Here is a 113,625-nt window from a genome sequence, read left to right as displayed (position 1 = left end):
AATAATCGTTGCCAACCTGCACAAACAGGTGTGTGCCGCAGTGTTTGCAAAAACAGCGTTGCGCCCATTCGGACGACTGATAATGCGCGATGTGCTCGCTGCCTGTGATTTCGGGCGACCGGGCGGCCAAAGTAAAAGACGCGCCGCTGCCCCATGTGCGGCATTTCCCGCAATGGCAGGCGTGGAGTTCGCGGTTTTCGGCGGTTTCCAGTGATACTGCGCCGCACAGGCATTGAGCTTTCATCGGTTTCTCTCGGTTTGAAACGGTTAAAAATTTGGGGTTCAGGCTACCTGAAAACTTTCAGACGGCCTCCCTGCCCTATTTCCACAAATTCAGCGGTGAAATCATCCACACGCCCAAAATCACGATATAGGCGAAGCCGATCGGAATCAGCACTTTCCAGCCCAAACGCATGATTTGGTCGTAACGGTAGCGCGGGAAGGTTGCGCGTATCCACAGATACCAGTACAGCACAGCCGCCATTTTCACGAACATCCAGAATGCGGAAGGCGTGCCGATAAAGCCCCAGCTTTGTGGGAACGGAGACAACCAGCCGCCGAGGAACATCAGCGATGTCAGCGCGGCAATCAGAATCATGAAAATGTATTCGGCGAGGAAGAACAGCGCGAACGCGAAGCCGGAATATTCGACGTGGTGACCGGCAACGATTTCAGATTCACCCTCTGCCACGTCAAACGGTGCGCGGTTGGTTTCGGCAACGGCGGAAATCAGATAAACGATGAAGATGGGGAAGAGCGGTAGCCAGTTCCAAGAGAATACCGAACCGCCGGCAATACCTTTGGCTTGCGCGGCAACGATATCGGAGAAGTTCATGCTGCCCGATACCATCACGACGCACACCAGCGCGGCACTCATGGCAATCTCGTAGGAAATGCTTTGCGCGGAAGCACGCATTGCGCCCAAGAACGAATATTTGGAGTTGGAAGCCCAGCCCGCGATGATCACGCCGTAAACCGACAGCGAGGTAATCATCAGGATGTACAAAAGACCGATATTGATGTTGGTCAGCACCCATTCTTCGTTGAACGGAATCACTGCCCACGCCGCAAAAGACGGTGCAAGCGACATAATCGGGCCGATGTAGAACAGGGCTTTGTTTGACAGCTTCGGACGGGTTACCTCTTTAAACAAGAGTTTGAGCACGTCGGCAAACGGCTGAATCAGACCCCACGGGCCGGTCACGTTCGGGCCGACACGAAGTTGCATAAAGCCGATGACTTTACGTTCGAAATACGTCAGGTAGGCAACGGTCAGAATCAGCGGAATCAAGATAATCACGATTTTGACGATGACGGATACCACCAAACCTACGGTGATACCCAAATCGCCCAGACCGAGCGTTGCGGCAAAGAGGTTTTGGAACCATTCTTGCATGATCAAGCTCCCGCCAGTTTAATAGTGTCCATCAACGCACCCAGCGCGGCATTTTCGGTATGCAGCGGCAGATGCACCACGTTTTCAGGCAAACCGGCATCGGCTTTGACGGCAACCGATACGCTTGCGCCGTTTTGTTTGGCGACAGCGGTTTGTCCGTCTTGCAGGCCCAAGCGCGCCAATGTGTTTGGATTTACACGCACGGCAGGCACGGCGGCATGGCTGGTTTCTTGCAACGGTGCGGAACGGCGCACGATAGAATCAGTATGATAAATACCAACGCCGCCGACACGGACGAGGCGGTCTGAGGCCGTCTGAACGCCCTCCCCTGTCCATGTGCTGCGGTTGTCCAGTTTGGACGGCAGACTTTCTGCATCCAGCGCATCTTTCAGAATCGCAGCGGTATCATGGTATTCAAAACCTTTCAGGTCAAACAGGTTGCCCAATACGCGCAATACTTTCCACATCGGACGCGAATCGCCGAAGCCTTGTACCACGCCATGGAAGGATTGCAGACGGCCTTCCATATTGATGAAGCTGCCTGATGTTTCGGTAAACGGCGCAATCGGCAACAATACGTCGCACACATCCAGCAGCGTTTCGCTGACAAACGGTGTAAACGCCATCACGCTTTTCGCCTGTTTCAAGGCAGCTACGGCTTTTGCACCGTCAACCGTATCGATTTCAGGCTCGACGTTGAGCAGCAAGACTGCCTGTTTCTGCGCATTTGCCATTTCGGCAACGCTCTCGCCGGAGTTTACATTCAAGACATCCGCACCAACGCTGTTGGCAGCTTGCGGCAAAATGCCCAGCACTGCGCCGGTCGCATCTGCCAGCTCTTGCGCGGCGGCATAAATGGCGGCGTAATCGGGATGGTTTTGCACTTCCGCGCCCAAAATCACCGCTGCTTTTTCAGCGTTTTTCAGGCTGGCAGTAACGGCGTGTTCCACATTGGCAGACAGGTTTTTCAGACGGCCTGCCCATTCGTCGGGATGTACGGCTTCCTGAGAGAGAAGCGGCATAAACAATTCTTCTTTACTGCTGGCCAATACGCTCAAGGCCATACGGTCTTTGGCGGCGCGGCGCAAGCGGGCGGTAAGGAGCGGCTGTTCTTTGCGCAAGTTCGCACCGACTACCAATACGGCATCGTTGTCAGCCAAAGATTCAATGCTTTGTCCCAACCATTGCGCACCTTTAAGGCCGTCTGAAAGACGTTTGTCTTGTTGGCGCAAACGGGTGGCAAAGTTTTTAACGCCCAAACCGTCGGCAAGTTTTTTGGCCAGATACAGCTCTTCAACCGTATTCATCGGATTGGCCCAAACGCCGACTTGGTTTTGGTTGCCGTCTTTGGCGATACATTCAATCGCGCTGCGGACATATTCCAACGCGGTTTTCCAATCCACGTCCATCCACTCGCCGCCCTGTTTGATTTTCGGGTTTTTCAGACGGCTTTCGTGATACAGGCCTTCGTAGGAGAAACGGTCGCGGTCGGACAGCCAGCATTCGTTGATGGCTTCGTTTTCCAGCGGCAACACACGGCGGACGGTATGGTCTTTGGTTTGTACAATCAGGTTGCTGCCCAAAGCATCATGGGCGGAAACGGATTTGCGGCGGTTCAATTCCCAAGTACGCGCGTTGAAGCGGAACGGTTTGCTGGTCAATGCGCCGACAGGACACAAATCGATGACGTTGCCCGACAATTCGGTTTCCACTGCTTTACCGATAAAGGGCATGATTTCGGAATGTTCGCCGCGGTTGGCCATAGCGATTTCTTGCACGCCGGCGATTTCTTCAGTGAAACGAACGCAACGGGTACAGTGGATACAACGGCTCATTTCCTCGGCGGAAATCAAAGGACCCATGTCTTTGCCGACGACGGAACGTTTTTCTTCGGTATAACGGCTGGTATTTTTGCCGTAGCCCATCGCCAAATCCTGCAACTGGCATTCGCCGCCTTGGTCGCAGGTCGGACAGTCAAGCGGATGGTTGATGAGCAGAAACTCCATCACGCCTTCTTGCGCCTCTCGGGCTTTTGCCGAATGCGTACGCACAATCATGCCGTCTGTAACCGGCGTGGCACAGGCGGGCAGGGGTTTGGGGGCCTTTTCCACGTCCACCAAACACATACGGCAGTTGGCGGCGATGGAAAGTTTTTTGTGGTAACAGAAATGCGGGATATAAGTACCGAGCTTGTGCGCGGCTTCAATCACCGTCGCGCCCTGCTCCACAGATACCTGTTTGCCGTCGATTTCGATTTGTAACATGGTTCGTTCCTAGTTACGGGTATTTAATAAATAATTCTTTTAGAGGCCGTCTGAAAACTTAGCACCACTTATTCGGTTTCATCGGTCCGCCGTGTTCGATGTAATGCACAAACTCATCACGGAAATGCTTAGTAAAGCTGCGGACTGGGAAGACGGCGGCATCGGCAAGGGCGCAGATAGTGCGGCCTGCCATTTGATTACCGACAGAATCCAGCAGATCCAAGTCTTCCATGCGGCCTTTACCTTCTACGATGCGGTGGACGATGCGGTAGAGCCAGCCTGTACCTTCTCGGCAAGGCGTACATTGGCCGCAAGACTCGTCGTAGTAGAAGTAGCTCAGGCGCTCAAGGGCTTTCACCATGCACACGTCTTCGTCCATGACGATAATCGCGCCGGAACCCAACATCGAGCCTGCTTTGGAAATCGAGTCATAGTCCATATTGGTCTGCATCATGATATCGGCAGGCAACACGGGCGCGGACGAACCGCCGGGAATAACGGCTTTAAGTTTTTTACCGCCGCGCATACCGCCCGCCATTTTTAAGACTTCGGCAAACGGCGTACCCAATGGCACTTCATAGTTACCCGGACGCTCGACATGACCGGAAATACAGAATAATTTGGTACCGCCTGCATTCGGAATACCTTTATCGGCAAATGTCTGTCCGCCGTCGCGGATAATGAAGGGGACAGAGGAGAACGTTTCAGTATTGTTGATGGTAGTCGGTTTGCCGTACAGGCCGAACGAAGCAGGGAATGGCGGCTTAAAGCGAGGCTGGCCTTTTTTGCCTTCCAGCGATTCGAGCAATGCGGTTTCTTCGCCGCAAATATATGCGCCGTAGCCGTGGTGGGCGAAGAGTTCAAATTCAAAATCCGAGCCTAAAATATTTTTACCCAAAAAGCCTGCGGCACGCGCCTGCTCCAAAGCGGCCTCAAAACGTTGGTAGCCTTCAAAAATTTCGCCGTGGATATAGTTGTAGCCGGCTTTCGCACCCATCGCGTAACCGGCAATAATCATGCCTTCAATCAAGGCATGAGGATTGAACATGATGATGTCGCGGTCTTTAAATGTACCCGGCTCGCCTTCGTCGGTGTTACAAACCACATATTTTTCGCCCGGGAAGGAACGGGGCATAAAGCTCCATTTCAAACCGGTCGGGAAGCCCGCACCGCCACGACCGCGCAAACCGGAGGTTTTGACTTCGTCAATCACATCGGTTTGCGAGATGTTTTCGGACAGGATTTTACGCAGGGCGGTATAGCCGCCACGTTTGACGTATTCGTCCAATGTCCAGCAATCGGGATTGGCGGTATCCACTTGGTCAAAAATCACGCCTGATTGGTAAATAGCCATTTTTGGTGTGCCTGTTTGTTTTCGTATAGGTTGCAGCCGTTGTTTTCAGACGGCCTTTTATTTCAGTTCGGCAAGTTTCTTGTCAATCGCTTCTTCGGTCATAAAGCTGCACATGCTGTGGTTGTTGACCAGCATAACCGGAGCGTCGCCGCATGCGCCCATACATTCGCCTTCGACAAGGGTAAATTTGCCGTCAGGCGTGGTTTCACCGTAGCCGATACCGAGTTTTTGTTTGAGGTATTCGCCGGTAGCCATACCGCCGCGCAGGGCGCAGGGCAGGTTGGTACAAACGGTCAGTTTGTATTTGCCGACAGGCTCAAGGTCGTACATATTGTAGAAAGTAGCGACTTCGTAGGCTTGTGCAGGCGAGATGCCGATATAGTTTGCGACAAAGGCGATGGTCTCAGGAGCAAGCCAGCCTTTTTCGGTCTGGGCAATACGCAGCGCACCCATAATGGCGGAGCGGTGGCAATCAGCTGGGTATTTGGCCAGTTCTGTGTCGATTTGTTGCAACGATTGTGCGGATAACATGGTTTTATTCTCGATAAAATGATGGGCAGGTTTCAGACTGCCTGAAGACTAATTTAAACGGTTAAATCCACTCTTCGTTTTGCAAATGATTTCACTACGGCTTCATACCATTGTTTAATGGTTTGAGTGGTTTCCACATCATCATTGGCGCAGCGGTTTAGTGTACCGCGCGGCTGTTTTAATATTTTTGGGTCAATCGCCCAATCCAATACGCGGATAGGACGGCGGTTCACAATCCATGCAGTTTCCGGATTTGCATCATCGGTAACCTTATATGCTCCGCCGGTAACTTGAACAAGCGCAATCAATTCTTGACCGCGTTTTAGCGCAACAATGTCATTAACCTGAATTTCATTGATAAATGCGGCAATTTGACCTTCTCCGCCTTTCCACTGTCCCAAACCGATGATTTTTTTGTGTTCTAAAATCCAATCAATGTTTTCAGAAAATTCCATTTCGCCAGTTGGATGCATCTGCATATGCCAAAAATTCATTTCTAATATTCCTCGTATTTGTTTGCCCAGCTTTCAGGCAGCCTGAAAAGTGCAGGCTGTTTTTTTTACGGCTTACCTGTCCACTTCCCCGAATACGATGTCTTGCGTGCCGATGATGGCAACGACGTCGGCCAGCATGTGGCCTTTTGCCATTTCGTCCATGCCTTGCAGATGGGCGAAGCCGGGTGCGCGGATTTTCAGGCGGTAGGGTTTGTTTGCGCCGTCTGAAATGATGTAAACGCCGAACTCGCCTTTCGGATGTTCGACAGCGGTGTAGGTCTCGCCCTCGAGAACGTGCATACCTTCGGTAAAGAGTTTGAAATGGTGAATCAGGTCTTCCATACCTGTTTTCATTTCGGTACGTTTGGGCGGAGCGAATTTGTGGTTTGTGGTAATGACCGGACCCGGATTAACACGCAACCACTCGGAACATTGTTTGATGATGCGTACGGATTGACGCATTTCTTCCATACGGCAGAGGTAGCGGTCGTAGCAGTCGCCGTTGATGCCGACGGGGATGTCGAAATCCATTTTGTCGTACACTTCGTAAGGCTGTGTCTTACGCACGTCCCATTCCACGCCGGAACCGCGCAACATAACGCCGGTAAAGCCTTTTTGCATGGCGCGCTCAGGAGTGACAACGCCGATGCCGACGGTACGCTGTTTCCAAATACGGTTGTCGGTCAGGAGGGTTTCGAGTGTGTCGATGTTTTTCGGGAAACGCTCGCAGAAGGCATCGATAAAGTCGAGCATGGTGCCTTCACGGGATTCGTTGAGCTGCTTCAATACTTTGGCGTTGCGAAATTTGCTGCTCTCGTATTTAGGCATGAAGTCGGGCAGGTCGCGGTAAACGCCGCCGGGACGGAAGTAGGCTGCGTGCATACGCGCGCCGGAAACGGCTTCGTACAAGTCCATCAGCTCTTCGCGGTCGCGGAAGGCGTAAAGGATGGCGGTCATCGCGCCGATGTCGAATGCGTGCGAACCGATGCCCATCAAGTGATTGAGGATGCGCGTTACTTCGGCAAACATCACGCGGATGTATTGGGCGCGGATAGGCACATCGATACCGGCAAGTTTTTCTACTGCCAAACAATACGCCTGCTCGTTGACCATCATGGAAACATAGTCCAAGCGGTCCATATAGGGCAGGGCTTGCAGGTAGGTTTTGGTTTCAGCCAGTTTTTCAGTACCGCGGTGCAGGAGGCCGATATGCGGGTCGGCGCGGACGATGGTTTCGCCTTCCAACTCCAAAATCATACGCAATACGCCGTGCGCCGCAGGGTGTTGCGGGCCGAAGTTGATGGTGTAGTTTCTTAATTTATTGGCCACCGTAGTTCTCCTCACGGACGATACGCGGCGTGATCTCGCGCGGCTCAATGGTAACAGGTTGGTAAATCACGCGTTTTTGCTCTTCGTCGTAACGCATTTCCACATAGCCGGAAATCGGGAAGTCTTTACGGAACGGATGTCCGACAAAGCCGTAATCGGTCAGGATGCGACGCAAGTCCGGGTGGTTGTTGAACATGATGCCGTACATATCGAAGGCTTCGCGTTCGTACCAATCCGCGCTGTTGTAAATATCGACGACGGATTCGACTATGGGGAAGTCGTCGTCTGAAACCCAGACGCGTACGCGGATGCGTTGATTGTTTTTAACGGAAAGCAGCTGACTGACGACGGCAAAGCGTTTGCCCTGCCATACTTCGTTTTTGTAAGTGCTGTAATCGACACCGCACAAGTCGACCAGAAGCTCGAAATGCAACTCTTCATGGTCGCGCAATGCGTTCATGACTGAAATATAGTGTTCGGGCAGACACTCGACGGTAATCTCGCCCAAAGCTGAAATGACTTTGCTTGCCTGATCGCCAAGCACGCCGATGACGGTCTCGTATAAGTTTTGAATGCTTGCCATATCGTCCTCTCCTTACTCGTCACGCGCGATGGTGGAAGTGCGCTTGATTTTTTGTTGGAGCTGAATCAGGCCGTAAATCAAGGCTTCCGCAGTCGGCGGACAACCCGGCACATAAACGTCTACCGGCACGACGCGGTCGGCGCCGCGCACAACGGAATAAGAATAGTGATAATAGCCGCCGCCGTTGGCACACGAACCCATAGACAATACCCAGCGCGGCTCGGCGAGCTGGTCGTATACGCGGCGCAGGGCTGGCGCCATTTTGTTGGTCAGCGTACCTGCCACAATCATCAGGTCGGCCTGACGTGGGGACGGACGGAAAATGATGCCGAAGCGGTCAAGGTCATAACGCGCCATACCCGCATGCATCATTTCCACGGCGCAGCAGGCCAAGCCGAAAGTAACCGGCCACAATGAACCGGTACGCATATAGTTCAACACCGTATCCGCGCTGGTGGTGATGAAACCTTTTTTCAAAACGCCTTCTATTCCCATTCCAGCGCACCTTTTTTCCATTCGTAAACAAAGCCTACCGTCAAAACGACGATAAACACCAGCATAGACCAGAAGCCGTACGCGCCCAAATCTTTGAACACGACTGCCCACGGCAACATGAACGCGACCTCCAAATCAAACAGGATGAAGAGGATGGCGACGAGGTAATAGCGCACGTCGAATTTCATCCTTGCGTTTTCAAAGGCTTCAAAACCGCATTCGTAAGCCACGTCTTTTTCGGCATAGTGGCGTTTCGGGCCTAAAATCGTGCCGAGCAGGATAAACAGCACGCCGGCTGCAAGACCGACGAGGATGAATACGAGGACGGGAAAATAACTGGCCAACATGGTCGTACCTAACTGGTTGACAGACAAATCTTAAAAATAGGTTACCATTTTATCGAATTTCAAAAGCCATTTAAAGGTAAATATCAGCAAATCAGTAAAAAAACCCTAATAAATTCAATAAAGTTATGAGAACAATTCTTATTCTTATTTAATATTTCACAATTTTAATTTCAGTTTAATCATGTATCATTTAATTCGGATTTTCCTCATGTCCGATTTACTTCAAAAATATGGAAAACCGCCCTTTTCCAAACCTCAATAAAAACATCAGGCCGTCTGAAAACTGATTCTTTTCAGACGGCCTGCGTACATCACATCCATTTAAATGGAAAAATCAATCGACACCTTTGAGCATGCGGTTCAATACCGGGGCGAGTACCAACAGGATACCGCAGGTTACCGCGCCGATGGTGGCCAGCATCCAGTAGAAATCCAATGGCGACTGAGCATTGTAGTAGTCTTTAAACAACACTCCGCCCAAGGTAAAGCCGATGGACAATGCCAAGAAATTCAAAGCAACCATTTGTGTTTTGAACATGCTCGGTGCGATTTTGGTGGAAAACGACAGCGAAATCGGCGACAGCATCAGCTCGCCTATCGTAATCGCCAGCAACACCAGCATAAACACGATAATCGGCATCGGGGTTCCGGATGAAATATACGGAATAAAACTCAAATAAGAGACGCCGGTTACCAACATGGCCAGTGCAAACTTCAACGGCGTTTTAGGTTGGCGTTTGCCCATTTTCGTCCACACCGCCGCCATCACGCCGGAAAAGAGGACCACCCACATGGCCTGTATCGAATCTTTCCATGAAACAGGCACGGTAAAGCCGAAGAAAGTACGGTCCACCGTTTCGTCAAAATAAACCGTTGCAACGGTGTACACCTGAAACCAAACCGCCCAGAACATACAAATGGTCAAAAACAGCGGAATATAGGCCACAATATAGCGTTTATTGGCCGCTTCAACGTGACTGCTGCCCAGCAGGCGCGCGAAATAAGCGACGACGGTAACGATAACCACGCCCAAGAGCCAGCGGGAAAAGTTTTCAAGGGTGAGTGCGCCGGAAGCAATCACGCTGCCCAACACCAAAACCAGCAACACGCCGACAGCCATGGCGGTCTGCACCTTTTCAGGACGCAACGGATTGGGAACCGGCGTATGCGGCAGGTTTTTACGGCCGCGCGAATACCACAGCAGGCCGAATGCCATGCCGACGGCCGCCGCGCCGAAACCGTAATGGAAACCCATCCTGTCTTGCAAAATACCGGTCAACAACGGGCCTAAGAAGCCGCCGATATTGATGGAAATATAGAAAATAGAGAAACCGGCATCGCGCAATTCGCGCAGGTCTTCCCGTTCATACAAAGAACCGACCATCGAACCGGCAGACGATTTCACGCCGCCGCTGCCCAGCGCGATAAACACCAAGCCCAGCAGTAATCCCATCAAACCCGGCACAATCGCCAATAAAATATGGCCGGTCATCACGACGATGCCGGCGATAAACAGGGTACGCTCCGCACCCCAAATGCGGTCGGCCAACCATGCGCCGAGAATGGTGGACAGGTAAACGCTGCCGCCGTACGCGCCAACGATACCGCCGGCCAAGGCTTTATCCATACCCAAACCGCCTTGACTCGCGGTGTAATACAGATAAATCAGCAGGATGCCCTGCATACCGTAGAAGGAAAAACGCTCCCACAGCTCAATATGGAATAGGGTGGATAATTGCAAAGGATGGCCGAAGAAAGTTTTCTCGGCAGAAGACAGCTTTTGACCGGACATTTAATAAGTTCTCCTAATATATCGGACAGGATCAGGCTTCAGACGGCCTATTGCACCTACCAATCATTTTTATAGAAACTATATATTACCGCCAATCTTTGCATTTGCAAAACATGTTTTAATATTTGCAAAATAATGTTTCTTTCAAACTGAAAAATGCCGTCTGAAATCTTTCAGACGGCATTTTATGTTTTACGGTTTACACGCCTTGTTTCAGGCTGGCTTCGATGAAGCCGTCCAAGTCGCCGTCCAATACGGCTTTGGTGTTGCCGACTTCGTAGCCTGTACGCAAGTCTTTGATGCGTGAGGAGTCCAAGACGTACGAACGGATTTGGCTGCCCCAACCCACATCGGACTTGCCTTCTTCCAACGCCTGTTTCTCTTCGTTGCGTTTGCGCATTTCCAATTCGTACAGTTTGGATTTCAACATTTCCATCGCGGCGGCTTTGTTGGCGTGTTGCGAACGGTCGTTTTGACATTGCACCACAATCCCTGTCGGCTCGTGGGTAATACGCACGGCGGAGTCGGTTTTGTTAATGTGCTGACCGCCGGCACCGGATGCGCGGTAAGTGTCGATACGCAAATCGGCGGGGTTGATTTCGATTTCGATGGAGTCGTCGATTTCGGGGTAAACAAACACGGACGAGAACGACGTGTGGCGTTTGTTATTGGAGTCAAACGGCGAGTAGCGCACCAGGCGGTGAACGCCGGTTTCGGTACGCAGCAGGCCGTAGGCGTATTCGCCTTCCACGCGGATGGTGGCGCGGTTGATACCGGCAATTTCGCCGTCGTCTTCTTCAAGGATTTCGATTTTGAAGCCTTTGCGCTCGGCGTAGCGGCTGTACATACGGAACAGCATACCCGCCCAGTCTTCCGCTTCGGTACCGCCCGCGCCTGCGGTGATGTCGATAAAGCAGTTGTTCGGGTCGGCAGGCTGGTTGAACATCCGTTTGAATTCGAGGTCGGCCATTTGTTTTTCCAAACCGGCCACGTCTTCCTGCACGGCGGCGAAACCTTCTTCGTCGTTTTCTTCAACAGCCATTTCGATCAACATACGGTTGTCTTCGATGCCTGTGGCGATGTTGTCGAGGGTTACCACGATGCCTTCGAGGATTTTGCGCTCTTTGCCGATTTCTTGGGCGCGTTTGGGGTCGTTCCACAGTTCCGGGTCTTCGGAGAGGCCGACGACTTCTTCAAGGCGGTCTTTTTTGCCTTGATAGTCCATATAGACGCGGATGTCTTCGCTGCGCTTCTCCAAGTCGTTTAGGGTGTTGTTAAGCTGGTTGATTACTTCGGCTTCCATGATTCTTGTGTTCTTTCAAAATTTTAGGGGCGTATTGTAAGGGATTTGCCTGTTTTTTTCCATGACCGGGCCGTCTGAAAATGTGCGGTTTGAATTTTCAGACGGCCTCGGTTTTGAATTTTTCCATCCAGAGCCGCCAGTCGTTGTCTATCGGCGCTTGTACGGTCATCCGGCTGCCGTCTTCTATGCTTTGAAAACTGAGGCTCTGCGCGTGCAACATTAAGCGTTGCGTGCCGATATGTTTGGCAACGGCATGGTTTTGGCGCAAATCGCCGTAGTTGGTGTCGCCGACGATGGGGTGAAAAATGTGTTTCATATGGCGGCGGAGTTGGTGTTTGCGGCCGGTGTGCGGCGTGAGTTCGGCCCACGAATAACGCGAGGTCGGATAACGCAGGGCGGATTGGAACGGCAACTCGGTTTGTGCCAGACAACGGTAGGCGGTTTGCGCTTCCTGCAATGTGGCTTCGGTCTGCGCTTCGGCGATTTTGTCGGGCATATATTTGAGGGCGTAATCAATCAGGCCGTCTGAAGGCAGATGACCGCGAACAATCGCCCAATAAGTTTTTTCGATGGTTTTGTTTTCAAACTGCTGCGTCAATAACCGTGCGGCTTCCGTATCGAGGGCAAACAGCAAGACGCCGGAAGTCGGGCGGTCGAGGCGGTGGACGGGATAGACGTGCTGCCCGATTTGGTCGCGCAGGGTCTGCACGGCAAAACGGGTTTCGTGTTTGTCTAACCAGCTACGGTGCACCAGCATTCCAGCAGGTTTGTTGACGGCAATGGTGCGGCTGTCACGGTGGATAATATCGAGCATGGCGGAGCAGTTGAATAAAAGCAGATATTGTAACGGGCTTTTGAAAATGTGGCAGGCACACTTGCCGCCGAAACCCAACTTTCAGACGGCCCGCCTCTTTCGGGTTACAATACTGCACATAAAAACACGAAGGAAAAGCCGTGAGCCTGCTCAAAAAACTGCCTAAACCCATGCTGCCCGACGAAACACGCCGCGATATTCAGGCGCGCGAGTCGTATCATGTATTGAAGATTATTTCCGAATTTGTCGAAGCCGGTGAAGAATTGCGCGCCATTCAGCCGGCCGTCAGCATTTACGGCAGCGCGCGCACGCCTGAAAACCATCCCGACTACGCGTTCACATTGCGCTTGGCGCGCAAACTGTCGGATGCCGGATTTTCGGTAATTTCCGGCGGCGGACCGGGCATTATGGAAGCGGCCAACAAAGGCGCGTTTGCAGGCGCAAGCCCGGCGGTGGGGCTGAATATCGTGTTGCCGCACGAGCAAAAAGCCAATCCGTATCAGGATTTGTCGATTAAATTCCAACACTTCTTCCCGCGCAAAGTCATGTTCGTCAAACACGCTGTGGCATATGTCGTCATGCCCGGCGGTTTCGGCACGTTGGACGAATTGTTTGAAAGCCTGACTTTGGTGCAAACCGGCAAAACGCCCGACCGCCCGATTATCTTAGTGGGAAAAGCATTTTGGGCGGGTCTGTTGGACTGGATACGCGAGCAGTTGCTGGGCAGAAACCTGATTTTGGAAGAGGATTTGAACTTAATCCGCACCATCGACGACGAAGACGAAATCATCGAAGAAATCTTCGCCCATTACGAAAACCGCTTGGAAGATTTGTCCGAACACCAAAATGCTTGGTCGCTAGGTCTGTAAAAAACTAAGGTTTCAACTGAAAAAGGGTGGTTATCCCACCTGCCCTTTGCTTCATTAATAAAGGCCGTCTGAAAATGTTTTCAGACGGCCTTGAGATTTATCTTTTTCGATCTTTCTTCTTATCCATTTTATCCAACGCTTTTCCCATATCTTCTAAAGCATTCGGATTACCACCAAAATTATGGCCGCCGACACTACACACAGTAGCAGATAGTATACTCATCATCGAAATCTCTTTCATTTCAAACCGTTCAGATTCCCTTGGGATCTCATGCAATAATTTCCCCTTTCCAAAATGACGACTGTATATCTTTACCGGCTCCGGATTCATAATATCAATCCTGTTCAGACAATCCAGATAGTGCTTCTCTATCATGGAAGTACCTGCCAAATCTTTATCCGTATCATCAAAATTAGTTATCACATCATATACTAACAAATTTGGATTGTGAGGATGATTCTTGATACTTTCCATATCTGCATAAACACGACTCTGAGCATCCTACAGCATCGGCAAAAATCTTGGCTTATCGGCAAATACTGAGATTGGTAAACAAATTGTCATCAAAAAAACAGCTAACTTTTTCATTTTACTTTCCCCCGATTAGATCAAGTCGTTCACGACGAATCAATTTGTCGTTCGGATAACCCTGAATAGTGCAGTAGAGAGAAGTTTTACCATTACTCTCTTCCAAGATCAGCAATTTTTCTACTGTATTTTTCGCCGGTATCGAACCAGTCGTTGCTTGCATATTAGGTTGCCAGCGTACAGACTGGTGACTGTTAATAATAATTTGTGAAGGCGTTGCGAAGTTTTTACCCATCGGTTTCAACCCCCATTGCGGGAACTTGACCACCAAATCAGCAGCCCGTGCTTCTTCGACCTCAAACCCCCAGAAATAAAAAACAGGATTTTTACCGGTCTCATTAAATGGAAATTCCGAATATATTGTATCGAAACTAACAAAACGTATGCCGTTTAATATTATCGGTTTATTGAAGATGACCTGTCTTTTCCCATCTTCATCGGCACTACCTAACTGAAAACGTGCAGTCTTGCCTACTTTTTCAATCGGAGCATATTTGCTCAATGGCTCCTGTTTGTTTTTCAAGATATCAAACATAGATGCATCACATTTTACAAATGCGTTCAGCAACTCTTCTTCTGCACTTCCTGCCCATGCATTGGTTGTAAGTGCAAGTACAGCCATACTCAAATATTTGATAGATCGTTTCATATTGTCTTCTAAAGTTAGCGTAGATTATCGTTGAATTACCCAACCATTTTAATTCATGACATCAAATTAAGCACGATATAAATTATTGTTTTTTCAGACGGCCTTTTATCTTCTTTCAAAGCGTTTAATTGTTTTCCCACTCGACATGCTCACTCAAGAAGCCGCCGCTTTGGTGTGCCCAAAGTTTGGCGTACAAACCTTGTTTCTCGAGCAACTCGGTGTGGCTGCCTTCTTCGATGATGCGGCCTTTGTCCAAGACGATGAGGCGGTCCATCGCGGCGATGGTGGAGAGGCGGTGAGCGATGGCAATCACGGTTTTGCCTTCCATCATTTTGTCGAGGCTTTCTTGGATGGCTGCTTCGACTTCGGAGTCAAGCGCGCTGGTGGCTTCGTCAAGCAACAGAATCGGCGCGTCTTTGAGCATAACGCGGGCGATGGCGATGCGTTGGCGCTGGCCGCCGGAAAGTTTCACGCCGCGTTCGCCAACGTGTGCATCATAGCCGCGTCGGCCTTTGGCATCGCTTAAGTTAGGAATAAAACCGGTGGCCTCGGCGCGTTCGGCGGCAGAAATCATTTCGGCTTCGGTCGCATCGGGACGGCCGTAGATAATGTTGTCGCGGACGGAGCGGTGCAGCAGGGAGGTATCTTGCGTTACCAAACCGATTTGGGCGCGCAGACTTTCTTGGGTAACGCTGTCCACGTTTTGGCCGTCGATCGAAATCGTGCCGCTTTGCGGTTCGTAAAAACGCAGGAGCAGGTTGACGATGGTGGATTTACCCGCGCCGCTGCGGCCGATCAAGCCGACTTTTTCGCCGGGTTTGATGTTCAGATTAAAGCCGTTGAGGAGCGGTTTGCCTGCTTCGTAGGAGAAATCGACGTGATCAAACTTGATTTCGCCTCGGGTGACTTTCAGCGGCAGGGCTTGCGGCTTGTCGAGGATGGTGTGTGGTTTGGACAGGGTGGCCATGCCGTCGTTGACGGTACCGATGTTTTCAAACAATCGGGCAGACTCCCACATGATGTATTGCGACAAACCGTTCACACGCAATGCCATGGCCGTGGCCGTAGCTACCGCGCCTACGCCGACTTGGCCGTGATACCAAAGCCAAATGCCCAAGGCGGTCGTGCCGACGGTCAGCGAGCTGTTGACGATAAAGCTGCAGGTGTGCAGCAGCGTGGCCAAACGCATTTGGGCATGGACGGTCACCATAAACTCTTCCATCGACTGCTTGGCATAAGCGGCCTCGCGTGCGCCGTGGGAGAAGAGTTTGACGGTGGCGATATTGGAATAGGCGTCGGTAATGCGGCCGGTCATCAGCGAGCGCGCATCGGCCTGACGCGCAGCGGTTCTGCCGAGCTTGGGAATCAGGAAACGCATAATCATGGCAAATCCAATCATCCAGCAGATAAACGGCACGATAAGCCAGGCATCGAATGAGGACAGAATCACACCGGAAGTGATGAAGTACACCAGCACATACACAACCATATCGGCGACGGTCATCACGACATCGCGCAGCGCCAGCGCGGTCTGCATGACTTTGGCGGATACGCGGCCGGCAAATTCGTCCTGATAAAAGCCTAGGCTTTGTCCCAACATCAGGCGGTGGAAATTCCAGCGCAGGCGCATGGGGAACACGCCTTGCAGGGTTTGCAGGCGCACATTGGAAGCGAAAAAGGTCCAAACGGCAAAAAATGCCACCATGGCCATCATGCCGATTAATGCATGGCCTTTTTCAACAAAAAGCGTTTGCGGCGTATAAGCGCCGAGCCAGTCGACCACCTTGCCCATAAACTGGAACATCAAGGCTTCCATGATGCCGATGCCGACCGTAAACACGGCCAACACGGCAATCCATTTGCGCACGCCTTCAATATTGCTCCAAATAAACCGCCACAACCCTTTTTCTGGCGTTTTCGGGGCGGCTTCTGGATAAGGGTCGATGCGGGACTCGAACCATGAGAATATTTTTTTAATCATTGTTTTTGCAAATGTGATAAGACGGTCAGGCCGTCTGAAAAGAGGTGTTCAAATACATTCAAGACTGTATTTTACGGGAAAAATCCAACTGATGACAGCGGATACCGTCAGTCCGACCAAACCAATCTATCGGCTTGACCATCTAAAAATCCCTTTGCTTTGCATAAAACAAAGGCCGTCTGAAACTTTTCAGACGGCCTTTGCCGGATTGGGCTTAACCCTAAAAACTACTCTTTACGTTGACGGCCCAAATCGGCAGCGGCAGTAAACAAAACGTCGGTGGAAGAGTTCAACGCAGTTTCTGCAGAGTCTTGAATCACGCCGATAATGAAGCCGACGGCAACCACCTGCATGGCCACATCGTTATCGATACCGAACAGGCTGCACGCCAAAGGAATCAGCAGCAATGAGCCGCCGGCCACACCGGATGCACCGCACGCGCTGACGGTAGCCACCAGGCTCAGCAGCAATGCAGTGGCGAAGTCAACCGTAATGCCTTGCGTGTGCGCCGCAGCCATCGCCAAAACGGTAATGGTGATGGCCGCACCGGCCATATTGATGGTTGCACCCAATGGAATGGAGATAGAGTAAGTGTCTTCGTGCAGGCCCAGTTTTTTCGCCAATGCCATGTTCACAGGGATATTGGCGGCGGAAGAACGGGTAAAGAAAGCATACACGCCGCTTTCGCGCAGGCAGGTAAACACCAGCGGGAAAGGGTTGCGGCGGATTTGCGTCCACACAATAATCGGGTTGACCACCAACGCAATAAACAGCATACAGCCGAGCAATACGGCCAACAGCTGCATATAACCGGCAAGCGCTTCAAAACCGGTTTCCGCAATAGTAGAAGACACCAAGCCGAAAATACCCAGCGGCGCAAAACGGATAATCCATTTCACGACGGTCGAAACGGTATCGGCCAAGTCGGCTGCCACTTGGCGGGTCGTATCCGAACCGTGATGGCGCAAAGCCGCGCCCAATACCAAAGCCCAAGCCAAAATGCCGATATAGTTGGCATTGGCCAGCGCGTTAATCGGGTTGGCCACCAAATTCATCAGCAGCGTTTTCAACACTTCGATAATGCCGGAAGGCGGCGCAACGGATACATCGCCTGCCGTACGCAGAATCAGCGTGGTCGGGAATGCCATACTGGCGACAACCGCCACCACGGCCGCTGCAAACGTACCGAAAATATACAAAATCAAAATCGGTTTGATGTGGGCCTGATTGCCTTTTTGGTGTTGCGCAATGGCGGCAGTCACCAAAACAAATACCAAAATCGGCGCGATAGCCTTAAGCGCACCGACAAACAGGCTACCCAGCAGTCCTGCGCTGATACCGACTTGCGGCGAAACTGCACCCACAATAATACCTAAAACCAAGCCGATGGCGATTTGCGCCACCAGGCTGACGCGATTGAGCGCGTTCAAAATCGGATTGCCACTTGCCATATCCGTTCCTTCACAATTTAAAGATATGTTAAAAAAGTCTTACATTCTAAAATAAAAAATCATTTGTCGGCGAGGTTTTCATGCACACCTCACAAAAACAGCATTAAAATTTAACATTTATGATACGGTTGGCACTTTATGCCAAAAATACGGTCAAAACTGCTCAAACCCTACTTTAAAGTATGCCCATACCGTTGCTTTACTTCTCTATATCTTGCTTTCAGACGGCCTGAAATCTGCGCCATAAGGCCGAATACAAAGGCAACTTCATCAGTCAAAACATAAAACATAACTATTACAATCAGATAGAAACAAACCAAAATCCGCCCTTTAAGCCACATTTTTTAACGTCATCGCGCTAAATTTCCGTTTATAACCATAGCCTGAAAGCTTGCAGAAATAATGTTAAAATCCACAAACTGAAGAATTGTCGCTGTCGAACACACATCATGACCAAACTGACCTACCCTGTTTTATTTGCATCATTGGCGCTCGCCTACGGACACGCGTTGGCAGTAGATACTTCCGTTCCCAAAGCAGAAGACTACGAAGCTGTTCCCGAATCCGAAATGCCCAAGCAGCCCAAAGACGACCAAACAGGTAAACTCAAGCCCAAATTCCCCGTCAAAATCGACACCCAAGACAGCGAAATCAAAGAAATGCTTGAAGAATACCTGCCGCTGATTACCCAGCAGCAGGAAGAAGAGCTGGATAAAGAGCAGGTCGGCTTCCTCGCCGAAGAGGCGCCCGACAACGTCAAAACCATGCTCCGGACCAAAGGCTACTTCAACAGCAACGTCAATATTCAAGATCATGGCGAGAGCTATACCGTCAACGTTACTCCCGGCCCGCGCACCAAAGTCGACAACGTCAGCGTGGCCATCCTCGGCGACGTATTGAATGACGACAACTTGGCCGAATACTACCAAAATGCGATGGAAAACTGGCAACAGCCCGTCGGCGAAAACTTCGACCAAGACGGCTGGAGTGCAAGTAAAACCTCCGTCCTCAGCGCGGTAACACGCAAAAAATACCCTTTGGCGAAACTCACTACCACCCAAGCCACCATCAATCCCAATACGCAAAAAGCCGACTTGAACGTCATCGTGGAAAGCAACCGCCCCATTTACTTCGGCGATTTCCAAATCACCGGCACACGCCGCTACCCTGAGAGCGTGGTTTCCGGCATGGCGCGCTTCCAACCCGGTTCGCCTTACGACTTGGACAAAATCCTCGACCTACAACAGGCGCTCGAACAAAACGGCCACTATTCCGGCGCATCCGTACAAGCCGACTTCGATCAACTGCAAGGCGACCGTGTTCCTGTCAAAATCAACGTGACCGAAGTCAAACGCCACAAACTGGAAACCGGTATCCGCTACGACTCCGAATACGGAATCGGCGGCCGCATCGCCTACGACTATTACAACCTCTTTAACAAGGGCTACATCGGTTCCATCGTTTGGGACATGGACAAATACGAAACCACGCTGGCCGCCGGTATCAGCCAACCGCGCAACAACCGCGGCAACTACTGGACCAGCAACGTTTCCTACAACCGCTCGACCACGCAAAACCTTGAAAAACGCGCCCTGACCAGCGGCATTTGGTATGTCCGCGACCGCAACAATATCGATGCCCGCTTCGGCCTCGAATTCATTACCGAAGACCGCAAAGTCCCCGACACCAGCTACGATTTGGGCCGAAGCCATGCCACCATGCTGACCGCCTCATGGAAACGGCAAAGCATCGAAACCGAGCTGCACCCTCAAAACGGCTATTACCTCGACGGCAAAATCGGTACAACTTTGGGCAAACTCCTCTCCTCCACTCAAATGGCACGCGCCACGGCACGGGCAGGCTATTTCTTCACTCCTGAAAACAAAAAACTCGGTACATTCATCGTACGCGGACAGGCAGGCTACGTTTATGCCCGCGAAGGCGAAGAAGTGCCGTCCAGCCTGATGTTCCGCACCGGCGGCGCGACTTCCGTACGCGGTTACGAACTCGACAGCATCGGCTTGGCCGGCCCCAACGGCTCCGTCCTGCCGCAACGCGCCTTGGTGGTCGGCAGCCTCGAATATCAATTCCCGGTCACCAAAAGCTTCTCCGGTGCCATCTTCCACGATGTCGGCGATGCGGCAAGCAACTTCAAACACATGACCTTAAAACACGGCACCGGCTTGGGCGTGCGCTGGTTCAGCCCGGTTGCACCGTTCTCCTTCGACATTGCCTACGGCCATCACGACAAGAAAATCCGCTGGCACATCAGCTTGGGCACAAGGTTTTAACAAACATACTCACCATCCATTCTTTCAGACGGCCTCAGCCATTTCAGGCCGTCTAAAAAACAGACAAACAGAAAAATATCATGACCGATACTGCAAACACTTCCACGCCGTCTGAACAACAGCCCGCCCCGCCAAAGCGCAAAAAACGCCTGTTACGCGGCTTTGTCCTGTCCGCCTTGGGCGTATTGACCGTTTCCGCCGGCGCGATCGGCTGGCTGGTCGGTACGGAATCGGGTTTGCGTTTCGGTTTGTACAAAATCCCGTCATGGTTCGGCGTCAAAATCTCTTCGGACACACTAAAGGGTACGCTGATTGAAGGTTTTGAAGGCGACAAATGGTTGATTGAAACAGAAGGTGCGGATGTCAAAATCAGCAGCTTCCGCTTTGATTGGAAACCGTCCGAGCTGACCCGTCCGTCCTTGCACATCACCGAAGTCGTGGCCGGCGACATTGCCATCGTGACCAAACGCACACCGCCTAAAGAAGAAGAGCCATCAAAAGGCCTGCCTGACAGCATAGACCTGCCCGTTACCGCCTATCTCGACCGTTTGGAAACCGGCAAAATCAGCGTGGGCAAGCGTTTTGACAAGCAGACCGTCTATCTCGACCATCTGCACGCGGCCTATCATTACGACAAAAAAGAACACCGCCTCCACATCAAAACCGCCGATACGCCATGGAGCAGCTCGACAGGCGCGGTAGTGCTTGGTTTGAACAAACCCTACGTCCTCAATACCGCCATTTACACCAAAGGCCAGCTTGAGGGCGAAACCCTACATGGCACAGTACGCCTGTGGGGCAGCCTGCAAGACGTATCCACCGACTTGCTGCTCGATAGCGACAACGTTCATTTGTCGGCCAAATCCACCATTCACCCATTCGCCGACAGCCTCAATGAAACCGTTGGCGAAATCCTGATTAAAGGTTCCAACATCAATCCGCAGGCCTTCCTGCCCAGCCTGCCCAAAGCACGTCTGAATTTCGACGCCACCACCATTCCGTCCTTTACAGACGGCGTTGCGCTGGAAGGCTCGATAGACTTGGAAAACGACCAAGCCGGTTTTGCCGATGAAAACTATATCCCCATCAAACGCATCCTCGGCGAATTCATTGTCGATGACAAAGGCACGGTCAAAATCGAAGACATCGGCGTCGGCCTGCTCAAAGACGGCAGCATCGACGTATCCGGTTCAATCGATACCGCCCAAGACCAGCTCAAACTCGCACTGGGCATCAACAATACCGGCGCAGACGACTTTGTCCGTCAAAACATCGCAGGCCGTCTGAACGGCAGTATCGACGTCAAAGGCGAAACCTCCTCCCCTGTCGTCAACTGGAATCTCGACAGCGGATTTGCGCGTACAGACGGCATGCTGTTTTTCCAAACCGACAAACAGCTCGGCCAGCGCACGCTCAAGCTCGACAAAGTCCGCCTGGTTCCGCAAAACGGCGGCGAACTCAACGCCAAAGGCTCGCTCGAACTCTTCAAAGACCGCAAACTGCAACTGGACATCGTCAGCAAAGCCTTCAACCCTGCACGCATCGACCCGCAGCTTCCACAAGGCAGCGTCAACGGCAACATCAACTTGACCGGCATACTGGCGCAAGAAAAATTCGCCGGCAAAATGCAGTTTGCACCGAGTACGCTCAACGGCGTTCCGCTCAGCGGCAAAGCTGACGTCGCCTATGAAAACAAACACCTTGCGCGCGCCCTGACCGACCTGACCCTCGGCAGCAACATCGTCAAAACCAACGGCAGCTTCGGCCAAAAAGGCGACCGCCTCAATCTCAACATTACTGCCCCCGATTTGTCGCGTTTCGGCTTCGGCTTGGGCGGCCTGCTCAACGCGCGCGGCTACATCTCCGGCAGTTTTTCAGACGGCCTCAAAACCCTTGAAGCCGATTTGAACGGCGAAGCGCGCAACTTCAAAGTCGCCGATGCCGTCAACATCCGCACCCTCGACTTCAAGCTTAAAGGTTCGCCAGATACCAACCGTCCGTTGAGTGCCGATATTAAAGGCGAACACATCGCCGTCTCCGGCGGCGCGGCCCTGATCGACAACGTCAACCTGCTCATCAGCGGCACAGGTTCGCACCACCACATCCGTGGCAACAGCAGCATGGCGGTGGACAACAAACGCTACAAGCTCGACCTCGACGCCACCGGCGGCCTCAACAAAGACCAAACCCAATGGAAAGGCACGGTTGACACGCTCGACATTAGCGGCGCGTTCAACCTTAAACTGCAAAACCGCCTCAACCTCGAGGCCGGCAGCGAACGCGTTTCCCTCAGCAGCGCGCGATGGGCGGCCATGAGCGGCAGCCTCAACCTGCAAAATTTCGTTTGGGACAAAAAAGCCGGCATTACCAGTAAAGGCAGCGCGCAAAATCTGCACATTACCGAGTTGCACAACTTCTACACCCCGCCTATCGAACACAACCTCGTTTTGGGCGGCGACTGGGATTTGGCGTACAGTCAAAACGCGCGCGGCTTCCTCAACATCAGCCGACAAAGCGGCGACATCATCCTGCCGAGCAAAGACCCGAAAAACAAACAGCCTTTGGGACTTTCCGCGCTCGCCCTGCGCACCCGTTTCCAAAACGGCCGCATCGACAGCACGCTGGAAGGCAACACCCGCTTCGGCAAAGTTGACGGCACCCTCGGCATCGCCCAACAGTTCGGCAACAACATCAACAACGCCCCCGTCAGCGGTAAAGTCAATATCAGCGTTCCCGATTTAGGCTCGCTCAAATCCTTTATGCCGGCGACAGCCCAAGGCATTGCAGGCCGTCTGAACGCAACCGCCACCATCGGCGGCCGACTCGGTTCACCTACCGTCAACAGCAACCTCGACCTCCAAACCAATTACGGCCGTGCCGACGGTACCGTCAACATCGGTCAGGGCACCAGCTTCGATACCGCCCCTCTGAGCGGCAAGCTCAACCTGAACGTTGCCAACCTCGAAGTCTTCCGCAATTTCCTGCCCGTCGGCCAGACCCTCAAAGGCCGTCTGAACGCCGCCGTCAACTTGGCAGGCCGTCTGAACGATCCGCAACTGAGCGGCCTGATTAACGGCGACAACCTCTATTACCGCCATCAAACCCAAGGCCTGATTCTCGACAACGGCGTATTGCGTTCGCGCCTGCAGGGTCAAAAATGGGTGATCGACAGCCTCAAATTCCACCGTGGCGGCACGATTGAGCTCAAAGGCGCGGTCAACCTTGCCAACGCCAACCCCGATGTCGACGTGGACATCGTCTTCGACAAATACCGCACCCTCTCGCGTCCAAACCGCCGACTGCAACTCTCCGGCACGGCCAAAGTCCTCTACAATCCGGAAAAAGGCGTATCGCTCAACGGCACGCTCAACACCGACTACGGCATGTTCGGTTCGCAAAAATCCTCCATGCCGACCCTCGACGATGACGTGGTCGTCCTAGGCGAAACCAAAAAAGAAGCAACGGCCACCACGCCCATCAACATGAACCTTACCCTGAACATCAACGACAATGTCCGTTTTGTCGGCCACGGCGCAGACGTTACCATCGGCGGCAAACTGGCCATCACGTCCCGTCCGGGCGAAGCCGTCCAAGGCGTCGGTACCGTGCGCGTTGTCAAAGGCCGCTACAAAGCCTACGGCCAAGACCTCGACATCACCAAAGGCTCGGTTTCCTTCGTCGGCCCGCTATCGAATCCAAACCTCAACATCCGTGCCGAACGCCGCCTCTCCCCAGTCGGCGCAGGTGTCGAAGTCCTCGGCAGCCTCAGCAATCCGCGCGTGACCTTGGTTGCCAAGGAAGCCATGAGTGAAAAAGACAAACTCTCCTGGCTCATCCTCAACCGTGCCAGCAGCGGCAGCGATGGCGATAACGCCACGCTCTCTGCGGCCGCCAGCGCGCTGCTTGCCGGCCAAGTCAACGACCGCATCGGCCTTGTGGATGATTTGGGCTTTACCAGCAAACGCAGCCGCAATGCCCAAACCGGTGAGCTCAACCCTGCCGAACAAGTCCTGACCGTCGGCAAACAGCTTACCAACAACCTCTACGCAGGTTACGAATACGGCATTTCCAGCGCCGAACAATCCGTCAAACTCGTGTACCAACTGACCCGCGCCATCCAAGCCGTTGCCCGCATCGGCACGCGCTCCTCCGGCGGCGAGTTGAAATACACCATCCGCTTTGACAACTGGTTCGGCAAAGACGAACCCGAGCCGGAAGAACAACACTAAAAGCCGTGAAAAAGGCCGTCTGAAATCATCTTTCAGACGGCCTTTATCTTGTTCTACCGTATTAGAATCTTCAGCCATGCCTCAAAAAACAAAGGTCAACGGCGCAAGTTTAAAAATAAATGCAGCTAAAAAAGTGAACGGCAAACCATGGCTTATTCCAAGTTAGCAATAAATAAAGCAGATACAAAAAGGCCGTCTGAAACTGACAAGGGCAGGTTTCAGACGGCCTTTTTTGAATCATCGAAATATCTTGTGCATGGCGTTGCTGATTAATTCGAGCTGTTTCTTATATTCGCGGCAACGTGGGCAGAGCGACAGGTGCACGGCAAGGGCGATGCGGTTAAAAAGACTGAGACGCACTTGGTCTTGCTGTTTGGAAATCAGATCGGTTATTTTGCGGCATTTTTTCATGGCGTTTTCCTGTCAGACATGGGAGAACCATTTGATTTTCAGACACTGGCGCAAGGTTTCGCGTGCGCGGTGCATGATGGTGTGGTAGTTGGCATGGCTGATGCCGCATTGCTCGCGGATTTCATCGCTTGAAAAACCGAGAATTTCTTTCATGGTAAACACGCGGGCGGTGTTTTCCGGCAGATGGTAGAGGCAGGTCTGCAGAACTTGGTAGAACTCTTTATTGTTCAAACTGGCTTCGGGCGAATCCCAACCCTGAGGCTGTCCTTCGTCCGTCCAATGCCCGTCGGCGGCAAAATGTCCTTCAAAGGCTTCATCCAAGGCTTCCTCGTCGCGCGTGACGAAAACTTGGCGTTGCCGCCCGATTTGGCGCAGGCAGTCGGTAATTTTGTTTTTTAAGATTGCAAACAGCCAGCTGCTCACTTGGGCGCCGCCTTTAAAACCCTCGGACGCGCGGTAGGCGGAAAGCATAGTTTCCTGTACGAGGTCCTCCGCCAAATCGGGGCGGTCGGGCAGCTGGATATGGGCAAAGCGCAGCAGCAGTTTGCGGGATTCGGCAAGCTCGGCATCGGTCAGTTCGGGTAGGGCCATAATGTATCAGTATGAAATGAATGATCAATATGTTTCTGATTTTACGCTGATACGGCAAGAGCATGCGATTGAATCTATAAACGATTTCAGTAGTATTTTTGTTTCGCCGAAACCGACTGCGCCCGTTTCAGACGGCCTTGATTTATGCCGCAACCAAAATGCCCTGTTCCAACCATTCCGTCCATTTTTTCCTTAATGCGTCCTGCCAAGCGTTTTCAGACGGCATGAACTCTGCCAGCATGGTTTGCAGGCCGTTTAGGGAAGTGGGCGTCTCTGCCAGTGTTTCCAGCAATAATGCGCCGAATCCATCAAGCGTTTGATACATCACGTCGTCTTCCTTATCGCGCCACACCAAAACGGCAGTTTCCGCCTCCTGCAATTCGTCCATCACATCATACTGATAACGGCGCACAAAGGCGGCGGGAGAAAGAATGTAGGCCAAATCGTCTGAATCGTCATGGGTTGTTTGGCTGTCGGTTTGAGCGGTTTCGGCGAGCAGCTGGGTGTGTTCAAAGTCCATCAATGCCAAGAGGTCGTCTGAAAGCGGCAGGCTTTGGCAATATTGGAGGAACTCGCCGGGGATTTCTTGAAAATAGGGCGTTTGGGCGCGCGCGTCGCGGATGAAACCTTCTTTCAAACGGCCCCATTCTTCGCTGTCAAAGTATTGCAGCGTTTCGGTATAGCAGCGGTCGATAAAGCTGTGAATATTGTTTCGTATCAGGCGGATATAGACATTCAGGCGCTCTTGCGGCAAGCCGTCGGCGGCTTCGCCTTCGCGTATGGCTTGAGCAAAGCGGTGTTGGTATTGGGCGGAAGTTTCAGGCTGCACGGCGGTATTCCTTTCCGGCACGCGTTTGATAGTCGGCGATTTTGGCGACTTCGGCTTCGAGTTCGGCAAAAGGCGGGAAATTGAAATCGCGTTCCAACAGGGTGGGCGGAATCGTCGGCAGTTTGGCATAGGCCAGTTCAAGCAAATCCCAAACAGTCGGCAATACCGCCGCGCCATGCGTATCAATCAACAATTCCGGCGTTTCCACATCATGTCCGGCAATATGGATATAGCACACGCGCTCTGCGTCCACATTTTCTAAAAAGGCTTCAGGCGACAACAGGCCGTGATTGACGGCGTTGACGTAAATATTGTTCACGTCCAAATGAATGCCGCAGTCGGCTTCACGGGCAACGGCGTTGAGGAACTCGACCTCGTTCATCTCGGCAAGCGGAGAATGCAGGTAGTAGGACGTGTTTTCTACGGCGATACGGCAGCCCAATCGGTCTTGCACTTCGCGGATACGCCGCGCGGTATGCCGCACCATTTCTTCGGTGAAGGGCAGCGGCAACAGGTCGTAAAGATGACCGCCGTCATGGCAATAGCTCAAATGGTCAGAGAAAAACGTGCAGTCATAACGGCGCATCATTTCTTTGATGCCGTCTATCAAGTCGGTATCCAGCGGGGCTTGTCCGCCCAACGACATGGATAATCCGTGCAACGCCAGCGGCAGCCGTTCCGCCACGCGGTCAAACTGTTTGCGCGCCCTGCCGCCCATTTTCAGCCAGTTTTCGGGGGCGGCTTCGATAAAGCGTATCGGGCTGTCGTCTGAAAGCGAGAGGAAGTCTTCCGCCAAGTCGCGGCGGTAGCCCAAGCCTGCATGTTGAATCATGGTGATATCCTGTTATGATGCCGTATGAACGACAAAGTCGCATTTTCGTTTGTAAAATGCGACTTTGTTAAAGGTATGTTGCAGGATTATTTAGAACCGCATTTACCTTCGCCGCATTTACCTTCTACTACTTTGGCAGCTTTGGCTTTAGATGCTTTGCCTTTTTTAGCGTGAGTTTTTTCCACGGTTGAACCGCATTTGCCTTCGCCACATTTGCCTTCGCTTGCTTTAGAAACAGCGCTTGCACCGCATGAACCTTCACCGGCTTTAACCGCACCGCAAGAGCCTTGAGCAGATTTTTGAACACCTGCTTTGCTGCTTAACGGTTTATCAGCGGCAACAACGCCGGCAGCCAGAGACAGGGACAGCGCACCGGCCAAAGCAGCAGCTACATTTTTTTTCATTTTAACTTCCTTTTTAAAATACGAGTTTAAATAAATCAAGGGATAATATCGGGCATTTAAAGTCGGCCCGCGACCGTTAATCCTTAAAGAAAATGCTTGATACGACAACAGCGTTTCTTCAGCAGGGCATCCAAAGACAGACGGCCTGCGCCCTGCAACAGGACAGGAAATAAAACCACCAAATAAATCAGTGCCATTTTATAACCGTTGTCGCACACATTGTACCCCAAGCCGGCATGTACCGCAGACCATGCGACAGCCGTCACTACCATCAATCCCAGCGCGGACAGCCGCGTTGCCAAGCCAACGATGAGCAGCGCAGGCAAAACCAGTTCCGCCCACATGGCCAAATTCCAGTTGACCGTATCCGGCAACAAATTGAACGGAAAGGGAAATTGACTGTTGATATCTGCAAACCAGTTTTCCCCGTTCCATTTTTCCAGGCCGGCCTCAAGAAATTCATACGCAGCAAAAAGCCTGAGTGCCAACAAACCGAAAGCGGCCTGCCAAGAGGGGTTGGATGAGGTGTTCATTTATTTTCCTTATCGATGTGTGTTGAATGGGATGGGACGAAAAATCAATCGACACCATCCCATATTTCATGGCTGTTTAGACGTGACGGCCTCAAAAAACTGACACATTCAATACAAATATTTTCTTATTCATTGTTTTATAAAGATTAAAAATTCAAAAAGGCCGTCTGAAACACCATGCTTGATTGGGTTTCAGACGGCTTTTAACGATAAAACGCGGTCAATTAATCCGCTTGTTTGCACAATTCGACAATTTCTGCGCCGTATTTGTCGGTTTTCTCCTCATTCATGCCGTGGATTTCCGCCAACTCCGCCAAATCTTGCGGCCGTCGGGCGGCAATGGCGCGCAAGGTGACTTTGCTGCATATCTGATAGGCTTCGAGGCCTTCATGGCGGGCAGTATCGATATTCCACTGAAGCAGACGACGCATCAATCGGCGTTTGCGTTTGTCCTCTTCACTCAGGCCGTCTGAAAACGGGCGGCAGATGTTTAAAATACCCTCGCCGTATTGCTCGATGCGTTTTTCTCCGAGTTTATATACACCTAAAAGGTCGATGGGTTCGGAAGGCGTATTGGTCAGCAAATCGTCCATGCTTTCGTTGGAGAATACCGTACCCAGCGTTACTTGATCGGCACTTGCCTGCTGCTCGCGCCAAGTTTCCAAAGCCTGTTTTAAGGCCTGTTCGCGCTCGCCCAAGCTGTGGATAACTTGTGCGCTGTCTGTGGAAACCGTACCGGCTTCAGCCGTTTCGCAAACGTCGAGTATCTCCAAACCGAATTTATTGATTTTCGCCTCGCCCAAGCCGTAGATTTGATGTAAATCTTCCAAACTTCGGGGCATTTTTTCGACAATATCGCGCAGGGTTTTGTCGCCACAAACCACATAGGCAGGCACTTCCTCGGCCCGGGCACGTTGTTGCCGCCATTGGCGCAATGCCTGCCACAAACGCTCTTCGCGCTCGGTACGCAACCAATCGTCTTTCGGTTTTTGGATGGCCGTTTTTTCGCGGCGCAGGGGACGCAGCATGACTTCGGTTTCGCCCTTAAGGACTTTTTTTGCCGCTTCTGTCAGCTGCAGGGCTTGATGCTGCTCGACATTGACGGTGAGATAGCCCAAGCTGATGCACTGGCGGATGACGCTGCGCCATTCCTTGTCGGTCTGTTCGCTGCCGATGCCGAATGTGGATAACTTGTCATGGCCGTTGCGCTGTATCCAATCGTCGCTTTTGCCGCGCAAAAGGTTGGTGATGTAACCGGCGGCAAAACGTTGTCCGGCGCGGTACACGCAGCTGAGTAATTTTTGCACCAACACCGTGCCGTCAAACCGCACGGGTGGATGCAGGCAGTTGTCGCAATGGCCGCAGGGTTCGGATTCTTCGCCGAAATGTTTAAGCAGCAGTACGCGGCGGCAGGCAGCGGTTTCGCAGACGGAAAGCATGGCATCCAGTTTTTGCATTTCGATTTGCTTTTGCACTTCATCGCTGTTGCCTTCGGCAATACGTTCGCGCAGCAACACCCAATCGTTCAAACCGTAACACAGCCAGCTCACGGCAGGCAGCCCGTCCCGACCGGCGCGCCCCGATTCCTGATAGAAATGTTCGACACTCTGGGGCATATCGAGATGGGCGACAAAGCGCACGTCGGGTTTGTCTATGCCCATACCGAACGCCACGGTCGCCACCACAATAATATTGTCTTCATGCGTAAAGCGGCGCTGGTTTTCCTCGCGCACGTCCATGCTCAAACCGGCATGATATGGAATCGCCTCCAAGCCGTTTTCACACAAAAACTGCGCCACATCCTCGACTTTTTTGCGGCTTAGGCAATACACAATACCGCTTTGCCCATGCATCTGCTTGCGGATGAAATCCAGCAATTGTTTTTTGCCATTGTTTTTCTCGATAACCTGATAATAAATATTCGGGCGGTCAAAGCTGGAAATAAATTCGGGCGCATTGTCCAAATGCAGATAATGCTTGATGTCGGCGCGCGTGGCCGCATCGGCGGTAGCGGTCAGGGCGATGCGTGGGATGTTCGGATAGCGTTCGGCAAGCATGCCGAGCTGTTGATATTCGGGGCGGAAATCGTGTCCCCATTGGCTGACGCAATGCGCCTCATCAATAGCAAACAGGCTGACGGTTTGTTGGTCGAGAAAACGTAAAAAGCGGTCGGTAACCAAGCGTTCCGGAGCGGCATAAAGCAGTTTCAGACGGCCTTGGGCAAGCTTGTCGGCAATATCGCGTGCCTCATCTGCCGATGTGCCGCTGTTGACTGCCGCCGCTTCAATCCCGGCCACATGCAGACTGGCCACTTGGTCGTTCATCAGCGCAATCAGCGGCGATACGACAACTGCCACGCCTTCGCGCATCAGCGCCGGAATCTGGTAACACAAAGACTTACCCCCACCTGTCGGCATCAGCACCATCAAACTCTCGCCGCCAGCCAAAGCATTAACGATAGCCTCCTGCTTGCCACGAAATTCGGGATAACCGAATACTTCGTGCAAAATCTGTTTGGCGGTCGGCTGAGGCATAATGGTTCCGTAGAATAGGGGAAAGCGTTATTTTAACGGTTTTACACCCGCGTATGTGTGGAACATTTTGCCGCCGCTTTTTCAGACGGCCTGAAATTCAAATCTATTCAATCTATTTAATTTTAAATAAAGATTTATTTTATTTTGAATGAAATGTATAAAGGCCGTCTGGATCCTAATCTTCGGATTTCAGACGGCCTTTCAAAAATAAAATCTTTAGGCTTTTTTGACGAACTCAGATTTCAAGTTCATCGCGCTGCCATCGATTTTGCAACCGATATTGTGGTCGCCCTCTTGCAGGCGGATGCCTTTGACTTTGGTGCCTTGCTTGATGACCATAGAGCTGCCTTTGACTTTCAGATCTTTAATCAAGACAACCGTATCGCCATCTTGCAAGACTGCGCCGTTAGCATCTTTGACTTCCAAGGCATCATCGCCGGCAGCCGCAGCATCGGCCTCGTTCCACTCATGGGCGCACTCAGGGCAAACGTATTGAGCGCCGTCTTCGTAAGTGTATTCGGAGTGGCATTTCGGGCAGGGAGGTAGGGACATGAGGTTTCCTTATAAATATGATAAAAGAAGCGTAAAACGCAAATAATACAATGTCTAAATTATTGATTCGCCTTGCTGCCGCCTGCGCCGTAAACGGCATTCCACGCCGCGTCCAACATCTGGCCGGCTTGTTGCAGCTTGGCATTTTGCTGCTCTTTCTGAGCCAAGGCCGTCTGAATTTCGCCTTTCAAACGGTCAATATCGGATTGCGCAGCCTGCAAACGGCGCTGCGCGCTTTCCAAATCGCTTTGCAGGGAAATGATTTTGTTATCGTTGCTGTTTTGCTCATGTAAAGCGGCACGGTAAACCGATTGGACGGACAGCAAACGGTCTTCCGCCTCACCGGCATACGCCGCGGCGGCGGATAACATCATCAGGGCAAGTAAGGTTTTTTTCATGGGTTTTCCTTTAAAGCTGTTTGATTGGTAAAGTAAAGCGCAGAGCCGATTTTTCAGCCGCCAAGTTTACATAATATGCTTGTTGGCCTTTGTTCTTGATGGCTTATTTTATCCAATCCGGACATTCAGGCTGCCGATAAAAGTTAATTCAATCGGCAGTTGTAACAGGCAGGCGGCTATTATTTTCTCATATTCTCCGCCTTATTCCATTATTTTCTAGTTTTATTAGAAAAGGCCGTCTGAAAACTTGGCATTCCCAGTTTTCAGACGGCCTTTTATCATTCATGCCTTACGAACGGATCCGTTTCAACACTTCTTCTTTGCCGATTAATGCCAATACGGCATCGACGCTTGGGGTTTTTGCCGTACCGCAGACAGCGAGGCGCAGGGGCATACCGAGTTTGCCCATTTTAATGCCTTCTTCGTCGCAGAAAGGTTTGAACAGGTCGTGGATGGCTTCGGCGGTCCAGTCTTCCAGCCCTTCGAGGCGTTCGGCAAAGCGCAGCATACGGGCGGCGGCTTCGTCGTCCCAGTGTTTCTGCACGTCTGCTTCGGCAGGGGTTTGTTTGACGTAGAAGTAGAGGCACTCGTCGGCAAGTGTGTTCAGGTCTTGGGCGCGGTCTTTGACCAATGCCAACACGTCTTCCAAAGCAGGCTTGCTTGTTTCGTGGATATCGCGCAGGGCGAGGCGCGGTTTCACCATTTCGGCCAGTTTTTCGTTGGCGGTGATTTTGATGTGTTCGCCGTTAATCCAGTAGAGTTTCTTCAAGTCCATGCGACTTGGGGAGGGGGAAACGTCTTTCAAATCAAACCATTCGATGAATTGTTCCATCGTGAAGAATTCGTCGTCGCCGTGCGCCCAGCCCAAGCGTGCCAGATAGTTGAGCATGGCTTCGGGCAGGATGCCCATTGCGCCAAAATCAGTGATGGCAACGGTATCGCCGCTGCGTTTGGAGATTTTTTTGCCTTGTTCGTTGAGAATCATGGGCAGGTGGCCGTATTCGGGGAGGGTGGCGCCAATGGCTTTTAAGATGTTGATTTGTTTCGGCGTGTTGTTCACATGGTCGTCGCCACGGATAACGTGGGTAATGCCCATGTCGTAGTCGTCCACCACGACGCAGAAGTTGTAGGTCGGCGTGCCGTCGGCGCGGGCGATAATCAGGTCGTCGAGCGCTTCGTTGGGGATGGAGATTTCGCCTTTGACCAAGTCCGTCCATTTGGTCACGCCGTCCAAAGGCGTTTTGAAACGGACAACAGGTTGCACGTCGGCAGGGATTTCGGGCAGAGTTTTGCCTTCTTCCGGACGCCAGCGGCGGTCGTAAGTTGCCGTGCCTTCTTTTTCGGCTTTCTCGCGCATGGCTTCCAGCTCTTCTTTGCTGCAATAGCAGTAGTAGGCAGCGCCTTTTTCCAAGAGTTCGGCGATGACTTCTTTATAGCGGTCGAAACGGCGGGTTTGGTACACGACGTTGTCGGCGTTGTCGTAGTTCAGGCCGACCCATTTCATGCCGTCGAGGATGATGTTGACGGATTCGGCAGTAGAGCGCGCCAAGTCGGTGTCTTCGATACGCAATAGGAACTCGCCTTTATGATGGCGGGCAAACGCCCATGAAAACAAGGCGGTGCGTACGCCGCCGATGTGCAGGTAGCCGGTGGGGCTGGGGGCGAAACGGGTTTTGACGGTCATGATGGCTCCAAAGTCTTTGAAAACAGGTATTTTACTTTTTCGGCAAGGTTTAAACAATGTACGGCCGTCTGAAAATAATGTCAGCGCAGAAGGACCGTCTGGGAACTTTTCTCCTGAAAACAAGACAAATGATAATCATTTCTTTGAAAGTATCCGCTCATGAACAAACGCGCTTTATTTGCCGCCCTCGCCCTCCTGCCCCTTTTTGCCCAAGCCGAAATCAAAACTATCAAAGACGTATTGGGACGCGAAGTCAAAGTCGATGTCCCTGTCAAACGCGCGGTTTTGGCGTTTTACTATCCCGACTATATCGCGGTAACGGGCGCGGACAAATTTAAAAACGTCATCGGCATTTCGCGTGAGTTTTGGGAGAAATTCAATCCCGGCAGCTGGGCGATGTTCAAACAGAAGCTGCCTACGCTGCAAAACATTGCGGACATTGGCAACATCAGCACCGGCACGTTTTCACTGGAGAAAACGCTCGCGCTCAAGCCGGACGTATTGATTCTGGCCGACTGGCAGTATAAGGCCGTCGCCACCCACCTGCCGCGCATTGAAGCGGCAGGCATACCCGTCGTCGTGGTCGATTTCAACGCCGAAACCGTCGCGCGGCACACGCGCAGTGCGGAAATTTTCGGCGAACTCAACGGTACGCAGGCGCGCGCCCAAAAAATTGCCGCCGAATACGCCCGAGGCATTGCCGACATCCAAAAACGCGTCGCGCGCGCCAAGCAGTCCAAACCGAAAATCTATATCGAGTTCGGCGACAAAGGCCCGTCCGAATACAGCTACACCTTCGGCAAAGATATGTGGGGCGCGATTGCCGACACAGCAGGCGGCAACAATATCGCCGCGCCTTACGTTAAAAACTGGGGACCGATAAACCCTGAAAAATTCCTGACGGCCAAACCTGACGTCATCGTCATTTCGGGGACGGAAAACGGCCATAAAGACAAGCCTGGCATTATGGCGATGGGCATAGGCATCAGCCAGGCCGATGCGCAACGCCGCCTGGCCGGATTTGTCAAACGCAAAGGCTGGGCAGACATTCCTGCCGTCAAAAACAAACGCGTTTACGGCATCTACCACACCGCCTCCCGCTCGCTCACCGATTTGGCCAGCGCGCAATTTATCGCCAAAACCCTGTATCCGCAGCAGTTTGCCGACATAGACCCAAACAAGACCTATCTGGACTTCTACCGCAAATACCTGCCCGTCGTGCCGGACGGTACGTTTTACATCCAATTGAAATAGCGGCTGCAAGAATCATAGGCTGAGACCTTTGCAAAATTCTCCAAAATCCCCTAAATTCCCACCAAGACATTTAGGGGATTTCTCATGAGCACCTTCTTCCAGCAAACCGCACAAGCCATGATTGCCAAACACATCGACCGCTTCCCACTATTGAAGTTGGATCAGGTAATTGATTAGCAACCGATCGAACAGTACCTGAATCGTCAAAGAACCCGTTACCTTAGAGATCACCGCGGCCGTCCCGCCTATCCCCTGTTGTCCATGTTCAAAGCCGTCCTGCTCGGACAATGGCACAGCTTCTCCGATCCCGAACTCGAACACAGCCTCATCACCCGCATCGACTTCAACCTGTTTTGCCGTTTTGACGAACTGATCATTCCCGATTACAGCACCTTATGCGCTACCGCAACTGGCTGGCGCAAGACGACACCCTGTCCGAATTGCTGGAACTGATTAACCGCCAACTGACCGAAAAAAACCTAAAAGTAGAGAAAGCATCCGCCGCCGTCATTGACGCCACCATTATTCAAACCGCCGGCAGCAAACAGCGCCAGGCCATAGAAGTCGATGAGGAAGGACGAATCAGTGGCCAAACCACACCGAGTAAGGACAACGATGCCCGTTGGACAAAGAAAAACAGCCTCTACAGACTCGGTTACAAACAACATACCCGTACCGATGAGGAAGGCTATATCGAGAAACTGCACATTACCCCCGCCAATGCCCATGAGTGCAAACACCTGTCACCTTTGTTGGAAGGGCTGCCCAAAGGTACGACCGTCTATGCCGACAAAGGCTATAACATTTAATTAGGATATATACCTTCTATATAATCCTTATTTAAATAAAAACTCTTATAAAAATCTGTGTTATCTGTCGGGATTGAAAAAAAGATTTTATCTTTATCATCAGGTTCAAATTTGTTATCAATATTAAAAAGAGAATAAGGATCACAATGAGTTCGACATACTAATGGTAAAAATTTATATCTTGGATCATGAGATATTCGATATTTATCAGGATCGAAAGATGCTAAAAATTCATCAATATTGGTATCAGATATTTTGTCATCACTAATAAACATCGCTAGAGATGGGCGACCTTGATTTTCCATTTGTTGATTAGTAAAGGATATAAATGCTAACTTGCCATTGTCGTCATACCACATAGATTTATAGTTATTGCCTTTGGGAGAATAAATTCTAGCAACACATAACATAGCTCTATCTTTACAGTCGTTATATTGAGTTTCATCAAACTCAACTGCATGGCACAATAAAGGCAATAGAAAAAACAGGGTTATTAATTTATTACTATACATAAGACGGCTTTCTATTTATTCGATAATAAATCTAGTTTTCAATATTTGATTTTGTTCTGGGTTGGTATACATAATAAATTTTACTGCTCCAAAATCTGATATTAAACCTACAACTTTTCCATTTTCCGTATAATTGTCAGGTTTATTTGCACTAATAATTTTATCTTTTAGATGTGGGAATTTTTCTTTTAGAATATCACTCTGTACATTCATCCCTTTTTTATAAATATTATCTGAGAACATCTTTAGTCTAGCATAATATTGGGATGCTAAATTTGCATCTTGCAGCAAATTATGCTCTTCAGATGTCAAATTTCGACCTTCTTGTTGTTTAAACTTTATAGGTGTTACATCTGTTAAAAAAGCTTTTAAACGATTATATCGATATTTATGTAAGATTGAATTTAGTCCTGTTTCCGCTTTATCAAATTCTTCACTATTTTGGGTATAATTTTGAGAAATTAAACGTTCAACTATAGGTTGTGTAATAAGTAAACGATTTGCTAAATGCTGATATTCTTTATTTGTTTGAGCATTATCATTCATGTTTGGTGTATTAAAATCACTTGGATCCCAAATCATTTTGGCATATGAATCAACATATAGTGTCGGATTATCTGTAATAGGAAATTTATTTTCATCAAGGAAAACCGGCAACATCTGAAAGAGCATCGGCTGCAGGACGGCATTATGCGCAAAGCCCACCGCAACCATCCGCTGTCGGAAGCGCAAACCAAACGCAACCGGTATTTGTCGAAGACTCGTTATGTGGTCGAACAAAGCTTCGGTACGCTGCACCGTAAATTCCGCTACGCCCGGGCAGCCTATTTTGGACTGATTAAAGTGAGTGCACAAAGCCATCTGAAGGCGATGTGTTTGAACCTATTGAAAGCCGCTAACAGGCTAAGTGCGCCTGCTGCCGCCTAAAAGGCGGCCGGATGCCTGATTATCGGGTGTCCGGGGAGGATTAAGGGGGTATTTGGGTAAAATCAGGAGTAATTAGGAGCGGAAATAGACGAAAACCTGTGTTTGGATTTCGGCTGTCGTGGGAAGGGCTTTTTTGCAAAGGTCTCAGGCTCAGGCCGTCTGAAGATTCAGACGGCCTGAGCATGCTATGCCCATAAAGATTTAATGAGTATAATTACTGTTCTTTCAACAAAATTACTGAGTACATATGAACGGACAAAACCAAATCGGCCATCAACAGGCTCCGATTGTAAGCGTCAAAGAATGGTTGATAACAAACTTGATTATGATGATTCCGCTGGTCAATATAGTTATGATGCTTGTATGGGCATTCGGCTCAAACACTAATCCAAATAAAGCTAATTATTTCAAGGCTACCTTGATTCTGTTTGCCATCGTAATGGTAATTTATCTGGTACTGGCTGTAGTCTTTTTTGGCAGTGTAGCTGCAAATCAATATCAATAAGTAAGAATACATTTAGGCCGTCTGAAACCTAAAAGGCTTCAGACGGCCTTTTACATAGATTACCGAAAGCTCAACCACCTATCCAATTCCAAACTGCATCGCTCCATTTGCCGATACGGTAGAGAAACAAAGAATAGCTCTCCTGCATCAGGAACTTGGCTTTCTTGCTGCGCTCATCAAAGCGCGTGGTCGGGGTGGCGGAGAACTGCGCATCTGACAAGCCCAAATCGGCGGCCATTTCTTCAGCGCGCGCCAAATGATACGGGTCGCTGACAACGATAATGCTGCCGACTCCGTTGGCGTGCATGATAGGGACGATATTGCGCAGGTTTTCGTAAGTGTTGCGCGACGTGTTTTCAAATAGGATATTGTGCGCCGGTATGCCCTGCTTGAGCGCGTATCGGCGCCCCACTTCGGCTTCGGTCATGAATCCTTTTTTGGGCGTACCGCCGGTGAAAATGATTTTGCCGACCCGATGGCTTTGGTAGAGCGTGATGGCATGGTTGATGCGCTCACGGAACACTGGCGACGGGCGTTTGTCCCACGCCGCCGCACCCAACACCACCGCCGCATCGGCATGAGCGTCCTTCGGCAAGGTTTGCAAACCTGTCCGGTAAATCTGCCATGTGCCGCTCAAAAAAATACCGCACACCAGCAAAACGCTCAAAGCAAGGCCGCGAAACAGGTAATATCGCAGGCCATTGCGGCTTTTAAGCAGGGAAATCATCTTCAGACGGCCTTATCCAACCCCATCAGCCGAGTAGGGCGGCAATGTTTTCCAACGGACGGCCGATGGCTGCGCGCGTAGGCGTTACCAAAACGGGACGCTCGAGCAGGGCAGGGTGTTCGGCAATTGCCTGAAGCAGGGCGGCATTGTCCAAATCGGGATTGTCCAAACCCAATTCTTTGTACAAATCGTCTTTGGTGCGCATCATGCCGCGCACCGATTCGATGCCGAGTTTGGCAAACATATCCTGCAAAGTCGCCAAATCGGGCGCGGTATCCAGATATTTGACCACGTCGGCGGCAACGCCTTTTTCTTCGAGCAAAGCCAGCGCGTCACGTGATTTGCTGCAACGCGGGTTGTGATAAAGTGTGAATTCAGACGGCATGAAAGTCTCCGTATTATTGCAAAATCATTCAATGATGGCGGTTATTATCGTCTGCAACTGATTTTTACTCAAACTTTTTACCTGATATCTTGATACGAATCGGTAGGCATACCCACCAAACCGTTTTACAATAAACACAATTTCGATTGGCAACCTCAAGGATACAACCATGAAAGCCTTAACCGCCCTTCTACTGTCCGCCACCGTTTTTACCGCTGCTCCGGCCTTTGCCGCCGATGAAACGGCAGGTTGGCAGGACAACAAACCGCAAAGCCTGGAATCGCTCAAAGCCCCCGTGCGCGTGGTCAACCTTTGGGCAACCTGGTGCGGCCCCTGCCGTAAAGAAATGCCCGCCATGTCCGCATGGTACAAAGCTCAGAAAAAAGGCAGCGTCGATATGGTCGGCATCGCGCTGGATACCACCGACAACATCGGCAAGTTCCTGAAACAAACGCCGGTTAGCTACCCGATTTGGCGTTACACCGGCGCCAACAGCCGCAACTTCATGAAAGCCCACGGCAACAACGTCGGCGTATTGCCCTTCACAGTTGTCGAAGCGCCGAAATGCGGCTACAAACAAACCATCACCGGCGAAGTCAACGAAAAAAGCCTGACCGCCGCCGTGAATTTGGCCAAAACCAAATGTAAATAAAACAGCAGATAGGGTGCTTAACCTACGCTGATATCGAGGCCGTCTGAAACCCAATCGTTCAGACGGCCTTTATTTCAAACCATATTGCTTTGTGTTGCAAACCGGCAGTGTCTCCACAGACAGAACCGGGGTTTCACTATCAAAAAGCAGCCGAAATATTTATAATCTGTGAATAACCCCATTTTTTCAGACGGCATGTTACCTATCGATGACGCCGGCCGTCTGAATCCCTATTTTCAGGAAAACCCATGATCCGTTTCGAACAAGTTTCCAAAACCTATCCCGGCGGTTTCGAAGCCCTGAAAAATGTCAGTTTCCAGATTAACAAAGGTGAGATGATTTTTATCGCCGGCCATTCGGGTTCGGGCAAATCCACCATTTTGAAGCTGATTTCAGGCATTACCAAGCCTACCAAAGGCAAGGTTTGGTTCAACAATCAAGACCTCGGCACCTTGAGCGACAATCAGATCGGCTTTATGCGCCAACACATCGGCATTGTCTTCCAAGACCACAAAATCCTCTACGACCGCAATGTCTTGCAAAACGTTATCCTGCCTTTGCGGATTAGCGGCTACCAGCCGCGCAAAGCGGAAGAGCGCGCGCGTATTGCGATTGAGAAAGTCGGCTTGAAAGGCCGCGAAAACGATATGCCCATCACTTTGTCCGGTGGCGAACAACAGCGCTTGTGCATCGCGCGCGCAGTGGTTCACCAACCCAGCCTGCTGATTGCCGACGAGCCGTCCGCCAGCCTCGACCGCGCCTATGCGCTGGATATTATGGAATTGTTCAAAACCTTCCATGAAGCAGGCACGACCGTGATTGTTGCGGCGCACGATGAAACGCTGATGGCAGATTACGGCCACCGCGTCTTGCGCCTGCAGAAAGGACGCCTCGCATGAGCATGATTCATTACATCTCGCTACACGTCGAATCAGCGCGCGCCGCGCTCAAAGAGCTTCTACGCCAACCCATCGGCACGCTGCTGACCCTGCTCATGCTTGCCGTTGCCATGACCTTGCCGCTGTTTATGTATTTGGGCATCCAAAGCGGACAAAGCGTATTGGGCAAACTCAACGAATCGCCGCAAATTACGGTTTATATGGACACCGATGCGGCAGGTTCTGATGCCGATACGGTGAAAAACCTGCTCCAACGCGACAGCCGTATCGATAAAGTCCGCTTTATCAGCAAGCAGGAAGGTTTGGAAGAATTGCAGACCAATCTCGACCAAAACCTCGTTTCCATGCTCGATGGCAACCCGTTGCCCGACGTCTTTATCGTTACGCCCGACCCTGCCACTTCTCCGGATCAGATGCAGGCCATCTATAAAGACATTACCAAATTGCCGCGCGTCGAATCGGCAACCATGGATACCGAATGGGTACAGACCCTTTATCGTATTAACGAATTTATCCGCAAGATTTTGTGGTTCCTCTCGCTGACTTTGGGTATGGCCTTTGTCTTGGTGGCACACAACACCATCCGCCTGCAAATCCTCAGCCGTAAGGAAGAGTTGGAAATCACCAAGCTGTTGGGTGCGCCCGCTTCCTTCATCCGCCGTCCTTTCCTTTATCAGGCAATGTGGCAGAGTATTTTCTCCGCCGCCGTCAGCTTGGGCTTGTCGGCCTGGCTGCTGGCCGAAGTACGGCCGCTGGTGGACGCGATTTTCAAACCCTACGGCCTGAACATCGGCTGGCGTTTCTTCACATTTAGCGAAGTGTCGCTGGTATTCGGCTTCGTCATCGCGCTGGGCGTATTCGGCGCATGGTTGGCCACTACGCAACACCTTTTGGGCTTCAAAGCCAAAAAATAAGCCTTGGCAAACAGGCCGTCTGAACCATTCAGACGGCCTGAAATCTTATCCTTTCGCAACTTAAACAAACCTTGTGAAAATTTAATACTGCCAAATCTAACAGCAAGGTCATAATCCCTTATAATTGATGGTTTATTATCATCTCATTTCATTTGTGCGGCATAAGCCGTGTAGACAAATAACGAAAGACATCCTGTGGACAAACTCAAAATCTCTGCCAACGGCCCCCTCAACGGCGAAATCATCGTATCCGGCGCAAAAAATGCCGCCCTGCCGCTGATGTGTGCCGGCCTGCTGACTTCCGGCACTTTACGCTTGAAAAACGTACCCATGCTCGCCGACGTCAAAACCACCCAAAAACTGCTGCAAGGCATGGGCGCACGCGTTTTGACCGACAACATCTCCGAATTTGAAATCAACGGCGGCACTGTCAACAACACCTGCGCACCTTACGAGCTGGTAAAAACCATGCGCGCATCCATCTTGGTTTTGGGCCCGACCCTTGCCCGCTTCGGCGAAGCCCAAGTCAGCCTGCCCGGCGGCTGCGCCATCGGTTCGCGTCCGGTTGACCAACACCTCAAAGGCCTCGAAACCATGGGTGCGGAAATCACCATCGAACACGGTTACGTCAAAGCCAAAGGCCGTCTGAAAGGCACGCGTGTCACCATGGACGTCGTGACCGTAGGCGGTACCGAAAACCTGCTGATGGCGGCCACACTCGCCGAAGGCACCACCATCCTCGAAAACTGCGCCATCGAACCCGAAGTCGTCGATTTGGCTGAATGCCTCGTCAAAATGGGCGCAAAAATCAGCGGCATCGGTACAGCAACCATGACCATCGAAGGCGTAAAAGAGCTGCACGGCTGCGAACACAGCGTCGTTCCCGACCGTATCGAAGCCGGTACCTTCCTCTGCGCCGTCGCCATGACCGGCGGCAAAGTCGTCCTGCGCAATGCCGCACCGAAAACCATGGAAGTTGTGTTAAACAAACTGACCGAAGCCGGCGCCATCATCGAAGCAGGCGACAACTGGATTTCCATCGACATGCAACAACGCCCCAAAGCCGTGGACATCCGCACCGTCGTCCACCCGGGCTTCCCAACCGACATGCAGGCGCAGTTTATGGCCATGAACGCCATTGCCGAGGGCAGCAGCCGCGTGGTGGAAACCATTTTTGAAAACCGCTTCATGCACGTTCCCGAACTCAACCGCATGGGCGCAGACATCACCACCGAAGGCAACACCGCCTACATCAAAGGCGTAGAGAAACTCTCCGGCGCCGTCGTGATGGCAACCGACCTGCGCGCCTCCGCCAGCCTCGTCATGGCCGGTTTGGTCGCTGATGGCGAAACCATCGTCGAACGCATCTACCACCTCGACCGCGGCTATGAATACATCGAGAAAAAACTCGGCGGCGTAGGCGCAAAAATCGAACGCGTACGCGGTTAATCCCATACGCTGCCGATAAATAAAAGGCCGTCTGAAACACCGGCAATCGGGTTTCAGACGGCCTTTGCGTATTGTTTTGCGGTATAATTCCCGACATCTTTATCCATTGTTTTTAAAAGCACAAACCATGACACGCAAAATCCTTGTCACTTCCGCGCTGCCGTATGCTAACGGCAGCATCCACCTCGGCCACATGGTCGAACACATCCAAACCGACGTTTGGGTACGCTTCCAAAAACTGCGCGGCCACGAATGCTACTACTGCTGCGCCGACGACACCCACGGCACACCCGTGATGCTTGCCGCGCAAAAACAAGGCATCGCGCCTGAAGACATGATTGCCAAAGTACGCGAAGAGCACCTCGCCGACTTTACCGGTTTCAACATCGGCTACGACAATTATTACAGCACCCATTCCCCTGAAAACAAACAGTTTTCCCAAGATATTTACCGCGCACTGAAAGCCAACGGCAAGATTGAGAGCCGCGTCATCGAGCAGCTTTTCGACCCTGAAAAACAAATGTTCCTGCCCGATCGCTTCGTCAAAGGCGAATGCCCCAAATGCCACGCCCAAGACCAATACGGCGACAACTGCGAAGTCTGCGGCACGACCTATTCCCCGACCGAACTGATTAACCCGTATTCCGCCGTATCCGGTGCCAAACCCGAATTGCGCGAATCCGAACACTTCTTCTTCAAACTGGGCGAATGCGCCGACTTCCTCAAAGCATGGACTTCCGGCAACAACCCGCACGACGGCAAGCCCCATCTGCAACCCGAAGCCCTCAACAAAATGAAAGAATGGCTGGGCGAAGGCGAAGAAACCACCCTGTCCGACTGGGACATTTCCCGCGACGCCCCGTATTTCGGTTTCGAAATCCCCGACGCGCCGGGCAAATACTTCTACGTCTGGCTGGACGCGCCCGTCGGTTACATGGCGTCGTTTAAAAACCTGTGCGACCGCATCGGCGTCGATTTCGACGAATACTTCAAAGCCGACAGCCAAACCGAAATGTACCACTTCATCGGCAAAGACATCCTCTATTTCCACGCCCTGTTCTGGCCTGCCATGCTGCATTTCTCCGGCCACCGCGCCCCGACCGGCGTGTACGCACACGGCTTTTTGACCGTCGACGGACAAAAAATGTCCAAATCGCGCGGCACCTTCATCACCGCCAAATCCTATCTGGAACAAGGCCTGAACCCCGAGTGGATGCGCTACTACATCGCCGCCAAACTCAACAGCAAAATCGAAGACATCGATTTGAACCTGCAAGACTTTATCTCGCGCGTCAACAGCGACCTCGTCGGCAAATACGTCAACATCGCCGCCCGCGCATCAGGTTTCATCGCCAAACGCTTTGAAGGTCGTCTGAAAGACGTTTCAGACAGCGCATTGCTGGCAAAACTCGCTGCCGAAAGCGAGACCATCGCCGAGCAATACGAAAACCGCGAATACGCCAAAGCTCTGCGCGACATCATGGCCTTGGCAGACATTGTCAACGAATACGTTGATGCCAACAAACCGTGGGAACTGGCGAAACAAGAAGGCCAAGACGAACGCCTGCACGAAGTATGCAGCGAACTCATCAACGCCTTTACCATGTTGACCGCCTACCTCGCCCCCGTATTGCCGAAAGTGGCCGAAAACGCCGCCAAATTCCTAAATTTGGAAGCCATCACTTGGGCAAATACACGCGAAACCTTGGGTGAACACGCCATCAACAAGTACGAACATTTAATGCAACGAGTGGAGCAAAAACAAGTGGACGATTTAATCGAAGCCAACAAACAAAGCATCGTCGCAGCAGCTGCGCCTGCCGCCGAAGAGAGCAAATATGAAAAAGTCGCCGAACAGGCCAGCTTCGAAGACTTTATGAAAATCGACATGCGCGTCGCCAAAGTATTGAACTGCGAAGCCGTCGAAGGCAGCACCAAACTTTTGAAATTCGACCTCGATTTCGGTTTTGAAAAACGCATCATCTTCTCCGGCATCGCCGCGTCTTACCCAAATCCAGCCGAATTGAACGGCCGCATGGTCATTGCCGTCGCCAACTTCGCCCCGCGCAAAATGGCAAAATTCGGCGTATCCGAAGGCATGATCCTCTCCGCCGCCACGGCAGAGGGCAAACTGAAGCTCCTCGATGTCGACGTAGGCGCACAGCCCGGGGATAAAGTGGGCTAAGGCTTATACCAAATCTTAAGGAGAAACCATGTTAAACCTTTCCGCACCGGTACTTAAAGAAATTGAGTTGCTTCATGATACAGGCTTATCGGTTGGCGCTATTGTTACAGTGTTGCGTCTGAAGTTTCCGGTAGAGCTCCATGATCGGGAGGACAAACAAATTGAAGAAGCCGTGCTTCTCATGATCAATCCGCCACGAAAAGCACCTTCTCTTTCCCGCTAAGGTAGCGATACCGGTTGAAAGGTAAATTTGGTTATGCTTCAAAAAAAGGCCGTCTGAAAGTTTCAGACGGCCTTTTTATTTATCCAAACGCTTAGTTTCCGTTCAATCTTTATCTTAACAATTCATCGGTAACGCGTTGCAGAAATTCGATGCGCTCGGGTTTGGCTTCGCCTGATTCGGCAGCGGCTTTGACGGCGCAGCCGGGTTCGGCGCGGTGGGTGCAGTTGTGAAAACGGCATTGGCCGATAAGGTGGCGCAGGTCGGGGAAGTATTGTAATAAATCGGCGGCTTGGAGATGGTGCAGGCCAAATTCTTGCAGGCCGGGAGAGTCGATGAGTTGGGTTTCTGCGTTTAAATCGTATAGTTGGGCGTGGGTGGTGGTGTGTTTGCCGGAGTCGAGCGCGGTGGAAATGTCGCCGGTTCGGGCGGCTTGGTCGCCGAGTAGGGCGTTGGTCAGGGTGGACTTGCCCATGCCGCTTTGTCCGAGCAGGATGTTGGTTTGCCCTTCTAAAATGGGACGCAGGATGTCGGCGTTTTCCAATGCGTTGGTTTCGACCACGGGGTAGCCGAGGGTTTCGTAGAATTTGAGTTTCTCGCGCCATTGGGCGGTTTCGGGAAGGTCGGCTTTATTAAGGACGATAACGGCGTCGATGCCAGCCGCTTCGGCTGCGAGGAGGGCGCGTTGCAACAGGGCTTCGCTGGGTGAGGGGCTTGCGGCGGTTACGATGAGGAGTTGGGTAACGTTGGCGGCAATCAGTTTGGTTTTCCATGCGTCTTGGCGGTAGAGCAGGCTTTCGCGCGGGAGGTAGTCTTCAATCACGACTTGTTCGCCGTTGATGGGGATGATGCGGACTTGGTCGCCGCAGGCGAAATCGACGCGTTTTTTGCGGGTGGTGGCGTCATATATTTGACCGTCGGGAGTGCGGACAATATAGCGGCGGCCATAGCTGGTAATGATTTGGGCGGTATCGGTCATGATGGGGTTTATTGTTTGGAATGGTGTGATTGTACCGAAAGTCGGCTATGGCCGTCTGAAAACTTGTTTGCACCTTTTAACTTTCTTTGGCTTGGTTTTTTGGTATTTCTGCCCTATATTTGCAATGTATTTGTTTTCAGGAGATTTTTTATGGATTTCAGTCAGTTGCTCAATCAGGTTTTGGGTGCGGCTCAAAAAGGCGGCAAAGCGGTGGCGGACAGTCCGCTCAATTCTTTCGGCGGCGGCGCGTTGACGGGTGCTTTGGCATCGATGCTGTTGAAAAAGAAAAATGCGAAGAAGCTGGTTAAAGCCGGCTCGGTCGCTGCTTTGGGTTTTCTGGCTTATAAAGGCTATCAAAACTGGAAACAAAACCGCCAGCAGGACGAATTGCCGCAAAGTGCATTCCAACCTGCCGGTCTGATTGGTGAAAACCACAGCCGTGTGATTTTGCAAACGATGATTGCGGCGGCGGCTTCAGACGGCCTGATTGACGATGCGGAACGCGCGGCCATTGAGCGTGAAAGCGGCAGCGATGCGGAAACGGCCGCATGGCTGCAGGCTGAATATGCGCAACCGGCCTCTATCGAACAAATTGCCGCTTCTGTCGGCAGCGACGAGGCTTTGGCAGCCGAAACTTATCTGGCGGCCAGATTGGTCTGCGCGGACTTGTCGCGCAAGGAAATCGTGTTCCTGAGCCGTTTGTCCCAAGCTTTGAATTTGGACGACCAACTGGTCGAAAGCTTGGAAAAACAGCTCGAATTGGCTTAAGCTTGATTTAAAAGGCCGTCTGAAACCTGATTTCAGACGGCCTTTCGACTTAATTTCAGAGTAAAATAATCCTTTCGACATATTAAAGGCTGTCTGAACATGAATAAACTTTTTTCCACATTCAAAACGTTTTTAGCCGCTTCGTCCGTCTTGGTATTGGCTGCCTGTCCGAGCGGCAACGCGCCGCAATCCAAACCTTCTACGCAGGGTCAAAATACGGTTTCGCGTCCTGCACCCAAACCGAAAGCCACGGTTGCGCTGGCTTTGGGCGGCGGCGCATCCAAAGGCTTTGCCCATATCGGGATTATTAAGGTTTTGAAAGAAAACAATATTCCGGTAAAAATCGTTACCGGGACATCCGCAGGCTCGATTGTCGGCAGTATGTACGCTTCGGGAATGTCGCCCGACCGCCTCGAATTGGAAGCGGAAATTTTGGGTAAAACCGATTTGGTGGATTTGACCTTGTCCACCAGCGGCTTCATCAAAGGCGAAAAACTGCAAAACTACATCAACCGCAAAGTCGGCAACCGTCCGATGCAGCAGTTTCCCATCAAATTTGCCGCCGTTGCGACCGATTTTGAAAGCGGCAAACCGGTGGTGTTCAACGTCGGCAATGCCGGACAGGCCGTCCGCGCTTCTGCGTCGATTCCAAACGTATTCCAACCTGTCGTTATCGGCAGCCGCAAATATGTAGACGGCGGCCTGTCGCAGCCCGTACCGGTCAGCGCGGCGAAAAAACTGGGCGCAAACTTCATCATTGCCGTCGATATTTCCGCCCGTCCGGCCAAAAACGTCAGCCAAGGCATGTTCTCCTATCTTGACCAAACCTTCAACGTAATGAGCCAAACTGCGTTGCGCCAAGAATTGGGCCAAGCCAATGTGGTCATCAAACCGCAGGTTTTAGAGCTGGGTTCGGTTGGCGGTTTCGACCAAAAACAACGCGCCATCCAATTGGGCGAACAGGCCGCACGCGCCGCGCTGCCTGAAATCAAACGCAAACTGGCGGCATATCAGTATTAATCATCCGCCGTTTGAACAGGCCGTCTGAAAGTATGTTTTTCAGACGGCCTTTCTTGTGCAAATCTGCTAAAATCACGCGTTTCCTACAAATCATAAAATCCTAAAAAAATGAATATCTTTTACGAAGAGTCCGGCCAATTCAAAGTTGCCTCCATCGTCCAAAAAAACGACGCCACCTACCAAGTCGATACCCAGCACGGCAAACGCACCAAAGTGAAGGCAAACAATGTCTTTGCCGAGTTTGACGGCGATATGGCGGCATTTTTGGAGAACGCGCAGGCACAGGCGGCGGACATCGACACCGATTTATTGTGGGAAGTATGCGGCGAAGAAGAATTTACCGCCGAAGCCATCGCCGAAGAATATTACGGCCATGCACCGACCAAAACCGAGCTGGCGGCGACTTTGATTGCGCTTTACGCCGCGCCGATGTATTTCTACAAAAAAGCCAAAGGCGTGTTCAAAGCCGCGCCCGAAGAAACTTTAAAACAAGCGCTTGCCGCCATCGAACGCAAAAAACAGCAAGACGCGCAAATCGACGCTTGGGCGGAAGCCTTGAAACGCGGCGAGATGCCGTCTGAAATCGCGGCGGATTTGAAAACCATCTTACACGCGCCCGATAAGCAGTCGCTAACCTACAAAGCCTTTACCAAAGCCGCCGATGCATTGAAAACCTCGGCCTACGAACTGGCGAAAAAAACGGGCGGCATTACGTCCATCCCTCAATACCTGCAAGACGGGTTTGAAATCAAATATTTCCCAAAAGGAACAGGCTTCCCCGACCTTCCACTTCCTGAAATGCCCGACTTACCCAAGGCTGATGTTACTGCCTTTTCCATTGACGACGAATCGACCACCGAAGTGGACGATGCCTTGAGCCTGACCGACTTGGGCAATGGCATGAAACGCGTCGGTATCCACATCGCCGCACCGTCGCTTGCCATTAAACCAGGCGACAAAATGGAAAAAAACATCATGGAACGCTTAAGCACGGTTTATTTCCCCGGCGGCAAAATCACCATGTTGCCCGAAAACTGGATTGCCGCGTTCAGCCTTGATGCAGGCGCATACCGCCCTTCCATTAGCATTTATTTCGATGTGGACAACGAGTTCAACGTCGGCGCGCCAACCTGCAAAATCGAAGCAGTCAACATCGCTGAAAACCTGCGCATTCAGACCATCGAGCCGCATTTCAACGCCGAAACCGGCTTGGACGAAGCCGGCGAAATGATGTTCGCCCACCATCAAGACCTGATTTGGTTCTATCAATTTGCCATCGCCCTGCAAAAAGCGCGCGGCAAATACGAGCCCGACCGTGCGCCGCAATACGATTACAGCATCGAATTGGATGAGGAAGGCAACGTATCCGTCGTCCGCCGCGAACGCGGTTCGCCCATCGATACGCTGGTCAGCGAGATGATGATTCTTGCCAACAGCACTTGGGCGCAAATGCTGGACGAAAACGAGCTGCCCGGCCTTTTCCGCGTCCAACCGGCAGGCAAAGTGCGTATGAGCACCAAATCCGAGCCGCACATCGGCATGGGTGTGCAGCATTACGGCTGGTTTACCTCGCCGCTGCGCCGTGCCGCCGACTACATCAACCAAAAGCAGCTGATCAGCCTGATCGACGACACGGCCGAGCCACTGTATCAAAACAGCGATGCCGAGCTTTTCGCCGCGTTGCGCGACTTTGATGCCGCCTATACAGCCTACGCCGACTTCCAACGCCAAATGGAAGCCTACTGGAGCCTCGTCTATCTGCAACAACAAGGCACGAGCGAGCTGACGGCCACCATCCTCAAAGAAGACCTCGTCCGCATTGAAGGCCTGCCGCTGGTAACGCGCGCGACCGGTATTCCGGTTGACACGCTGCCTAAATCGCAGGCATTGTTCAAAATCACTGAATTGGATGCCGAGAAGCAGTTTATCGCGCTCAACTATCAAAAAGCCGTTTTACCGGGCTGATAACGTTATTCCGTTTGAAAAAAGGCCGTCTGAACAAAGAAACAGAAATCTTTGATTTCGTTTTCATCCCAGTTCAGACGGCCTTCATCATCTAAAAATGCTACAATTCCCCTTTTCTGCCCATCATTTCAAACCATGAAAAAAAACGCCCCCCAATCCTTTGAAGAAGCCTTATCGCGCCTCGAAACCCTAACCCAGGCCATGCAAAGCAGCGAAATGCCGCTGGAAGACGCTCTGGCCGCCTATCAGGAAGGCAACGAATTGGTCAGATACTGCCAAACCAAATTGGCGGAAGTCGAGCAGAAACTGCAAGTCTTGGATGCCGGCGAACTGAAGGAGTTGAACCTTGAACCCGGCGAATGAACTCAAAACATGGCAACAAAAAGCCCAAGCGCAAACCGAATTGCTGCTGGTGCATTTCTTGCCGTCTGAAAGCCAAGTGCCGCATACGCTGCACGAAGCCATGCGTTACGTTACCCTCGGCGGCGGCAAACGGCTGCGCCCGCTCTTGGTGCTTGCCGCGTCCGAATTGGGCGAAGCAAACCAAAATGCCGTCGAGCAGGCGATGGCGGCCATCGAAATGGTGCACGTCTATTCGCTGGTTCACGACGATATGCCGGCAATGGACAACGACAGTCTGCGCCGCGGCAAACCGACCTGCCATGTGCAATACGATGAAGCAACCGCCCTTTTGGTCGGCGATGCGCTGCAAACCCAAGCCTTTGATGTATTGAGCCGTCCGACAGGCCTGCCTGCCGAACGTCAGCTTGCCATGTTGTCCACACTGGCCCAGGCATCCGGCAGCCTCGGCATGGCGGGCGGACAAGCCATCGACCTTGCCAATGTCGGCAAAGCCATGAATCAGGCCGAACTGGAACAGATGCACAGCCTCAAAACCGGCGCGCTCATCCGCGCGGCAGTCGCCTTAGGCGCACTTTCCTGCCCAGACTTAACACCGGCGCAAATCCAAACCTTAGACCACTACGCCGCCAAATTGGGCCTGGCTTTCCAAGTGATCGACGATGTATTGGACTGCGAAGCCGATACCGCCACCTTGGGCAAAACCGCCGGCAAAGACTCGGACAACGACAAACCGACCTACGTCAAACTGATGGGCCTACACGCCGCGCGCACTTACGCAGAAACGCTGATTGCAGAAGCCGTTGCCCTGATCGAGCCATTCGGCGACAAAGCCCTGCGCCTGCGCCAACTGGCCGAGTTTGTTACCGCACGTAAAAACTAAACCTGCAAATAAATAAAGGCCGTCTGAAACCTGATTTTGGGTTTCAGACGGCCTTTTTAACAGCCTGTTTGGCTTGTATCAACCGAATGCAGAGTCATTCAAAATACAACTCAAAAATCCCCAGCAAACTGCGTTGACAAGCCTCAGCCTGTCTGTTTAATCCAATAGGGCATCCACAAACGCTTTGGCATTAAACGGACGCAAATCGTCGATGCCTTCGCCTACGCCGATGTAGCGGACAGGAACAGGGCGGTCGGAGGCAAGCGCGGCAAGGATACCGCCTTTGGCCGTACCGTCAAGCTTGGTAACGATCAGGCCGGTCAGCCCCAGCGCTTCGTCAAAGGCTTTCACTTGGTTGACGGCATTTTGACCAATATTGGCATCAAGCACGACGATGATTTCATGTGGCGCATCCGGCATGGCTTTTTGCAACACGCGTTTCACTTTTTTGATTTCTTCCATCAAATGAAGCTGCGTAGGCAAACGGCCGGCAGTATCAGCCAGCACGATATCGATCCCGCGCGCTTTCGCAGCTTGGACGGCATCGAAGCAAACGGCTGCGGAATCGCCTGTGGTTTGCGAAATCACGGTCACATTGTTGCGCTCGCCCCAAGCTTGAAGCTGCTCACGCGCGGCGGCACGGAAAGTATCGCCTGCCGCCAGCAATACAGATTTGCCCTGAGCTTGGAAATATTTGGCGAGTTTGCCGATAGACGTGGTTTTGCCTGCGCCGTTGATACCGGCAAGCATAATCACGAAAGGCTCCTTGGTTTCCGGCAAGATCAAAGGTTTCTCTAGAGGCTTAATCAAATCGTACAGCGCATCTTTCAGCGCACCGCGCAATTCGTTGCCGTCTTTGAGGCCTTTAAGGCTGACACGGTCACGCACGTCTTTCATCAAGTATTCGGTGGCTTCCATGCCCATATCGCTGGTAATCAGCACGGTTTCCAGCTCTTCGTACAAATCCTCGTCGATTTGTCCGCCGCCGAACACGCCGGCCAACGATTTTGCCATTTTGTCGCGTGATTTGGTCAAGCCTTGTTTCAAACGCGCAGCCCAACTGAGCTTGTGTTCTTCTACCGGAGCAGGGGCTTCAGCCGGTGTTTCCGCAACGGCTTCTTGAACTTGCTCGACAGCTTCTTCTTTGACTGCTTCAGCCTGTTCCGCTGCTTCTTCAGAAGCCTCGGCCACTTCAGACGGCATCTCGGCAACGGTTTCCTTTACCTGCTCGACAACCTCGCTGACGGTTTCAACAGCCGCTTCTTTTGCCGCTTCAGCCTGTTCCGCTACTTCTTCAGCAACCTCGGCCGCTTCAGACGGCATCTCGGCAACGGTTTCTTGAACCTGTGCAACAGCCTCGCTGACGGTTTCAACAGCCGCTTCTTTTGCCGCTTCAACGTGTTCTTCTACTTTTTCGACTGTTTCAGACGGCGTTTCGGTTAAAGCTTCCCGCACCTGCTCGACGGTTTCGCTGACGGTTTCAACAGCCGATTCAACAACTGATTCAATATGCCCTTTGACGCTTTCTGCTAAAGATTCGGCATCTTCTTTAATATTTTCAACTACTTGAGCAACTTCAGATTCTACTTTTGCTGCGGTTTCCTGAACTTGAGCCTCCTCAGGAGCCGGAGTTTCCTGTTTTTTCTTGCGACGGAAGAAGCTGAACATTAAATTTTCCTTTTAATTTTAGAAACTTGAAATAGGGAGTATTGTAGCGTATTTTACGTGGCAAGGTCGTCTGAAAATCAAGGTTGTCAGGTTTTAGCATTTCCAACGTCTAATTAAGACAAACCATCCATACAGGAAACATAGAGATGAATCTCCGCACATTATTTTCACTTTGCACCAAGTTCGGCTGCCTGCTTGCGCTTGGCGCCTGCTCATCCAAAATGATGGATACCGAAGCCGCAACCGTACCGCAGGCATTGTCCTCATTGAAAACCCCTGACAACCGCCCTGCCAGTGTTTTTCTGAAAAAAGACAAACCCACCCTGATTAAATTTTGGGCAAGTTGGTGTCCTTTGTGTTTGTCCGAATTGGGACAAACCGAAAAATGGGCGCAAGATGCAAAATTCGGTTCTGCCAACCTGATTACCGTTGCCTCGCCCGGTTTTCTGCACGAGAAAAAAGACGGCGACTTCCAAAAATGGTATGCCGGTTTGAACTATCCCAAGCTACCCGTCGTTACCGACAACGGTGGCACCATCGCCCAAAGCCTGAATATCAGTGTTTACCCTTCATGGGCGTTAATCGGTAAAGACGGCGACGTGCAGCGCATCGTCAAAGGCAGCATCAACGAAGCGCAGGCATTGGCGTTAATCCGCGATCCGAATGCCGATATAGGCCGTCTGAAAAACACATTCTACAAATCTGACACACAGAAAAAGGATTCAGCAATCATGAATACGCGCACCATCTACCTCGCCGGCGGCTGCTTCTGGGGCTTGGAAGCCTATTTCCAACGCATAGACGGCGTGGTTGACGCAGTATCCGGCTACGCCAACGGCAAAACGGAAAACCCAAGCTACGAAGACGTGTCCTACCGCGATACGGGCCATGCCGAAACCGTCAAAGTTACCTACGATGCCGACAAACTCAGCCTAGACGACATCCTGCAATACTATTTCCGCGTTGTTGACCCGACCAGCCTCAACAAACAAGGCAACGACATCGGCACGCAATACCGCAGCGGCGTGTACTACACCGACCCTGCCGAAAAAGCCGTCATCGCCGCCGCGCTCAAACGCGAGCAGCAAAAATACCAACAGCCCCTCGTCGTCGAAAACGAGCAGTTGCAAAATTTCTACGACGCCGAGGAATACCATCAGGACTACCTGATTAAAAACCCCAACGGCTACTGCCACATCGACATCCGCAAAGCCGACGAACCGCTGCCGGGCAAAACCAAAGCCGCCCCGCAAGGCAAAGGCTTCGATGCGGCAACGTATAAAAAACCCGGCGATGCCGAACTCAAACGCATCCTGACCGAAGAGCAATACCAAGTTACTCAAAACAGCGCGACAGAATATGCCTTCAGCCACGAATACGACCATCTGTTCAAACCCGGCATTTATGTGGACGTTGTCAGCGGCGAACCCCTGTTCAGCTCTGCCGACAAATTTGATTCCGGCTGCGGCTGGCCGAGCTTTACCCATCCAATTAATGCCTCCGCCGTTACCGAACACGACGATTTCAGCTACAACATGCGCCGCACCGAAGTGCGCAGCCATGCCGCCGATTCACACTTGGGACACGTTTTCCCCGACGGGCCGAAAGACAAAGGCGGACTGCGCTATTGCATCAACGGCGCAAGTTTGAAATTCATTCCTTTGGAAGAAATGGACGCTGCCGGCTACGGCGCATTGAAAGACAAAGTGAAATAACGGTTTGAATCGAAAAAGGCCGTCTGAAAGAGATTTCAGACGGCCTTTTTAATTTGTTGAATGTAGAAAGCTGGTTCTTATCTATCAAAAAATCTCAATAACTAAGAACGTGCGCCCTACAAAAACCTTTTAAATTCGTTTTGCCAACTCTTCGGCTTTACCCACATACAACGCAGGGGTCAGCTCAAGCAATTTGGCTTTGGCTTCTGCCGGAATTTCCAACGATTCAATAAAGAGTTTCAACACTTCAGGCGTAATGCCGTCTTTACCGCGTGTCAGGTCTTTCAGCTTCTCGTAAGGATTTGCCACGCCGTAACGACGCATTACGGTTTGAATCGGCTCGGCCAGCAGCTCCCAAGTAGCGTCCAAATCTGCAGCAAGGGCGGCAGGATTCGGTTCAAGCTTGTTCAGACCGCGCAGATGGGCGGCAAAGCCCAATACGGTATAGCCCACGCCTACGCCCATATTACGCAATACGGTGCTGTCGGTCAGGTCACGCTGCCAACGGGAAATCGGCAGTTTTTCAGACAAAAAGCCCAATACGGTATTGGCCATACCGAGGTTGCCTTCGGAGTTTTCAAAGTCGATTGGGTTGACTTTGTGCGGCATGGTGGAAGAACCGACTTCGCCTGCTTTGACTTTTTGTTTGAAGTAACCCAAAGAAATGTAGCCCCAAACGTCGCGGTTGAAGTCGATCAGAATCGTGTTGACACGACTGATGGCTTGGAAGAATTCCGCCATATAGTCATGTGGCTCGATTTGAATGGTGTAGGGGTTGAAGGTCAGGCCGAGGCTGATTTCAACGAAGTTGCGGCAATGAGTTTCCCAATCCACATCGGGATAAGCAACCATATGGGCATTGTAGTTGCCGACTGCGCCATTGATTTTGCCGAGGAACTCTTGCGCTTGCAGGTTTTTAAACTGACGTTGCAGGCGGTACACGACATTGGCGATTTCTTTACCCAGTGTGCTTGGTGTAGCAGGCTGGCCATGCGTACGGCTCATCATAGGGACGGCAGCCAACTCATGCGCCATGCCGGTCAACTTCTCGATGATTTCGGCCAGTTTCGGCAGAAAAACAGCCTCACGCGCTTCTTGCAGCATTAAAGCGTGGGACAGATTGTTGATGTCTTCGCTGGTGCAGGCAAAGTGGATGAACTCGCTGGCGGCAGCCACTTCAGGCACGCCGGAGAAGCGTTCTTTAAGCCAATATTCGATGGCTTTGACGTCGTGATTGGTGGTCGCCTCAATGGCTTTGACGGCGGCGGCATCTTCAAGCGAGAAGTTTTCGATCACTTTGTCGATTTCGGCAAGCGTAAAATCGCTGAAAGCAGGAACTTCTACAATCTTAGGCTCGGCGGCAAGGGCTTTGAGCCAGTTTAATTCCACTTTGACACGCGCACGCATCAGGCCGTATTCGGAGAAAATCGGACGCAATGCTTCAACGGATTTGGCGTAGCGGCCATCTAATGGGGAAAGTGCAGCGATAGGGTTAATCATGTCGGATCTTCCTATGGGATGAAAACCAAATTGTTTGCAATTATACATGATTTTACACTTCAAGGCCGTCTGAAAGACAAGTTTCAGACGGCCTTTCAGCGTATTTTTCATAAAATTCTTTTCAGAGGTTCAACTTTGCAAAATTGATTTACGATATATGCCATCTTCACGGATAATATCGGCTGACTTTCTGTAAATAATGAGGTTTTATGAATATCAAACGTTTTTCTCTAGCTGCCACCGTATTTGCGGCTTTGATATTGAGTGCCTGTGAAACAACCACCACATCGAGCGGCGGCGGCAGCTGGACCAACATCGGCACCATCTCTGAAGGCAATATCAAAGTAGCCATTGATAGAAGCAGCATTAAAAGAAATGGCGCACTGGTTACTTTCCGCGATAAAAAAACCGTTTCCAAACTGAAAGAGGAACGTTTCGTTAACACCCCGGCCTATAAAACGGCTATCGGCAGCTGGGAAATTCATTGCTCAAACAAAACCTATCGTCTGGCAGCGCTGCAACTGATGGATGAACACGGCCGGGTGATTTCCAACCAAAGCTATACGCCGACCAGCATCCGTCCAATGAGCGTCATGAGCGGCACGATTACTGAAAAACAATACGAAACTGTGTGCGGACATAAGCTTTAATCCACACTTATTCACAAAGTTATCCACAGTTTAAATATTTAAAAGGCCGTCTGAATGCTTTGAATATCAAGTTTCAGACGGCCTTTTTATATTTTTATGGAAATTTATCTTCAAATTTATCCACAAAATTTGTTTATTCAAAAATAATTTATTACAGCGATTCATTTACGCTCAAAATTTACTTCATTCTTTGCAAGAGCATTTCACAAAATACTGCTTTATACTCTATTTACTGACTTACTATCTGCTTAATCGATCTGTATTTACAGACTACTATGTATCAAACTGGATCTGCACTAAATGCTTTTCACACAGGTATTCCAATCTTTTGGAAAAAATTTGCTTCTTCAAATAAATACCTTTCCTTTGATGATACAACCCTTCTTTAACGTAGCCTTGCCCCTGTTTCTCCGTCAATAATCTGGCTAGGCGTTTTCTGCTTACCTATCAATCCGCCTACAACCCAGACTTTCCTACCAAACTGTCTTCTGACTTCCCTTTCCGTTTTGCATGCCCGTTTTCCTGCACGATTGCATGAAGTAGAGACTAAAGGCATTTCCAAAACCTGACACAAACGCCTTGCACCTACATGCGCAGGAACTCTGACAGCCAATTTACTGCGTCCTTTTCCACGCAATGAGGGCAATACTTTTTTGCCGACCGGCAATAAAAAAGTTTTCGGAGCAGGCCATGCTTCATGCAGCATAGTTTGGATATTTTCAGACGGCCTTTGCAGCAAAGGTTGCAACTGTTCCAAGCTATGGCCAATGACAATCATGCCTTTGTGTTGCGGTCGTTTTTTCAGATGAATCAGTTGATTGAGTGCTTTAGGCAAAGTAGGGACACAGCCCAAGCCATAGCAAGACTCGGTAGGATAGGCGACCAAACCGCCTTTTTTAAGATGCGCCTGCAGCCTGCGTTGGGCTGCAGCCGATAAAATTCTGGGAAACATCATCATCATACCAAGGCCGTCTGAAACTGAGATTGTCGGACAATCTGTGTTCAGACGGCCTATTTCTATTCATTATTAACGGTTGATGGCTTTATCGGCAATGTCTTTACGGTATTGCATACCGTCAAAACGGATTGTTTCCAATGCCTCATAAGCCTTGCTTTTAGCTTGGGCAACATCATCGCCCAAACCGACTACACACAACACACGGCCGCCATTGGTTACCACTTCGCCTTTTTCATTCGTTGCAGTACCGGCATGGAAAACTTTACCGATTTGATTGGCCTTATCCAAGCCGAAGATCACATCGCCTTTTTTCGGAGAGTTAGGATAATTTTGTGCGGCCAACACCACACCTACTGCAGTCTGCGGATTCCATTCGGCAGCAACACTATCCAGTTTGCCGTCGATTGCCGCTTCAACCAAGTCCACCAAATCGCTATCCAAACGGCTCATAATCGGCTGGGTTTCAGGGTCGCCGAAACGGCAGTTAAATTCAATGGTATAAGGCGCACCGTTTTTATCAATCATCAAGCCCGCGTATAAAAAGCCGGTAAACTCATGACCTTCTGCTTTCATACCGGCCACAGTCGGCAAAATAATTTCATTCATCGCGCGCTCGTACACATCAGGCGTTACCACCGGAGCAGGGCTGTATGCGCCCATACCGCCGGTATTAGGGCCTTTGTCGTCATCCAGCAGGCGTTTATGGTCTTGGCTGGTTGCCATCGGTAAAACATGATTGCCGTCCGCCATAACGATAAAGCTCGCTTCCTCGCCTTGCAGGAAATCTTCAATCACGACGCGCGCGCCTGCATTGCCCATTTTATTGCCCAACAACATATCGTCGATAGCGGCATGGGCTTCATCCAAAGTCATAGCGACAATCACGCCTTTACCGGCAGCCAAACCATCCGCTTTAATAACAATCGGCGCACCTTTTTGGTTGCAGTAATCATGTGCCGCATCGGCATTTTCAAAAGTTTGGTATTGCGCGGTTGGAATCTTATATTTTGCCATAAATGCTTTAGCAAAATCCTTTGAGCTCTCCAGCTGGGCCGCGTATTGAGTCGGGCCAAAAATCTTCAATCCGGCAGCACGGAAGTCATTCACCACACCCGCAGCCAAAGGAGCTTCAGGGCCGACTACGGTAAAGGCAATATTTTCATTACGGCAAAAATCAATCAAATCTTGATGCGCCGTCAACGCTATATTCTGCAGTTTAGGCTCAATTGCCGTTCCGGCATTACCAGGTGCAACAAAGACAGTTTCTACTTTAGACGACTGCGCCAATTTCCAAGCCAGTGCGTGTTCACGTCCACCATTACCAATAACGAGCAATTTCATACCATCTCCTTGAAGAATAGATGTTGTAAATAAAATTCAATCGATGGAATATTGTTCCATCTTGCATAGCTGTTTCAAATTAAGAATAATATTGCACCAAGACAACCATACTCTAATTTCAAACAACGAAAGGACAAATCATGCAAAAACGTATTGACGAAATTCAAAGCAAATACCGCGAATGGTGCGAATTACTGCCGCAACTAGAAGCAGATATCGCCCGCTGGAAACATGCTGCAAGCCTTATGCAGGACATGGATGAATTCTATACCAACGAATACCAAGCATGCCATCAAGCCATTGAAGAAGGGGCAGATGTTGATTTGCGTACACAGGGCGAATACAGCATTATGAGCGAAGATGCCCTATGGAACGCACTGGGGGAATTTCATCAACTGGCTTGGGAACACCTGCGCTCAAGCGTAAATGCTTTAGACAGATACCAAGGCTAAAACATCAAAGGCCGTCTGAAACTTTTGATTTCTCAAATATGTTCAGACGACCTTTTATTCAAACGGCTGTTCAGTATCTACTTCAATTTGGCGCGTATTTTTCCAAGCAGCAATACAGGTTTCATAATCGGTCAACGCTATTTTCACTGTTAACTTACAATCCAGCTGCAAATCCTGTTCCACAATATCGGCCTGATATTGTTTGGCAATCCGTATAGCCTCATTCAAAACAGGATATTCACACTTCAACCAAACTGTCTTTTCGACATTCTTTTCAACAATTTCAGCTATCGCCAATGCCTGAGCTGTTGATTCCTTATAAGCATGAATCAGACCGGGAACACCCAATAGCGTACCTCCAAAATAGCGCACAACTACAACCAACACATCCGTTACGCCGACAGAATCAATCTGCCCCAGAATAGGGCGACCTGCGCTTCCGGACGGTTCTCCATCATCGTTTGCACGAAACTGCATTCCATCCACACCCAATCGATAGGCGTAGCACCAATGTCGCGCCTTGTGATGCTCTTCCTTTAATGGGTCGAGATACTTCTTCACATCGGCCAAAGTGCGAATCGGATAGGCGTACGCGATGAAGCGGCTGCCTTTATCTTTAAATTCAGCCTGTGTCAGTGTGGTAATGGTTTTATAGGTCGTAATCATGCCAAAATATTTTCAGACGGCCTTTGTTATAAAAGGCCGTCTGAACGTTTCACGTGAAACATTAGTTTTTCAGTGCTTCAGTCAGTTGAGGCACAACTTCAAACAAATCACCAACCAAGCCGTAATCTGCCACATTGAAAATCAGAGCGTCAGCATCTTTGTTGATGGCAACAATCACTTTACTGTCCTGCATACCGGCAACGTGTTGGATAGCACCAGAAATACCGATAGCGAAGTATAGTTGCGGCGCAACCACTTTACCGGTTTGTCCGACTTGGGCATCGTTTGGCGCATACTCGGCATCCACTGCCGCACGGGATGCACCAATCGCTGCACCCAAAGCATCCGCCAATGGAGTTAACACTTCATTGAATTTTTCAGCACTGCCCAATGCACGGCCACCGGAAACAATCACTTTTGCCTGAGTCAATTCAGGGCGGTCAGACTGGGAAAGTTGACGGTTTACGAAACGGCTCAGGTTTTGAGCAGGCGCTGCCTCAACATTGACCACTTCTGCATTACCGCCTTGTCCGGCAGCATCAAATGCGGTTGCACGGAAAGTCAGCACCAGTTTTTCAGAATTGGATTGAACGGTTTCAAATGCATTACCGGCATAAATCGGACGGACAAATGTCGAGTTATCCACAACTTCAGTTAAATCCGAAACTTGTGGCACATCCAATAGGGCAGCAACCCGGGGCAGAAGATTTTTACCAAACGCAGTTGCAGTCGCAGCCACATAGCGGTAATCCACAGCCAGTTTAACAACCAAAGGCGCTAATTCTTCTACCAAACCTTCAGCGTAATAGGGCGCATCGGCTACCAAAACTTTCGCCACGCCTGCAACCTGTTTCGCTTCTTCAACCACCGCAGCAGCATTACTGCCGGCAACCAATAAATCTACATTACCCAATTTGGTGGCAGCCGTTACCGCATGCAAAGTGGCAGGATTCAAATGTTGGTTATTATGTTCCGCAATAATCAATACGCTCATTTCATACTCCTTAGATCACTTTGGCTTCGTTTTTCAGCTTTTCAACCAACTCGGCAACATCAGCCACTTTCACACCGGCTTGACGTGCTTTAGGTTCAGCAAATTTCACGGTATTCAAACGCGGAGAAATATCCACAGCCAAATCGGCAGGACTTAATTTTTCCAAAGGTTTTTTCTTTGCCGCCATGATATTAGGAAGTTTGACAAAGCGTGGTTCGTTCAAACGCAAATCTGCACTGATGACCGCAGGCAGCTTCAATGCAACAGTCTCTTCGCCGCCGTCAATTTCACGGGTTACCAATGCTTCTTCGCCTTCAATTTGCACTTTTGATGCAAAAGTACCTTGAGCCGCATTCAACAACGCAGCCAGCATTTGGGCAACTTGGTTGGCGTCATCGTCAATTGCCTGTTTGCCCAGCAATAAAATTTGCGGATTTTCTTTATCCGCAACAGCTTTCAGCAATTTTGCAACGGCCAAAGGCTCCAACTTCGCATCAGTCTCAACATGAACCGCACGGTCGGCACCCATCGCCAAAGCAGTACGCAACGTCTCTTCGCATTTTTTCTCGCCAAGAGAAACAGCAACAATCTCGCTTACTTTTCCGGCTTCTTTCAAACGGACAGCTTCTTCTACCGCGATTTCATCAAACGGGTTCATCGACATTTTGACATTACCGATATCCACATCGGAACCATCGGCTTTCACACGAACTTTGACGTTATAGTCCACTACGCGCTTTACTGCGACCAGTGCTTTCATTCAATTCTCCTAAAAAGAATGTCCATCAAATCTAGCATACTGCTTTTGATACATTCTTTATATAAAATCCAATTCGGTTTTCACCAACATGATAAAACCAAATTTGTATAAATCTTGGCAAATAGAGCGGAATTATATCATTTCTAAAGCATTTACTCAGAAAATAAATCCACCCCCCAGCAATTATTTACCGTATGCTGCAACACAATCCATCAAGGTTTTATAAACCTCGTCAACATTGGGAATTTGAGCAATACCGCCTAAATTTTTTGCATAAGCCGAAACTTGAACGCCGGTCTTGACCGGATCTGTATCTGTATAAATTCCTACAACAGGCTTTTCCAACGCATTAGCAAGATGCAGTAGTCCGGTATCTACGCCAATAATGCCCTCTGCGTTTTTCAATAAAAATGCAGCCTGTAATAAATTCATTTTGTCGCAAACCGAAGCAAACGGTAAATCGCTTGCAATCTGTTCGGCACGCATTTTTTCGGTTTTATTTCCCCACGGCAAATATACATTGCATTGTTGTTCTTCATTCAACTTTTTCAATAATGCACGCCAGTGTTCTACCGGCCATAATTTACTGTCTCGACTGGTTGCATGCAAAGCAACGTAATAGGGGGATTGCAAATTTTTCAGACGGCCTAATTCAGGAACCGACAAACCAAATACCTGCGTCTCAGGCATTGTATAACCAAATACTTGGGCGAATAATTCACGGTTTCGCCAGACCGCATTTTTGCCTTTCGGCACGGCAAATGTTTTACTGTATGCAAAGGCAGCCAAACTTTCACGCGTGCTGTGTTTATCTAAACCGTAAATAGGGGATTTTGCCATTTTGGCAAAGCATGCGCTTTTAATCAGTCCTTGACTATCTAAAACAAAATCAAAAGATTCAGCCTGTAAATCCGTTTTCAGACGGCCTATTTCACGCCACGTTTCAGCCTGAAAAAGGTGTTTGCGCCACTGCCGCCATTTCATTACATGAACCTTTTTGACAAAAGGATGTAAGCGGGCAATATCTGCAAACCCTGCCTCACACAGCCAATGGAGCTCTACCTCAGGACATTGTCGCGCCAAATCTTCAACTGCGGGCAACGTATGAATTAAATCGCCCATACTGGACAAGCGGACAAGTAAAATCTTCATATTTTGGAAAATGTTTCACGTGAAACAACAGAATTTAAAAATATAATTTATTGATTATTAATGTATTTTCTTATTTCTTCGGCGTTTTCTAAAATAATAGCCCCGGCAGAATGCATTTCCTGCCATGCAGATTCAACCGTTTCCGGAGCAATACCGCGGCAAGCCGCCTGATTGACAATGACTTTCCAAGCTCCGCCTTTAAGCAACTGTAAAACCGTTGTTTTCACACAATAATCCGTTGCCAAACCGCCGACAATAACTGTATCTGCATTTTGACAGCGCAACCATTCGATCAAACCTGTACTGAGCTTTTCTTCAATATCGTGAAAACATGCGCCGTAAGGATGTAACTCAGGATCAATGCCTTTCCAAACACAATAATCGTATTCCTTGGCTGAAGGCAGGCCATCCAACAATTCATAGCCATATGTTCCAACCATCGCATGTGACACCCAAGTCAAATCCGCATCGGGTAAACCCGTCGGTTTTAACATATCAACAGGATTATCCACAAGCCATTTTGCCGCAACATGATGCGCATCTTTCGTCATCACGCGTAAATCCGCCAATGCAGCTTGGGCATTGAGTTCATCCGCAATCAGATGACCTTCGGCAACAGGCAATTCTTTCGGACACAAAGGCGTAAACGTTTTTTGTGCATCGACATCGATAGAAACAATCATGGATTAATTTAACCTATTGATTTCATTTTACATTATTCAAATTGAGCATTTATTACCCATGTACGTACATTTGAAATAAATGCTTTGTATTATAACAAATTACTACCGCAAAATGTGGGAAAACATCTATGATATGATGACAGTTTGCACAGAATATTTATCCACAGATTATGTCCTATTCGATTACGCCTATTGCAACCGTTCATTCTCCCTACAAACAAAAATTCGGCATTGCCCGCCAACCCGGTTTGGTTCCTGCGGCAGAAATTTGCATTGAACTTACTCCTGAATTTACCGCAGACAGCGTTCGGGGCTTGGAAGATTTCGACTATGTGTGGATAAGTTTTATTTTCCACGGCGTATTGGATGAAGGTTGGGCGCAAATGGTGCGTCCGCCACGACTCGGAGGCAAACAAAAAATAGGCGTATTTGCCACACGCAGCCCGCACCGCCCCAATCATCTCGGTTTATCCCTGCTGAAACTCGAACGCATCGAAACAGGCAAACCTGTCCGCATCTATTGCAGCGGTGCAGACCTATTGGACGGTACTCCGGTAGTGGATATCAAACCCTACATCCCGTTTGTCGAATCCAAACCTGACGCATCATCAGGCTTTGTCAGCGGCAAACCTGAAGAATTGAACGTAGTCTGGGCAGAAAGTACGCTTACGGAACATTTATCCACAGAAGAAAAACATCTCATTGAGCAAAGCATTGCTCAAGATCCCCGCCCTGCCTATCAAGATATTCCCGAACGGGTTTATGTAATGAATATTGCGGATTATGAAGTACAGTTTAGGATAGAAAACAAATGTGCCACAGTGATTAAACTATCCACAATCTGATTGCAAATTGAATCTATCTACAAACAAAAGGCCGTCTGAAATGTTCAGACGGCCTTTTAATTATCCACAGACTGATTGATTCAGCCTGTTATCTTTTAGATTTTGCTGGCAAAGAATTCCAAGGTACGAACCAATTGGCAAGTGTAAGACATTTCATTGTCGTACCAAGCAACGGTTTTTACCAATTGTTTATCGCCAACTGTCATCACGCGGGTTTGAGTCGCATCGAAGAGTGAGCCGTACTCGATACCAATAACGTCGGAAGAAACAATTTGATCTTCAGTGTAGCCTAAAGCATCGTTGGCGGCAGCTTTCATGGCTGCATTGATTTCTTCTTTGGTAACAGGGCGTTCGAGAACAGAAACCAGTTCGGTCAAAGAGCCTGTGGCTACGGGAACGCGTTGGGCAGAGCCATCAAGTTTGCCGTTCAACTCAGGGATAACCAAGCCGATGGCTTTAGCGGCACCGGTGCTGTTCGGTACGATATTCAAAGCAGCGGCACGGGCGCGACGGAAGTCGCCTTTGCGGTGCGGCGCGTCAAGGGTATTTTGGTCGCCGGTATAAGCGTGGATGGTGGTCATTAGGCCTTCAACAATACCGAACTCTTTTTGCAATACCGCAGCCATAGGAGCCAGGCAGTTAGTCGTACAAGAAGCGGCAGAGATGACGGTTTCGCTGCCGTCCAAAATATCTTGGTTTACGCCGTATACAACGGTTTTCACATCATTGCCGCCAGGTGCAGAAATCACAACTTTGCGCGCACCGGCACGGATATGGGCTTCTGCTTTGGTTTTGCTGGTAAAGAAACCGGTACATTCGAGGACAACGTCCACACCCAACTCGCCCCAAGGCAATTCTTCAGGATTAGGATTGGCAAATACTTTGATTTCTTTGCCGTTAACAACAATCGCATCATCTTTCAATTCGGCAGAGCCTTCAAAGCGGCCTTGAGTACTGTCGTATTTGAAGAGGTGCAACAGCATGTCGGCAGGAGTCAAGTCGTTAACAGCAACGACTTCGATACCTTGGGCTTTTTCAATTTGACGCAATGCCAGACGACCGATACGGCCAAAACCATTAATCGCTACTTTAATACTCATTTTGCTACTCCTATTAGATGGAATGGGAAAAATTTTTCAGTAAGGCCATTGTATCCTGAAATAAAATTACTTTCTAGGATTACAGATAATTACTTTTAAGTTATTTGATTTAAATAAAGAAAATATGAAATTCTTGTTTGTAGGAAAATATCGGATAAATCGAATCAGTCCTGACTTTTGATATTTTATTTCATAAAAACCATTTTCCAATCTTAAAAGTTTCATAAGTTTATGAAAATCATAAACTTAGTTCTATTTCCTCCGTATTTGGTCATTTTTTGTTGATAACTCAGTGATTTTCTTCAAATCATAATATTTCAATTTTTAAAATGATGATTTTGATGAAGAACCAAACTATCTGTGGATAACGGAATAACTTTCTTTAAAACCAATTTGATAGTTACTTTTTATCTTTGAGGCAAACCCCAACTGAATACCGGAATAAAAAAGGATAGAATCTTAGTTTCCCTATTTATCTGTGGATAAAACCCAAATTACCCACTTCAATTTCACATGCTATTGTGGATAATTTAAATCTAGAAGTTTCTCTCGCAAAACATCCATATTGGCAAATACTATTAAAAATGATGGCTTGTTTTTTCCTTTTTAACGTATCATTTGCCCATTAGACTTTTTAAAAGGAAGCAATTATGCTGCAACGGACTTTAGCCAAATCAGTAAGCGTTACCGGCGTCGGCCTGCATTCGGGCGAAAGGGTCGCTCTGACTTTGCATCCTGCCGAAGAAAACAGCGGTATTTCGTTCCGCCGTACTGATTTAAGTGGGGAAATGGGCGAAGTAATCAAATTGAATCCTTATTTGATTAACGATACCCGCCTCTCTTCAACCATCGTTACCGATAAAGGCGTGCGCATCGGCACGATTGAACACATTATGTCGGCACTGTCTGCCTACGGCATCGACAATGCTTTGATTGAATTGAACGCGCCTGAAATTCCGATTATGGACGGCTCCAGCCTGCCGTTTATTTACCTTTTACAAGATGCAGGCGTGGTGAATCAAAAAGCCCAAAAACGTTTTTTGAGAATCCTCAAACCCATTGAAATCAAAGAAACCGGAAAATGGGTGCGCTTTACGCCTTATGACGGCTTTAAAGTTACTTTAACCATCGAATTTGACCATCCCGTATTCAACCGCAGCGCACCTACTTTCGAGATTGATTTTGCAGGAAAATCCTACATCGATGAGATTGCCCGCGCCCGTACCTTCGGCTTTATGCACGAAGTGGAAATGATGCGCGCCCACAATCTCGGACTGGGCGGCAATTTGAACAACGCCATCGTGATTGACGACATGGATGTTTTGAACCCGGAAGGTTTGCGCTATCCCGATGAATTTGTCCGCCACAAAATCCTTGATGCGATTGGCGATTTATACATTGTCGGCCATCCGATTATCGGTGCATTTGAAGGTTACAAATCAGGCCATGCCATCAATAATGCGCTGTTGCGTGCCGTTTTGGCAGATGAAACCGCTTACGAATGGGTTGAGTTTGCCGATGACGAAGACTTACCCACCGCTTTCCACGAGCTGCCGGCAGCCTGATAGTAAATAGATAACGCAGTCCAATGAAAAAGGCCGTCTGAAAGGTTCAGACGGCCTAAATCATGTCGTTTTCCACAAGTAATTATCCACATATTCACCCCTTTTATCTTATTGAAAAATAAAAATATTAAAATTTAATGTTATTCTTATACACATCTTATCCATATATTTTCCCAAATTAAAAGGCCGTCTGAACAACTAGATTTCAGACGGCCTTTTTCATGTCAAACCGACAATATCAATCGCCCATGACTTTGCCTTCGCGTCGCGGGTCGGCGCCACCGAGCAAACCGTCTTTGCCGATCACAATCCCTTGTACGCCGGAATTCAAATCGCGGATTTGGACTTTGTAGCCCAATTTTTCCAACGCAGCCGCTTTATCCACCGCAGCGGTTTTTTCCTCGATTTCATACTGGCTGCCACGATTGAGCATATTCGGCAGTGAAATTGCCGTCTGAATGTCCATGCCCCAGTCGATATGCGCCACCAACGTTTTAGCAACGAAACCGATAATGCGGCTGCCGCCTGGAGAACCGACCGCCATATAAGGCTTACCGTCTTTCATCACAATGGTCGGCGCCATCGAAGAACGCGGACGTTTGCCACCGGCCACGCTGTTTGCCACCGTTTTACCGTCTTCTCCGACAGGATTGAAGGCAAAATCAGTTAATTCGTTGTTAAGCAGATAGCCGTTTGCCATCAGACCCGAACCGAACGCATTTTCAATCGAAGTCGTCATCGATACAACGTTGCCGTCTTTATCCACAACCACCAAATGGCTGGTGGACGGTAGCTCGACCGCCATGCCTTGCGCGTATTCCTTACCGAACTTACCTGCCTGAATAGTTTCCAACGCCTTGTCAGCTTTGCGGATTTCTTCGGCACGCGGTTTCAGGTAAGCCTGCGAAATCAAGGCGCGGGTCGGAACGTTCACAAACGCAGGATCGCCGACATAATAATCACGGTCGGCAAACGCAATCCGCGACGCATCGCCTATCCAGCGCCAACTGTGGATATTTTCTGCACCCAACGCCTTCATATCCTGATTCTGCAAGACGCCCAAAATCTGCCCCAAAGCGATTGCGCCGGAACTTGGCGCGCCCATGCCGCAAACTTCATATTCACGATACGGCGCACAAACCGGCTTACGCTCGATAACTTGATAGTTTTTCAAATCCGCCATGCTGATTTTGCCGGGATTATCCACAGCACCGGTAACGGCACGGACAATATTCTGCGCCAGTATTCCCTGATAAAACGGCGTGCTGCCTTTTTCCGCCAACAGGCGTACGGAACGTGCAAATTCAGGATTTTTCAAAACCGTTCCCGCAGCCAAAGGTTTGCCGTCGGGTAAGAAATAGGCAGCAGTTTGCGGATAACGTTGCAAGGGTTCCAAATTTTGTTCGATGGATTTCGCCATACGCGGAGAAACAGCAAAACCTTGTTTCGCCAAAGTAATTGGTTTCTCAAACAAACTTGCCCACGGCAATTTGCCGTAACGCTTATGGACATCTTCCAGCAGCTTCGGAATCCCCGGCACACCGACCGAACGGCCGCCAACCACCGCTTTCATAAAGCCCATCGGTTTGCCGTTTTCGTCCAAGAAAAGTTCCGGCGTTGCCGCTTTCGGCGCTGTTTCACGGGCATCAAACGTCGTCAGCTTTTTCGCCTTATTGTCCCAATACACCAAAAACGCACCGCCACCCAATCCGGAAGACTGAGGCTCAACCAGTCCCAAAGTTGTCTGCATGGCAATCATCGCATCTATCGCACTGCCGCCGCGCTTCAAAATTTCATAACCGGCTTCAGTCGCCAGCGGATTGGCAGACGCCGCCATATAATACTTGGCGCGGATTAATTTCTGCTCCGTCAGCCCTGTTCCTTGCTCCGGCGCATGGTTATCCACAGATACGGAGGGCAGGGAAACTTGAGGCTTTTGAACCGGCTGTTGCGCACAAGCGGCCAAAATCAAAACGGATAACAAATTAATACTAAAGGAAAACTTCATATGCACACCCTTATTGAAATATTTTCAGACGGCCTTTTCCCAGCTTAAATAAAAGGAAATATGAAAATAGCTTGAAATAAAAAACTATTTGACTATTTCTCTAGTCAATCAGTTCCGATTGGAGAAGTATAAAACAAGCTAAGATTGTGCACAGGCAAAAAGTTACCCACAGAATAAAGCAGCAGGAAAAATTTATCCATATCTGCAAACAAGGCCGACCATACTTTATCCTCATTAAAAAATATCAGCTAAGTATTTGAAAATTTTTTGTAATAAAAGTTATCAACACGCTGGGGCAGCACTCAATATCATCTTCTATTTATTATTTAAAATCTAATTTATAGTTTGTTTTCCCAAAGGCAAAGGCCGTCTGAAACGTAAAGGCATCTTTTCAAAAAATTAAAAAGTTAAGGATTGTTAAAAAGTTGTAAATCAGCTAGAGTTACGCTTGATAAATTTAATCAATAATGGAGTTTCACTAAATGAAAGGCGACATTGGCGTTATCGGCCTTGCCGTTATGGGGCAAAACCTGATTCTCAACATGAACGACAACGGTTTTAAAGTTGTCGCATTCAACCGTACGACCAGCAAAGTAGATGATTTTTTAAACGGCGCAGCCAAAAATACCAATATTATCGGCGCATATTCACTGCAAGATTTGGTTGATAAATTAGAAAAACCACGCAAAATCATGATGATGGTGCGCGCTGGTTCTGTTGTTGACGATTTTATCGAGCAACTCGTTCCGCTTTTGGACAAAGGCGACATCATTATTGACGGCGGCAATGCCAACTATCCTGATTCCACCCGCCGTACACACGAGCTGGCGGCAAAAGGCATCCGCTTTATCGGTGCCGGTGTATCCGGCGGTGAAGAAGGCGCGCGTCACGGCCCTTCTATCATGCCTGGTGGCGACGAAGCCGCATGGCCTGCCGTTAAGCCGATTTTCCAAGCCATCTCCGCCAAAACGCCTCAAGGCGAGCCTTGCTGCGACTGGGTCGGCCGCGACGGTGCGGGCCACTTCGTCAAAATGGTGCACAACGGCATCGAATACGGCGATATGCAGTTGATTTGCGAAGCGTACCAATTCATGAAAGACGGTTTGGGCCTGTCTTATGACGAAATGCACCAAATCTTCAACGAGTGGAACAAAACCGAACTGGATTCTTATTTGGTCGAAATTACCGCTGCGATTTTGGGTTACAGAGATGAAAACGGCGAACCTTTGGTCGAAAAAATCCTTGATACCGCAGGTCAAAAAGGCACAGGTAAATGGACCGGCATCAATGCCCTCGATTTGGGTATCCCGTTGACCCTGATTTCCGAAGCCGTGTTTGCACGTTGCGTTTCTGCGTTTAAAGACCAACGCGCCCAAGCAAACAGCCTGTTTGGCAAAACCATTACCCCGATTGAAGGCGACAAAGCCGCATGGGTGGATGCTTTGCGCCAAGCCCTGTTGGCATCCAAAATCATTTCTTATGCACAAGGCTTCATGCTCATCCGCGAAGCCAGTGAAAACAACGATTGGGCATTGAATTACGGCAACACTGCCCTCTTGTGGCGCGAAGGCTGCATCATCCGCAGCGCGTTCTTGGGCAATATCCGCGACGCATACGAAGCCAATCCTGATTTGGTCTTCTTGGGTTCTGATCCTTATTTCAAAGGCGTGTTGGAAACCTGTCTGCCTGCATGGCGTAAAGTGGTGGCCAAAGCCATCGAATGCGGCATTCCGATGCCTTGCATGGCTTCCGCCATTACCTTCCTTGACGGCTACACTTCTGAGCGTCTGCCTGCCAACCTGCTGCAAGCGCAACGCGACTACTTTGGCGCGCACACCTACGAGCGTACCGACAAACCGCGCGGCGAGTTCTTCCATACCAACTGGACAGGCAAGGGTGGCGATACCGCTTCAACCACATACGATATCTAATTTGCCTGGGCAAACAAAAGGCCGTCTGAGTATTTCAGACGGCCTTTTTATAGGGTTATCCACAATGAAGAATGAAACAATTTATAGTATTTGATAGATAACTTTATGAAATAAATAAAGATTAATAAAGGCCGTCTGAATATTTCAGACGGCCTTTAAAATTGTTCACAACCTTATCAACAGGTTTTCCATAGCTTAAACCAGATTTTGCGGATTGCCGACCACGAAGCGGTTGATGTTGTCCAAAAGGATGTCAAACAGGCGGTTGGCGGCCTCTTGGCTTGCCCATGCAATGTGTGGCGTGACGATGAGGTTGGGAAGTCGGGCTTTCAGCAGAGGATTGCCGTCGCGCGGCGGTTCTTGTGTCAACACGTCAAAACCTGCACCGCCGATTTGTCCGTATTTCAACGCCGCAACCAAAGCGGCTTCATCGACTAAGCCGCCGCGCCCGCAGTTGATGAGGATGGCGCCGGGTTTCATTTGTTGCAATTCGGTTTCGCCTATCATATTGGCCGTTTGCGGTGTGAGCGGACAATTAAGCGACACGACATCGGCGGAGCGGATGGCTTCGTCAAAGGAAACATAGCCGTCGCGGACGCTTTGGGCATTTTTATGTTCGGCGAACACGACATTCATTTTGAAAGCCTGTGCATAAGTTGCCAGTGTTTTACCGATATTGCCGCGACCGAAAATCGCCAGCGTTTTGCCGTTTAAATCGCGCATCGGTGCGCCGAGGTGGCAGAAAAACGGCGAGTTTTCCCACAAGCCTGCCGCAACGTCGCGCTGATAGGCAGGCAGGTTGCGCATCAGGGTAATCATCATCATAAACGCGTGTTCCGCCACGGATTCATTGCCGTAAGCGCGGATATTGCACACTGCCGTACCGTTTTGTTTGGCGGCCTCAACGTCCACATTGTTGACGCCCGTCGCGGCTAGCGCAATCAGTTTGAGCTGCGGGTTGGCGGCGATGTGTTCGGCGGAAATCACGACTTTGTTGGTAATGATGATGTCCGCACCCCGTATGCGCGCCAGCGTTTCGTGCGCTTCGGTTGTGCCGTAGCTGCTTAATGTGTGCGGAAAATCAAATTCAAACGGGCGGTTGACAAGGGTATCGCGGTCAAGGACGACAATTTGGAGCGAGTTCATAAAATTCCTATCAAAAATAAAATATCGATTTATAAAATCTAAATCAGGATAAAGGATTTAAAATATACGCGTTAGTTGATAATAATTATTATATAGCGATTAAAACATCAATGTATCAGGAAAACAAAATGATTAAAACCATTACATTTGCTATTTTGCATTTCAGCGTCGCATTTAGTGTCGCCTATATTCTGACCGGCAGTATTGGCGTTTCTAGCGCAGTGGCTTTAGTTGAACCCATCGTCAATACCGTCGTCTTTTATTTTCACGAAAAAGCGTGGAACCGCTACGAGAAAAACAAATCCGACAAGCAAAAATTGTGGGTGCCTCTGCATCAGTGCGGCTAAAGTTTCAGACGGCCTTTTGCTTGATTAAAACCGATTATGCCTTTGTGGTTCTCCCATAGCTATAAAAATGCCAAACCCTAAAATAGAGTAAGACTTTACGAAGGCTTCATGAAGGTAAAAATGCTAAAATACGCTATTCTTGCAAACCCATTCAGACGGCCTCAATGCTCACCGATTTAGAAAAAAACGCTATCCGCGACCATTACCAAAACATCGGCAAAAACCTGCCCGGTTTCCGTCCGCGTGCTTCGCAGCGGGAAATGATTGCGGCAATTGCCAACGCTTTTTCGCGGACGTTGACGCGTGAAGAAGGCGAAGAAGCGCCCAAACGCGAGGGTGAGAGCATTGCCGTGATCGAAGGGCCGACCGGCGTGGGTAAATCGTTGGCCTACCTTTTGGCCGGCGGCATCATGGCGCAAACACGCGGCAAACGGTTGATTGTCAGCAGCGCGACGGTGGCCTTGCAGGAACAGTTGGTTGACCGTGATTTGCCGTTTCTGGTGGAAAAAAGCGGTTTGGAGCTGACCTTTGCGCTTGCCAAGGGACGCGGTCGTTATCTTTGCCCGTACAAACTCTATCAACTGACGCAAAACAATGCCCAGCAAAACCTGCTTGGTTTTGAAGCGCCGGAAGTGCTGTGGGACAGCAAACCCAAGCCGGAAGAATTGAACCTGCTGCGCGACATTGCCGATGAATTTTCCGCCCGCCGCTTTAATGGCGACCGCGACACTTGGCCGGAAAAAATCGATGACGCGATTTGGCTCAAAGTGACCAACGACCGCCACGGCTGCCTGAAATCCGCCTGTCCCAACCGTCCGGAATGCCCGTTTTACCTGGCACGCGATGTCTTGGAAACCGTTGATGTCGTCGTTGCCAACCACGATCTTCTGCTTGCCGACATCAGCATGGGCGGCGGCGTGATTCTGCCTGCGCCTGAAAACAGTTTCTATTGCATAGACGAAGCGCACCACCTGCCCAAAAAAGCCCTCAGCCGTTTTGCCGCCGAACATTCATGGAATATTGCCGTTTGGACGCTGGAAAAACTGCCGCAGCTGACCGGCAAAATTGCCGCGCTGACCGATAAAGCCGAACTTGCCAACCTCGCCGACGAAGCTGCCACATCCTTGCTCGACAGCCTGCATGAATGGCAGTTCCATTTGGCGGAAGAGCCGTCTTTAAGTCTGGGGTCGTCTGAAAACGACAGGCGGAAACACAACGAACCGACTTGGCTGTGGGAAGACGGCAAAATCCCTGAAGGCCTTGAAACCACAGTTTCCAATACGGCCATTGCCGCACGCAGCCTGCTCAAACATGTTGTCGGCTTGAACGATGCGCTTTCCGCCGCGCGCCGCGACAAAGAGCAGGACGGCGCGCTCCTTGACCGCCTGACCAGTGAGTTCAGCCTTTTTATCGCCCGTATCGAACAAATCAGCGCGGTTTGGGATTTGCTCTCCACCGTTCCCATTGAAGGCGAAGAGCCGTTGGCGAAATGGATAACCCGCCGTGCCGACGACAAAAACGACTACATTTTCAACGCCAGCCCCATCAGCAGCGCATCACACCTTGCCAACAGCCTGTGGCGGCGCGCGGCAGGTGCGGTGCTGACTTCGGCTACCCTGCAATCGCTCGGCAGCTTCAACCTGATTTTGCGCCAAACCGGTCTGCTGTGGCTGCCCGAAACCACCACGCTTGCTTTGGAAAGCCCGTTTAATTTCGATGCGCAAGGCGAGCTGTATATTCCGCCGGTTCATGCCAGCCCCAAAGACCCTGATGCGCACACGGCTGCCATTGTCGAATGGTTGCCGAAGCTGGTTTCGCCGGTTGAAGCCATCGGCACGCTGGTGTTGTTTTCCTCGCGCAAGCAAATGCAGGATGTTGCCTTGCGCCTGCCTGAAGAATACTTGCCGCTTCTGCTTGTACAAGGCGAGTTGCCCAAGGCTGTCCTGTTGCAAAGGCACCATCAAGCCATTGCCGAAGGCAAAGCCAGCATTATTTTCGGCCTCGACAGTTTTGCCGAAGGTCTTGACCTGCCCGGCACGGCCTGCGTGCAAGTCATTATTGCCAAGCTGCCGTTTGCCATGCCGGATAATCCCATCGAGAAAACCCAAAACCGTTGGATTGAACAACGCGGCGGCAATCCCTTTATCGAAATTACGGTGCCTGAAGCCAGCATCAAATTGATCCAAGCCGTCGGCCGCCTTATCCGTACCGAACAGGATTACGGCCGCGTGACCATCCTCGACAACCGCGTCAAAACGCAACGCTACGGCCAACAATTATTGGCTTGCTTGCCGCCGTTTAAGCGTATAGGGTAGTTGTGGATAATTCAAAGGCAAAGGCCGTCTGAAATCAAATGTTCAGACGGCCTTTTATTCTTTTGCCTTTTATTCTTTTCAAGCTATAAATCCAATTTCATGACGGATACGGTTTCCCCATTGTGCCAAATTTGGGTAATTTCTTTCCAGCCGAACTTTTCATACACGGCTTGCACATCCGGCGTATAGAGAAACAGATGCGGCAAACCCAGTTCGCGTGCTTTATCCAGACAAAACGAAACCAGCTGCCTGCCCACGCCCAAGCCGCGAAATTGCGGCAAAACGAACACATCGCCCAGCCAATATTCGTGTTCGGGAAAACACGCCATATCAAACCGCTTTAATGCTGCCGAACCCATCAGCCGCCCTTCATTATCCACAGCCGCAAACGCCAGCGGCAAGTTATCCCCATTGATGCACTGCGCGTAATACGCACGGATTTTGTCCAAAGACGACCACGGCGCAAAATCGTGCCATTCCTCAAACAGCGCGAGGGCTAAAGGCTCGACAAATTCAGGCTTCAGACGGCATATGTTCATATTGGGTCCTCTTGTTGTACCGCATAGGGATAGTTTTACAGTATAGGCCGTCTGAAAGATTAACACATCTTAAAAAATCAGCGTAAAACACGATAAACCCGCCGCCAGCCCCATTCAAATCACTTATAATTCTGCCCATACCGCACACAAACAAAAGAAGAACATCATGGCCAAGAAATTTCCCATTTTCCCGAAAAATCCCGAGCGTATCTGCTGGGGTTGCGACAAATACTGCAAAGAAGACGATTTGCAATGCGGCAACGGTTGCGAGCGTATCCAACATCCTATCGAGTTGGATGGTCGCGACTGGTATAAAAAAGGCGACTGGAGCAATTTGTTGAGCGAAGAGCAGCAAATCGAACTTGGACTGAAAGAAGCGCCCAAGCCGGCCAAACCGCATATCAAGCTGCCTTTGAAAAACAAAACAGCTTAAACGGTATGCCGTAAACAAACGAAATAAAAAGGCCGTCTGAAACCTGAAAAACAGGGATTCAGACGGCCTTTGCGTTGTCGGATTATGCCTTCACATAATGCACAAACGCGTATTCGATGCCTTTGGCGGAAACATGGTTTTCCCGAGAGGCTTCTTGCCATGTTTCTGTGGAAAACTCAGGAAAAAACGCATCGCCGTCCACATCCAAACCGACTTCGGTCAAACGCAAATCGGTGGCAATCGGCAGGGCTTGTGCATAAATTTGCGCGCCGCCCATGATGATGACTTCTTCAACCCCCTGACACAAAGCCAGCGCATCTTCCAAAGAAGCCGCCGTTTGCGCACCTTCGGCCTGATAATCTTGGCGGGTGATGACGATATTTTGACGGCCGGGCAGCGGCTTGCGCGGCAGAGATTCCCATGTTTTGCGGCCCATAATGACGGGTTTGCCGGTGGTGTAGGATTTGAAGAAGGCAAAATCCTCGGGCAAATGCCAAGGCATGGTGTTGTTGATGCCGATACAGCGGCGGGCGGCATAGGCGGCGATAAGGGTGATTTTCGGCATGATGAAGTCCGTTTGTAAAATAAAACGATTATAGCGGAAGGGATGCTACATTAACGGAATATCCGTTGTTTTAAAAATGTTTCAATATTTATAAAATTAATATTCAAAATGCTTAATTTTGACAAAAATCATTTATTGTTCATTTTTTTAGGTATATGATAAATATCATATCAAATAAAAAAGGAAAGGAAAAAATGATGAGAACCCTCCGCATTTCTGCTTTGACTGCTTCCCTGTCTTTGATGTTGGCTGCCTGCGGCGGCGCAACAAGCGGCTTGTCGAATGCCGTGACCGAGCCGCTCAATCCGCATCCGAAAGGCGTGTTGTCCGTTGAATTGAACGAATCCGTCCCTGAAAACGGTACGTTGGAGCTGACGGCCAACGGTAAAACGCAAACCCTGCAAAAAGGCGGCAAACTCGATACCGGCTTTTTGAAAACCGATAAAGTATCTTCTTACGACTACGCCCAAAAAATCAAGGTAAACGGTCAAGTCATCACTTTGGAAACGGGTGATTTCCAAGTGTATAAACAAAATTATTCCACTGTTGCCGCGCGTTACGCCAAACAAAAAGCCGATGACGCAGGCAAGCTGCAAAACCTCGATACATACACATTCACCGTCGGCGAAGTCCAAGGCGATGAAACCGCTTACCGCAATTTGCCCAAACAAGGCAGCTATCAGTATTCAGGCATTGCGTTTAACGGCGACGACCGCAGCGGCCGTCTGAAATACACCGTCGATTTTGATAAAAAACAAGGTTACGGCAAAATCAGCAGCATGGCTTCCCACAATAATGTCGACCTGCTTGCCGCAGGTATTGCCAATAACAATGGCAAAGCCGCTATCAGTGGTAAAACCAGTTTGAACGGTATCGAAAACGGCCGTTATGATTTGAAACTCTTCGGTCCGCAGGCTGAAGAAATTGCCGGTAAGGCGCAAATCAAAGTTGGCGACTCTACCAAAGAAATCGGTTTGGCCGGTAAGAAAGAATAGGAAATAAGGCCGTCTGAACATTTCAGACGGCCTTATTGTGACAAAAAAAGCAACGGCCCAAACCGTTGCTTTTTTCACGCCAACCTAAATTACAGGCTGCCCAAGATAATGCGCAATACGCGGCGCAACGGCTCGGCAGCACCCCATAAGAGTTGGTCGCCGACAGTGAACGCGCTGATGTATTTGCCGCCCATCTCCAGTTTGCGGATACGGCCGACAGGAACAGACAGCGTGCCGGTAACTTTGGCAGGCGTCAGCTCGTGAATGCTGGCTTCTTTTTCGTTGGGGATGACTTTCACCCAATCGTTTGCACCTGCCAAAATCGCTTCGATTTCAGAAACAGGCAGGTCTTTTTTCAGCTTCAGGGTGAGGGCTTGGCTGTGGCAGCGCATAGAGCCGATGCGTACGCACAAGCCGTCGATTACGGTCGGATTGTCGCTGCGGCCGAGGATTTTGTTGGTTTCCACGCCGCCCTTCCATTCTTCTTTGGACTGGCCGTTGCCCAAGTCCACATCAATCCACGGAATCAGGCTGCCGGCGAGCGGTACGCCGAAGTTGGCTTTCGGATAGTCTTCGCTGCGCAGGAAATCGGACACTTTGCGGTCGATGTCGAGAATCGCGCTGGAAGGATCGGCAAGCTCGTCTGCCACTTTGGCGTGAATCGCGCCCATACCGCTGATGAGTTCGCGCATATTTTTCGCACCCGCGCCGGAAGCGGCTTGGTAGGTCATGCTGGTTGCCCATTCGACCAAATCGTTTTGGAACAAACCGCCCAAAGCCATCAGCATCAGGGAAACGGTACAGTTGCCGCCGATGTAGTTTTTCACGCCGTTTTTGAGGCCGTTGTCGATGACGTTGCGGTTGACAGGGTCGAGGACGATAATTGCGTCGTCTTTCATGCGCAGGGAAGAAGCCGCGTCAACCCAGTAGCCGTTCCAGCCGCTGTCGCGCAGGGGTTGGAAGACGGATTTGGTGTAATCGCCACCCTGACAGGTAACGATGATGTCCATTTTTGCCAATTCGGCAACATCGTTGGCATCCAACAATGTTTTGGCTGCCTGACCGAAATCAGGGGCAGCGCCGCCGACGTTGGAAGTGGTAAAGAAAAACGCTTCGGGAATATGGGCGAAGTCGTTTTCTTCTTTCATACGCTGCATCAAAACAGAGCCGACCATACCGCGCCAGCCGACGAAACCTACTTTCATGTGTTACTCCTTACAAAGAAAATCCGGATAAGTTTATAGTGCATTAACAAAAATCGGAACGGCATCGCCTGCTGCTTTGTTCAGACTTTTGTTAACCCACTATAAAAAAGGGGAAAACAAACGTTTTAACGCCGTCTGCGGAAAATGTAAAGGTTTTTATCGAAATTTTTTAGAATGATGGAAAAATAGGTTAAGATGGCAATGAAATTGCATCTCATTAAATAGCACAGAGGAAGATTAAATGAGCGAAATCAATTTGTCGGATTTGCCTAAAACAGAAATAGTAGATGTCCATATTGCTTCAGTATGGTCACGGGTCGCGGCATATTTGTTGAATAATTTGTTTACTGTTTTGATATGGGTACCATTCATTGTGATGGTAGTTTTCACTTTTGATGAAAGCAAAGAATTAGTTTCGGAGTCTTCTCTTTCTAATACCCCTGACTATGCAGTCATAACATTTTTTATTTCTTTGACTGTCTATTTGATTTTTGGTATCTTCCAATTGTATTACATGAGCCGGGACGGTCAGTCTTTAGGTAAAAAAATTATGGGCATACGGGTGTTAAAAAGTGACGGGAGCAATCCGGGTTTCGGTGGTACGGTTTTGATACGCGAAGTGGCTTGGTCATTTATTGTCGGTATTATAGTCATTGCGGTAATGTTGGTAGTAAATGAAACAGGTGGAGATTTGGTTTCTCTGCTTATGACTTTCATCAACTTCATCATGCTCTTCTCCGTCAAACGCGACCGCCGTACGCTCTACGATATGCTGGCCGATACGGTTGTCGTCAAATTGCCGCCGCGCCGATAAATGGCTTTTTTGTGTTAAAATCAGCACTTTCCAACATAGGCCGTCTGAAAAAATAGCTTTCAGACGGCCTTTCGACACGCTATTGATTCCATGAAAAAACATCTGTACCGCATCACGCTCGTCAGCATTGCCGCGGCCATTCTTGCCGCCTGTCCGAGCAAAAGCATTAAAAACCTTCCCGAAACCGACACCAGCGTTATTAAAGGCCCCGACCGCCCCACCGGTACGCCCGATCCCGTCGGTACGACAGTGAGCGGGGGAGGAGCAAACTACACCGTAGTTTCCTACAACGAATTGCCGCACTGGGACCTCCAACACTTTACCAAAAGCCTGCAGTCTTTCCGCTTAGGCTGTGAAAAACTCAAAAACCGCCAAGGCTGGCAGGACGTTTGTATCCAAGCCATGCAAACGCCGGCGCACCATTTCCAAGCCAAGCACTTTTTCGAGCGCTATTTCACCGCATGGCGCGTCGATAACGGCGGCAATCCTGCCGGCACCATTACCGGCTATTATGAACCGGTCCTGCACGGCGACGACAAATCCACAAGCCAATCCCGTTTCCCTATTTACGGCATTCCGAACGATTTCGTTTCCGTTCCGCTGGCTGCAAACTTGAGGGGCAGCAAAGCCACCGTCCGCATCCGCCAAACCGGCCCAAACAGCGGCGTCATTGACAACAGCGGCACATACACGGCTGACTTGTCCAGATTCCCGATTACAGCACGCAGCACTGCGCTGAAAGGCCGTTTTGAAGGCAGCCGTTTTGTTCCTTACCACACCCGCAGCCAAATCAACGGCGGCGCGCTTAACGGCAAAGCGCCGATTTTGGGTTATGCAGATGATCCGGTCGAACTTTTCTTTATGCACATTCAAGGTTCAGGCCGTCTGAAAACGCCGTCCGGCAAATACATCCGCGTCGGATTTGCCGATAAAAACGAACATCCGTATGTTTCCATCGGCCGCTATATGGCGGACAAAGGCTATCTGCCGCTGGGTCAGACCAGCATGCAGGGCATCAAGGCCTATATGAAGCAAAACCCCGGCCGCCTTGCCGAAGTTTTGGGACAAAACCCAAGCTACGTCTTCTTCCGCGAGCTGACCGGCAGCGGCGATTCCGGCCCGGTGGGCGCATTAGGTACGCCGTTGATGGGCGAATACGCCGGTGCCATCGACCGCCACTACATCACGCTTGGCGCACCATTATTTGTCGCCACTGCCCATCCGACCACCAAAAAAGCCCTCAACCGCCTGATTATGGCGCAAGATACCGGCAGCGCGATTAAAGGCGCGGTCCGTGTGGATTATTTCTGGGGTTATGGTGACGAAGCAGGCGAAGTGGCCGGCAAAATGAAAACCACCGGCTATGTATGGCAGCTCCTGCCCAACGGCATGAAACCGGAATACCGTCCATAAACAGCGGTTTAAAAAAAGGCCGTCTGAAACCAAGATTCAGGTTTCAGACGGCCTTTTTATTTCTATAAAAATGCGGTAGGTTTTAAAAACCTGCCGCGGTATGGGGACATACAGCTCGGACGGTAAGCCGGGTTCTGTCGCGGACAGTCATTCCTCTAGGCACATCATTGCTGGTGTGCTCAAGCAACCTACCCGAACGCTCGGCGAGCAGCGTCATTGCGTTCTGTTTGGTCTTGCTCCGAATGGGGTTTAGCCTGCTGCGCTTTGTTACCAAATGCACGGTGCGCTCTTACCGCACCTTTTCACCCTTACCTGTTTTGCCCGAAGGCAATCATCGGCGGTATTGCTTTCTGTTCCACTTTCCGTCGCGTTGCCGCGCCCGGCCGTTAGCCGGCATTCTGCTCTGTGGAGCCCGGACTTTCCTCCCCGTATGCCTTACGCGATACGCGGCGACTGTCTGTCCGACCTGTATGAGGTGCGGATTATAACACAGCCGCCATAGGGTTCAGACGGCCTAAATATTTATTTTTTCTTTTTAAATGCTATTTCGGTCAAACCCAATTCCTGTGCTTTTTTGCGGACTGCGGATTCGGGCATTTCGCGTGCCAGGCGGCTGGTGCAGTATTCGGTCATGGTGGTGGCGCAGGCTTTGAAGTTGCCGGTAAAGTCGCTGGCGGCACTTAAAAACGGGATGAGGCGGCCGGCCATGATTTCTTCGGCCGGTGCGTCTGTTTGGGCGGATACGCGTCCGGACTCGACCGCCGAGAAGATTTGTTCGGTAAAGCGTCGGGCGAAGTTTTCTTCTGTTTGGCAGTCTTGGAATGTGGTGTTTTCATGTTGGCAGACGAGGGTAACTTCGCCTTGAGCTTCTTGCAGCGGTTCGGCCAAATCGAGTTTGAGGGTTTGCTTGTCGGTTTGCAGCCAGGCGGTGCGGCCTTGGGTTTTGATGATTTTGCCGTAAACGCCGATGGCATCGTTTTTGGGGATGTTTTTCTGTTCGGCAAGTTGCTGGGCCGAGAATAAGGGGGCTTGTTCGGCAAATGCGCCGCCGGTTTCGTGTTTGAAGTAGGCGGCGAGGTCTTGTTTGATGAGGGCTTGGGTCAGTAGTTTTTCGCCTTCGGTCAGGCGGTGTGCAAAGCCGTGTGTTTTGGGGGCGGATGCGGCATCCGTGGTCTTGGTGTCCGGTGTGCAGGCGCTCAGGAGTAAAAGCAGGGGAAGGATGTATTTCATGGTTGGTCTCTCAACAGGCCGTCTGAACCTATAGTTTCAAACGGTCAGCGTTGTTTATCGATAACGATAAACCCGGCGGGGATAAACGGGATAGGCCGGGTAATTGCGGACGGGTTCGCTGTCTTGATAGATGACGGTCGTTCCCGGCGGGGCGTTGATGGTCACGGTTTTGTTGACGGTGGTTTGCGAGTGGACGGGCAGGTCCAAGACGGCGGTGCGCCCATACGGAGTCTCGGTATAGACGCACGCACTTAGAAAGAGGGTGATGCTCAGGGCCAATGCCTTCATGTTTCAGACGGCCTTATTTGAGCAGGTTTTTCAAGGCCAGGCGTACGCCTTCGCCGACTCCCGTGCCTTTGGGAATGCTTTTGGTGGCGGCTTTGGCTTCGCGTTCGTTGTAGCCGAGGGCAAGCAGAGTGTTGATGATGTCTTGGCTTTCGTCGGCAACGGCATCAGGGGCAAACAGGCCGTCTGAAACGGTATGGGATACGAGTTTGCCGCGCAGTTCCAACACCATGCGTTCGGCGGTTTTCTTGCCGATGCCGGGGGCGGAGGAGAGGCGTTTCACGTCTTCTTCGGCGATGGCTTGCGCCAGCTCGTCGGCATTCATGGCCGACAAAATGCCCAATGCGGTTTTGGCACCGATGCCGCTGACTTTGACCAGTTGGCGGAAGGTGGCGCGTTCCTCGGCTGAGGCGAAACCAAACAGCAAATGCGCGTCTTCGCGGACAACAAGCTGGGTGTAGAGATGGACGGTTTCGCCAACGGAGGGCAGGTTGTAGAAAGTCTGCATGGAAACGTCGGCTTCATAACCGACGCCGTTGACGTCGATAACGACCTGCGGCGGATTTTTCTCAATCAATTTTCCTGTGAGCCTGCTGATCATGGTGTTCCCCTGTGATTAAAAAAGGCCGTCTGAAACCTTGCAATCGGGTTTCAGACGGCCTTGTATTGTATCAAACTTCAGCGGTAACGCGGACGAAATCAGATGGCGGATGCCAGGTTCAGATGACGGGCGCGTTCGCCTGCTTCGGCGGCACGTTCTTGGCTGCTGAACGGACCCATTTTGACAACGTATTCGTAGTTGCGTTTTTCAAGCGTGATTTTGCTGTCGGATGGCAGGCTTTGTGCGGTTTGGTTCAAATAAGCCTGTGCTTCGCGTTCGGTACCGAAGGATTTCAAATCAACAAAAAATTCTTTGTTGTTTGGGGTAATAATGGTTTGAGCGGCGGTTTGGCCGGGGATGATTTGTTCAACTTTGACGTTGGCCGTGCCTTGGTTGATGAAACCCAATTGTTGGGCGGCGGCTTTGGAAACATCGATGACGCGGTTGTCGTGGAAAGGGCCGCGGTCGTTGACACGGACGATGACGCTTTTGCCGGTTTGCATATTGGTCACACGTGCGTAGCTGGGAATAGGGAGGGTTTTGTGGGCGGCGGAGAGGGCGTTCATATTGTAACGCTCGCCGCTGGAAGTTTTACGGCCGTGGAATTGGCTACCGTACCATGAGGCTTTGCCGGTTTGGCTGAAAGAGGAAACTTTGGTCAGCGGCGTGTAGCGTTTGCCGGCAACTTTGTAACTGCGGTTGGCAGAAGGATGCAGTTTTTCGACTCGGACCACGCTGTCGGCAACGGCGGCATTGATGGAAAGGACGCCGATGGTGGCGGCGGCTAAGGAAAGGAGGGTTTTTTTGGTAAAAGTCAAAACGGGTTCCGTTCTTGAGTTGATAACGCAGCGGTTTCAGACGGCCTGTTATACGCCGCCGGCAAAACCGTTTTGTCGCCATGCTTCAAACAGAATAACGGCGACGGTATTGGAAAGATTCATGCTCCTGCTGTCGGGCATCATCGGCAGGCGGATTTTTTGTCCGGCAGGCAGGCTGTCGAGAACTTCGGCAGGCAGGCCGCGCGTTTCGGGACCGAACAGCAACACGTCGCCTTCGCGGAAGGAAACTTCGTCGGGTCGGGTAGAACCTTTGGTGGTCAGCGCGAAAATGCGACGGCCTTCAAGGGCCTTGAGGCAATCATCGAAATTTTCATGTACCGTCAGTTTGGCAAACTCGTGATAATCCAAGCCCGCGCGTTTCATTTTGGACGAATCCAGCGGAAACCCAAGCGGCTTGACCAAGTGCAAATCGGCACCGGTATTGGCGCACAGGCGGATGATATTGCCCGTATTGGGCGGGATTTCGGGTTGGTACAAAACTATGGTAAACATATAAATCAATCACTTATAGAGTGGCATAATGCCGAAATGTTCCATGGGTGTCAAAAACTTTAAGCTATTTTTTCATTGGCGGCCGCGCCAAGCTCCAGCAAAAAATCTTACCTGCGCCTGATTTTTTCAGTGTTTTCGCCAATTCGTTTAAAGTCGAACCGGTGGTAAAGACATCATCAATTAACAGAATATTACACGCCTTCGGCAATTCAGTTTTGATTTTAAATGCATTCTTGATATTTCGCCGACGTTCGTCGCTTTTCAGCGTACTTTGCGGCTCGCCGTGCCGTCTGAAAACCGCGTGGCGCGGCAGCAGCGTCCAGCCGTAGCGTTTTGCCAAAATATCCGTCAACACCTCGCTTTGGTTGAATCCGCGCTTGAGCCGCCGCTCTTTGCTCAAAGGCATGGGCAGGACGAAATCGAAGTGTTCCGTCGTTAGCCAGTCCGGTGCGTTTTGGCCCATCAAATCCGCCAACGGCCGGCTCATGCCCAAATCGGCCAAGTGTTTCAGCTCGCGTATCATGCTGCTGACGGGTGGTTCGTAATACAGCGAGGCCCACATTCTATCAAATGCGGGCGGCTTTTTCTGACAACTGCCGCACACTGCCCCGCCTGCGACATGGCGGAAACACAAAGGGCAGCTTTGTGCCGCGTCGATAAAATATTCCGTCAAATCGTTTGCGCAGCCTCGGCAAAGGCCGTCTGAAACGGAATCGTGGCATAATACGCAACGTCGCGCATTGAGCTGTTTCAAACTGCGCCACCAAGAAAGAACATTCATGCCACACTCCGCCAAAAAAGTTTATCTGATACACGGTTGGGCGGCGAACCGCCATGTATTCGACGATTTGATACCGCGCCTGCCTGCCGGTTGGGACGTCCGCGCGCTTGATTTGCCCGGACACGGCGATGCGCCTTTTACCGAACCGTTTGATATTGCCGCCGTTGCCGAAACCTTTGCCGGACAAATCGACACGCCGGCACACATTCTTGGCTGGTCGCTGGGTGGATTGGTTGCCCTGTATTTGACCGCGCTTTATCCCGACAAAATCCAATCGCTCTGCCTGACGGCAAGTTTTGCCCGATTGACTGCCGACACGGATTATCCAGAAGGCTTGGCACAACCTGCCTTGGGCAAGATGGTCGGCGCATTTCAGCAGGATTATGCCAAACATATTAAACAGTTTCTACAACTGCAACTCCTGCACACGCCGCATTCCGGCGAAATCTTAAACCGGGTATTGCCCGATTTGGCGCGCTGCGGCACGCCTTCCGCCTTACAGGCCGCGCTTGAAGCGGTCAACCATGCCGACGCGCGTCCGCTGTTGCCGCTTATTCAAACGCCGTCACTGCTGGTGTTTGGACAGAAAGACGCCATCACGCCGCCGCGCATGGGCGAATATTTACACCGCCATTTAAGCAACAGCGAGCTGGTCCTTATCGACAAAGCCGCACATGCGCCCTTTTTAAGCCATGCCGACGAATTTGCCGAAACCTACCGCAATTTTGTCGAAAAAGCCGTCTGAAACAGACTTAAACCATAAAAACATTGCCGGGCAAAGCCCGCTGACACGACCCACCATGACCGAACAAGACAAACGCTGGCAGATTCACCGCCATCTCGCCCAAGACACCGACGAGCGCCTGCAGCTGGTCCGCAATGCACCCAAACGCATCATGCTGATTGGTGCCGATGCCGACATCAGCCGCAGCCTGCTGGCCGCGCGTTATCCCGACGCCGTGTTTGAAGAATACGATCCGAATGCCGACTTTTTGAAAACCGCCGCCGCCGCACGCAAAGGCGGTTTCTGGCAGAAGCTGACCGGCAAAACCATCCCGCAGCATTGCCAAGCCCTGACCGCGCCGTTGCCCGAAGCATCCGCCGATATGTTGTGGGCCAACCTCAGCCTCAGCCGCGCCGACGATATTTTGCCGGTATTGAAAAACTGGGCCGCTGCTTTGAAAACCGACGGATTATTGTTTTTCACACACTTTGGCCGCGACAGCCTGAGCGAGCTGACAGGCCGTCTGAACCATGAAGGCATCGAATGCGAAGCGCCCACGCTGATTGATATGCACGACTTGGGCGATATGCTCGCCGACAACGGCTTTTACGATCCGGTAACCGACACGGCCAAGCTTGAGTTGAGCTATAAAAAAGCCGGGACGTTTTGGCAGGACATGGAAACCTTGGGATTGTGGAATGCGTTGAAGTTCAGCAATCCGCAAGCGGCCAAGGAATGTGTGGATAAGATTTTTGCCGACGAAGGCCGTCTGAACATCACGCTTGAAACCGTATACGGCCATGCCGTGAAAAAATTGATGTTGCCGCAAGGGGAGAACGTGGTGCAGTTTTTCCCGAAACGGCAGGGCTAGTTTGGCGGTTGTGCCGGTAAGGTTGACACCGCGATTGCGTGTTGTCGAATGCGGTTTGGCGTTTATATCGATTGCCTGCGCTGTTTAAGGGGATAGATTTTCAGACCCTAATAAATTGACTTTAATTGCAGAGAATGTGGCAAATAAAAAACCTCAAAAGAACGGTTCACCTTATCCAAATGCTAATATGCGAGATGCACATGCTGAAATAGGTGTAATTCAACAAGCTTATGAAAAAGGTGTGACTAAAGGAAAAAATATGGTGATCCATGTCCAAGGGCGTGATGTATGTACGCATTGTCGTCAAGACATTGCATCAGCAGCAGAAAAAGCAGGATTAAAATCGGTCACTGTTCATGCTGTTGATGATAAGAACAAACTGAGAACTTATACTTGGATTCAAGGGCAAACATCAATAAAGGAAAATAAGAATGGAAAATAGCTTATTATTTTTTTCATGTGCATATAAATCAGAAGAGGGTGAATGGATAACTTTGGCAGATAGGGATATGGCATCTAAGATTGGTAAAGATAAAATATTATTTATGCTTAACAGCACAAAGAATCATAGATCTGACGTTAGATTAGAAGTTATACCTGAACCAGAAGTAGGCTTATCTGAATTAAGGATGGAATCAGATGGTGAGAGATATTTATTTACTCTACTTGAATACGGGGATAACGGGGAGTTTTTGATTAGGTCTAAGTCCGATTTTACTGGAGTTCCAAGATTGGTTGATTTTATGGGAGAACCTTTTCCAGCAAGTGAAGTTATAACAGATTTTGATTTTATTAAAAGAGTATTTGTTGAGTTGCTAGAAACAGGAAATGTTTCTTATGAGTTAATGGATATATAATTTAAAACATCTATATAAAGTGCGGTCAATTTTTAAAGCGTTTTAAAAGCTCTCAAAAACTGACCGCACTTTGATCTGCCCCCCAAAAGTTGGACAGGTTAGTTAACTTAAATATTGAGCTCGGTATTGCACTGGGCTCAATCCTTTTAAACCAAGTTTAATTCGTTTTTGGTTGTAATACACTAAATATTCTTCAATTTCAGTATGTATGAAAAAGGCCGTCTGAAAAGTTTTCAGACGGCTTTTTGTTTGATTCCAAATTAAGCCTGTTTGGCCGCCCATTCGGCCGGAGTGGCGGCAACGGAAATCGACAGCGCGTGCAATTCGTTACTTTCGAGTTGCGGCTTGAGGCCGTCTTTAATCAGGCGGTGGCGGGCGAGGCGGGCTTTGCCTTCAAATGAGGAGGAAACGATTACGGCGAAGAAGTGATGGCCGTCGCCTTCGACTTCGACGTGTTCGCAAGGGGTAACGCCTTCAATCAGGGTTTTGACTTGTTCGGGTAAAAGCATGGGGGTTCCTTGGGAAATGGTTTGCTTGTAAAAGAGGGCATTATACCGAATCTTGATAAAAACAGGCCGTCTGAAAAACCAAACTTCGGATTTCAGACGGCCTCGGTCTTTTGAAGCGTCAAATGCTTATTCGTACACTTTCAGCAGCTCGACTTCAAAAATCAAAGTTGCGTGTGGAGGAATTACGCCGCCGGCACCGTGTGCGCCGTAGCCCATTTCGGAAGGAATGGTCAGCTTGCGTTTGCCGCCTTCTTTCATGCCGCCGAAGCCTTCGTCCCAACCTTTAATTACTTGGCCGACGCCCAGAGTGATGGTCAGCGGTTGACGGCGGTCGAGGCTGGAGTCGAATTTGGTACCGTCTTCCAACCAGCCGGTGTAATGTACGGTGATTTCTTTGCCTTTGACGGCTTCTTTGCCGTGGCCTTCTTGCAAGTCTTCAATAATCAGGCTCATGATGTTCCTTTCGGATGTATGGTGAAAATCGGCTCAAGATTACCATATTGTGTGGAATCGTGAAACAAATGCGCCCATATGGCCGGCAACAAAAAGGCCGTCTGAAACGGATTTTCAGACGGCCTTTGTTTTGTGCTAAACCTTATTTGTTATCAGGTTGGGATTTGACATCGGTGGATACAGGCAGCTCAGGCATGGTTCGGGCAGACTCCGGAACATTGCCGGAGAGGGCTTTCAAGAAGGCAACGATGTTTTCAGTGTCTTCCGGAGCCAGGGTTTTACCCAATTGAGCTTTCGCCATGATGTTGACGGCTTTATCCAGTTCCCAAACGCTGCCGTTGTGGAAGTATGGGTAGGTGCGTTCGACGTTTCTCAAGCCGGGAACGCGGAAGAAGAATTCGTCTTCGGCTTTTTTGGTTACGTCCGCACGGCCTTTGTCGTGTTTAGGATCGTCGATGTGTTTCCAGTAAGGACCGTCCACCAAGCCGAATTTTTGGAACATGGTACCGCCCAAGTTGACGCCGTTGTGACAAGCGATACAGCCGTTGTCCATAAATGCGCGTACGCCTTTGCGTTCTTGTTCGCTCAGGGCAGATACGTTGCCTTTCAGGTAGTCGTCCCAACGGGTCGGGGTCAGCAGGGTACGTTCAAACGCGCCCAATGCGGTGGTGATGTTTTTTAAGGAAACCGCACCGTCTTCAGGGAATGCGGCTTTGAATTTCTCTTGGTATTCAGGGATACCGGCGATTTTTGCGGCGGCATCGGCTTCGGTCGCGTTGGCCATTTCAACAGGGTTGAGCAATGGGCCGCCGGCTTGTTCTTCCACATCGGCTGCACGGCCGTCCCAGAATTGGCTGCCCAACAAGGCGGCATTCAGGGCAGTCGGGGAGTTACGGCCGCCGAATTGGCTTTTGTGGCCCGCGCTGGTCGGCATGTTGTCCACGCCGGCAGTTGCCAAGTTGTGGCAAGAGTTACAGCTGACGGTGTTGCCTTTGGACAGGCGGTTTTCGTACCAAAGTTGTTGGCCGAGTTTGACCTGTTCTTCGGTAAACGGACGGACTTTTTGCATTTCGGCTAAGTCAGGCAAAGGTTTGAACGTAGCTTGCGCGCGTTCCAACAGGGCTTTGTCTTCGGCAGAAACATCGGCAGAATTTTGAGGGGCCGAAACAGCGGCGGTGCTTGCGGCAGCATCGGCACCGCTCGCGGCAGAAGCTGCTTGAGGGGTTTCGGTTGTTTGAGCCGTTTTCTCGCCGCAGGCGGTCAGCGCGGCAGAAACGGCCAAAGCCAAAGCGATTTGGTGGAGTTTTAAACGTGGCATAGGAGGGTTCCTTTGTTATGCGTTTGTTATGTCATGGATTGCTGATTGCACCAGCAATATGCCAACTATAAAAGATAAGGCGGTTTTAATTTTTGTTGTAAATCAACCTTTTAAATTTGATAAATTCTGAAAATATCACTGATAGGGAAATTTATACTATGGAACTTTTTTATTATTTATTTACAATTGCTTAGATAAATTAAGGCCGTCTGAAAAAATAAAATTCAGACGGCCTTATTCAGACGGCCTTTTAGTTTTTATTGATTACGTCCGTTATTTTATTTTAAAAAATCTTAATAAATATGGGGTTATTAAAAAATAAAAATAATTTGCGTTATTAAGCATAAAGCGTTATAAATGCGTTAACAAATGAACATTTCACTTTAGAGTTTTTTATGCTGATTGCTTTATTGATTATGCTGCGCGAGGGCATCGAAGCCGCCCTGATCGTCGGCATTGTTGCCAGTTTTTTGAAACAGTCGGGACACAGCGAGCTGATGCCGAAGGTTTGGCTGGGCGTGTTTTTGGCTTCGGTCATGTGTTTGGGTATTGGTTACGGCATTCATTCCGCTACCGGCGAGATTCCGCAAAAAGAACAGGAATTGGTGGTCGGCGCCATCGGCCTGGTGGCCGTGGCCATGCTGACGTACATGATTTTGTGGATGAAAAAGGCCGCACGTTCGATGAAACAGCATCTTCAGGATTCTGTTCAGTCGGCCTTGAACCGCGGCAGCGGCCAGGGTTGGGCCTTGGTCGGCATGGCGTTTTTGGCTGTGGCGCGTGAAGGGTTGGAGAGCGTGTTTTTCCTGCTGGCCGTGTTCCAGCAAAGCCCGACATGGTCTATGCCGATAGGCGCGGTGTTGGGGCTGTTGGTGGCGGTTGTCATCGGTACGCTGATTTATCAGGGCGGTATGCGCCTGAACTTGGCGAAGTTTTTCCGTTGGACGGGCGCGTTTTTGATTGTGGTGGCGGCCGGTCTGCTGGCTGGTTCGTTTCGCGCGCTGCATGAGGCCGGCGTATGGAATGTGATGCAGGATATTGCTTTCGACACATCGAAATATTTGCATGAAGACAGCCCTTTAGGCGTGCTGCTCGGCGGTTTCTTCGGCTATACCGACCACCCAACCGAAGGCGAAGTCCTGATTTGGCTGCTGTATCTGGTTCCCGTCATGATTTGGTTTTTGCGCGGCAGTGCGCCAGCAAAAACGTTAACTAAATAAAAAGGAATGAAAATGAAAAAATTCAATCTGACTGCTTTGTCCGTAATGTTGGCTCTGGGTTTGACCGCGTGTCAGCCGCCTGAAGCCGAAAAAGCCGCGCCTGCCGCTTCAGGCGCATCCGCTGCCGCCAATGCCGACGGTTCGGTCAATATCGGCGTGAACGATACTGCTTGTGAACCAATGGAATTGACCGTCCCCAGCGGCCAAGTCGTGTTCAATATTAAAAACGACAGCGGCCGCAAGCTGGAATGGGAAATCCTGAAAGGCGTGATGGTGGTGGACGAGCGTGAAAACATCGCCCCGGGTTTATCCGACAAAATGACCGTTACCCTGCTGCCGGGCGAATATGAAATGACTTGCGGCCTGTTGACCAATCCGCGCGGTAAGCTGATTGTTACCGACAGCGGCTTCAAAGATACTGCCAACGAAGCGGATTTGGAAAAACTGTCCCAACCGCTCGCCGACTATAAAGCTTACGTTCAAGGCGAGGTTAAAGAGCTGGTGGCGAAAACCAAAACCTTTACCGAAGCCGTTAAAGCCGGCGACATTGAAAAGGCCAAATCCCTGTTTGCCGCCACCCGCGTCCATTACGAACGTATCGAACCGATTGCCGAGCTTTTCAGCGAACTCGACCCCGTCATCGATGCGCGTGAAGACGACTTCAAAGACGGTGCGAAAGATGCCGGATTTACCGGCTTCCACCGTATCGAACACGCCCTTTGGGTAGAAAAAGACGTATCCGGCGTGAAGGAAATTGCAGCCAAACTGATGACCGATGTCGAAGCACTACAAAAAGAAATCGACGCATTGGCATTCCCTCCGGGTAAGGTGGTCGGCGGCGCGTCCGAACTGATTGAAGAAGTGGCCGGCAGCAAAATCAGCGGCGAAGAAGACCGTTACAGCCATACCGACTTGAGCGACTTCCAAGCCAATGTGGAAGGCTCCAAAAAAATCGTTGATTTGTTCCGTCCGCTGATCGAAGCCAAAGACAAAGCGTTGTTGGAAAAAACCGATGCCAACTTCAAACAGGTTGAAGACATTTTGGCGAAATACAAAACCCCGAACGGTTTCGAGCTGTATGACAAACTGAGCGAAGAAGACCGCAAAGCCCTGCAGGCGCCGATTAATGCCTTGGCAGAAGACTTGGCCAAACTGCGCGGTATTTTGGGTTTGAAATAAGATAACGCGTTTTCAGACGGCCTTTGGATATTGAAAGGTCGTCTGAATCTTATTGTCGCCCACACAAATATGCTTGAAAACCGACCTTACTTCACACGATTGCAATCTTTCCGTTCCCTGCCAAGGAGCAGACCATGAGCCAAAACAAACAACCGGCACAACCCGAAAAACGAACCCTTTTCAAAACTGCCCTTGCCGCCGGCGCCATCGGCGTTGCCGGTTATTTTGCCGGCAAAAAACAAGGCGAAGCCGCCGCCGAAACCCAAAACAACCAACATTCCGAGCTGGCCTATCCGTGCTATGGCGAGCATCAGGCAGGCATCGTCACGCCACACCAGCTCTTCGGCATCATGTGTGCCTTTGACGTTACCGCCAAAGACGCCAAACAACTTGAAAACCTGTTCCGCGCCCTGACCGCCCGCATCGAATTTCTCACCCAAGGTGGCGAATACCAAGACGGCGATGACAAGCTCCCGCCAGCAGGCAGCGGCATCCTCGGCAAACAATTCCGCCCCGACGGGCTGACAGTTACCGTCGGCGTCGGCAGCAGCCTCTTTGACGACCGTTTCGGCCTCAAAGACAAAAAGCCGAAACACCTGCAGGAAATGCGCGACTTCCCCAACGACAAACTCCAAAAATCTTGGTGCGACGGCGACCTCAGCCTGCAAATTTGCGCATTCTCCCCCGAAACCTGCCAAGCCGCCCTGCGCGACATCATCAAAAACACCGCCCAGTTTGCCGTCATCCGCTGGAGCATAGACGGTTGGCTCCCTAAAGCCGAACCCGGCGCCATTGCCGCGCGCAACCTTTTAGGTTTCCGCGACGGCTCAGGCAATCCCAAAGTCGAAGATCCCAAAGTCGCCGATCAAGTTCTGTGGACGGGCGTTGCCGCCAACAGCTTGGACGAACCGGCATGGGCGAAAAACGGCAGCTATCAGGCCGTCCGCCTCATCCGCCACTTTGTCGAATTTTGGGACCGCACCCCGATGCAGGAACAAACCGATATTTTCGGCCGGCGCAAATACAGCGGTGCGCCCATGGACGGTAAAAAAGAAGGCGACACCGCCGATTTCGCCAAAGACGCCGACGGCAAAATCACGCCCAAAGACAGCCATATGCGCCTTGCCAATCCGCGCGATCCTGAGTTCATGAAAAAACACCTGCTCTACCGCCGCGCCTTCAACTACTCGCGCGGCCTAGCCGCCAACGGCCAACTTGATGTCGGCTTGGTGTTCATCTGCTATCAGGCCAACCTTGCCGACGGCTTCATCTTCGTGCAAAACCTGCTCAACGGCGAGCCGCTGGAGGAATACATCAGCCCGTTTGGCGGCGGCTATTTCTTCGTCCTGCCGGGTGTCGAAAAAGGCAGCTTCCTCGGCAAAGAGCTTTTGGGCGTATAAATCCGCCGATGGTTTGAATAGATAAAAAGGCCGTCTGAAACCTGATTTCCAGATTTCAGACGGCCTGTGTTTTTTCTATTAAACCAAATGTTCCGCCAAGAAAGCCAATGCGTATTCGACGGCTTGCGCCCTTACTGCTTCGCGGTCGCCTGTGAAAAGCGCGGTTTGTTCAAACGAACCTTCGGGCGTGGCCAGGCCGAACCAGACTGTGCCGACCGGTTTGGCCGCGCTGCCGCCGCCGGGGCCGGCGATGCCGGAAATACTCAAGGCATAATCTGCCTGCGCCACGGCCTTTGCGCCGCGTGCCATTTCATAGACGGTCTCGCGGCTGACCGCACCGTGTTTCAGCAAGGTATCGGGCATGACACCGAGACGCTCCTGCTTGGCTTGGTTGCTGTATGTGACGAAGCTTTGGTGAAACCATTGCGAGCTGCCGGAGAGGGAGGTCAGCGCACCTGCAAGCAGGCCGCCGGTGCAGGACTCGGCGCAGGTAACGGTTTGGCGGCGGCTGGTCAGGTGTTCGGCGATGGTTTGCAGATGGGACATGGCGGCTCCTTATAGAAAAGGGTGGAATGGGGCGGGCGTTTGACCTGCCGGGTTTCAGACGGCCTGAAAGCTGAAATCAGTCTTTCGGCTGAATGAGGTGGACATCACATTGTGGGAATGGGATGTTGATGTTGGCTTCGCGCAGGTTTTCAACTACTTGCTCGTTCAGAGCGAATCGGAACGGGCCGAGATTTTCTTCTTGCGTCCACGCCCAAAGGGTAATTTCGATGGCGCTGTCGCCAAGGTTGGTAATGTATACGACGGCAGGTCGTTCTTCGGTTTGAACACATAATGGATGCTCGGTTGCCGCTCTCAATACGGCGGCTTTGGCGGCTTTCAAGTCGCAGGCGTAGTCGACGCCGACAACGACTTGGGCGCGGCACAGGGGCAGGGAAGAGCGGTTGGTGATGCTGTTGGTCATGACCACGCTGTTGGGCAGGACGACTTCTTCGTTGTCCGGCGTGCTCAAAGAGGTCTGCACCATTTTGATTTCGCGGACGATACCTTCAAAACCGTTGACGCGGATAAAGTCGCCGACTTTAAATGGGCGGAACAGGATAATCAGTGCGCCGGCGGCGAAGTTGGACAGTTGGTCTTTCAAAGACAAAGCCACGGCCAAGCCTGCGCCACCGATCAAGGCGGTAACGGAAGTGGTCGGGATGCCGAGTTTGCCCAGTGCGGCGATGATGATGAGGATCAGCAGGCCGATGTTGGCGACGTTGCCGAGGAAGCTGACCAGCGTTTTATCGACTTTGGCGCGTATCAGCGCAGCTTTCATCAGTGTCACCACGCGCGTGGCGACCCAGCGGCCGATAAAGAAGATGGCTAAGGCGGCCAGCAGGTTGGTACCGAAAGACATGCCGGTTTGGGCGAGTTGTTCCCAGCCGGAGAACGAAGAGAGGACTTGAAGATCGAAATTCATAATTGTGTGTGCGTGTGAAGTTGTTTAAAAGGTCATTGTAAAACAAGGCCGTCTGAAAAACTAATGATTTGTTTTTTCAGACGGCCTTGATGTGTTTTTAAGTTTTTCGGTTTAACGTAAAACGGTTTTGCTCCAACGGCTCACCCATTGTTTTTGTTTGGTGTTGATGTCGGCACGGTTGGGGGAATCGCTGTGTTTCGGGGTTTGGGCAAACTCGAATACTTTGGGCAGCGGTGTGTTTTTGACTGCCGGATAGACCCACATTTCGGCAGGCAGGGCTTTTTGCACTTCTCCGCTTTGCAGCCAGCTCACCAGTTTGGCCGCCAGCTCGGGTTGTTTCGCACCTTTTAAAACGGCCGCGCCTTCAACTTGGCGGAATGTGCCGCCTTTGAGGAAGAGGTTGCCGGTGGGCGGGGTGCTGTATTTGCCTTTGGAGTAGTGGACTTCGGCCGCCGGGCTGGTGGCATAGCTGACCACGAGAGGATAGGCGCCGCCGTTTTGGGTGAAGTCGGTGTAGTAGGCTTCGCTCCAGCCTTTGGCGACTTTCACGCCGTTTTGGCGCATTTGCGCCCACCATTTGAACGCGCCTTCTTCACCCATGCCGCCGATGTTGGCCAAGAGGAAGGAGAGGCCGGGCGAGGATGTGGCGGGAGACGGGGTCACCAGAAGGTTTTTATATTCCGGTTTGGTCAAATCTTGCAGGGTTTGCGGCAGGGGCAGTTTTTTCTGTTCAAACCATTTTTTGTCGTAGTTGATGGCGACATAGGCGTAATCGACGGCCAGCGCATCGGGCAGGGAGGCGGTTACGGGTGCGGATTTGGGTTGGCTGGCGGCGAGGACGCCGGCGGCTTTGGCTTTGCCGATGTTGGCGTTGTCCAAACCGTAAACTGCATCGGCAATCGGGTTGGCTTTGCTCAAAATCAGCTTGTTGAGCATTTCGTTGCCGCTGCCTGCCTTGATGACGGACACTTTGGCATCGTTGGCTTTTTCAAATTGCGCGATGACGGATTGGGGCAGGCTGAAGGATTTGTGCACGGCCAGACGTACTTCGGTTTGGGCGTACAGGTTTGCCGAGGCCAGTAATAGAGCCACTGCGGACAATTTCAGTTTCATTCTCTTTCCTTTGTGCGGGTAAAATACGAAATATCATAACAAAATCTGCATATCAAGGCACGATATGAATCATTCCCCCGTTTGGCTGTTTGACCTCGACAATACTTTGCACAATGCCGAAGCCGGCATTTTCTACATCATCAACCGCGCCATGACCGAATACATGGCAGGCCGTCTGAAGCTTTCCGAAGAAGCCGCCTCCCAACTGCGCCAAGATTATTGGCACCGATACGGCGCGACGCTTGCTGGTTTGCAAATCCACCATCCCGAAGTTGATATCGATGAATTTTTGCTTGAAAGTCATCCACTTAAGCAAATTTTGGTAAAGGTGGAGGGTATGGATGGAACTGATAATGTTTTAGGCCGTCTGAAAGGGCGAAAAGCCGTATTTTCCAATGGGCCTTCGTTTTATGTCCGCGCATTGGTTGAAACGTTGGGCTTGGAAGCGCATTTTGACGGCTTGTTCGGCACGGACGACTTCGGCCTGCTCTACAAACCTAATCCGCAGGCCTATCTCAACGTCTGCCGCCTGTTGGGCGTCAAACCCGAACAGTGCATTATGGTGGACGACAGCGCCGACAATCTGCACCAAGCCAAAGCCTTGGGCATGAAGACCGTTTGGTACGGCGAAAAGGCCCATCCGCTGCCATTTGCCGACGGCATAGCGAAAGATATGCAGGGTTTGCTTGAAGTTTGCACAAAACTGCCGTGAAGTTTTGCAAAAACAAGTACAATACACGGTATTGCCGACATTTAAAAACAAGGACAACATCATGCATAAACTCGCTTTAATTCTGACCGCCGCCGCCGTTTTGGCCGGTTGCTCTTGGGAAACCTACACCAACGAATCCGGCCGTACCGCCGTACGCCAAAAATATGCTAACGGCACGCCTATCGTTTATCAGGACGGTACTTATTCTAAAAACATGAATTACAACCAGTTCCGCCCAGAGCGCCGCGCCGTCCAATCCCATCAAGCGGATCACGCTGAACACGGCGAACGCGGCCAGCACTGGCAAAAACCGCAATTTGCCAACCAACAGCCAGCAACCGAATAACAATATCCCCAAGGCCGTCTGAAACGGAGTGAAAAACAATCAACACTTGTTGCCCCACTTTTCAGACGGCCTCAAACAACGACAACGGAAACCGTATCATGGCTCAGACAGCTTTAAATATCGTCATCCTCGCCGCCGGCAAAGGCACGCGCATGTACTCCAAAATACCCAAAGTGCTGCACCGCATCGGCGGCCTTCCCATGGTTGAGCGCGTTATCGACACCGCCGCCTCCCTGAATCCGCAAAACATCTGCGTCGTCATCGGCCACGGCAAAGAGCAAGTCTTGGACACCGTCAAACGCGATGTCGTTTGGGTTGAGCAAACCGAACAGCTCGGTACCGGCCACGCCGTCAAAACCGCCCTGCCGCACCTGTCTGCCGAAGGCCGCACGCTGGTGTTGTACGGCGACGTCCCCCTGATTGACGCAGCCACCCTCGAAACCCTGCTCGAAGCCGCAGGCGACGAAGTCGGCCTGCTGACCGACGTGCCCAACGACCCGACAGGTTTGGGCCGCATCATCCGCGACAGCAACGGCAGCGTAACCGCCATTGTCGAAGAAAAAGACGCCGATGCCGCCCAAAAAGCCGTGAAAGAAATCAACACCGGCATTTTGGTTCTGCCCAACGCCAAACTCGAAGCTTGGTTGAACAGCCTTTCCAGCAACAATGCCCAAGGCGAATACTATCTGACCGACCTCATCGCCAAAGCCGTTGCCGACGGTATCAAAGTTCATCCCGTCCAAGTCCGCGCCTCCCATCTGGCCGCAGGCGTGAACAACAAACTCCAACTGGCCGAACTCGAGCGTATTTTCCAAACCGAGCAGGCGCAAGAACTGCTCAAAGCAGGCGTGACCCTGCGCGATCCGGCGCGTTTCGATTTACGCGGCCGTCTGAAATACGGACAAGATGTCGTGATTGACGTCAACGTCGTCATCGAAGGCGAAGTCGAACTCGGCGACAACGTCGAAATCGGTGCCAACTGCGTGATCAAAAACGCCAAAATCGGTGCCAACACCAAAATCGCCCCATTCTCCCATTTTGAAGGTTGCGAAGTCGGCGAAAACAACCAAATCGGCCCATACGCTCGTTTGCGTCCGCAAGCCAAACTGGCCGACGACGTACACATCGGCAACTTCGTCGAAGTCAAAAACGCCACCATCGGCAACGGCACCAAAGCCAACCACCTCACCTACATCGGTGATGCCGAGATCGGCAGCAAAACCAACTTCGGCGCCGGCACGATTATTGCCAACTACGACGGCGTGAACAAACACAAAACCGTCATCGGTGACGAAGTACGCATCGGTTCAAACTGCGTACTGGTTGCCCCCGTTACCCTCGGCAACAAAGTGACGACAGGCGCGGGCAGTGCGATTACCCGCAACTGCGAAGACGGCAAACTCGTCCTCGCCCGTTCGCGCCAAACCGTCATCGAAGGCTGGGTGCGTCCGGAAAAAGGCGATAAGAAGTAAGGCTGGTCTTTTATTTGTTTTCAGACGGCCTTGAGAAACAACAGGCCGTCTGAAACCCAGATTTGCCGTTTCAATGAATATAAAACGGCGTTTTCCGACTGCCGCTTTCGGGAGCCGGAGCAGCAGTCATTTTTTCAAACTTTTGATACTAAGGAACTTATATGTGCGGTATCGTAGGTGCTATTCGCGCCAATCACAATGTAGTCGATTTTCTGACCGATGGTCTCAAACGCCTTGAATACCGAGGCTACGATTCGTCGGGTATCGCCGTCAACATGGACGGCAAAATCAAACGCGTCCGCCGTGTCGGCCGTGTGCAGCTGATGGAAGATGCAGCACGCGAAAATGGCGTGTTCGGCCATATCGGCATCGGCCATACCCGTTGGGCAACCCACGGCGGCGTAACCGAGCCTAACGCCCACCCTCACATTTCCGGCGGCATGATCGCGGTTGTCCACAACGGCATCATCGAAAACTTCGAAGCCGAACGCGAACGCCTCAAAGCCTTGGGTTACACCTTCGAATCGCAAACCGATACCGAAGTCATCGCCCACAGCGTCAACCACGAATACACACAAAATGGCGGCAAACTGTTTGAAGCCGTCCAAGCCGCGACTGCCCGTTTCCACGGCGCATACGCCATTGCCGTTATCGCACAAGACAACCCTGAACAAATGGTTGTTGCGCGCATGGGCTGCCCGCTGTTGGTGGCCTTGGGCGACCAAGAAACCTTTATCGCTTCCGACGTATCCGCCGTGATCGCCTTTACCCGCCGCATCGCTTATTTGGAAGACGGCGACATCGCCCTGCTGAACGCAAACGGCATCGAAAAACTGCTCGACAAAACCGGTGCGCAAACCGAACGCGCGATTAAAATGTCCGAATTGTCTTTGGCTTCTTTGGAATTGGGCCCATACAGCCACTTCATGCAAAAAGAAATCCACGAACAACCCCGCGCCATCGCCGATACTGCCGAAGTCTTCTTGGACGGCGGTTTTGAACCTGAAAACTTCGGCGCGAATGCACGCGAAGTATTCGACGACATCCACAGCATCAAAATCCTTGCCTGCGGTACGTCCTACTATGCCGCGCTGACCGCCAAATACTGGCTCGAATCCATCGCCAAAGTGCCGACCGACGTGGAAATCGCCAGCGAATACCGCTACCGCGACGTGATTGCCGATCCGAAACAACTGGTCATCACCATTTCCCAATCCGGCGAAACCTTGGATACCATGGAAGCCCTGAAATACGCGCAATCCTTGGGACACAAACACAGCCTGTCTATTTGTAACGTGATGGAATCCGCCCTGCCGCGTGAAAGCGAGTTGGTACTGTACACACGCGCCGGCGCAGAAATCGGCGTCGCTTCTACCAAAGCGTTCACGACCCAACTGGTTGTCCTGTTCGGCCTGGCCGTTACCTTGGGCAAACAGCGCGGCCTGGTTTCTGACGAACAAGCGCGTGAATACGTTGAAGAATTGCGCCAACTGCCGGGCAGCATTCAGCACGCTCTCAATCTGGAGCCGCAAATCGCCGCTTGGGCGCAAAAATTTGCCAAGAAAACCAGCGCACTCTTCTTGGGTCGCGGCATCCACTTCCCAATCGCCCTTGAAGGTGCATTGAAGCTGAAAGAGATTACCTATATCCACGCCGAAGCGTATCCTGCGGGTGAGTTGAAACACGGCCCGTTGGCCTTGGTGGATGAGAACATGCCTGTTGTCGTGATTGCCCCGAACGACAGCCTGTTGGACAAAGTAAAAGCCAACATGCAGGAAGTCGGCGCACGCGGCGGCGAACTCTTTGTCTTCGCCGACCTCGACAGCAACTTCAACGCCACCGAAGGCGTGCACGTTATCCGCGCCCCACGCCATGTCGGCATACTCTCGCCGATTGTGCACACCATCCCCGTGCAGCTCCTGTCTTACCACGCCGCCCTCGCACGCGGTACAGATGTGGACAAACCGCGCAATTTGGCTAAATCAGTAACGGTTGAATAAGCAATAAACCGGTTAAAAAAGGCCGTCTGAAACCTTGAAACAGGTTTCAGACGGCCTCTATGTTTTAAGAATCCGATTTATTTTTCGTATTTGGAAATATACTGAATAATGGCCATTTGAGGATTCTGAGCAATAATAAATTCAGTATCTTTTTTTTGATACTGATAGCCTCGGCTTATCAAATTTTTTTCACGCAGTTTGTTGCCGTATGCACCCATTAGGATTCTAATGGTAATACCAATAAGAAATAGAAAGGGGAGAAAGATTGCGAAGGCGGGGTCCATACTTACCAGTTTTTCAGCTCCAAAATTAAAAAAACTTAAAATTATAGATAGAATAATAAGGATGATACCCAACCCCCACATTTTCTTCACGCATGCCCAAATGCCTACAAAGAAAAATGCAGGCCAAGACCAGCCTTGTTTGACCGCTTCATATTGGCCTATTGAATCTTTAAATATCTTATATACTTTCATGAAAACCCCTTTTATGATTAATAGTTAAAAAGTAAGAAATTGTATCATAGTGCATAAGTAATCTGAATAATTGTCAAACAACAGGCCGTCTGAAAAATCTTTCAGACGGCCTGTTGTTTTAAAGCGTTTTATTCTGCGCCGACAACGACGGTGTTGAGGTCTTTGAATTTAACGCGGCGTTGCCATGCGTCGCGGACTTGTTCGACGGTCAGGCTGTTGATGGCTTTAGGGTAGGCTTCCAAGTAGTCGTTGGGCAGGTCGTAGAGGCCGATCAGGCTCAGGTAGTTGAGCAGTTTGTCGTTGGAGTCGTAGCGCAGGGGGAAGCTGCCGACGATGTTGGCTTTGGCCTGTTTCAGTTCGGCTTCGGTCGGGCCTTCGGCGATAAACTGTTCGATGACGGCTTGGGTATCGGCCAGTGAGGCTTTGGTGTTTTTCTTTTGGGTGGAGTAGGAAACGGCAAACGTGCCTTCTTCTGTCGCTGGGGCGAGGCTGCTGTATACGCCGTAGGTGTAGCCGTGTTGGTCGCGCAAAACTTTCATGAGGCGGCTGTCGAAACCGCCGCCGCCGAGGATGTAGTTGCCGGCAACGAGGGCGTAGTAGTCGGGGTCGTGGCGTTTGAAGAGGGAGGTGCCGAGCAGGACTTGTGCCTGTGTGCCGGCAAAGGGGATGTCGCGGCGTTGGGCGGTTTGTTTGGGAACGGGCGGGATGGCATGGGTTGCGGTGGCTTTGGCCGGCAGGTCTTTGAGGACGCGTTCGACCAGTTGCTCTGCCTGTTTGCGGTTGAGGTCGCCGACGATGGCGACGATGGCGTTGTCTTTGCCATAGTGGGTGCGGTGGAAGGCGCGGATATCGTCCAGACTAACTTGTTTGAGGCTGTCGACGGTTATGTTTGCGCCACTGCCGTAGGGGTGGTTCGGATAGATGAGCTTGGTCAGTTCGCGCGTGGCGGTGTAGTCGGGGGTGGTTTCTTGTTGTTGCAAGCCGGTAATGGATTGGATTTGACGACGGCGGAAAACGGCTTCGTCAAAGCGTGGACGGGTTAGCGAGTGGTTGAGCAAGTTGGCGGCTTTGTCGCGGATGTCGGCTTTGCTGAGGCTGCGGAAGCCTGCGGACGCGCTTTCGGCATTGCTGTCGCTGCTGATTTGTGCGCCGATGTTGTCGGCTTCGGCATTAAAGGCTTCTTCGTCCAGCTCTTGGGTGCCGTCGGTCAGAAGGGCGGCGGTAAATTCGGCAACTTGGCTTTTGCCGTCCGGATTGGCGACGCTGCCTGCGCCCTTGAAGCTGACTTCAAGGTCGATGATGGGGTTTTCGTGGCGTTCGACAAGGAGGATTTGGGTGCCGTCGCGGTTGCGCCAGCGTTGGATGTCGGTGGCGGCTTGGACGCTTAAGGGCAGGAGGAGGGCAAGGGCGAGCAGGGTGGGTTTCATGTTGTGGCTTTCTGTTAAGGCCGTCTGAAAGGGTATGGGCTTTCAGACGGCCTGATGTTTATCGGCGTTTGGCAGCTTTTTTGCTTGGCGCGGCGGCAGGTTTTTGCGGCTCGATGATGACGGTACTCATGCGCTCGTCGGTCAACATTCGGGCGGCGGCCTGTACTTCTTGCGCACTGACTGCCTGTAAGCGGCGGTGGATTTCTTGTTCGTCGGTATATTGGAAACCGCGCGCTTCGAGGCGGCCCATCATGGAGGCTTGGGAAGACATGGAGTCTTTGGCGTAGATTTCGTTGACCGCTGCCTGGGTTTTGACGCGCTGCAATTCTTCTTCTGAAACGCCGTTGTCGGCAATGTCTTTGATTTCTTGGCGCAATTGGGTAATCAGAGTATCGGCTTTAACGCCTTCGGCAGGCATGGCTATTACGCTGAACAGCGGCATTTCGCGGCTGATGATGTCGTAATGCGTTCCTGCGCTCAATGCGGTTTGCTTGCCGCGCACGAGGTTTTTGTCAAAACGGCTGGACGCGTTGCCTGCCAAAATATCGGAGAGGACGTCGAGGGCGAAAGGCATCGTGTCATCGAGTTTTTGGAGCTTCGGCACACGGAAGTTGATGGCAATCAGCGGCTGGTGTGTAACCGAAGAAGTGGCTTTGACTGTAACAGGTTTGCGCAAATAGGGTTCGGTATTGAGTTTGTTGCGCGGCGGCAGGGCTTTGGCCGGAATATCGCCGAAGAGTTTGGCGGCTGTCTGAAGCGTTTGTTTGGCATCGACATCGCCGACAATGACTAATACGGCATTGTTGGGCGCGTAATATTGTTTGTACCACGCGCGCAGGTCGTCGGCTTTGAGGGTGTGCAAATCTTTCATATAGCCGATGACGGAGGCGCGCATAGACGGTTGGGTAAAGGCGGCAAGATAGGCTTGTTCCCACATTTTGCCGTCGGCCGTGTCTTCCGTGCGTTGGCGGCGTTCTTCGCGGATGACGTTCATCTCGTTGAGGAATTCTTTGTCGCTGAAGTTGAGGTTGTGCATGCGGTCGGCTTCGAGCTTCAGAATCTCGGGCAGGTTGGCGGCGGCGACGTTTTCGTAATACACCGTTTCATTGCGGTTGGTGTAGGCGTTGTTTTGCCCGCCCAGCTCGGACACGCGGCGGTTGAACTCGCCGGAGGGAACGTCTTTCGTGCCTTTAAACATCATGTGTTCCAAAGCGTGGCTCAGGCCGCTTTTGCCCGGTTTTTCATCCACGCTGCCGATTTTGTACCAAATCTGCGAAACGGCCACAGGCGCGCGGTGGTCTTCTTTGACGATGATTTTCAGACCGTTGGGCAGGGTTTCAGAAAGCGTCTGCGCCCATGAAGCGGCAGGCAGCGCGAAGGCAAGCATTAAAGCAATTCGGCGTAACATGGTTCAATCCGTAAAATGAAAATCAATCGCTAAAGTATAGCGGAAATCTGCAAAGATTGGCCGAATGTTTCAGACGGCCTGCGGCGTTATCTGCTGATTCACATCAAGCGCGGCCGTTGCCAATCTTTACCGTCGCGCCTCATTCGCGGATAATCCCAAACATTCCCGTTTCCAACCATCACAAAGGAATCATCATGGCATTTTTGAAACTGACCGAACAAAATGTTCAAGGCAAAACCGTTCTGATCCGCGCCGATATGAACGTACCGTTTAAAGACGGCAACATCAGCGATGACACCCGTATCCGCGCTTCGCTCGCATCCATCAAATACTGCTTGGACAACGGCGCGTCTGTGATCGTGATGACCCACCTCGGCCGTCCGACCGAAGGCGAATTCCATCCTGAAGACGATGTAGCGCCTGTTGCCGCGCATTTGGGCAAACTGTTGGGCAAAGACGTGAAAGTATTGAACGACTGGCGTGAAAACAAACCGACTTTGAACGCCGGTGATGTCGTGATGTTGCAAAACGTGCGCATCAACAAAGGCGAGAAGAAAAACGACTTGGAGCTGGGCAAAGCCTACGCTTCTTTGTGCGACGTGTTCGTCAACGACGCATTCGGTACCGCCCACCGCGCCCAAGCTTCGACTGAAGCCGTTGCCCAAGCCGCACCGGTTGCCTGCGCCGGCGTGTTGATGGCGGGTGAACTCGACGCTTTGGGCAAAGCCCTGAAACAACCGGCTCATCCGATGGTTGCCATCGTTGCCGGCAGCAAAGTGTCTACCAAACTGACTATCCTCGAATCTTTGGCCGACAAAGTTGATCAACTGATCGTCGGCGGCGGTATTGCCAACACATTCTTGCTGGCAGAAGGCAAAGCCATCGGCAAATCTTTGGCCGAACACGATTTGGTGGAAGAATCCAAAAAAATCATGGCGAAAATGGCGGCCAAAGGCGGTTCTGTTCCGCTGCCGACCGATGTGGTTGTCGCTAAAGCCTTTGCCGCCGATGCGGAAGCAGTGGTGAAAGACATTGCCGACGTTGCCGAAGACGACATGATTTTGGACATCGGCCCTAAATCCGCCGCTGCTTTGGCCGATTTGCTCAAAGCTGCCGGTACGGTTGTATGGAACGGCCCGGTCGGCGTGTTTGAGTTTGACCAATTTGCCGGCGGTACCAAAGTATTGGCCGAAGCGATTGCCCAAAGCGATGCGTTCTCGATTGCCGGCGGCGGCGACACTTTGGCGGCGATTGCCAAATTCGGCGTAACCGATCAAATCAGCTACATCTCTACCGGCGGCGGCGCGTTCCTTGAGTTCTTGGAAGGCAAAGAGTTGCCTGCCGTTGCTGCTTTGGAAAAACGCGGCGCATAATCGGTTTTAATATCGATGGCTGAATAAAGGCCGTCTGAAATCCAAATCGGGTTTCAGACGGCCTTTATTTTGTTGAAATGTGTTATCGGTTTAGGCGGTTTGCGTATCCGACTGTCTGTGCAATGCCTGATAACACGGTGCAAGCTGGCGGATGATGAGGTCGAGCTGGTGTTTGAGGATTTGGTTTTGTTGGGACTGCTCTTTGTCGGTCTGTTCCAAATCGGCAAACTCCTGTCGGATGGCTTCAATGCTTGCATCGAAGGTGGCCGGTTCGGTCTGCGGCATTTGTTTGAGGAGTTCGGCGATGTGGTGGGTCAGGCGGGCATATGGGGCGAAGGTATCGCTGCCGTCGTGATGAACTTGGTCGCGGTATGCGCCGAGCGCGGAAATGTGGCCGGTCAGCGCATAGCTGGTTTTGAGCAGGGTAAAACCGTCTTGCAGGCGGTCTTGGTATTTTTTCGGGTTGCTGCTCATGTCGGATAAGGTGCTGCTGAGGGCGGCGGTGCTTTCGTGGGCTTGGCGGCGGGTAAGGCGGTAGTCGACATCGTCGCGGCTGCCGTTTTGCAGCTGGTCGAGGATGGCGTCGAGATAGCGGCCGTTGGCAGTGATGGTCTGGGCGGCGGTGTGGCTGAGGGTGAGGTAACGCCAATCGGGCCAGAGGTAGGTGGCGGCGGCCCATGCGATAACGGAACCGACGATGGTGTCGATGATGCGGATGGGCATGGCGTGGTACACGTCCAAACCGGCAAGCGAAAGGCTGGTCAGGGCTTGGATGGTGATGAAGAATGTGGAGAAGCTGTATTTGTAGCTTCGGGTCATGAAGAACAGGGTGGTGCTGGCGATGACAATCCAGAGCTTGGTTTCAACAGACGGGGTGAAGTAGGGGACGAGCGAACCGACAATCACGCCGAGAATCGTGCCGGCAATGCGTTGGTACACGCGGCTTTTGGTGGCGGTGTAGTTAGGCTGGCAGACGAAAAGGGCGGTCAGCAGAATCCAGTAGCCGAGGTTGAGATGGAGGATTTCGACAATGATGCAGGCCGCGGCCACGACGATGGAGAGGCGGGTGGCATGGCGGAAGACGCCGGATTCGAAATTGAGCTGGCTGAGGACGGTTTCGCCGATATTGCGGAACTTGGTGTTTTCAAGGGCGGCAATGCGGGTGTCGGCGTTGTCGTTTTCGGCAAGGGACGCATCGTTTTGCAGTTGCCGCAGTTGGTAATCGACGCTGCTGAGGTTGTCGAGCAGGCGGCGGATATTGTGGAGGTTGGCATTGTCGGCATGGGTCTCGGCAAAATGGCTGAGGGATTGGCGGCAGCCTTCCATGGCGCGGCCGAGGCGTTTGCTGTATGCGTAGGGTTTGTTGTTGCGCAGGGAGGCGGCAACGTTGCGGCACGCCTGGCCTTGCATTTCGAGCAGGCGGCGGATGCGGAAGATGAGGTCGGTGTTTTTGAGCTGCTCGGCCATTTCGCTGTAATCGACGTGGGCGGAGCTGATGCGTTCGTGCATGTCTTGCGCGCAGAGGTAGTAGCGCAGCATTTTGGCGGTACGAGGATGGCGGTGTTGGCCGCGCAATCGGTAGAAAAGTGCGCCGCGGCATTGGTTGAAGGCAGTAATCACGCCGGTGTTGCTCATGGCCAAGTCGATTTGGCGGTTGCCCAACCATGCGGCTTCGTCGGGGTCGAAAAAGTCGGCTTTGGCATCGAAGTAGTTGCTGAGTGCGTCGTAGGCGTTGGCAACGGTTTCTTGGACGGGGCGGTGGGGCAGGATGATTTGGAAGATTAGGGTGTTGACGCTGTATAGGACCGTGCCCAACAGAATCATGACGGGGTTGATCAGCCAGTAGGTCTCGGGTGTGTAGGTCAGCGTGGTGTAGGTGGCGACGGCGAGCGCACCGAAAGCGAAGGTGCGGTATTTGAGGCCGACGGTGCCGAGGATGGTGAAGCCGAAAGTCATCAGGGTCATGGCCAAGATGAAGGGGACGCCTGTGCCGATGGTGCTTTGGGCAAGCAATGAGGAGAGGGTAAACAGGGCAACGGTGATGACGATGTTTTTCAGACGGCCTGTGAGGCGGTTGTCCAAATCGACCAAACCGCCGGCAATAATGCCGAGTACGAAGGGCATGACGAGCTTGGGCGTATCGAAGTGCCAAACGAGGGTGGCGGCGATGAACACGCTGGCGAAGACGGGCAGGGAGGCAATGATCAGAGGTTTGAGCGGCGGAGTTTTCATAATGGTGTTGTTTATTATTCGTTATGAGGTGAATGATTGGATTTTAACAGGATTTTCAGTTGATTTCAGAATGCTTTAAATGAGATAAGGCCGTCTGAACGGATACGGGAAAATACTTGATTTCGTTTCCACATCCGTTCAGACGGCCTTGTTTGGCTTGCGCCATTAGGTCATCAGGTTGAGGTCGCTGATGCGGTCGTAGAGGCGTTCGGTATTGTTGCCCTCGTCGTGCATTTGAATGCGCAGGCGCAAATCGTTGGCGGATACCGCTTGGCGCAGGGCTTCGCTGAGTTCGATTTGGCCCTGTGCGTAGAGGTTGAAGAGGTTTTGGTCGAACGTCTGCATGCCGTTGCTGCCGGAGCGTGCCATCAGGTCGCGGATTTCCAGTAATTCGCCTTTGAAAATCAAGTCCTGCATGGCCGGAGTGTTGAGCAGGAGGTCGGTAACGGCCGTGCGTTGGCGGTTTTTCTTGATGGTGAGGCGTTGGCCGATGATGCCGACGAGGTTTAACGCCAAATCCATCAAAACCTGTTGGCGGCGGTCTTCCGGATAGAAATTGATGATGCGCTCGATGGTTTGGGAGGCTGTACTGGCATGAATGGTAAAAACGCACAGATGACCGGTTTGAGCCAGTTGGAGGGCGTACTCCATGCTTTCTTCGCTGCGGACTTCGCCGATACAGACGACGTCGGGCGCTTGACGCATGGCGCTTTGAACGGCGGTTTTCCAGTTGTCGGTATCGATGCCGATTTCGCGCTGGGTGAAGATGCTGCGGCAAGGTTTGTAGATAAACTCGATGGGGTCTTCGATGGTAACGATATGGCCGGGCAGCTTTTGGTTGCGGTAGTTGAGCATGGAGGCCATGGTGGTGGACTTACCCGAACCAGTCGGGCCGGCGAGTATAAGCAGGCCGCGCGGCGCGAGTGCAAGCTCTTGGAGCTTTTCGGGCAAACCGAGGGTTTTCATCTCGGGAATGTCTTGGCTGACGCGGCGCAATACCATGCCGACGCGGCCTTGCTCGTGGTAGGCGTTGACGCGGTAGCGCGTGTTGCTACGCGATTGGACGGAATAGTTGATTTCCCAGTCGCGGTTGAAGGCTTCGAGCTGGTCGGGGTTCATGGTGGACTCGGCGATGGCGGCGGTGTCCGCGCCGGTCAGTGCTTTGTGGGGCATGGGCGTGAGGGTGCCGCCGACTTTGATGGCAGGGGGAAAGCCTGCGCTGATGAAGATGTCGGATGCGTTGCGTTTTTCGGCCTCTTCACACATGCGGTCGAGCAGGGGGTGAAGATGCGTGCCGATTTCGGCCGGGGTGGGGATGTGCGGTGCTTGGTTTTTTTGTGAGTAGGCTTGCACCATTTCGCTTAACAGGTCGTGCAGAGGGGCGAGGTCGCTCATGATGATTCTCTTTAAAACGGGTATTCGGTCAGGCTGAAAGGCCGTCTGAAAACGGGATGATGGGGTTCAGACGGCCTGGGTATGGTTTAGAAAACAGAGAGGTTTTCGATGTTTTGCGCCTTGCTGCGTGCCAGCTCGGGGCTGATGGTGCCTTGGCGGACAAGGGTTTGCAGGGCTTGATCGAGGGTTTGCATACCGTGGGCCTGACCGGTTTGGAGGGCGGCGTTGATTTGGGCGATTTTGTTCTCGCGGATGAGGTTGCGCACGGCCGGTGTGGAAATCAGGATTTCGTGTGCGGCGACGCGGCCGTTGCCGTCGCGGGTTTTCAGCAGGGTTTGGGAAATGATGGCGCGCAAGGATTCGGACAACATGGAGCGCACGATTTCTTTTTCTCCAGCTGGGAATACGTCGACAATACGGTCGATGGTTTTGGCGGCGCCGGTCGTGTGCAGCGTGCCGAAAACCAAGTGGCCGGTTTCGGCGGCGGTCAGGGCGAGGGAGATGGTTTCAGGGTCGCGCATCTCACCGATCAAAATCACGTCTGGGTCTTCGCGCAGGGCGGAACGCAGGGCGTTGGTAAAGCTGTGGGTGTGCTGATGCAGCTCGCGCTGGTTGATGAGTGCCTTTTTGCTTTGGTGGACGAACTCAATCGGGTCTTCGATGGTCAGAATGTGGGCCGGTTGGGTTTCGTTGATGTAGTTGACCATTGCCGCCAGCGTGGTGGATTTACCCGAACCGGTCGGGCCGGTTACCAAGACCAAACCGCGCGGATTTTCGGCAATTTTTTGGAAAATGCGCGGCGCACGCAATTCTTCCAGCGTCAGAACGGTGCTCGGAATGGTACGGAATACGGCGGCCGGGCCGCGTTCGGTCATAAAGGCGTTGACGCGGAAACGGGCAACATTAGGCAGCTCAAATGAGAAATCGACTTCAAAATCCTGTTGATAGAGCTTGCGCTGGTGGTCGTTCATGACCGAGGTAATCATGGTACCGACTTCTTCCGAGCTCATCTCGGGCAGGTTGATGCGGCGGATGTCGCCGTGTACGCGTATCATAGGGGAAATGCCCGAACTCAAATGGAGGTCGGAGGCTTTGTTTTTCACGCCGAACGCGAGTAAGTCGGTAATCTGCATAATGTGGCCTTGTTTTGGTTTAGAATAATAAAATCGCTTTATTTTAAATAGATAAATCCGTTCGACCAAGTAAAATTTTCAAAATGCCGAGTGATGAACGGGTTAAAGGAGAAAACCATGTCGGTATTGCAACAAAACTATCAGGACGTATGCCGGGCGGTTGAACAGGCGGCTGAGGCTTCAGGGAGGCCTGCGGATGCGGTAAAGCTGGTAGCGGTCAGCAAGACCTTTCCGGCAGACGACATCCGCGAAGTGTATGCGGCCGGTCAGCGCGATTTCGGCGAGAACTATATTCAGGAATGGTTTGAAAAAACGGAAACGCTGGCCGATTTGCCGGATATTGTTTGGCACGTTATCGGCGATGTGCAGTCTAATAAAACCAAATTTGTGGCCGAACGCGCACATTGGGTGCATACGATAGGCCGTCTGAAAACGGCGCGGCGCTTGAGTGAGCAAAGGCCGTCTGAAATACCGCCGTTGCAGGTGTGTATTGAAGTGAACATTGCCGCGGAAGAGGCGAAACACGGCGTAGCGCCCGCAGAAGCGATTGCGCTGGCCCTTGAAGTGGCCAAGTTGCCGAATATTAAAGTATGCGGATTGATGTGTGTGGCCAAGGCCGACAGCAGCGACGATGAGTTGCGCAGTCAGTTTCATACCATGCAGCGGTTGTTGGCCGAGTTGAATGCGGCAGGCGTCGAAGCAGATGTTTTGTCTATGGGTATGTCCGGAGATATGCCAATCGCGGTAGAATGCGGCGCAACCCATGTCCGCATCGGCAGCGCGATTTTCGGCAGACGGGAACAAAAACAAAAAGGAGAAGGCAGCCAATGAAACAGATTATCTCGGTCGTTTTGCTTGGTTTGACCTTAACGGGTTGTCGGTTGATGGGCTGGTATCAATGTGAATCCTTATCGGGCTGGTGCAAACCCAAAAAGCCGGCAGCAATAGATTTTTGGGAAATTAAAGGCGAACCGCCGCCTTCTATTGAGGATTTCCGCGGGAAGCGTTTGGCGGACGGGAATTATTCTATTGACGATAATGCTTATCGTACCGCAGCTAATGATTATTTCAGTAGGAAAATCAAAAAGTTTGAAGCTTGCGGGCTAGCTTGGCAAACCCGCGATAAACGCCCTTTAGCGGAAACTTTTAAAAAAGAAGGATTGGATTGTTTGGAAAAACAGGGTTTATACCGAACATCACTGCCCGAAAGCGTCCGTTGGTGAAAAGGTCGTCTGAAATTTTGTCGGTATGATGGAAACGGTATTTCAGACGACCTCAGCAAATGTATCTCATTTAAAAAATTAAGGAAATTTATGAACATCTACTTTTTAGGCGGTGGCAATATGGCGACTGCCATTGCAGGCGGTTTGGTCAAACAAGACGGCTATCGTGTCCACATTGTCGAACGCGGCGCCGAAAGACGTGCGCAACTGGTGCAAGAATTGGGCGTAGCCACTTCTGAAAACCTGCCCGAATTGAGTGCGGACGACGTCCTCATCCTCGCTGTCAAACCGCAAGACATGCAGGTAGCCTGTCAAAACATCCGTTTGAATGGCGCGCTGGTGTTGTCTGTAGCGGCAGGTTTGTCCATCGATACCCTCAGCCATTATCTGGGCGGCACACGCCGTATCGTACGCATCATGCCCAATACGCCGGCCAAAATCGGCTTGGGCGTATCCGGTATGTTTGCCGATGCAGGCGTTTCAGAAGCCGACCGTACAGCTGCCGACGGCATCATGCGCTCTGTCGGCACGACCATTTGGCTGAACGAGGAAGAGCAACTCCACAATATTACCGGCATCAGCGGCAGCGGCCCCGCCTATGTTTTCTATCTGTTGGGCGCGCTCCAAAATGCGGCTTTGGCACAAGGTTTCAACGAACAAGATGCACGCGAACTGAGCCTCGCCACATTTAAAGGCGCAGTGGCTTTGGCCGAACAAACCGGCGAAGCATTCGCACAATTACAGCAAAACGTAACTTCCAAAGGCGGCACGACACACGAAGCCATCGAAACCTTCAAAGCCCGTCACGTTGCCGAAGCCATCGAACAGGGCGTGGAAGCCTGCGTCAAACGTTCGCAAGAAATGGCGCAACAGTATAAGGCCGTCTGAACATGCGTGGCGACTTGCTCTTATTATTGGCAGACGCTATTGCCATCCTGTGTATCACGCGCTTTTTGCTCCGATACGCAGGATTGGCAGCAGAACACCCCCTGCTCAAATTCAGCATACAGGCAACAGGCTGGCTGACCAAACCTTGGCAAAAAGCATTTCCATCCGGCGAGAAAACCGATTGGTACTGCCTGCCCGCAGGTTTTCTGGTGTACTACCTTGCCTGTACCGCCATTATTTTCATCTCGCCGGCGCTGTCCATCAGTAATAAGCTGATTTTGGCAAACTTCTGGTTTGCCGCACTCCATATGCTGAAAGCCGCGGCCTATACATTATTTATCGGTCTGATTATTAGAATGGTGTCCAGCATACAAGGTCGCTATTCGCCGTTGACTTATGCCATCGAACGAATCCTGCAGCCATTGCTCAAACCGTTTTCCTTCTTACGCGCAGGACGATACGATTTTTCAGGCAGTTTGTTGGCACTCTTATTATGGTTGTGGTTGGCCAGATGGTTTCCCCAACTTATCCAGCAAACCAACCTATGGTTGCTTCAATAGGCCGTCTGAAAGCGCAGCAGGTATTAACGACCAAAAATACAACGTCCTAAAAAGCGCTTTAATACATTTAGATGTAAGGTAGTGCAAAAAAGTGCAAATCGAAATATAAGGAACAAATGAATAGGTAAAACATGATATGATTCGCCCAATTTCCAAAACGGAAATTTAAGAAAACCCAATAAAAGCAAACCCAATAAAAGCAAACCCGTAGCATCCAAATCATTAACAACAAACCGAAAGCAGACACCATGGCAAAGCTGACAGAACAAGATATTTTAAACTGGGATGGTCCTGAAGAGGACTACATGAACAGCGACCAATTGGCCTTCTTCCGCGAACTACTGGTTAAAATGCAAGAAGAGCTGATTGAAAATGCAAACACCACTACCGGCCATCTTCAAGAGCACGAATCCGCTCCCGATCCTGCCGACCGAGCTACTCAAGAAGAAGAATACGCTTTAGAACTGCGCACCCGTGACCGCGAGCGTAAACTTCTTAATAAAGTGCAAGCGACTATCCGCAGCATTGATGAAGGTGATTACGGTTTCTGTGCCGATACCGGCGAACCCATCGGCCTCAAACGCCTGCTGGCACGTCCGACCGCGACATTGTCCGTAGAAGCGCAAGAGCGACGCGAACGAATGAAAAAACAGTTCGCCGACTAAGAATATAGATATAGAAACCTCAAAAGGCCGTCTGAAAGAGCAATTCAGACGGCTTTTGTTTTGTGTTCTTTTGTATGTATGGATAGTGTAGAAAGGTTGTTGAAGTTTTTTATAAAATAAAAACCCTATTAAAACAGGGCGGTGGTTAAATTTCTGAAAATAATTTTGCGAAAGGTGTTGACTGATTTTATTGTGAGGCGTATAGTTCGGTTCTTCGCTGCTGACGCGGTGAAGAAAACGAAGCAGACAGTATAACACAGTTAGTTAAAATTT

The 113,625-nt window shown here is 51.0% G+C and carries 109 protein-coding genes, 1 other RNA gene and 5 pseudogenes (1 of these 115 only partly in view); 47 read left to right on the top strand and 68 right to left on the bottom strand.

Annotated elements, in window-relative coordinates:
- From ACTHRE_RS07740 to truC, 13 genes are all read right to left on the bottom strand, one after another.
- Window positions 1-244, bottom strand: partial view of a GFA family protein gene (locus tag ACTHRE_RS07740; RefSeq protein WP_003676990.1) — the 5' portion only. It extends 152 nt beyond the left edge of the window; only the first 244 of its 396 coding nucleotides appear in the window; its start codon is at window positions 242-244; its stop codon lies off the left edge, out of view.
- A 75-nt stretch (window positions 245-319) separates the two neighbouring features.
- Window positions 320-1,396 carry an NADH-quinone oxidoreductase subunit NuoH gene (gene nuoH / locus ACTHRE_RS07735; protein WP_377073453.1) on the bottom strand — a complete coding sequence of 359 codons (1,077 nt, stop codon included), beginning with the start codon at window positions 1,394-1,396 and terminating at the stop codon, window positions 320-322.
- 2 nt (window positions 1,397-1,398) lie between these two features.
- Entirely contained in the window at window positions 1,399-3,660 is a 2,262-nt protein-coding gene (gene nuoG, locus ACTHRE_RS07730) for an NADH-quinone oxidoreductase subunit NuoG (RefSeq protein ID WP_377073455.1), read from the bottom strand.
- Window positions 3,661-3,718: 58 nt separating this feature from the next.
- The gene (nuoF, locus tag ACTHRE_RS07725) at window positions 3,719-5,014 is read right to left on the bottom strand and encodes an NADH-quinone oxidoreductase subunit NuoF (RefSeq protein WP_049335752.1); all 1,296 of its coding nucleotides are present in this window, start codon (window positions 5,012-5,014) and stop codon (window positions 3,719-3,721) included.
- A gap of 57 nt (window positions 5,015-5,071) precedes the next feature.
- Window positions 5,072-5,545, bottom strand: a complete 474-nt coding sequence (gene nuoE, locus ACTHRE_RS07720; RefSeq protein WP_049335750.1) for an NADH-quinone oxidoreductase subunit NuoE — start codon at window positions 5,543-5,545, stop codon at window positions 5,072-5,074.
- Window positions 5,546-5,598: 53 nt separating this feature from the next.
- Window positions 5,599-6,039, bottom strand: a complete 441-nt coding sequence (locus tag ACTHRE_RS07715) for a hypothetical protein (protein WP_049335747.1) — start codon at window positions 6,037-6,039, stop codon at window positions 5,599-5,601.
- 72 nt (window positions 6,040-6,111) lie between these two features.
- Window positions 6,112-7,368, bottom strand: coding sequence for an NADH dehydrogenase (quinone) subunit D (gene nuoD, locus ACTHRE_RS07710; RefSeq protein ID WP_049335746.1), 1,257 nt, complete (start codon window positions 7,366-7,368; stop codon window positions 6,112-6,114).
- Complete coding sequence (locus tag ACTHRE_RS07705; protein ID WP_377073460.1) at window positions 7,358-7,951, bottom strand: NADH-quinone oxidoreductase subunit C; 594 nt, start codon at window positions 7,949-7,951, stop codon at window positions 7,358-7,360. Before ACTHRE_RS07705 ends, nuoD begins: the two co-directional genes overlap by 11 nt.
- Window positions 7,952-7,963: 12 nt before the next feature.
- Window positions 7,964-8,446 carry a NuoB/complex I 20 kDa subunit family protein gene (locus ACTHRE_RS07700; protein ID WP_002215610.1) on the bottom strand — a complete coding sequence of 161 codons (483 nt, stop codon included), beginning with the start codon at window positions 8,444-8,446 and terminating at the stop codon, window positions 7,964-7,966.
- On the bottom strand, window positions 8,437-8,793 hold the full coding sequence (locus ACTHRE_RS07695; protein WP_377073462.1) for an NADH-quinone oxidoreductase subunit A: 357 nt from the start codon (window positions 8,791-8,793) through the stop codon (window positions 8,437-8,439). Before ACTHRE_RS07695 ends, ACTHRE_RS07700 begins: the two co-directional genes overlap by 10 nt.
- A 334-nt stretch (window positions 8,794-9,127) precedes the next feature.
- A complete protein-coding gene (locus ACTHRE_RS07690) occupies window positions 9,128-10,585 on the bottom strand; it encodes an oligopeptide:H+ symporter (RefSeq protein WP_003747865.1) in 1,458 nt (485 codons plus the stop codon).
- A gap of 199 nt (window positions 10,586-10,784) precedes the next feature.
- Window positions 10,785-11,888, bottom strand: coding sequence for a peptide chain release factor 2 (gene prfB, locus ACTHRE_RS07685; protein ID WP_003681666.1), 1,104 nt, complete (start codon window positions 11,886-11,888; stop codon window positions 10,785-10,787).
- Between the two features lie 97 nt (window positions 11,889-11,985).
- Entirely contained in the window at window positions 11,986-12,702 is a 717-nt protein-coding gene (truC, locus tag ACTHRE_RS07680) for a tRNA pseudouridine(65) synthase TruC (RefSeq protein ID WP_440344931.1), read from the bottom strand.
- Between the two features lie 140 nt (window positions 12,703-12,842).
- On the opposite strand from truC, the gene ACTHRE_RS07675 reads away from it, so the two are divergent.
- Complete coding sequence (locus ACTHRE_RS07675; protein WP_440344932.1) at window positions 12,843-13,571, top strand: TIGR00730 family Rossman fold protein; 729 nt, start codon at window positions 12,843-12,845, stop codon at window positions 13,569-13,571.
- A gap of 97 nt (window positions 13,572-13,668) precedes the next feature.
- On the opposite strand, the pseudogene ACTHRE_RS07670 reads toward ACTHRE_RS07675, so the two are convergent.
- From ACTHRE_RS07670 to sstT, 4 genes and pseudogenes are all read right to left on the bottom strand, one after another.
- Window positions 13,669-14,058, bottom strand: a pseudogene (locus ACTHRE_RS07670) (surface-adhesin E family protein); the annotation flags it as partial.
- Between the two features lie 103 nt (window positions 14,059-14,161).
- On the bottom strand, window positions 14,162-14,809 hold the full coding sequence (locus ACTHRE_RS07665; protein WP_070712387.1) for a hypothetical protein: 648 nt from the start codon (window positions 14,807-14,809) through the stop codon (window positions 14,162-14,164).
- A 124-nt stretch (window positions 14,810-14,933) separates the two neighbouring features.
- Complete coding sequence (locus ACTHRE_RS07660; RefSeq protein WP_377073465.1) at window positions 14,934-16,790, bottom strand: ABC transporter ATP-binding protein; 1,857 nt, start codon at window positions 16,788-16,790, stop codon at window positions 14,934-14,936.
- 227 nt (window positions 16,791-17,017) lie between these two features.
- Window positions 17,018-18,241 (bottom strand): serine/threonine transporter SstT, encoded by a 1,224-nt coding sequence (sstT, locus tag ACTHRE_RS07655; protein ID WP_377073467.1) that lies wholly within the window; start codon window positions 18,239-18,241, stop codon window positions 17,018-17,020.
- Window positions 18,242-18,690: 449 nt separating this feature from the next.
- Here sstT and ACTHRE_RS07650 point away from each other — a divergent pair, with 449 nt between their 5' ends.
- Both ACTHRE_RS07650 and ACTHRE_RS07645 read left to right on the top strand, forming a co-directional pair.
- Window positions 18,691-20,532: an autotransporter assembly complex protein TamA gene (locus ACTHRE_RS07650; RefSeq protein WP_377073469.1), complete on the top strand. Its 1,842-nt coding sequence runs from the start codon at window positions 18,691-18,693 to the stop codon at window positions 20,530-20,532.
- Window positions 20,533-20,612: 80 nt separating this feature from the next.
- Window positions 20,613-24,761 (top strand): translocation/assembly module TamB domain-containing protein, encoded by a 4,149-nt coding sequence (locus ACTHRE_RS07645; RefSeq protein WP_377073470.1) that lies wholly within the window; start codon window positions 20,613-20,615, stop codon window positions 24,759-24,761.
- A 237-nt stretch (window positions 24,762-24,998) separates the two neighbouring features.
- Here ACTHRE_RS07645 and ACTHRE_RS07640 read toward each other — a convergent pair whose 3' ends face one another.
- The 10 genes from ACTHRE_RS07640 to gltX all read right to left on the bottom strand — a co-directional run bounded on the left by ACTHRE_RS07640 (window position 24,999) and on the right by gltX (window position 33,529).
- Window positions 24,999-25,172, bottom strand: coding sequence for a zf-HC2 domain-containing protein (locus tag ACTHRE_RS07640; RefSeq protein WP_141745160.1), 174 nt, complete (start codon window positions 25,170-25,172; stop codon window positions 24,999-25,001).
- Window positions 25,173-25,184: 12 nt separating this feature from the next.
- Window positions 25,185-25,763: a sigma-70 family RNA polymerase sigma factor gene (locus tag ACTHRE_RS07635; protein ID WP_377073472.1), complete on the bottom strand. Its 579-nt coding sequence runs from the start codon at window positions 25,761-25,763 to the stop codon at window positions 25,185-25,187.
- 142 nt (window positions 25,764-25,905) lie between these two features.
- A complete protein-coding gene (locus ACTHRE_RS07630) occupies window positions 25,906-26,592 on the bottom strand; it encodes an HvfC family RiPP maturation protein (protein WP_377073474.1) in 687 nt (228 codons plus the stop codon).
- A complete protein-coding gene (locus ACTHRE_RS07625) occupies window positions 26,582-27,424 on the bottom strand; it encodes an HvfB family MNIO-type RiPP peptide maturase (RefSeq protein ID WP_308904726.1) in 843 nt (280 codons plus the stop codon). Before ACTHRE_RS07625 ends, ACTHRE_RS07630 begins: the two co-directional genes overlap by 11 nt.
- Before the next feature lie 86 nt (window positions 27,425-27,510).
- Window positions 27,511-27,828, bottom strand: a complete 318-nt coding sequence (locus ACTHRE_RS07620; RefSeq protein WP_003686668.1) for an HvfA family oxazolone/thioamide-modified RiPP metallophore — start codon at window positions 27,826-27,828, stop codon at window positions 27,511-27,513.
- An 83-nt stretch (window positions 27,829-27,911) separates the two neighbouring features.
- On the bottom strand, window positions 27,912-28,361 hold the full coding sequence (locus tag ACTHRE_RS07615; protein WP_377073476.1) for an HvfX family Cu-binding RiPP maturation protein: 450 nt from the start codon (window positions 28,359-28,361) through the stop codon (window positions 27,912-27,914).
- Between the two features lie 224 nt (window positions 28,362-28,585).
- The gene (gene recQ / locus ACTHRE_RS07610) at window positions 28,586-30,895 is read right to left on the bottom strand and encodes a DNA helicase RecQ (protein ID WP_377073478.1); all 2,310 of its coding nucleotides are present in this window, start codon (window positions 30,893-30,895) and stop codon (window positions 28,586-28,588) included.
- 216 nt (window positions 30,896-31,111) lie between these two features.
- A complete protein-coding gene (locus ACTHRE_RS07605) occupies window positions 31,112-31,447 on the bottom strand; it encodes a zinc ribbon domain-containing protein YjdM (protein WP_049323689.1) in 336 nt (111 codons plus the stop codon).
- A gap of 59 nt (window positions 31,448-31,506) precedes the next feature.
- The gene (locus ACTHRE_RS07600) at window positions 31,507-31,845 is read right to left on the bottom strand and encodes a hypothetical protein (RefSeq protein ID WP_377073480.1); all 339 of its coding nucleotides are present in this window, start codon (window positions 31,843-31,845) and stop codon (window positions 31,507-31,509) included.
- Between the two features lie 289 nt (window positions 31,846-32,134).
- Window positions 32,135-33,529: a glutamate--tRNA ligase gene (gltX, locus tag ACTHRE_RS07595; RefSeq protein WP_377073482.1), complete on the bottom strand. Its 1,395-nt coding sequence runs from the start codon at window positions 33,527-33,529 to the stop codon at window positions 32,135-32,137.
- Between the two features lie 159 nt (window positions 33,530-33,688).
- Here gltX and ACTHRE_RS07590 point away from each other — a divergent pair, with 159 nt between their 5' ends.
- Both ACTHRE_RS07590 and ACTHRE_RS07585 read left to right on the top strand, forming a co-directional pair.
- On the top strand, window positions 33,689-34,783 hold the full coding sequence (locus ACTHRE_RS07590) for an ABC transporter substrate-binding protein (protein ID WP_107868355.1): 1,095 nt from the start codon (window positions 33,689-33,691) through the stop codon (window positions 34,781-34,783).
- 84 nt (window positions 34,784-34,867) lie between these two features.
- Window positions 34,868-35,586 (top strand): annotated as a pseudogene (locus ACTHRE_RS07585) (IS5 family transposase); the annotation flags it as partial.
- 2 nt (window positions 35,587-35,588) lie between these two features.
- On the opposite strand, the gene ACTHRE_RS07580 reads toward ACTHRE_RS07585, so the two are convergent.
- Together ACTHRE_RS07580 and ACTHRE_RS07575 are read right to left on the bottom strand one after the other, a co-directional pair.
- Window positions 35,589-36,104 carry a hypothetical protein gene (locus tag ACTHRE_RS07580; protein WP_377073484.1) on the bottom strand — a complete coding sequence of 172 codons (516 nt, stop codon included), beginning with the start codon at window positions 36,102-36,104 and terminating at the stop codon, window positions 35,589-35,591.
- A gap of 15 nt (window positions 36,105-36,119) precedes the next feature.
- Window positions 36,120-36,809 carry a hypothetical protein gene (locus tag ACTHRE_RS07575; protein ID WP_377073486.1) on the bottom strand — a complete coding sequence of 230 codons (690 nt, stop codon included), beginning with the start codon at window positions 36,807-36,809 and terminating at the stop codon, window positions 36,120-36,122.
- Between ACTHRE_RS07575 and ACTHRE_RS07570 the strand changes: the two are divergent.
- Window positions 36,750-37,031 (top strand): annotated as a pseudogene (locus ACTHRE_RS07570) (transposase); the annotation flags it as partial. The gene ACTHRE_RS07575 and the pseudogene ACTHRE_RS07570 sit on opposite strands and share 60 nt — an antisense overlap.
- Window positions 37,032-37,278: 247 nt before the next feature.
- Complete coding sequence (locus tag ACTHRE_RS07565; RefSeq protein ID WP_070837238.1) at window positions 37,279-37,536, top strand: hypothetical protein; 258 nt, start codon at window positions 37,279-37,281, stop codon at window positions 37,534-37,536.
- 70 nt (window positions 37,537-37,606) lie between these two features.
- On the opposite strand, the gene ACTHRE_RS07560 is transcribed toward ACTHRE_RS07565, so the two are convergent.
- Together ACTHRE_RS07560 and arsC are read right to left on the bottom strand one after the other, a co-directional pair.
- A complete protein-coding gene (locus tag ACTHRE_RS07560; protein WP_070584448.1) occupies window positions 37,607-38,263 on the bottom strand; it encodes a YdcF family protein in 657 nt (218 codons plus the stop codon).
- Window positions 38,264-38,288: 25 nt separating this feature from the next.
- Window positions 38,289-38,648 carry an arsenate reductase (glutaredoxin) gene (gene arsC / locus ACTHRE_RS07555; RefSeq protein ID WP_070584450.1) on the bottom strand — a complete coding sequence of 120 codons (360 nt, stop codon included), beginning with the start codon at window positions 38,646-38,648 and terminating at the stop codon, window positions 38,289-38,291.
- Between the two features lie 169 nt (window positions 38,649-38,817).
- On the opposite strand from arsC, the gene ACTHRE_RS07550 reads away from it, so the two are divergent.
- The 6 genes from ACTHRE_RS07550 to ACTHRE_RS07525 all read left to right on the top strand — a co-directional run bounded on the left by ACTHRE_RS07550 (window position 38,818) and on the right by ACTHRE_RS07525 (window position 44,970).
- A complete protein-coding gene (locus ACTHRE_RS07550) occupies window positions 38,818-39,300 on the top strand; it encodes a TlpA disulfide reductase family protein (protein WP_049349226.1) in 483 nt (160 codons plus the stop codon).
- Window positions 39,301-39,548: 248 nt separating this feature from the next.
- Window positions 39,549-40,199, top strand: coding sequence for a cell division ATP-binding protein FtsE (ftsE, locus tag ACTHRE_RS07545; protein ID WP_003681151.1), 651 nt, complete (start codon window positions 39,549-39,551; stop codon window positions 40,197-40,199).
- The gene (ftsX, locus tag ACTHRE_RS07540; RefSeq protein WP_063076502.1) at window positions 40,196-41,113 is read left to right on the top strand and encodes a permease-like cell division protein FtsX; all 918 of its coding nucleotides are present in this window, start codon (window positions 40,196-40,198) and stop codon (window positions 41,111-41,113) included. Before ftsE ends, ftsX begins: the two co-directional genes overlap by 4 nt.
- A gap of 195 nt (window positions 41,114-41,308) precedes the next feature.
- Window positions 41,309-42,562: a UDP-N-acetylglucosamine 1-carboxyvinyltransferase gene (gene murA, locus ACTHRE_RS07535; protein WP_070504121.1), complete on the top strand. Its 1,254-nt coding sequence runs from the start codon at window positions 41,309-41,311 to the stop codon at window positions 42,560-42,562.
- A gap of 127 nt (window positions 42,563-42,689) precedes the next feature.
- On the top strand, window positions 42,690-44,747 hold the full coding sequence (gene metG / locus ACTHRE_RS07530; RefSeq protein WP_440344933.1) for a methionine--tRNA ligase: 2,058 nt from the start codon (window positions 42,690-42,692) through the stop codon (window positions 44,745-44,747).
- Window positions 44,748-44,775: 28 nt separating this feature from the next.
- The gene (locus ACTHRE_RS07525) at window positions 44,776-44,970 is read left to right on the top strand and encodes a virulence regulator (RefSeq protein WP_070814731.1); all 195 of its coding nucleotides are present in this window, start codon (window positions 44,776-44,778) and stop codon (window positions 44,968-44,970) included.
- A 109-nt stretch (window positions 44,971-45,079) separates the two neighbouring features.
- Here the strand turns inward: ACTHRE_RS07525 and rsgA are convergent, their stop codons facing one another.
- Window positions 45,080-45,946: a ribosome small subunit-dependent GTPase A gene (gene rsgA, locus ACTHRE_RS07520; RefSeq protein ID WP_107868134.1), complete on the bottom strand. Its 867-nt coding sequence runs from the start codon at window positions 45,944-45,946 to the stop codon at window positions 45,080-45,082.
- Window positions 45,947-46,096: 150 nt separating this feature from the next.
- Between rsgA and ACTHRE_RS07515 the strand changes: the two genes are divergently transcribed.
- The 5 genes from ACTHRE_RS07515 (at window position 46,097) to ACTHRE_RS07495 (ending at window position 50,942) form a co-directional block, all read left to right on the top strand.
- A complete protein-coding gene (locus ACTHRE_RS07515; protein ID WP_107868135.1) occupies window positions 46,097-46,714 on the top strand; it encodes a tellurite resistance TerB family protein in 618 nt (205 codons plus the stop codon).
- Between the two features lie 99 nt (window positions 46,715-46,813).
- Window positions 46,814-47,734, top strand: coding sequence for a patatin-like phospholipase family protein (locus ACTHRE_RS07510; protein WP_107868136.1), 921 nt, complete (start codon window positions 46,814-46,816; stop codon window positions 47,732-47,734).
- A 108-nt stretch (window positions 47,735-47,842) separates the two neighbouring features.
- Entirely contained in the window at window positions 47,843-49,699 is a 1,857-nt protein-coding gene (locus tag ACTHRE_RS07505) for a ribonuclease catalytic domain-containing protein (protein ID WP_440344934.1), read from the top strand.
- A gap of 135 nt (window positions 49,700-49,834) precedes the next feature.
- The gene (locus ACTHRE_RS07500) at window positions 49,835-50,062 is read left to right on the top strand and encodes an exodeoxyribonuclease VII small subunit (RefSeq protein WP_003681131.1); all 228 of its coding nucleotides are present in this window, start codon (window positions 49,835-49,837) and stop codon (window positions 50,060-50,062) included.
- Window positions 50,046-50,942 carry a polyprenyl synthetase family protein gene (locus tag ACTHRE_RS07495; RefSeq protein ID WP_440344935.1) on the top strand — a complete coding sequence of 299 codons (897 nt, stop codon included), beginning with the start codon at window positions 50,046-50,048 and terminating at the stop codon, window positions 50,940-50,942. Before ACTHRE_RS07500 ends, ACTHRE_RS07495 begins: the two co-directional genes overlap by 17 nt.
- Before the next feature lie 156 nt (window positions 50,943-51,098).
- Here the strand turns inward: ACTHRE_RS07495 and ftsY are convergent, their stop codons facing one another.
- On the bottom strand, window positions 51,099-52,265 hold the full coding sequence (gene ftsY, locus ACTHRE_RS07490) for a signal recognition particle-docking protein FtsY (RefSeq protein WP_440344950.1): 1,167 nt from the start codon (window positions 52,263-52,265) through the stop codon (window positions 51,099-51,101).
- A 177-nt stretch (window positions 52,266-52,442) separates the two neighbouring features.
- A pseudogene (locus ACTHRE_RS07485) lies at window positions 52,443-52,610 on the bottom strand (signal recognition particle-docking protein FtsY); the annotation flags it as partial.
- A gap of 146 nt (window positions 52,611-52,756) precedes the next feature.
- Here ACTHRE_RS07485 and msrAB point away from each other — a divergent pair.
- Complete coding sequence (msrAB, locus tag ACTHRE_RS07480; protein ID WP_377073498.1) at window positions 52,757-54,325, top strand: bifunctional peptide-methionine (S)-S-oxide reductase MsrA/peptide-methionine (R)-S-oxide reductase MsrB; 1,569 nt, start codon at window positions 52,757-52,759, stop codon at window positions 54,323-54,325.
- 129 nt (window positions 54,326-54,454) lie between these two features.
- On the opposite strand, the gene purB is transcribed toward msrAB, so the two are convergent.
- Entirely contained in the window at window positions 54,455-55,825 is a 1,371-nt protein-coding gene (gene purB, locus ACTHRE_RS07475) for an adenylosuccinate lyase (RefSeq protein ID WP_377073500.1), read from the bottom strand.
- A 209-nt stretch (window positions 55,826-56,034) separates the two neighbouring features.
- On the opposite strand from purB, the gene ACTHRE_RS07470 reads away from it, so the two are divergent.
- Window positions 56,035-56,475, top strand: a complete 441-nt coding sequence (locus ACTHRE_RS07470) for a surface-adhesin E family protein (RefSeq protein ID WP_070646459.1) — start codon at window positions 56,035-56,037, stop codon at window positions 56,473-56,475.
- A gap of 385 nt (window positions 56,476-56,860) precedes the next feature.
- On the opposite strand, the gene ACTHRE_RS07465 is transcribed toward ACTHRE_RS07470, so the two are convergent.
- Both ACTHRE_RS07465 and purD read right to left on the bottom strand, forming a co-directional pair.
- Window positions 56,861-57,430 carry an L-threonylcarbamoyladenylate synthase gene (locus tag ACTHRE_RS07465; RefSeq protein ID WP_070584550.1) on the bottom strand — a complete coding sequence of 190 codons (570 nt, stop codon included), beginning with the start codon at window positions 57,428-57,430 and terminating at the stop codon, window positions 56,861-56,863.
- Window positions 57,431-57,502: 72 nt separating this feature from the next.
- Entirely contained in the window at window positions 57,503-58,774 is a 1,272-nt protein-coding gene (gene purD / locus ACTHRE_RS07460) for a phosphoribosylamine--glycine ligase (RefSeq protein ID WP_377073503.1), read from the bottom strand.
- 140 nt (window positions 58,775-58,914) lie between these two features.
- Here purD and ACTHRE_RS07455 point away from each other — a divergent pair, with 140 nt between their 5' ends.
- Complete coding sequence (locus ACTHRE_RS07455) at window positions 58,915-59,226, top strand: DUF4298 domain-containing protein (protein ID WP_049349195.1); 312 nt, start codon at window positions 58,915-58,917, stop codon at window positions 59,224-59,226.
- Between the two features lie 54 nt (window positions 59,227-59,280).
- On the opposite strand, the gene ACTHRE_RS07450 is transcribed toward ACTHRE_RS07455, so the two are convergent.
- The 5 genes from ACTHRE_RS07450 to ACTHRE_RS07430 form a co-directional block, all read right to left on the bottom strand.
- Window positions 59,281-59,892 carry an IMPACT family protein gene (locus ACTHRE_RS07450; RefSeq protein ID WP_377073505.1) on the bottom strand — a complete coding sequence of 204 codons (612 nt, stop codon included), beginning with the start codon at window positions 59,890-59,892 and terminating at the stop codon, window positions 59,281-59,283.
- A gap of 61 nt (window positions 59,893-59,953) precedes the next feature.
- A complete protein-coding gene (locus ACTHRE_RS07445) occupies window positions 59,954-60,886 on the bottom strand; it encodes an electron transfer flavoprotein subunit alpha/FixB family protein (RefSeq protein WP_377073507.1) in 933 nt (310 codons plus the stop codon).
- Window positions 60,887-60,896: 10 nt separating this feature from the next.
- Complete coding sequence (locus ACTHRE_RS07440; protein WP_003686610.1) at window positions 60,897-61,646, bottom strand: electron transfer flavoprotein subunit beta/FixA family protein; 750 nt, start codon at window positions 61,644-61,646, stop codon at window positions 60,897-60,899.
- A 183-nt stretch (window positions 61,647-61,829) separates the two neighbouring features.
- Window positions 61,830-62,798 carry a lipopolysaccharide heptosyltransferase I gene (gene waaC, locus ACTHRE_RS07435; RefSeq protein WP_377073509.1) on the bottom strand — a complete coding sequence of 323 codons (969 nt, stop codon included), beginning with the start codon at window positions 62,796-62,798 and terminating at the stop codon, window positions 61,830-61,832.
- Between the two features lie 47 nt (window positions 62,799-62,845).
- Window positions 62,846-63,481 (bottom strand): nicotinamidase, encoded by a 636-nt coding sequence (locus ACTHRE_RS07430; RefSeq protein WP_070646454.1) that lies wholly within the window; start codon window positions 63,479-63,481, stop codon window positions 62,846-62,848.
- Window positions 63,482-63,651: 170 nt separating this feature from the next.
- Between ACTHRE_RS07430 and tsaA the strand changes: the two genes are divergently transcribed.
- Complete coding sequence (tsaA, locus tag ACTHRE_RS07425; protein ID WP_377073511.1) at window positions 63,652-64,326, top strand: tRNA (N6-threonylcarbamoyladenosine(37)-N6)-methyltransferase TrmO; 675 nt, start codon at window positions 63,652-63,654, stop codon at window positions 64,324-64,326.
- Between the two features lie 95 nt (window positions 64,327-64,421).
- On the opposite strand, the gene gap is transcribed toward tsaA, so the two are convergent.
- Window positions 64,422-65,426, bottom strand: coding sequence for a type I glyceraldehyde-3-phosphate dehydrogenase (gene gap / locus ACTHRE_RS07420; protein ID WP_070591971.1), 1,005 nt, complete (start codon window positions 65,424-65,426; stop codon window positions 64,422-64,424).
- A 650-nt stretch (window positions 65,427-66,076) separates the two neighbouring features.
- Here gap and lpxC point away from each other — a divergent pair.
- Entirely contained in the window at window positions 66,077-66,991 is a 915-nt protein-coding gene (gene lpxC / locus ACTHRE_RS07415; RefSeq protein WP_377073514.1) for a UDP-3-O-acyl-N-acetylglucosamine deacetylase, read from the top strand.
- Between the two features lie 238 nt (window positions 66,992-67,229).
- Here the strand turns inward: lpxC and ggt are convergent, their stop codons facing one another.
- Complete coding sequence (gene ggt, locus ACTHRE_RS07410; RefSeq protein WP_440344936.1) at window positions 67,230-68,999, bottom strand: gamma-glutamyltransferase; 1,770 nt, start codon at window positions 68,997-68,999, stop codon at window positions 67,230-67,232.
- Between the two features lie 482 nt (window positions 69,000-69,481).
- On the opposite strand from ggt, the gene gnd reads away from it, so the two are divergent.
- Window positions 69,482-70,930: a decarboxylating NADP(+)-dependent phosphogluconate dehydrogenase gene (gene gnd, locus ACTHRE_RS07405; protein ID WP_440344937.1), complete on the top strand. Its 1,449-nt coding sequence runs from the start codon at window positions 69,482-69,484 to the stop codon at window positions 70,928-70,930.
- A gap of 195 nt (window positions 70,931-71,125) precedes the next feature.
- Here the strand turns inward: gnd and ACTHRE_RS07400 are convergent, their stop codons facing one another.
- Entirely contained in the window at window positions 71,126-72,076 is a 951-nt protein-coding gene (locus tag ACTHRE_RS07400) for a D-2-hydroxyacid dehydrogenase (protein WP_440344938.1), read from the bottom strand.
- A 128-nt stretch (window positions 72,077-72,204) separates the two neighbouring features.
- Between ACTHRE_RS07400 and ACTHRE_RS07395 the strand changes: the two genes are divergently transcribed.
- Together ACTHRE_RS07395 and dinG are read left to right on the top strand one after the other, a co-directional pair.
- Window positions 72,205-72,423: a DUF2061 domain-containing protein gene (locus ACTHRE_RS07395; RefSeq protein WP_003686746.1), complete on the top strand. Its 219-nt coding sequence runs from the start codon at window positions 72,205-72,207 to the stop codon at window positions 72,421-72,423.
- A gap of 164 nt (window positions 72,424-72,587) precedes the next feature.
- Window positions 72,588-74,738, top strand: a complete 2,151-nt coding sequence (dinG, locus tag ACTHRE_RS07390; RefSeq protein WP_440344939.1) for an ATP-dependent DNA helicase DinG — start codon at window positions 72,588-72,590, stop codon at window positions 74,736-74,738.
- 83 nt (window positions 74,739-74,821) lie between these two features.
- On the opposite strand, the gene ACTHRE_RS07385 is transcribed toward dinG, so the two are convergent.
- Entirely contained in the window at window positions 74,822-75,277 is a 456-nt protein-coding gene (locus ACTHRE_RS07385) for a GNAT family N-acetyltransferase (protein WP_440344940.1), read from the bottom strand.
- 166 nt (window positions 75,278-75,443) lie between these two features.
- Here ACTHRE_RS07385 and ACTHRE_RS07380 point away from each other — a divergent pair, with 166 nt between their 5' ends.
- Complete coding sequence (locus ACTHRE_RS07380; RefSeq protein ID WP_003686685.1) at window positions 75,444-75,710, top strand: DUF3079 domain-containing protein; 267 nt, start codon at window positions 75,444-75,446, stop codon at window positions 75,708-75,710.
- An 82-nt stretch (window positions 75,711-75,792) separates the two neighbouring features.
- On the opposite strand, the gene ACTHRE_RS07375 is transcribed toward ACTHRE_RS07380, so the two are convergent.
- Window positions 75,793-76,275, bottom strand: a complete 483-nt coding sequence (locus ACTHRE_RS07375; RefSeq protein WP_049349171.1) for a dihydrofolate reductase — start codon at window positions 76,273-76,275, stop codon at window positions 75,793-75,795.
- 197 nt (window positions 76,276-76,472) lie between these two features.
- Here ACTHRE_RS07375 and ACTHRE_RS07370 point away from each other — a divergent pair, with 197 nt between their 5' ends.
- The gene (locus tag ACTHRE_RS07370; RefSeq protein ID WP_070606566.1) at window positions 76,473-77,270 is read left to right on the top strand and encodes a factor H-binding protein; all 798 of its coding nucleotides are present in this window, start codon (window positions 76,473-76,475) and stop codon (window positions 77,268-77,270) included.
- 89 nt (window positions 77,271-77,359) lie between these two features.
- Here the strand turns inward: ACTHRE_RS07370 and asd are convergent, their stop codons facing one another.
- Entirely contained in the window at window positions 77,360-78,475 is a 1,116-nt protein-coding gene (gene asd / locus ACTHRE_RS07365) for an aspartate-semialdehyde dehydrogenase (protein ID WP_440344941.1), read from the bottom strand.
- A 241-nt stretch (window positions 78,476-78,716) separates the two neighbouring features.
- Between asd and ACTHRE_RS07360 the strand changes: the two genes are divergently transcribed.
- Window positions 78,717-79,289, top strand: a complete 573-nt coding sequence (locus tag ACTHRE_RS07360) for an RDD family protein (RefSeq protein WP_440344942.1) — start codon at window positions 78,717-78,719, stop codon at window positions 79,287-79,289.
- 90 nt (window positions 79,290-79,379) lie between these two features.
- Window positions 79,380-80,702: a murein transglycosylase A gene (gene mltA / locus ACTHRE_RS07355; RefSeq protein WP_293203652.1), complete on the top strand. Its 1,323-nt coding sequence runs from the start codon at window positions 79,380-79,382 to the stop codon at window positions 80,700-80,702.
- Window positions 80,703-80,809: 107 nt separating this feature from the next.
- Here the strand turns inward: mltA and rnpB are convergent.
- The 7 genes from rnpB to ACTHRE_RS07320 all read right to left on the bottom strand — a co-directional run bounded on the left by rnpB (window position 80,810) and on the right by ACTHRE_RS07320 (window position 84,930).
- An RNA gene (gene rnpB, locus ACTHRE_RS07350) (RNase P RNA component class A) lies at window positions 80,810-81,171 on the bottom strand.
- 53 nt (window positions 81,172-81,224) lie between these two features.
- On the bottom strand, window positions 81,225-81,932 hold the full coding sequence (locus ACTHRE_RS07345) for a hypothetical protein (protein ID WP_293203653.1): 708 nt from the start codon (window positions 81,930-81,932) through the stop codon (window positions 81,225-81,227).
- Between the two features lie 54 nt (window positions 81,933-81,986).
- Window positions 81,987-82,220, bottom strand: coding sequence for a hypothetical protein (locus ACTHRE_RS07340; protein WP_049335660.1), 234 nt, complete (start codon window positions 82,218-82,220; stop codon window positions 81,987-81,989).
- A 13-nt stretch (window positions 82,221-82,233) separates the two neighbouring features.
- Window positions 82,234-82,818 (bottom strand): Holliday junction branch migration protein RuvA, encoded by a 585-nt coding sequence (gene ruvA / locus ACTHRE_RS07335; protein WP_293203654.1) that lies wholly within the window; start codon window positions 82,816-82,818, stop codon window positions 82,234-82,236.
- A 98-nt stretch (window positions 82,819-82,916) separates the two neighbouring features.
- On the bottom strand, window positions 82,917-83,636 hold the full coding sequence (locus tag ACTHRE_RS07330; protein WP_293203655.1) for a septal ring lytic transglycosylase RlpA family protein: 720 nt from the start codon (window positions 83,634-83,636) through the stop codon (window positions 82,917-82,919).
- A 48-nt stretch (window positions 83,637-83,684) separates the two neighbouring features.
- Window positions 83,685-84,149 (bottom strand): tRNA (uridine(34)/cytosine(34)/5-carboxymethylaminomethyluridine(34)-2'-O)-methyltransferase TrmL, encoded by a 465-nt coding sequence (gene trmL / locus ACTHRE_RS07325; protein ID WP_070461542.1) that lies wholly within the window; start codon window positions 84,147-84,149, stop codon window positions 83,685-83,687.
- Window positions 84,150-84,213: 64 nt separating this feature from the next.
- The gene (locus ACTHRE_RS07320; protein WP_070712467.1) at window positions 84,214-84,930 is read right to left on the bottom strand and encodes a ComF family protein; all 717 of its coding nucleotides are present in this window, start codon (window positions 84,928-84,930) and stop codon (window positions 84,214-84,216) included.
- Here ACTHRE_RS07320 and bioH point away from each other — a divergent pair.
- The 4 genes and pseudogenes from bioH (at window position 84,929) to ACTHRE_RS07300 (ending at window position 87,382) form a co-directional block, all read left to right on the top strand.
- Window positions 84,929-85,675: a pimeloyl-ACP methyl ester esterase BioH gene (gene bioH, locus ACTHRE_RS07315; protein WP_377073537.1), complete on the top strand. Its 747-nt coding sequence runs from the start codon at window positions 84,929-84,931 to the stop codon at window positions 85,673-85,675. The two genes, ACTHRE_RS07320 and bioH, sit on opposite strands and share 2 nt — an antisense overlap.
- A 55-nt stretch (window positions 85,676-85,730) precedes the next feature.
- Window positions 85,731-86,525, top strand: coding sequence for a class I SAM-dependent methyltransferase (locus tag ACTHRE_RS07310; RefSeq protein ID WP_377073539.1), 795 nt, complete (start codon window positions 85,731-85,733; stop codon window positions 86,523-86,525).
- A gap of 106 nt (window positions 86,526-86,631) precedes the next feature.
- Window positions 86,632-86,967 (top strand): annotated as a pseudogene (locus ACTHRE_RS07305) (cytidine deaminase-like fold-containing protein); the annotation flags it as partial.
- Window positions 86,957-87,382 (top strand): DUF6911 family protein, encoded by a 426-nt coding sequence (locus ACTHRE_RS07300; RefSeq protein ID WP_377073543.1) that lies wholly within the window; start codon window positions 86,957-86,959, stop codon window positions 87,380-87,382. The pseudogene ACTHRE_RS07305 and the gene ACTHRE_RS07300, both read left to right, overlap by 11 nt.
- A 102-nt stretch (window positions 87,383-87,484) precedes the next feature.
- On the opposite strand, the gene ACTHRE_RS07295 is transcribed toward ACTHRE_RS07300, so the two are convergent.
- The 4 genes from ACTHRE_RS07295 to ACTHRE_RS07280 all read right to left on the bottom strand — a co-directional run bounded on the left by ACTHRE_RS07295 (window position 87,485) and on the right by ACTHRE_RS07280 (window position 89,662).
- A complete protein-coding gene (locus ACTHRE_RS07295) occupies window positions 87,485-87,664 on the bottom strand; it encodes an IS3 family transposase (RefSeq protein WP_083324959.1) in 180 nt (59 codons plus the stop codon).
- The gene (locus ACTHRE_RS07290) at window positions 87,643-87,891 is read right to left on the bottom strand and encodes a BolA family protein (protein WP_003686612.1); all 249 of its coding nucleotides are present in this window, start codon (window positions 87,889-87,891) and stop codon (window positions 87,643-87,645) included. The genes ACTHRE_RS07295 and ACTHRE_RS07290 overlap by 22 nt, the downstream gene beginning before the upstream one ends.
- Window positions 87,892-88,017: 126 nt before the next feature.
- Complete coding sequence (locus tag ACTHRE_RS07285; RefSeq protein WP_094192864.1) at window positions 88,018-88,347, bottom strand: FKBP-type peptidyl-prolyl cis-trans isomerase; 330 nt, start codon at window positions 88,345-88,347, stop codon at window positions 88,018-88,020.
- A 139-nt stretch (window positions 88,348-88,486) separates the two neighbouring features.
- Entirely contained in the window at window positions 88,487-89,662 is a 1,176-nt protein-coding gene (locus ACTHRE_RS07280) for a cytochrome-c peroxidase (protein ID WP_070587835.1), read from the bottom strand.
- Between the two features lie 395 nt (window positions 89,663-90,057).
- Here ACTHRE_RS07280 and efeU point away from each other — a divergent pair, with 395 nt between their 5' ends.
- From efeU to efeB, 3 genes are all read left to right on the top strand, one after another.
- On the top strand, window positions 90,058-90,882 hold the full coding sequence (gene efeU, locus ACTHRE_RS07275) for an iron uptake transporter permease EfeU (RefSeq protein WP_036492490.1): 825 nt from the start codon (window positions 90,058-90,060) through the stop codon (window positions 90,880-90,882).
- A gap of 12 nt (window positions 90,883-90,894) precedes the next feature.
- A complete protein-coding gene (gene efeO / locus ACTHRE_RS07270; RefSeq protein WP_049335642.1) occupies window positions 90,895-92,061 on the top strand; it encodes an iron uptake system protein EfeO in 1,167 nt (388 codons plus the stop codon).
- A gap of 134 nt (window positions 92,062-92,195) precedes the next feature.
- On the top strand, window positions 92,196-93,461 hold the full coding sequence (efeB, locus tag ACTHRE_RS07265; RefSeq protein ID WP_107848557.1) for an iron uptake transporter deferrochelatase/peroxidase subunit: 1,266 nt from the start codon (window positions 92,196-92,198) through the stop codon (window positions 93,459-93,461).
- Window positions 93,462-93,539: 78 nt separating this feature from the next.
- Here efeB and ACTHRE_RS07260 read toward each other — a convergent pair whose 3' ends face one another.
- The 3 genes from ACTHRE_RS07260 to ACTHRE_RS07250 form a co-directional block, all read right to left on the bottom strand.
- A complete protein-coding gene (locus ACTHRE_RS07260) occupies window positions 93,540-94,007 on the bottom strand; it encodes a CinA family protein (RefSeq protein ID WP_070646414.1) in 468 nt (155 codons plus the stop codon).
- A 76-nt stretch (window positions 94,008-94,083) separates the two neighbouring features.
- Window positions 94,084-94,929, bottom strand: coding sequence for a mechanosensitive ion channel family protein (locus ACTHRE_RS07255; protein ID WP_070646412.1), 846 nt, complete (start codon window positions 94,927-94,929; stop codon window positions 94,084-94,086).
- Between the two features lie 111 nt (window positions 94,930-95,040).
- Window positions 95,041-96,042: a thiamine ABC transporter substrate-binding protein gene (locus ACTHRE_RS07250; RefSeq protein WP_070646410.1), complete on the bottom strand. Its 1,002-nt coding sequence runs from the start codon at window positions 96,040-96,042 to the stop codon at window positions 95,041-95,043.
- Between the two features lie 64 nt (window positions 96,043-96,106).
- Between ACTHRE_RS07250 and ACTHRE_RS07245 the strand changes: the two genes are divergently transcribed.
- The 4 genes from ACTHRE_RS07245 (at window position 96,107) to glmS (ending at window position 100,572) form a co-directional block, all read left to right on the top strand.
- Complete coding sequence (locus ACTHRE_RS07245; protein WP_070646408.1) at window positions 96,107-96,754, top strand: pyrimidine 5'-nucleotidase; 648 nt, start codon at window positions 96,107-96,109, stop codon at window positions 96,752-96,754.
- A 61-nt stretch (window positions 96,755-96,815) separates the two neighbouring features.
- Window positions 96,816-97,100, top strand: coding sequence for a hypothetical protein (locus ACTHRE_RS07240; RefSeq protein ID WP_107868174.1), 285 nt, complete (start codon window positions 96,816-96,818; stop codon window positions 97,098-97,100).
- 98 nt (window positions 97,101-97,198) lie between these two features.
- Window positions 97,199-98,572, top strand: coding sequence for a bifunctional UDP-N-acetylglucosamine diphosphorylase/glucosamine-1-phosphate N-acetyltransferase GlmU (gene glmU / locus ACTHRE_RS07235; RefSeq protein ID WP_440344943.1), 1,374 nt, complete (start codon window positions 97,199-97,201; stop codon window positions 98,570-98,572).
- A gap of 161 nt (window positions 98,573-98,733) precedes the next feature.
- On the top strand, window positions 98,734-100,572 hold the full coding sequence (gene glmS / locus ACTHRE_RS07230) for a glutamine--fructose-6-phosphate transaminase (isomerizing) (protein WP_440344944.1): 1,839 nt from the start codon (window positions 98,734-98,736) through the stop codon (window positions 100,570-100,572).
- Window positions 100,573-100,649: 77 nt separating this feature from the next.
- On the opposite strand, the gene ACTHRE_RS07225 is transcribed toward glmS, so the two are convergent.
- From ACTHRE_RS07225 to ACTHRE_RS07215, 3 genes are all read right to left on the bottom strand, one after another.
- Window positions 100,650-101,048 (bottom strand): DUF2628 domain-containing protein, encoded by a 399-nt coding sequence (locus ACTHRE_RS07225; RefSeq protein ID WP_293202409.1) that lies wholly within the window; start codon window positions 101,046-101,048, stop codon window positions 100,650-100,652.
- A gap of 128 nt (window positions 101,049-101,176) precedes the next feature.
- Window positions 101,177-102,475 (bottom strand): M16 family metallopeptidase, encoded by a 1,299-nt coding sequence (locus tag ACTHRE_RS07220; protein ID WP_440344945.1) that lies wholly within the window; start codon window positions 102,473-102,475, stop codon window positions 101,177-101,179.
- Between the two features lie 58 nt (window positions 102,476-102,533).
- Window positions 102,534-103,883, bottom strand: a complete 1,350-nt coding sequence (locus tag ACTHRE_RS07215; protein WP_440344946.1) for a M16 family metallopeptidase — start codon at window positions 103,881-103,883, stop codon at window positions 102,534-102,536.
- A 194-nt stretch (window positions 103,884-104,077) separates the two neighbouring features.
- Between ACTHRE_RS07215 and ACTHRE_RS07210 the strand changes: the two genes are divergently transcribed.
- Window positions 104,078-105,256, top strand: a complete 1,179-nt coding sequence (locus ACTHRE_RS07210) for a phosphoglycerate kinase (RefSeq protein ID WP_004519232.1) — start codon at window positions 104,078-104,080, stop codon at window positions 105,254-105,256.
- 90 nt (window positions 105,257-105,346) lie between these two features.
- Here ACTHRE_RS07210 and yccS read toward each other — a convergent pair whose 3' ends face one another.
- The 3 genes from yccS to ACTHRE_RS07195 form a co-directional block, all read right to left on the bottom strand.
- A complete protein-coding gene (gene yccS, locus ACTHRE_RS07205) occupies window positions 105,347-107,488 on the bottom strand; it encodes a YccS family putative transporter (RefSeq protein ID WP_440344947.1) in 2,142 nt (713 codons plus the stop codon).
- 165 nt (window positions 107,489-107,653) lie between these two features.
- The gene (locus ACTHRE_RS07200; RefSeq protein ID WP_049333157.1) at window positions 107,654-108,883 is read right to left on the bottom strand and encodes a PilT/PilU family type 4a pilus ATPase; all 1,230 of its coding nucleotides are present in this window, start codon (window positions 108,881-108,883) and stop codon (window positions 107,654-107,656) included.
- Window positions 108,884-108,969: 86 nt separating this feature from the next.
- On the bottom strand, window positions 108,970-110,016 hold the full coding sequence (locus ACTHRE_RS07195; RefSeq protein WP_004519239.1) for a type IV pilus twitching motility protein PilT: 1,047 nt from the start codon (window positions 110,014-110,016) through the stop codon (window positions 108,970-108,972).
- Between the two features lie 117 nt (window positions 110,017-110,133).
- Here ACTHRE_RS07195 and ACTHRE_RS07190 point away from each other — a divergent pair, with 117 nt between their 5' ends.
- From ACTHRE_RS07190 to dksA, 5 genes are all read left to right on the top strand, one after another.
- Entirely contained in the window at window positions 110,134-110,847 is a 714-nt protein-coding gene (locus ACTHRE_RS07190; protein ID WP_070461558.1) for a YggS family pyridoxal phosphate-dependent enzyme, read from the top strand.
- Complete coding sequence (locus ACTHRE_RS07185; protein WP_070461559.1) at window positions 110,844-111,239, top strand: RNA-binding protein; 396 nt, start codon at window positions 110,844-110,846, stop codon at window positions 111,237-111,239. The genes ACTHRE_RS07190 and ACTHRE_RS07185 overlap by 4 nt, the downstream gene beginning before the upstream one ends.
- 90 nt (window positions 111,240-111,329) lie before the next feature.
- Window positions 111,330-112,127 (top strand): pyrroline-5-carboxylate reductase, encoded by a 798-nt coding sequence (gene proC, locus ACTHRE_RS07180; RefSeq protein ID WP_440344948.1) that lies wholly within the window; start codon window positions 111,330-111,332, stop codon window positions 112,125-112,127.
- Between the two features lie 2 nt (window positions 112,128-112,129).
- Window positions 112,130-112,687 (top strand): YggT family protein, encoded by a 558-nt coding sequence (locus ACTHRE_RS07175; RefSeq protein WP_440344949.1) that lies wholly within the window; start codon window positions 112,130-112,132, stop codon window positions 112,685-112,687.
- Window positions 112,688-112,935: 248 nt separating this feature from the next.
- Window positions 112,936-113,352, top strand: coding sequence for an RNA polymerase-binding protein DksA (dksA, locus tag ACTHRE_RS07170; RefSeq protein ID WP_049344904.1), 417 nt, complete (start codon window positions 112,936-112,938; stop codon window positions 113,350-113,352).
- The last annotated feature ends 273 nt before the right edge of the window (window positions 113,353-113,625 follow it).

This window comes from Neisseria sp. P0001.S007 (assembly GCF_051963655.1).
Taxonomy (GTDB): Bacteria; Pseudomonadota; Gammaproteobacteria; order Burkholderiales; family Neisseriaceae; genus Neisseria; species Neisseria subflava_A.
Note: the sequence above shows the minus strand (reverse complement) of the source record. Positions and strands in the feature narration are given on the sequence as shown.

Bases quoted from the DNA above. Each gene is read 5' to 3' on its own strand.
- ACTHRE_RS07660 (WP_377073465.1), bottom strand. From the start codon at position 16,790: ATGATTAAAAAAATATTCTCATGGTTCGAGTCCCGCATCGACCCTTAT.
- metG (WP_440344933.1), top strand. From the start codon at position 42,690: ATGACACGCAAAATCCTTGTCACTTCCGCGCTGCCGTATGCTAACGGC.
- ACTHRE_RS07450 (WP_377073505.1), bottom strand. From the start codon at position 59,892: ATGATTACGACCTATAAAACCATTACCACACTGACACAGGCTGAATTT.
- mltA (WP_293203652.1), top strand. From the start codon at position 79,380: ATGAAAAAACATCTGTACCGCATCACGCTCGTCAGCATTGCCGCGGCC.
- ACTHRE_RS07465 (WP_070584550.1), bottom strand. From the start codon at position 57,430: ATGATGTTTCCCAGAATTTTATCGGCTGCAGCCCAACGCAGGCTGCAG.
- nuoG (WP_377073455.1), bottom strand. From the start codon at position 3,660: ATGTTACAAATCGAAATCGACGGCAAACAGGTATCTGTGGAGCAGGGC.
- ACTHRE_RS07225 (WP_293202409.1), bottom strand. From the start codon at position 101,048: ATGAAAGTATATAAGATATTTAAAGATTCAATAGGCCAATATGAAGCG.
- ACTHRE_RS07560 (WP_070584448.1), bottom strand. From the start codon at position 38,263: ATGATTTCCCTGCTTAAAAGCCGCAATGGCCTGCGATATTACCTGTTT.
- ACTHRE_RS07245 (WP_070646408.1), top strand. From the start codon at position 96,107: ATGAATCATTCCCCCGTTTGGCTGTTTGACCTCGACAATACTTTGCAC.
- ACTHRE_RS07185 (WP_070461559.1), top strand. From the start codon at position 110,844: ATGAAACAGATTATCTCGGTCGTTTTGCTTGGTTTGACCTTAACGGGT.
- ACTHRE_RS07360 (WP_440344942.1), top strand. From the start codon at position 78,717: ATGAGCGAAATCAATTTGTCGGATTTGCCTAAAACAGAAATAGTAGAT.
- ACTHRE_RS07280 (WP_070587835.1), bottom strand. From the start codon at position 89,662: ATGCCACGTTTAAAACTCCACCAAATCGCTTTGGCTTTGGCCGTTTCT.
- ACTHRE_RS07550 (WP_049349226.1), top strand. From the start codon at position 38,818: ATGAAAGCCTTAACCGCCCTTCTACTGTCCGCCACCGTTTTTACCGCT.
- truC (WP_440344931.1), bottom strand. From the start codon at position 12,702: ATGCTCGATATTATCCACCGTGACAGCCGCACCATTGCCGTCAACAAA.
- ACTHRE_RS07580 (WP_377073484.1), bottom strand. From the start codon at position 36,104: ATGTATAGTAATAAATTAATAACCCTGTTTTTTCTATTGCCTTTATTG.
- ACTHRE_RS07605 (WP_049323689.1), bottom strand. From the start codon at position 31,447: ATGTCCCTACCTCCCTGCCCGAAATGCCACTCCGAATACACTTACGAA.
- dksA (WP_049344904.1), top strand. From the start codon at position 112,936: ATGGCAAAGCTGACAGAACAAGATATTTTAAACTGGGATGGTCCTGAA.
- ftsY (WP_440344950.1), bottom strand. From the start codon at position 52,265: ATGCCGTCTGAAGCGGCCGAGGTTGCTGAAGAAGTAGCGGAACAGGCT.
- ACTHRE_RS07600 (WP_377073480.1), bottom strand. From the start codon at position 31,845: ATGAAAAAAACCTTACTTGCCCTGATGATGTTATCCGCCGCCGCGGCG.
- ACTHRE_RS07220 (WP_440344945.1), bottom strand. From the start codon at position 102,475: ATGAAACCCACCCTGCTCGCCCTTGCCCTCCTCCTGCCCTTAAGCGTC.
- prfB (WP_003681666.1), bottom strand. From the start codon at position 11,888: ATGGAAGCCGAAGTAATCAACCAGCTTAACAACACCCTAAACGACTTG.
- nuoH (WP_377073453.1), bottom strand. From the start codon at position 1,396: ATGCAAGAATGGTTCCAAAACCTCTTTGCCGCAACGCTCGGTCTGGGC.
- ACTHRE_RS07395 (WP_003686746.1), top strand. From the start codon at position 72,205: ATGATTAAAACCATTACATTTGCTATTTTGCATTTCAGCGTCGCATTT.
- ACTHRE_RS07210 (WP_004519232.1), top strand. From the start codon at position 104,078: ATGGCATTTTTGAAACTGACCGAACAAAATGTTCAAGGCAAAACCGTT.
- ACTHRE_RS07650 (WP_377073469.1), top strand. From the start codon at position 18,691: ATGACCAAACTGACCTACCCTGTTTTATTTGCATCATTGGCGCTCGCC.
- asd (WP_440344941.1), bottom strand. From the start codon at position 78,475: ATGAAAGTAGGTTTCGTCGGCTGGCGCGGTATGGTCGGCTCTGTTTTG.
- ACTHRE_RS07505 (WP_440344934.1), top strand. From the start codon at position 47,843: ATGAATATCTTTTACGAAGAGTCCGGCCAATTCAAAGTTGCCTCCATC.
- ACTHRE_RS07635 (WP_377073472.1), bottom strand. From the start codon at position 25,763: ATGGCCCTACCCGAACTGACCGATGCCGAGCTTGCCGAATCCCGCAAA.
- ACTHRE_RS07215 (WP_440344946.1), bottom strand. From the start codon at position 103,883: ATGTTACGCCGAATTGCTTTAATGCTTGCCTTCGCGCTGCCTGCCGCT.
- ruvA (WP_293203654.1), bottom strand. From the start codon at position 82,818: ATGATCAGCAGGCTCACAGGAAAATTGATTGAGAAAAATCCGCCGCAG.
- nuoE (WP_049335750.1), bottom strand. From the start codon at position 5,545: ATGTTATCCGCACAATCGTTGCAACAAATCGACACAGAACTGGCCAAA.
- ACTHRE_RS07340 (WP_049335660.1), bottom strand. From the start codon at position 82,220: ATGAAGGCATTGGCCCTGAGCATCACCCTCTTTCTAAGTGCGTGCGTC.
- ACTHRE_RS07430 (WP_070646454.1), bottom strand. From the start codon at position 63,481: ATGATTGTTTCTATCGATGTCGATGCACAAAAAACGTTTACGCCTTTG.
- ACTHRE_RS07665 (WP_070712387.1), bottom strand. From the start codon at position 14,809: ATGAAACGATCTATCAAATATTTGAGTATGGCTGTACTTGCACTTACA.
- ACTHRE_RS07310 (WP_377073539.1), top strand. From the start codon at position 85,731: ATGACCGAACAAGACAAACGCTGGCAGATTCACCGCCATCTCGCCCAA.
- ACTHRE_RS07370 (WP_070606566.1), top strand. From the start codon at position 76,473: ATGAGAACCCTCCGCATTTCTGCTTTGACTGCTTCCCTGTCTTTGATG.
- arsC (WP_070584450.1), bottom strand. From the start codon at position 38,648: ATGCCGTCTGAATTCACACTTTATCACAACCCGCGTTGCAGCAAATCA.
- ACTHRE_RS07195 (WP_004519239.1), bottom strand. From the start codon at position 110,016: ATGCAGATTACCGACTTACTCGCGTTCGGCGTGAAAAACAAAGCCTCC.
- ACTHRE_RS07445 (WP_377073507.1), bottom strand. From the start codon at position 60,886: ATGAGCGTATTGATTATTGCGGAACATAATAACCAACATTTGAATCCT.
- ACTHRE_RS07715 (WP_049335747.1), bottom strand. From the start codon at position 6,039: ATGAATTTTTGGCATATGCAGATGCATCCAACTGGCGAAATGGAATTT.
- rsgA (WP_107868134.1), bottom strand. From the start codon at position 45,946: ATGACCGATACCGCCCAAATCATTACCAGCTATGGCCGCCGCTATATT.
- ACTHRE_RS07515 (WP_107868135.1), top strand. From the start codon at position 46,097: ATGGATTTCAGTCAGTTGCTCAATCAGGTTTTGGGTGCGGCTCAAAAA.
- ggt (WP_440344936.1), bottom strand. From the start codon at position 68,999: ATGAAGTTTTCCTTTAGTATTAATTTGTTATCCGTTTTGATTTTGGCC.
- ACTHRE_RS07525 (WP_070814731.1), top strand. From the start codon at position 44,776: ATGTTAAACCTTTCCGCACCGGTACTTAAAGAAATTGAGTTGCTTCAT.
- ACTHRE_RS07440 (WP_003686610.1), bottom strand. From the start codon at position 61,646: ATGAAAGCACTGGTCGCAGTAAAGCGCGTAGTGGACTATAACGTCAAA.
- ACTHRE_RS07260 (WP_070646414.1), bottom strand. From the start codon at position 94,007: ATGTCCCATCTGCAAACCATCGCCGAACACCTGACCAGCCGCCGCCAA.
- ftsX (WP_063076502.1), top strand. From the start codon at position 40,196: ATGAGCATGATTCATTACATCTCGCTACACGTCGAATCAGCGCGCGCC.
- ACTHRE_RS07255 (WP_070646412.1), bottom strand. From the start codon at position 94,929: ATGAATTTCGATCTTCAAGTCCTCTCTTCGTTCTCCGGCTGGGAACAA.
- ACTHRE_RS07320 (WP_070712467.1), bottom strand. From the start codon at position 84,930: ATGAATGTTCTTTCTTGGTGGCGCAGTTTGAAACAGCTCAATGCGCGA.
- ACTHRE_RS07375 (WP_049349171.1), bottom strand. From the start codon at position 76,275: ATGCCGAAAATCACCCTTATCGCCGCCTATGCCGCCCGCCGCTGTATC.
- efeU (WP_036492490.1), top strand. From the start codon at position 90,058: ATGCTGATTGCTTTATTGATTATGCTGCGCGAGGGCATCGAAGCCGCC.
- yccS (WP_440344947.1), bottom strand. From the start codon at position 107,488: ATGAAAACTCCGCCGCTCAAACCTCTGATCATTGCCTCCCTGCCCGTC.
- ACTHRE_RS07250 (WP_070646410.1), bottom strand. From the start codon at position 96,042: ATGAAACTGAAATTGTCCGCAGTGGCTCTATTACTGGCCTCGGCAAAC.
- bioH (WP_377073537.1), top strand. From the start codon at position 84,929: ATGCCACACTCCGCCAAAAAAGTTTATCTGATACACGGTTGGGCGGCG.
- ACTHRE_RS07510 (WP_107868136.1), top strand. From the start codon at position 46,814: ATGAATAAACTTTTTTCCACATTCAAAACGTTTTTAGCCGCTTCGTCC.
- ACTHRE_RS07455 (WP_049349195.1), top strand. From the start codon at position 58,915: ATGCAAAAACGTATTGACGAAATTCAAAGCAAATACCGCGAATGGTGC.
- ACTHRE_RS07645 (WP_377073470.1), top strand. From the start codon at position 20,613: ATGACCGATACTGCAAACACTTCCACGCCGTCTGAACAACAGCCCGCC.
- gap (WP_070591971.1), bottom strand. From the start codon at position 65,426: ATGAGTATTAAAGTAGCGATTAATGGTTTTGGCCGTATCGGTCGTCTG.
- ACTHRE_RS07385 (WP_440344940.1), bottom strand. From the start codon at position 75,277: ATGAACATATGCCGTCTGAAGCCTGAATTTGTCGAGCCTTTAGCCCTC.
- ACTHRE_RS07290 (WP_003686612.1), bottom strand. From the start codon at position 87,891: ATGCTTTTACCCGAACAAGTCAAAACCCTGATTGAAGGCGTTACCCCT.
- ACTHRE_RS07705 (WP_377073460.1), bottom strand. From the start codon at position 7,951: ATGGCAAGCATTCAAAACTTATACGAGACCGTCATCGGCGTGCTTGGC.
- ACTHRE_RS07700 (WP_002215610.1), bottom strand. From the start codon at position 8,446: ATGGGAATAGAAGGCGTTTTGAAAAAAGGTTTCATCACCACCAGCGCG.
- purD (WP_377073503.1), bottom strand. From the start codon at position 58,774: ATGAAATTGCTCGTTATTGGTAATGGTGGACGTGAACACGCACTGGCT.
- ACTHRE_RS07200 (WP_049333157.1), bottom strand. From the start codon at position 108,883: ATGAGCGACCTCGCCCCTCTGCACGACCTGTTAAGCGAAATGGTGCAA.
- ACTHRE_RS07695 (WP_377073462.1), bottom strand. From the start codon at position 8,793: ATGTTGGCCAGTTATTTTCCCGTCCTCGTATTCATCCTCGTCGGTCTT.
- ACTHRE_RS07590 (WP_107868355.1), top strand. From the start codon at position 33,689: ATGAACAAACGCGCTTTATTTGCCGCCCTCGCCCTCCTGCCCCTTTTT.
- sstT (WP_377073467.1), bottom strand. From the start codon at position 18,241: ATGGCAAGTGGCAATCCGATTTTGAACGCGCTCAATCGCGTCAGCCTG.
- ACTHRE_RS07615 (WP_377073476.1), bottom strand. From the start codon at position 28,361: ATGAACACCTCATCCAACCCCTCTTGGCAGGCCGCTTTCGGTTTGTTG.
- ACTHRE_RS07190 (WP_070461558.1), top strand. From the start codon at position 110,134: ATGTCGGTATTGCAACAAAACTATCAGGACGTATGCCGGGCGGTTGAA.
- ftsE (WP_003681151.1), top strand. From the start codon at position 39,549: ATGATCCGTTTCGAACAAGTTTCCAAAACCTATCCCGGCGGTTTCGAA.
- ACTHRE_RS07625 (WP_308904726.1), bottom strand. From the start codon at position 27,424: ATGATTCAACATGCAGGCTTGGGCTACCGCCGCGACTTGGCGGAAGAC.
- ACTHRE_RS07620 (WP_003686668.1), bottom strand. From the start codon at position 27,828: ATGAAAAAAAATGTAGCTGCTGCTTTGGCCGGTGCGCTGTCCCTGTCT.
- trmL (WP_070461542.1), bottom strand. From the start codon at position 84,149: ATGTTTACCATAGTTTTGTACCAACCCGAAATCCCGCCCAATACGGGC.
- ACTHRE_RS07175 (WP_440344949.1), top strand. From the start codon at position 112,130: ATGCGTGGCGACTTGCTCTTATTATTGGCAGACGCTATTGCCATCCTG.
- ACTHRE_RS07500 (WP_003681131.1), top strand. From the start codon at position 49,835: ATGAAAAAAAACGCCCCCCAATCCTTTGAAGAAGCCTTATCGCGCCTC.
- ACTHRE_RS07690 (WP_003747865.1), bottom strand. From the start codon at position 10,585: ATGTCCGGTCAAAAGCTGTCTTCTGCCGAGAAAACTTTCTTCGGCCAT.
- dinG (WP_440344939.1), top strand. From the start codon at position 72,588: ATGCTCACCGATTTAGAAAAAAACGCTATCCGCGACCATTACCAAAAC.
- proC (WP_440344948.1), top strand. From the start codon at position 111,330: ATGAACATCTACTTTTTAGGCGGTGGCAATATGGCGACTGCCATTGCA.
- gltX (WP_377073482.1), bottom strand. From the start codon at position 33,529: ATGACCGTCAAAACCCGTTTCGCCCCCAGCCCCACCGGCTACCTGCAC.
- ACTHRE_RS07240 (WP_107868174.1), top strand. From the start codon at position 96,816: ATGCATAAACTCGCTTTAATTCTGACCGCCGCCGCCGTTTTGGCCGGT.
- recQ (WP_377073478.1), bottom strand. From the start codon at position 30,895: ATGCCTCAGCCGACCGCCAAACAGATTTTGCACGAAGTATTCGGTTAT.
- ACTHRE_RS07345 (WP_293203653.1), bottom strand. From the start codon at position 81,932: ATGAAATACATCCTTCCCCTGCTTTTACTCCTGAGCGCCTGCACACCG.
- gnd (WP_440344937.1), top strand. From the start codon at position 69,482: ATGAAAGGCGACATTGGCGTTATCGGCCTTGCCGTTATGGGGCAAAAC.
- efeB (WP_107848557.1), top strand. From the start codon at position 92,196: ATGAGCCAAAACAAACAACCGGCACAACCCGAAAAACGAACCCTTTTC.
- msrAB (WP_377073498.1), top strand. From the start codon at position 52,757: ATGAATCTCCGCACATTATTTTCACTTTGCACCAAGTTCGGCTGCCTG.
- ACTHRE_RS07565 (WP_070837238.1), top strand. From the start codon at position 37,279: ATGAACGGACAAAACCAAATCGGCCATCAACAGGCTCCGATTGTAAGC.
- glmU (WP_440344943.1), top strand. From the start codon at position 97,199: ATGGCTCAGACAGCTTTAAATATCGTCATCCTCGCCGCCGGCAAAGGC.
- tsaA (WP_377073511.1), top strand. From the start codon at position 63,652: ATGTCCTATTCGATTACGCCTATTGCAACCGTTCATTCTCCCTACAAA.
- ACTHRE_RS07400 (WP_440344938.1), bottom strand. From the start codon at position 72,076: ATGAACTCGCTCCAAATTGTCGTCCTTGACCGCGATACCCTTGTCAAC.
- purB (WP_377073500.1), bottom strand. From the start codon at position 55,825: ATGATTAACCCTATCGCTGCACTTTCCCCATTAGATGGCCGCTACGCC.
- efeO (WP_049335642.1), top strand. From the start codon at position 90,895: ATGAAAAAATTCAATCTGACTGCTTTGTCCGTAATGTTGGCTCTGGGT.
- ACTHRE_RS07380 (WP_003686685.1), top strand. From the start codon at position 75,444: ATGGCCAAGAAATTTCCCATTTTCCCGAAAAATCCCGAGCGTATCTGC.
- ACTHRE_RS07640 (WP_141745160.1), bottom strand. From the start codon at position 25,172: ATGAAAAAATGCCGCAAAATAACCGATCTGATTTCCAAACAGCAAGAC.
- waaC (WP_377073509.1), bottom strand. From the start codon at position 62,798: ATGAAGATTTTACTTGTCCGCTTGTCCAGTATGGGCGATTTAATTCAT.
- ACTHRE_RS07295 (WP_083324959.1), bottom strand. From the start codon at position 87,664: ATGGGCGGCCAAACAGGCTTAATTTGGAATCAAACAAAAAGCCGTCTG.
- ACTHRE_RS07300 (WP_377073543.1), top strand. From the start codon at position 86,957: ATGGAAAATAGCTTATTATTTTTTTCATGTGCATATAAATCAGAAGAG.
- lpxC (WP_377073514.1), top strand. From the start codon at position 66,077: ATGCTGCAACGGACTTTAGCCAAATCAGTAAGCGTTACCGGCGTCGGC.
- glmS (WP_440344944.1), top strand. From the start codon at position 98,734: ATGTGCGGTATCGTAGGTGCTATTCGCGCCAATCACAATGTAGTCGAT.
- nuoF (WP_049335752.1), bottom strand. From the start codon at position 5,014: ATGGCTATTTACCAATCAGGCGTGATTTTTGACCAAGTGGATACCGCC.
- ACTHRE_RS07470 (WP_070646459.1), top strand. From the start codon at position 56,035: ATGAATATCAAACGTTTTTCTCTAGCTGCCACCGTATTTGCGGCTTTG.